Raw genomic sequence first — 115,343 nt, 5'->3', positions numbered from 1 at the left:
TCGCTGTACTCTCCTTTCTTTCCTTATATAACAGGCACAATACTTTATTTTTGGGACAGTGCAGAAGCCATTACTTTATTAATGGTTTTGGTAGAAATCGCCGTACTTTGGTTAAGTTTAAAAACTTATCGTTCAGAAAATAAAGCTAAGGACGTTTTCAAAGTTCTTGTTTATTTACTATTACCAGCACCGCTTATCTTTTGTGTCATCGGCGGACAAGAAGATATTTGGATGTGGGGCTTTGCTTGTTTGTTTGTGTATTTTTCACAAGAAAAAGCTTCAGATTTTGTATTGGGAATCATTACAGCTTTAGGTTTACTTTGTACAAAAGCCTTTTTTGTGTTACTGATTCCACTAATTTTCCTGAAAATAAATGATAAAGTAAAATTTATTTTAGGTAATCTAAGCTTGGGAATTCCTGTTTTTCTTTTCTTGTTTTACTTCGGTGGATTTTCATTTCTGATGCCTATTCGCTTGGCACAAGAACCGATGTCGCCAAACTTTTGGTCGCTCGTTCATCCTTTTGTAGCTGAATTAGACATTATCAAAAACACCAAAATTCTCAATTGGATTGGACTTATCCTAATTCTTTCTTTTGCTACTTGGCAAAGCCTAAGAACGAAAGAAATCGCTTGGAAAACCTATATTCCAAGCATTTGGATACTTATTTTTGGTACAATGATGCTAATTCAAATTGGTTCATACGCCAATTATTTATTCATTTATTCAATGCCTTTGGTTTTCTGTTTTGATTTTATCAAACAGAAAAAGTTTGTCTTCATTACTTTTTTCATCCAGTTTGTTGCTTCGTTTCAACCTTCTCTTTGGTTTAGAATTGGGAAACCATTTTTACGTTTCGAGCAATTCAAAGAATTCAGATTTGTATTAGAATACAGTTTAGAAATCATCATTTTAGCTGGTGTTTGCTACTGGCTGAATTGGGTGATTCAAAAAAAGGACATTTAGGCTCAAATATTTTAATAAAGATGTACAGTAAAAAAACTTACTTATGCTCTTTAAATATTAATAAGCTTTCTTGGCTAAATGATTTTCAAAATTCTAAAACCATCTGTAAACCGATGAAAAAAACGATTTTAATACTTTGTAGCTGTTTAATAGGTAGTCAATTGATGATGGCTCAGAAAAAAGACCATATTACTTTAGTACCTAATGCCAAAGAGAACAAAGTAGAAGTATTGGTGGATAATAAACCATTCACAGCGTACTTTTATCCGAGCGATGAAATTCTGAAAAAACCTGTTTTGTTTCCGATTGTTACTTCAAAAGGAACAACGATTACTCGTGGCTATCCTTTTGCTACTCGTTCGGGTGAAAGAGTTGACCATCCACACCACGTAGGAATGTGGCTTAATTATGAATCAGTAAATGGTTTTGATTTTTGGAATAACTCAACCGCCATCAAAGACCGTACAAAATATGGTACTGTAAAACACACGGGGATTACTGAAAGTAAAAATGGATACGGAAAAGCTCAGTTATCTGTAACAGCCGATTGGATTGATACAGATGGCAAAGGCGATTTATTGTTGAAAGAAAAAACTACTTACGTTTTTCATTCAAAAGGCGACCAACGTATTATTGACAGAATTACGACTTTGACAGCACAAGACAAAGAAGTAGTGTTTAAAGACGTAAAAGATGGTTTTTTTGCCATCCGAGTAGCACGTGAATTAGAACATCCCTCGGACAAACCTGATGTTTTTGTAGATGCCAATGGCATTGAAACTAAAGTTGATAAATTAGACAATACAGGGATTACTGGCAATTATAGAAGTAATGAAGGTATCGAAGGCGAAAATGTATGGAGTACAAGAGGTACTTGGGTGAATTTAAGAGGAAAAATCAAAGAAGAAGATATTTCTATTGCCATCATCGACCATCCTAAAAATGTAAATTATCCAACTTACTGGCATGCACGTGGTTATGGACTTTTTGCAGCAAATCCTTTAGGCGAAAAAGTATTCAGTAAAGATAAAAAAGAATTGAATCTTACTTTAGCTCCAAAGCAATCGGTTACTTTCCGTTATCGTACCGTAATTACTTCTGGCAAGGCTTCTGACGAGACTTTAAATAAATTAGCCTCAGATTTTGCTAAATAAACTATTGTTGTACTTCATACGTTTTTGATAAAAAACATAAAACGTATGAAGTACTTACTCACACTTTTTGCTTGGCTTTTTCCCTATTTTTTTCAAAATGACTTTTCAGCTTTTGAAATGAATGCCAAAGAGTTTCTGGCAACATCAGCTATCCAACAACCTATTGATGCCCGAGATCCAGATACACAATTATTAGATGCTACGGTTTTTCATCTCTGTAACCAGCTTCGACAAAAGTATCACCTACCTCCACTCGCTTTTTCTCCAGTTTTGTATAAAATCGTTTCAGAGCATTCAGAAGCGATGATTGAGCGAAACTTTTATAGTCACGAAAATCCTTACAATGCTCAAAAAAGAAAATTGTCAAACCGGGTTTTTAGCCAGACCAACGAGTTTACACAATTGGCAGAAAACCTTGCACAGAATGACATCATTCACACAAAAAACGACGAGTTTTGTTATAATGAACCCAACCGAAGGGGTGGCGACTTTGAATTTATCGACTGCGAATCAGGAAAACCTTTGCCGATGCAGAGTTATCGTGAATTAGCGAAGAGTATCGTTGATAGTTGGATGGAATCGCCGCCACACAGAGCCAATTTGTTAAACAAAAATTATAAAGTAATGGCTTGTTCGGGAAGGTTTTCTAAAAAACCCTTTAAAAATGCCAATAGTCCATTTATCAGAATCACACAAAATTTTGGAGGATAACTCACAAGAAAACAAAGACTTATTGAAAGATTTATATTTTCAGAAAATTCATCCATGCTATTTGATAGGCTTTTTGGTATCTTTGTAATTGATTACACTGATTGACATTCAAGAATTAAAACATAAAAACAAAGAATGAAATTAACTTTTTGGGGAGCTACGAGGCAGGTGACAGGTAGTATGTATTTACTTGAATTGGATGATGAATTTAAAATTCTAATAGATTGTGGAAGAAATATGGGCAGAGAAATTGATTATTCACTGCCTCCAACGAATAAAGCCTTCTTTCCATTCGATGCCTCTTTGGTAAATTTAGTTCTTCTTACGCACGCACACATCGACCATTCTGGCAATATTCCAATGCTATATCGTGAAGGTTATGAAGGGCAAGTACTTTGTACTTCGCCAACTGCTGACCTTACGAGTTTATTGCTTTATGATGCGGCAAATCTTAACTTAAAAAAAGTAAAACAAGCCGAAGGAGATAGTAGAAAAAAGAAAAAAAAGATGGACAGATTACTCGTAAAGGGTGATTTGTACTTACAAAAAGACGTTGAAGATGCCATGGCGAATTTTGTAACCTTGCAGTTTCATCGCAGATTCAAAGTTTCAGATACAGCTTGGGTAACTTTTATTCCTGCCGGACATTTACTTGGGGCAGCTCATATCATTGTGGAAGTGATGGAAGAAGGACAAATGAAAAGTATTTGTTTTTCTGGTGATATTGGAAGAAAAGATTATCCGCTTCATATAGACCCTTCAACTGAAATTCCAGCGGTAGATTATTTACTCTGTGAAACAACTTATGGCGGACGACTGCACGAAGATAAAAGCTCGCCAGAAGATGCTTTGGCTGATATTATTAAACGTACTTGTATCGACATTCCGGGCCGTCTGATTATTCCTGCATTTTCAATTGGTAGAACACAGGCTTTACTTTATACTTTGAACAGACTTTATACAGAAAGAGGCTTTACGCCTATCAAAGTATTTAGTGATAGTCCTTTGGCTTATGCTTCAACAAAAGTGTATCAAAAGAACTTAAAACAGTTAAATAAAGAAGCCAGAGACTTTCAAGATGAAAATGATTCGCTTTTTGATTTTGAAAATTTACAATATATCCAAACTGAAAAATCAAGTAAGGCCATTTCAAATTATGCCGAGCCTTGTATCATCATTTCGGCTTCTGGTATGATTTCGGGTGGTAGAGTTGAACAACACATTGCTGCTAATATCAACAATGTATATTGTACTATTTTATTGGTGGGTTATTCGTCAGAAGGAACTTTGGGCTGGAAATTGATGAATGGACAAAAAACACTGAAAATCAAGGATGTAGAATATAATGTATTGGCAAATGTAGAAAAAATTGATATTTTTTCGGGACATGGTGACCAAGCAGATTTACTCAATTTTGTTAAAAAGCAATCGCCAGAAAAATTGAAAAAAGTGTTTTTAATTCATGGTGAAGAAGAAAGTATGATGACCTTCAAAGAGCTATTAGCTACCGAAGGATACCACAACATTGAAGTACCAGAAATGGGACAAGAATACATTCTTTAAGAGCCAGAAAGGCTATGCGAATCGTCAAAAAATTGGGCAGTCTTTTGAGTTAGGATGATATTTCTCTAATTTTGTGCGGAATTTTGGTGAAATTAAGAATATTCCTCCGAAATTTACCAATCAAAAAACAGCCAACGGATACTATACAAAACCGTAAAAAAAAAATATGCGTACTTTATTAGATTTTGAAAAGCCCATTGCTGAACTCGAAGCTAAATTAGCTGAAATGAAAAAATTAGCAATTGATAATAATGTTGATGTTTCTTTGGCGGCGTCGCAATTGGAAGCCAACATCGAAGAACTCAAAAGAGAAACTTTTACAAATCTTACTCGTTGGCAAAGAGTCCAGCTTTCTCGTCATCCTGAAAGACCTTATACCCTCGACTACATCGAAAATATCTGTGAAGAATTTATCGAAATTCATGGCGATAGAAATGTTGCCGACGACAAAGCGATGGTAGGCGGATTTGGTAAAATTGACGGACAGACCGTAATGATTATCGGTCAGCAAAAAGGTCGTAATACCAAGCAACGTCAATTACGTAATTTCGGGATGCCTAACCCAGAAGGTTACCGTAAAGCTTTACGTTTGATGAAAATGGCCGAAAAATTCGGAAAACCAATCGTTACTTTGATTGATACTCCCGGTGCATTTCCAGGCTTAGAAGCAGAAGAACGTGGACAAGGTGAAGCAATTGCCAGAAATATCCGTGATATGTTCATGCTAAAAGTCCCTGTTATTTGTATCATCATTGGTGAAGGTGCATCAGGTGGAGCTTTAGGAATTGCCATTGGCGATAGAGTATTGATGTTAGAAAATACTTGGTATTCTGTAATTTCTCCAGAATCTTGTTCTTCTATTTTGTGGCGTTCATGGGACTTCAAAGAGCAAGCAGCCGAAGCCTTGAAACTTACTGCTACCGATATGTTGAAAAATGGTTTGGTAGATGGTATCATTCCTGAACCACTTGGCGGAGCTCATCTGAATTATGCTTTGGTAACACAGACTGTTAAAAAAGTAATTCTTAATACAATCGCAGAACTTCAACAAATTAGCCCAGAAGAAAGAATCAACCAAAGAGTTGAGAAGTTTTCGGGAATGGGAGCTTATAACTAATGAAAAACATCATCTTCGACTTAGGGAATGTCATTATCGACATTGATTTTGAAAGAACTTTTAAAGCATTCGCCTCAATTTCTGAAACGATTGATTGGAGAGAGGGCGAGCGTATTTTGAAAGAAAAACAAATTTGGTCTAAGTACGAAAAAGGACTTTTTACGGATAGCGAATTCAGAGACGTTATCCGTAATGAGTTCCAAATTGATGCGACAGACGAGCAAATTGATACCGCTTTTTGTGGTCTATTGATGGATATTGAGCCTGCTCGCATTGAACTCATCAAGAAATTATCTTCAAAGTATAATACTTATATCCTTTCAAACACCAGTAATATCCATATTTTGGAGGTTGAAAGAATCTTAGAACGTTGTACTGGCGTAAAAAAATTGAGTGATATTTTTCATCACGTTTTCCTCTCTTACGAAATGGGGATGCTCAAGCCTGATGTTGAAATCTATGAAGAAGTATTGAAAAAAGCTAATCTTGTTGCCTCAGAAACTTTATTCTTAGATGACCTTGTCGCAAATTTAGAAGGAGCAGCAAGTATTGGCATACAAACAAAACAAATTGTTCCTCGTGAGTTTACGATATTAGACTTATTCGCAGATGAAATATAAAACCGAAATTATTCAAGCAGTTCTGTTTATCGTCACCTTAATTACAACCACCTTGGCAGGAGCAGAAGCCATTACTGCTAAGGCTTTTTTCTTCGTTCCAGAACCTTATCTTCTACATTTCCCAGACGACTTTTGGCAAGGCTTACAATTCTCAATTCCATTTTTAGGAATTCTTACTTGTCACGAATTTGGACATTATTTCACCGCCAGATACTATAAAATCAAAACGACTCTCCCCTACTATATTCCGATGTGGCTGAGTGCTTTAACCACCAGCATCGGAACTTTGGGAGCTGTGATTCGTATCAAAGGCATTACTCGTTCCAGAAAACAATATTTTGATATTGGCATTGCAGGGCCATTAGCAGGTTTTGTAGTAGCTTTGGCAGTTTTGTATTATGGGTTTACTCATCTTCCTCCGTTTGAACATATTTTCACTATACATCCTGACTATCAGCAATTTGGCAAAAATTATGCAACTGAAATTTTAAGTATCCCCAAATTTATGGATGGACAAATGGTTTTAGGAGATAATCTACTGTTTAAATTCTTCAAAACTTACGTAGCCGACCCTGCATTAGTTCCACCTAATTTTGAGATGATGCACTATCCGCTCATTTGGGCAGGATACTTAGCTTTGTTTTTTACTGCCTTGAACTTATTCCCAATCGGGCAATTGGATGGAGGACATATTTTGTACGGATTGATTGGTAAGAAAAATTTCAATTTCATCTCTCCCATTATTTTTATTGCTTTTGCTTTTTTTGCAGGCTACGGAATGTTTACCATTACCGATATTAAGAATATTGGAACGGCAGGCTACTATCAAAGTGAATCAGATTTTTTCTCTTGGCTTTTAGCCTATATATTCTTCCTAAGACTCTGTTTTTCAAGGATTTCAGAAAACCAAGTAACCGCTTGGGTACTTAGTTTAAGCGTTGTAGTAGCACAATTAGCCTTGAGTTATATTCCACAAATTGCTACGATGCACGGTTTTTCGGGCTTTTTTCCTTTTATTTTCTTACTTGGTAGATTCTTAGGAATTTATCACCCAGAAGTAGAAATCGACGAACCACTTGATTTCAAAAGACAATTATTAGGTTGGCTAACCTTAGTAATTTTCATTTTGTGCTTTACGCCTTATCCATTTATGCAAATTGATTTTTCGGCGAAATAATAGATATTTGTATATCCGTTTACACCGCAAGAATCCTTAGCCATATTTCAAAATCTTAATTTTAAATCGAAATGTTGAACTTCATATTCAAATTTTTATTCAAAATATCGGGATGGAAACTTATCGGCGAGTTTCCAAAAGACCTCAAAAAAAGTATTGTCATCGTTGCTCCACACGCAAAATCGGTTGACTTCCCTATCGGAATCGGTGCAAGAGCAGCCATGGGTGTAAAAATGGGTTTTCTTGCTAAAAAAGAATTGTTTGAAGGGCCATTCGGTTGGTTATTTACTTTTTTGGGTGGTTATCCTGTTGACCGTTCTTCTAATAACCAAGTAGTGAAAGCCGTTACTACTTTGTATAATTCAAAAGAAGAATTGCACTTAGTAATTGCCCCAGAAGGAACACGCAAAGATGTGGACAAACTAAAAATGGGCTTTTACTTTATTGCCAAAAACTCACAAGTACCTGTGGTCATGATTGGTTTTGATTATGCCATCAAAGCAATTGTCATCAGCGAACCTTTTTTTACCAGTAATGATTCTCATGGAGATTTAAGAAAAATTGCTGAGTATTTTAATAAAATTGGAGGTGATAAAAAAACTTGGGTAAGTAATTACTTGAAGTATTAATCAGGATTTATATTCAAAAAAAAAGGCTTCATTTGGGTGAAACCTTTTTTTTTGAGTATGAGTTTTTCTAATTTTTCAAATAATTTACCATCAACGAGCCTGCTTTTTCTGATGCTCCTTTTGTTCCCATTTTTTCTCTGATTGCTGCATAGCCTTCTAATTGTTCATTTCTGCCAGTTGCATCAAGGGTAATTTTTGATAATTCAATTTGAAGTTTTTCTTTCGTCAAATCATTTTGAATTAATTCGGTTACTACTTTTTTCTCCGCAATTAAATTCACTAAAGAAATATACGGTACTCTAATGAGTCGTTTGACAATTTGATAAGTTATCCCGCTTGTCCGATAACAGACTACTTGAGGTACATTCAATAAAGCCGTTTCTAAAGTAGCCGTTCCAGAAGTAACTAAAGCTGCATCGGCTACCGAAAGTAAATTGTAGGCATCGTCATAAACAATTTTAATTGGAAAAATAGATTGCCAACGAGTATATAATTCACGTGGTAAATTTGAAACTGCCGCCACAACAAACTGATAGTCTGGGAATTCATATACTTGCGAAAGCATCATGGCAAGCATTTGCTCTACTTCTTGTTTTCTACTTCCCGGCAATAGAGCAATGATGGGTTTTTGTCCCAAGCGTGCTACTTTTCTAAAATTTTCGGTTGGCTTAAAATCGGCGATGGCATCAAACAAAGGATTTCCAACATAATCTACTTCGTAATCGTATTTTTTAAAAAAACTTTTTTCAAAAGGAAAAATCACGAATAGTTTATCGACAAACTTTTTCAAATTCAAGGCTCTTGATTGATTCCAAGCCCAAACTTTTGGCGAAATATAATAGAAAGTTTTAAAACCGTTGGTTTTGGCAAACTTAGCTACTCTCATATTAAAGCCTGCGTAGTCAATCAGAATAACAACATCGGGTTGAAATTGAAGAATATCTTTTTTACAAAAAGACAAAAAACCTAAAATGGTAGGAAGATTTTGAAGGACTTCAAAGAAGCCCATGAAGGCAAGGTCTTTGTAATGTTTTACGATTTCAGCTCCAGCGGCTTGCATCATGTCGCCACCCCAAGCTCTAATTTCGGCAGAACTATCTTGTTTTAGTATTCCTTTAATCAAATTCGAGCCGTGCAAATCACCCGAACGCTCACCAGCGATAATATAATATTTCATAAGATTTCGGTTTTGGGATTTCGGATTTACGATTATTCAAAAGTACTCCGAAATCCGAAACTCGAAATTATTTTTTATTCTTCTCCAAAATACTCTACAAAGTTTTTCTGAGTTTCTAATAAGAGTAAGCTGTGTAATTTGGCAGTAGCCGAAGCTTCTGAAATTTTCGGAGCAAGTATTTTCCAGATTTCCATCACAAAAATTTCACAACTCGCCATTTTTCCTTGCATAAAATCTACGTCAAGATTTAGGTTTTTATGATCTACTTTTTCGATGACTTCTCTTTTAATAATATCTCCTAATACTTTCAAATCAATCACAAAACCAGTGTCGGGATCGGGTCTTCCTTTGACTGTTACGACTAATTCAAAATTATGACCGTGCCAGTTGACATTAGCACAAGGGCCAAATACTTCACGGTTTTTCTCTTCTGTCCAGTTCAGATTGTATAATCTGTGTGCAGCATTAAAATGTTCTTTACGACTTACGTAAACCATTGTTTTCAGTGTTTACAAGTGAAGGCATTATTGGGAAAACAATAGCAATAAATACCTATGAATATGACTAAACGACAAAATTACGATGATTTTATTCTCAAAAAAAATAAAAAGCAGATTTAGGTAGCATCCTGATTAAATTCAATTTTAAAATATAGAGGTTTTTACTTACTTATTTTGAACAAAAACATTAAACATATTGATTTTAAAAGTAAAAAACTCAGACAATTCTTGGAAAATTTATATTTTTTCCAAAATCAGTGTATAGTTTTAATGAAAACTTAATTTTAATTTTGATAGTTTTTAAATTCAACCTAACACGTATAAATACAATTTAATAATTGCCCTTCTATGATTATTGTTACAGGTGCCGCAGGATTTATTGGAAGTTGCTTGATTCAACGTTTGAATCAGGACAATTTCAATTACATCATCGCTGTTGATGATTTTTCTGATGAACAGAAAAATAAAAATCTTGATGGCAAAAAAATTCAAGAGCGGGTTGACAGAGAAAATTTCTTTGAGTGGCTTGATGCCAATTATCAAGAAATTGAATTCTGTTTTCACATCGGTGCCAGAACCGACACGGCTGAATTCAACGTTGATATTTTCAATAAGTTGAATCTAAATTATTCTAAAAAAATCTGGAAGAAATGTCACGATTACCAAATTCCATTGGTCTATGCTTCTTCGGCGGCTACTTATGGTTTGGGAGAATTGGGCTATGATGACAACGAGTCGTTGATTTCGCAGTTGAAACCATTGAATCCTTATGGTGAATCAAAAAATGATTTTGACATTTGGGCATTAAAACAAGAAGAACAACCTTTCTTTTGGGCAGGTTTGAAATTCTTTAATGTTTACGGGCCGAATGAATTTCACAAAGGAAGAATGGCTTCAGTGATTTGGCATACTTTCAACCAAATTAAAAATACTGGTGGAATGAAGCTTTTCCGCTCGCATAATCCAGATTTTAAGGATGGCGAACAAATGCGTGATTTCGTTTACGTGAAAGACGTTGTGGAAGTTTGTATTTTCTTGATGCACCACCGCAGAAATTCAGGTATTTATAACTTAGGTTCAGGCAAAGCTCGTACTTTCTTAGACTTGGTAAAAAATACCTTCAAAGCTTTAGCGGTTGAAGAAAACATTTCATTCATTGATACTCCAGAAGATATTAGAGACAAATACCAATACTTTACAGAAGCCAATATGTCGAAATTAAAATCTATTGGCTACGACAAACCTTTTACTTCATTAGAAGATGGTGTAAGTGATTATGTAAAAAATTACTTAGCTGCTGCGAAATATTTTTAGTAGCTATTAGCTTTGAGTTTTGAGCAATGAGTAAACATAAAGTCCAGATTGAGATTCAATCTGGACTTTATGTTTATTAACGAAACTCAACATTCATCACTCACAATTCGCCACTTTAAGACGGATATTCTATCTTTTCTCCAGTCTGCTTAAAACCTTTTTCTTCAAAAAGTTTTTTCCAACCTTCGGTGATAAAACCAATTCCATAGCCAATCAACTGAACAAAAACAGCGACGATACTCAGTAGTCCGACTTGAATACTTTTATTTTTAATACTTGAATCTACAAAATTCAACAAGACGTAAATTCCTAATAAAACGATTGCCAAGTAAAAAAAAGGCGTAAACACCAAATACCAGAGAGGAATTGAAAAGCATCCCAAAGTAAAAATCATTGGAAAAGTATGCACCAATTTTAATTCTTTAGGAAAGTAACGACTGATATTGATACGAGCTTTACCGAAAAATCTAAGCTGACGATAAAACTGTACAAAACTGGTTCTGCGTTTGTGATAGATAAAAGCGTCTGGAATTAAACCAGATTTAAAACCCAAAGAAATAGCTCTGATACTGAACTCAATGTCTTCGCCCATACGAGTAATGATAAATCCTTTGGTTTTTTCATATACTTCTCTGGAAAGTCCCATGTTAAAACTTCGTGGATGGAAAGTACCTCCTAAGTTCTTTTTACTTCCACGAATGCCACCCGTAGTAAACACCGAAGTCATAGAGTAACTAATGGCTTTTTGAATGGGCGAAAAATTAGGATGGTCACGGTCTGGCCCGCCGTAAAGATCTAAGAATTGAGTATTTAATTGATTTTCAACAATTTCAAGATAATTATTTTCAATCAAAGCATCCGAGTCAAGGATAATGAAATAATCTCCAGTAGCTTTTTGAAATCCTGCATTTCTGGCAAAGCCTTGTCCAGTATTTTGTTGGAAATAATAATGAATAGCTAATTTTTCTTTAAACGTATTCACTACATCCTCGCATTTGGTTACAGAACCATCTTCAATAATGACTACTTCAAAACAAGTATATGTTTGTTGTACAAGGCATTGGAGCAATTCCTCCACTTCGTCGGGACGATTATAAACAGGAATAATAATAGAATATTTTCGCATCAAGTAATTTAGAATTTGTTGGCAAATTACGAGCTTTTTTAGAGAATATGAGTATTTAAACTACAGGAATTGCGTTTTAACATAAATCTCAAGCGACTCTATAAAAATAATTGTTTGAATAGAAACTCTATGTTTTGTATATTAGCTAAACCTTAAGATAGCAATATCATAATAAGCCAATGGAAGCAATTTTGAATTTTAACATCCCACTTACATTTCAGCAGATAGCTGAAATTGTTAAACAATTACCAAAGAAAGAACAAGCAGATTTGGTTAAAATCCTTCAAAAAGAAGTAATGGAAAAAGAAACAATTCAGACACACTTTGCCACTGAAAGTATTTTAGCAAAAGAATGGCTCAACCCTGAAGAAGAAAGTGCATGGCAACATTTGTAAAAGGAGAAATTGTTGTTCTCCCCTTCCCTTTTTCTGATTTATCATCTTCTAAAAGAAGACCTGCTTTGGTATTAGCAAACTTGCAGGGAGATGATATTATTCTTTGTCAAATCACAAGTAAGAATACTAAAGATAATTATGCTATTTCTCTCGAAAACAAAGATTTAGTAAGTGGTTCACTTGCATTAAGCTCAAACATTAGACCCAACAGATTGTTCACTGCTGATAAAAGTTTAATACTTTATACTTTAGGAAAAATCTCTATAACTAAATACAGAGAAGTTACTAAAAGTATAAATGATTTAATTGAAATCTAAAACCTACATTTCTCTAACTTCCTTTCCTTTCACAGTCATTTTCCAATCACCAAAACTCCCATAGAGGAAAAATGACCCAAATCTGAATTTTTCTACTAATTCTGTTCCTTCTGACACTGAATCAAAAAACTCTTTGTCAACTGGCAATTCAAATTCAACGGCATTGACAGCATCTTTTATATGCTTTTTGATACTCAATGAAAAATGAGATTGTTTCAAACGGATTTTTAAAATATACTTAGGCGATTTTGCTACACCACCTGCTTTTAGGGCTTCCAATTGGGCAGTCAAAGCAGCATTCTCGGCTTTCAAAGCTTTGATTTCACTACTATTTCCGCAAGCAGTTAATAGAAAAATTGATAGGACAAAAAGTAAAGATTTGGTTTTCATATTCGGCAATTGTTAAAGTTGAATGAATAAATACATAGGTAACACAGTTTTTAATGTCCTACAAATTATTTATTTACAATTTAACAAAAATAGGGAAGAACGGTCGTCCTTCCCTATCAATAGATGGATTAGCGTCTTCCACCACCTCTGCTACCGCCACCACCAAAACTTCTATAAGCTCCTCCGCTGAATCCTCCTCTATTTTGGAAACCACCATAAGAATTAATTGTTCTATAAGTATTGCCACGATTGTAGTTTCCATTTCCAAAGGCATTGTTTTGATTGCGGACAACACCATTGTAACCGTTATCTCTATAACCCATCATCGGACGATTGACAACTGCTGTACGATAATAATTGCCAAAATGATGATATAAATAGGGATAATTTAGATAATAGCCTCCATTGAAAAACCAATTTGAAAAACCCCAATAAGGAAAAACGCTCAAACCAAAACCTCCATAACCATAAGAAAGTCCAAAGCTATTCCAATAAGCACTTGGATACCAAAGTGGAGAACCATACCAGAATGGATAACCAAACCAATAAGAATAAGGATTTGCATAGCCATAATTATAAGCATTACCATAAGCTACTTGTCCGTTTGGTAGGATATAGCCATTACTTCTGGCAAAATCTTTGGCCGCTTGGTTAAGTTCTTGTTTTGCTTGTGGATTACTTTCTAATTCTTTTTTATAAGCCGCCAATTGAGCTTGATTTTGTACCATCAAACTATCATGTAAAGTAGCTAAAGTTGTTTTTACTCCTTCTTGGTCGGCGGTGTATTGCTGTCCCAATTTTGTCGTAAGATCAAGATTATCAGTTAGCAAAACCATGATGTCGGGATACTTCGCAAGTTTATTAAAAGCTTCTTGTGTTGGAGTATCCAAAGGCTGAATGGCTTTTGCAAAAACATCTTGAGCTTGTTGGTTCAAAGCATCTGCTTGTTGTAAATCGTCTTTATGAAAACGATACAAACGCCAAGCTGCTTTTTCTAAATTTTCATCGCCATTGCTGGGTAATAATTGTTGAATCGCTTCACGACTTTTTCCTTCGGGCATAGTTGCCAACGTATGTGTTAGGTCTGGGAAACGAGTTAATTCATAAAACCAGCCTTGTTTTTTCTCGCTAAAATCATTAATCAAAGCTCTAAAAGATGCTTGAGTTTGATTTTTGGTTTGTTGCAAAGTACTCAAAGTTTGTGGATGCTGACTTGCCAATAAAATTGCCTGACGTACATCGGCATCATAAGCCGCTACGGCATTTTGCATTCCTTTGTCAGTTTCCAATTGGTTAGTTTGTGCAAAAGTTGCATTCACCAACAACATCATTGCTACCAATATTGATAGTCCCCAGCCATTTTTCATATTACTATTAATGGCAACTTTTCTGAAAATCATGTTAGTTTTCATTGCTTTTAGTGATTAAAGTTCTAAGAAAAAATAAAATCTAAAATGCTCTTTGTCATGAAATACTTTAGCTAAATCCAAAAGAAGACAAACATAAATCACTGGTTTACAAGCCAATAAAGTGTCTTTCATCTGAAAATACTTTCAGTAAAACAGAGCGTGTACTCAAGAAAACATTGAATGCTATGAAAATCAACGACATAAATATTTCCAATTATGGAAAAGTATGTACAAATGATTTACATACAGAGAGGGGCTATAAGAAGGAGAGTTTAAAGTTTTTGTATCGAGCAAATGCGAAGCATTTGTTTGCAAACCAAGATAAAAGTATTCACCATAATTGAATGATTTGTCAGTATCTTGGCAGGTATCATCTTCTACCAAATTATTTGCTTCGCAAACAACTTGATTGAATAATACTTTAGGAAGAGATGAAAAGTTGGCTTGATGAAAATGTAATACATTATCTGGATGATTGAGCGTAAAGGTCGCTCCTTTCAAGCCAAAGCTCATAATAGAAAAAGTAATGAGCAAAAATGATAATATAAAACTTCTTCTAAACATTTCCTTTGTCGCCAATAATGATTGAGAACAACTTTCATTTCAAGAATATAAACGCTGAATGGTTTAAATTCTTGTATTGTTTAGATTTGTTTTTTGTGGGGAGGTTTAATAGAGGAGTTTGTTTTTTTAACTTTAAATCAATAGCTTTTTATGGTTTTGTATCTAATGCACAGAATTTCAGTTCTTTTTCTAACACTTCCATCTCACTTGTCCATAGATTATTGGCTTGAAAAATTTTTTTAATCTCCAAAAAATGCGGGTCGTTTAGTATGGTAGTTGCCACTGTTGCACTGTAAGCTTCTTTTCTTGTACCTTGTTTCAATAAGTTTTCAAAAGAATTTGTAATTTCTAAAATTCTGGACACGTCTGAATTCTTTATAAAATAATCAACTTGGTTGTATTGCTTGTTCAACTCAACTTGGACTGCACGACGAATTTCTGAACGTGGTTTTAATAATTGTTCTGAATCATTTAATCCTAATATAATTTCAGAGTTCCTTCCTTTTTGGGTTTTACCAAAAATCATAGCATCTATCATATAAAGATGTTCTTTAGGCTCATCTCGAACAGGATGAATAATTGGATAAGCTTTATCACCTTTTTTTGTATTACAAAACTTACTCACAGGTAATAAATTATCCCATTCTACTACTTTATCTGGATGTACTGATTTTGGCAAAAAATGTTCTACCTCCATATACTTCCCTTCTTCTTTCAGTTTGATTTCAGAGTAAGCACATTTACTATTACTCAATTCGAGTAATCTATTTTTAATAAAGTCTTTATTCCAAACGGGACTTTTGTCTTGTTTGAATTTTGTTGTTAGTTCTGCAACTAATTGTGGTGTAAGTTGAGACGGTGGCGGAACTGCTTCTAATTTAATCATACTCCAATCGGCATTAAAGAAGACATTTGTATTTGTAAAACTTTGCGTTGATAACTACTTGGTGAAAGAATTTCGTCTAAATGCTTGTAAAGGCTCTGAGCTTTTTCGTAATTATTTTCCAAAATAGCATTCTCAAAATCTTCCATCAATTGCAAGTATAAATCAGAACGAGTACGTTCGCCTAAACTCATTAACTCTGTTAGGATTTCATCAATTGTCCAACCTTGAAATGAACCAAATCTTTGTCTGATATTAATGCCATTTCCCTCAGGATTATCATCTTTTTCAAGCATTATCAAGTTTACATTATCAGCAGACTGGATAATAAGCGGACTATGAGCAGTAACAATAAATTGTACATTGGGGAACAAATCACTTAGGTATTTAATGATTTTACGCTGCCATTCTGGATGCAAATGCAAATCAATTTCATCTACTAACACAACTGACGAACCATGTAATGGATTGGGTAAATCTGGGAAAGTATCAAACATTCGTTTTGCTAAATCAGCTACCCAAGCCAAAGTAGCTTGGTAGCCATAGCCTAAATCTTCCATTCGTACCCAATCGTTCGAGGTCAAAAATTCAGGAAAGGTTTCGTAGCTTGATTTATCGGGAATGGTTTGGATTCTAATATTACTTACATCTGGTAATAATCCGTTGCACAAAACTTCCTTTACTTGATTATACCTTTTTTCAGCTCCATCAATTTTACTAATTGAAGCAAAATGTAATTCTTTTAGCCATTCTTCTACATTCAATAGTAAGGTTTTATTATCAAAAAGACCTTGTGTGCTATCTTCAGTTGGAGATTGAGAATCAACCATCATACGTGAAGTACCATAGCCAAAAAGTTTAAAGTGATTAAGTTCTTTAACAAAATCAGAGTTGACCAATACACCATTATTGATATATGTTAAATTGAGATTTTCGAGCCATCTAACATCCAAACTTTCCCATTGCATTCTGTATGATTCAGGCATAATCTTTGCCACATTCCCATGGATAAATGGAGTTTTTTTTAATGGAATTAATCCATTATTTTCTTTAGATAGAAGCTCACTCCCAATAAATAATAAATTTTCATCAATTGAAACATATTTTTGAAATAGGCTGAAACTTCTTATGTCATTGTTAAACTTTTGCGTTTCCTTTCTATGAAAAAATTCAAATAATGATATTGCTCTTAAAATCGTAGTTTTTCCAACATTATTATTCCCTAAAATCACCGTCCATTGAATAGGATTATTATTCCCATCATTCAAGTTAATTTCATGATTACCTTTAAAACAGCGTACATTTTTTAAATATAGCTTATTCAAATAAACCCCAAATTGGTCTGTATTTTGTCTAAACGTATTCATTTTTTTATTCAAATTTAGGAGTCAATGATTTTAGTTTTTGGCAAGTCGGGTTAGAAACCCGACCTACGGTTTTTATTAATTCAAAAATAATCTTCCTCTGAGGCTATTCAATTTTACACAAAGGCAATTAATTTTTCCTCAATCCAAAAATTGTTTTCCTCTGGAGATTTTACTCTTTCCTCTGAGCTTATTATTTCTTCCTCAATCCATTTTGAAATTACTCAATCCGAAAATAATCTTCCTCAGAAGTTGTTTCATTTTCCTCCGAGGCATTTACAATTTCCTCAATTTGTTCTTTAGCAAATTTTGTTAGTAAATTATTTTCGGATTGGAAAGCCGAGCTACTGGATTTCTTGTAAACTTTCGTAATTGGCTTGTAAAATGGTGGTGATGTGTTCGTCTGTCAAGGCGGTTGAAAGGAACATGGCTTCGTACTGCGATGGTGCTAAGTAAATGCCTCTTTTCAACATGGCTTGGAAGTATTTTCCGAAGGCTACGGTGTCAGAAGTTTTGGCATCTTCAAAATTGTTTACGGGCTTGTCGGTAAAGAATAGCGTAAACATTGAACCAACATGATTTAGGGTATAATTCAATCCTAATTTATTCATGTTTGCCTTCATCCCATCGGTTAATCTTGTACCTACTTCTTCCAAACGAGTGTAAACCGAAGGCGTTTCGTTCAAGTGATTCAACATCGCTAAACCTGCTGCCATTGCAATTGGATTTCCTGATAATGTTCCTGCTTGATACACGGGCCCTGCTGGCGAAACACAATCCATAATTTCTTTTTTACCGCCATACGCTCCTACTGGCATTCCTCCGCCGATGATTTTTCCCATGGTCGTCATGTCAGGAGTAACGCCACAACGTTCTTGGAATCCTCCTTTTGACAAACGGAAGCCTGTCATTACTTCATCAAAAATCAAGACGATGCCTTCTTTATCACAAATACTTCTCAATCCTTCTAAGAAACCTTCTACTGGTTTTACTAAGCCCATGTTGCCTACTACGGGTTCAAGAATGATACAAGCGATATTGTTTTTGTTGGCATCTACCAAGGCTTGAACGGCTGCTAAATCATTGTACGGAGCTGTTAAAGTATCGTTGGCTACGCCTTTGGTTACGCCTGGTGAGTCTGGACTTCCGAATGTCATTACGCCAGAGCCTGCTGCTATCAAGAATGAATCGCCGTGTCCGTGATAGTTTCCTTCAAACTTAATGATTTTGTCTCTGCCTGTATAACCACGAGCTACTCTTACAGCAGACATGGTTGCTTCTGTTCCTGAGTTTACCATGCGGACTTTTTCAACTGATGGAATCATTGAACAAATCAATTCTGCCATTTCTACTTCTCTGCGAGTGGGAGCTCCAAATGAAAAACCGCTTTGAATCGCATCTGCAACGGCTTTTTCTACTAATTCGTGGGCATGACCTAAAATCATTGGCCCCCATGAATTGATTAATTCAATGTATGAATTTCCGTCTTCGTCGTATAAGTATGCACCTTTGGCAGATTTGATAAAAATTGGGTTTCCTCCTACTGCACGAAATGCTCTCACAGGCGAATTCACGCCTCCCGGAATAAAGTTTTTAGCTTTTTGAAAAAGTTGTTCTGATTGTGTCATTGTTTTTTTATTAAAAGGACATTGGGGACTTTAGGATTTTAAGACTGGAGGACTTTAGGACTGGAGGATTCAAAAAAAACATTATTTTATGACGTAGTAGATATATCTTATCTAATTATCCTTAAAATCCACTCTATCTTAAAATCCTAAAGTCTTAAAGTCCTAAAGTCCCAAAATCCTTACTTCGCCAATACAAACTTATAATTTTGAAAAGTTGTTACTGGGCTAATTTGATTGTCTTGTGATTTGATATAATTGAAACCCGACAATGTGTAAGTTCCGTTATTGTATGTTTCCTGATTATCCAAGCCTTTGCGAATATTATAACCATTTTTGCCAAATAATCGTCCCCAAAACAAAGCCATATCGTAGCCATGAAAAGCGTAATATGAGGGAACAACACCATACTTGGCTAAATAATCTTTACGAAAAGCATCTACTTCTGGTTTTTCATTATCTACAAATTCAGGATTAATGCAATAAACTTCTCGTCCAGATAAAGTAGTACTACTCAAACTACTTGGGTTAAAAGCCTCGATACTCGTCACAAGTGGACTCATATTATCTTTTTTATTCAAAGCCGTAATCATCGACAATCCAGCTTTTTTATCAGAAGTAGCCAAGAAAATATGGCTTACTTTTCCGTCTGGTAGTTTAGTAGCAATATCTTCGGACGAAGTTTTAATTTTTTCAAATTTCACTACTTCATAACCTATATTTTCGATTTTCTGTTTGTAAATCGTTGCCATTGCAGAATCTACGGGCGAATCTGTGTAATAAATTGCCACATTTCTTCCCATAAAAGTTTGCTGTCTTACAAAATCTACGGCATTAGATGCTTGTGTGGCAATAGAAGGCTGTGCCAAGTACGACTGATTATTTTCTTTGATAAGACTATTGCTATTGGCAATGGGATTCAAAATCGGAATTTTATTTAATTCACAATAAGTAGAAGCAATTTTATTGGTTTCGGCATAAAGTGGCCCAATTAATAAATCCATTGACTGAAAGGACTGATTATTAATTAATTCCAACATTTGGTCGATGTCGTTTCCGACATCATAGACAAATAAATTGATAGTAATATTTTCTTTCAACAACTGCGTTTTTGCCAATTTCATCCCCTGATACAAATCCAAAGCATATTGGTTTTTACGAGTTTTGTCGATACTAATGTTGGCAAAATCTATCGGCAATAAAAGTCCAAAATTATAATAGCCTTTTGCTACTTTCTTGGTAGCATTTTGAACCGAAACAGAAGATTTTTTGAGTTTTTTATCGCTAAGAATGGCTTCATCTGGAAATTTCTTAAAGAGTTCTTCTAAAGTTTCTGCCGAAGTAATTTGTTCTGTGTAGAAGTACTTCATTTCAGCCAACTCAGCCAGTAAAGTAGGCTTTGTGATTTTCTGAGCTATACTAAATGCTTCGGCATATTTTTTTTCTTCAAAAGCAATGTTTGTCAATAAATAATTCACTTCGTCTTTATCATTCCAAGCTGGGAAAATCGTCAGTAAACTATTCAAATAAGTACGTGCATCGTTTACTTTATGCAGATGAATAGCACTTAGAGCCTCAAAATAATAAGCATAAGGCGTATAAGTCGAAATACTTTGTCTGGCTTTTTCTAAAGCAGCAAAGGCATTTTGGGCTTTAGCATATTCTTGATTTCTAAAAGCCTCAAGGGCTTTTTTATAGGCATTTTCATATTCCGAAGCGGTGCTTTGAGCCTTCGTGGCTTGAAAAGCAAAGAGTAAGATTAAAATCCAGATAAATCTATTTTGCATATTTCAATATTTGAGTTTTACAAAGATAATAAACTTTGTATATTCACGATTGTATCAATTACTCATCAAAACTTATTTCCCATGAACGTTTACTGGTATCTCAAGCATTTTAGAGATTTAACAACCACTGAATTATACCAAATTCTTCAACTTCGCAATGAAGTTTTTATTGTTGAACAGAATTGTCCATTTCAAGATTTAGATGACAAAGACTTTTACTCTTTTCATTTCATGGGCTTTGATACCGACACACAAAAAATCGTTGCTTATACTCGCTTACTTCCTCCCGGTATTTCTTATTCAGAAGCATCCATTGGTAGAGTAGTTACGTCACCAATGGCTCGTGGCACAGGTATTGGGAAAGTACTGATGCAAAAATCAATTGATACTTTAGAAGAAATGTTTGCCAGTGCCAACATCCGAATTGGAGCTCAACTTTATCTAAAAAACTTCTACGAATCCTTTGGCTTTCAGCAAGATAGTGAAGTGTATTTGGAAGATGGCATTGAACATATTTTGATGATTCGTGAAGTATAAAATGGAAAATATAGAAGATTTCAGAAAATACATACACGCCAATCCTGAACTTTCGGGGCAAGAAAAACATACAAGTGCGTACACCATTGAAACTTTGAAAAAACTGGGAATTACAGAAATTCATCAAGGTTTTTCGATGTACTCTTTCGTAGTGGTAATCAATGGAAAAGAAAAAGGTGCTACGGTACTTTTTCGTTGTGAATTAGACGCTTTACCGATTCAAGAAGAAAATTCTTTTCAGCATCGCTCTATTCATCAAGGAATTTCGCATAAGTGCGGACATGACGGGCATTTGAGCATCATGCTACGGTTTGCTCAGAAACTAATAGAAAAACCTATCACAAAAGGTAAAATTCTTTTGTTTTTTCAGTCCGCAGAAGAAACTGGTGCAGGAGCAAAAGACGCTATTGCATCGGGAATTTTCAAGCAATTTCAAATTAATTATGCTTTTGCTTTGCATAATTTACCCAGCTTCCCTTTGCATTCGATTCTTATCAAAGAAAAACTTTTTACGCCCTGTGTCGAAAGTGGTATTTTTGAACTAACAGGTAAAACCAGTCATGCCTCAGAGCCACAAAAAGGCATCAATCCAGCCATTGCCATCGCTACAATCATTCAGTATTTTGATACGCTGACAGTATCCGATAAAGCCCATAAAAACTATTTCCTAAGTACTCCTATCCATATCACAATGGGCGAAAAAGCTTATGGCGTTTCGGCTGGCAAAGCAACGATTGCTTATACTTTCCGTACTTGGGAAAATGATACATTCGAGCAAATCAAAACGCAAATAGAACAAAAAGTAAAACAAATTGCAGAAGCCCATCAACTTACTTTAAGTATCAATTGGGTAGAAACTTTTAAGGCAAATAACAATCATCCTGACGCTTATTTACAAATAAAAAGAGCAGCTCAAAAGCTACAAATGGACATCATTGAGCTTGAAAAACCTTTTGAATTTGGAGAAGATTTTGGACTATTTACACAGCAGTACAAAGGTGCGATGTTTGGATTAGGTTCGGGCATAGATTTATCGCCTTTACACAGTGCCGACTATGATTTCCCTGATGAATTATTAGAAACAGGCAGTGAAATGTTTTATCAAATAGCAGAACAGGTATTGAGTATAGACTAAAAAACATTTTTTGATGACTCTATCCTTTTGAAAAAGCTTATCAAGAAGAGTTTTAAAATTAATGTATTGATATACAAGTCATTAATTGATTCGCCAAGATTGTTTACTCTACCAAAGCTATTTATTTAAGACATTGCGTGTATTTTTGCTCAAAAGAAATAAACATTAGTGATGAATAAACAGCAAATCCAAATCATCTCAAACTCTGTGGGCGTGATGACCCATCAAGTACAAAACACCATTAATCTATTAGAAGAAGGCGGCACAGTGCCATTCATTGCTCGATACAGAAAAGAAGCCACAGGAAGCCTTGATGAAGTACAAATACTTGATATTAAAGACCTTTGGACGAAACTAAAAGAAGCTGATAAACGACGTGAAGGCATCATAAAATCCATTGAAGAACAAGGAAAAATGACACCTGAGTTATTAGAAAAACTCAATAATGCCTATCATTTACAAGAATTAGAAGACCTTTATTTACCTTATAAACAAAAGCGTAAAACTCGTGCTACCATTGCCATTGAAAAAGGATTAGAGCCTTTGGCAAAATTAATTTTCGAGCAAAAAGAAGCGAATATTCTGAAAAAAGCAGAAGCTTATCTCAACGAAAACGTCGCTAATATTGAAGAAGCCATTCAAGGTTCAAGAGATATTATTGCAGAATGGATTAATGAAAACGTAGATGCTCGCAATGCCGTGCGTAGAGTATTTGACCGTGAAGCAATGGTTTATGCGAAAGTAAAAAAAGGCAAAAGCGAAGAAGGCATCAAGTACAAAGACTACTTCGATTTCTGTGAGCCACTCAAGAAAGTACCTTCGCACCGTTTATTAGCCATTCGTCGAGGTGAAGAAGAAGGTTTCCTAAGCGTCAGTATTTCGCCAGAAGAGGACAATGCTTTAGGAGCTTTGGATAGAATTTTCTTGAAAGGTTTGCCCGATGCTAAAAAAATCGTAGAAGAGTCTATCACCGATTGTTATAAAAGATTGATGAAGCCTTCTATCGAAAACGAGTACGCAGGTTTTTCAAAAGAAAAAGCGGATACAGAAGCCATCAAAATTTTTGCTCAAAACCTTCGTCAATTATTGTTGGCATCACCATTAGGTCAGAAAAAAGTATTGGCTATCGACCCAGGCTATCGTACCGGTTGTAAAACTGTTGTGTTGGATGCACAGGGAAATTTAATTCACGATACTGTTATTTATCCTTTCGATAAAGTACAAGAATCTCAAAATACAATTTTAACCCTTTCTGAAAAATATCAAATTGATGCCATTGCCATTGGTAACGGAACGGCAGGAAGAGAGACGGAAGACTTTGTGAAGAAATTAGCCTTCAAAAAAACACCTCAAATCTTTGTCGTTTCCGAACAAGGAGCGTCTATTTACTCCGCCTCTCCTATCGCCCGAGAGGAGTTTCCTGATAAAGACGTAACCGTTCGTGGAGCAGTTTCTATCGGAAGAAGATTGATGGATCCTTTGGCAGAGTTAGTAAAAATCGACCCAAAATCTATTGGTGTAGGTCAGTACCAACACGATGTTGACCAAACTTTATTAAAAGGTACTTTGGACACCGTGGTAGAAAGTTGCGTAAATGCTGTGGGCGTAAATTTAAACACGGCTTCAAAGCATTTATTGAGTTACGTTGCGGGACTTGGGCCGTCTTTGGCTGCCAATATTGTAAAGTATCGTCAGGAAAACGGAGAGTTCAGGTCTCGCCAGCAAATCAAAAAAGTAGCTCGTTTGGGTGAAAAAGCTTTTGAGCAATGTGCAGGTTTCCTCAGAATCCACAATGCAGAAAATCCATTAGATAATTCGGCAGTTCACCCAGAAACATATCCGATTGTTGAAAAAATGGCAAAGGATTTGAAGTGTTCTGTAAAAGATTTGATGAGTTCGGCAGAATTAAGAAAACGTTTGAACTTGAACGCTTATACCAACGAAAAAGTAGGTTTGCTGACACTTCAAGATATTTTGAAAGAATTAGAAAAACCTTCCCGTGACCCTCGTGAACAACTTACTGCCTTTGAGTTTGACCCGAATGTAAAAAAAGTAGAAGATTTACATGAAGGAATGGTTTTGCCGGGTATTGTTACGAATATTACTGCTTTTGGTTGTTTTGTAGATGTGGGTGTAAAACAAGATGGTTTGGTACATATTTCTCAGTTGGCAAATCAATACGTTTCAGACCCCAATCAAGTTGTGAAATTACAGCAACAAGTACAAGTAAGAGTAATGGAAGTTGATATTACCAGAAAAAGAATTGCCTTGAGTATGAAGGCGGTGTAGATCTTTTAGGACTTTAAGACTTAATGACTTTAGGACTTGAGGATTTTGATTCTTTAATCCTAAAGTCCTAATTACAAAAGTCTTAAATTCCTCAAGTCATTAAGTCCTAAAGTCACAAAATAAAATGAACAACCTTGAAGTATGGATGCGGGGGCCAATTGCTGGACTTGCTCCTTTGTTACAACCCGCAGCACATGCCATTTTACAGGCTCGGGAAGAAGTAAATTTAATGATGATAGATTTCCCCGAAGAATTACTTTGGGAAACGCCAGCAGGCTGTGCTTCGGTGGCATTTCATTTACAGCATTTATCAGGAGTGTTAGATAGAATTTTTACTTATGCCAACGATAAAATGCTTGATGAAGATCAATTTGAACTATTAAGATTGGAGTCTGTAAAAAACCAACCCAATGTAAACGTAAAGTCATTGCTTACTCGTTTTAATAATCAAGTCAACAAAGCACTGACGCAATTAAAAAATACTGATGAAAAGTCACTTTTAGCACCCAGAGGAATTGGAAGAAAGAAAATTCCAACTAATGTAATCGGTTTACTTTTCCATGCTGCCGAACATACACAACGCCACACAGGGCAGCTTTACGTTACTGTGAAAGTATTAAAAGCTTCATTGGAAGCATAGTAAAGATTAACAAATCCAAAAACAAAAACCAGCAATTACATGAACAAACATTTGTCTAACAATGCTATCAGACTGCTTTCTTTATGTTTCTTAATGTTTATGTTAGATTCATGTCGCTTGTTTCGCCGTCGTGAAAGTGAACAAGCTGTTGTAGTTCCTCCACGCAAAAGCGAAAAAGTAAATACCAATAGTAAAACTACCAATACGATTATTTCAACAGCAAGAAGCTACACAGGAGTACCCTATTTAGCAGGCGGTGCCGACCGCCGAGGAATGGATTGTTCGGGTTTGCTATACTGCGTTTATAGCCAATTAGGATATAAAATTCCTCGAATTTCTATGAAACAAGCAGAATTTGGTAAAAAAGTAGAAATCGAAGACCTCCGCCCAGGCGATTGGGTATTTTTTGTAACCAACAAAGGAAATGTAGCCAATATCAACCATGCAGGCTTAGTAACCGAACTCAGAAGTAATAAAGAAGTAATGTTTATTCACGCTTCATCCTCAAAGGGTATTCGAGAAGACAATCTTTACAGTCCGTATTGGATTAGTTGTTTTGCCAAGGCGAGCAGACCGTTTTAAGCCAAATTCATTCCTAAAACCAAAGCCCACATCATTGCAAAACTAATCAACATTGAAATATTGACTAACATTCCAGCAATTTTGGTATCATATTCCAATTCGTCAGAGAATGGAAGTAAGGTCATAGCCACAGGAATAATCAAAACAATCAATAGCACATTTCTATAAAGTGGTTCAAAAGGCAAAAAGTAAAAGCATAAAAAACCCACTGAAAGTCCCCAAAAATACCTTATCGCTAATACTTTTGATACTTGTTTGAAAGTCTCGGAGGTTAAGGAAATATTCAAGTAAATTCCCATAATCAGTAACACAATCACTTTGTTTCCTCTGGCTAAAATATCTAAAATTTCAACCATAATATGAGGTAACTCAAAATTGGTAAGATTAATAACAATCCCAAGAAATAAAGCCTGAAATGGCAATAATGTAATGATTTTCAGAAAAGCCTTTTTGATATTTTCTTTTACTGTTGCACCTTCGTTTTTATCAGAAAGAAATACTCCTGTTCCATATACCAAGCCAAATACAGCAAAGGAATTTCCCAAATCGAACATCGCTGCATAAACCATTCCTGCTGGGCCCCAGATACCTTCAATGAGCGGATAAGCAAATAAACCCAAATTATAGCCTCCACTTCCCATAATCAAAAGCGTTCTGAGCTTTGAGGCTTGGTTTTTAAAAACCCAAGACGCCGTAAGCATTGAACAAATAGAAAAGCAGAAAGAAATAACTGGAAGTAACAATAAATTAACTTCAAAATGCACTCGCATCATTGTTACAAATATCAATGCAGGAAAAGTCGTGTGCATCAACAATTTGGAGATTATCTTTCCTTCTTGCTCAGTAATTATCTTTTTATACTTCAAAAAATAACCCAAAGAAATAATCACTAAGGCACTGATAAAAACGGTATTAGTTTGGTTCATACGATTTGCTAAGTAGAGCTTTTGGCTTTCTGAATCAGAAATGAATTAGCCAACTAAAAGCCTCTACTTTATATAAATTCAACAACAAAGTAAAAGTTGGCGTGAAGATATTTACAAAAGCGATGAAATAGATAAAATTACTGATGTTTTCTTTGATTTGTATGCTAATTAAATATACTATGTACACCAATAAATAGCTGTATGCCAAACTTCTTGTCACGTCTTCTACGGCAGTACCTACCAAAAATGACATCAAAAAAACAGCTAAAAACCATAAACCAACGAAGTAATATTGCTTTCTGAACAAATAAAAACAAGTACAGAAAATCAAAAGGAAATTCAGTTTCAGCGATGAATAAATGGCATAAGGAAGTTTCGTTCCGTATTTAAAAGCTAAACCAATAGTTACGCCACTATTTGCCCCGACAGGTGTATTTAAATGATAATTGATATAAAAAATTACTCTTACCAAAACATAAACAAGCATACTAACAAATACCATCCAAAAGGAACGATTTTGCCAAATCATTTTTTGAAAAAACGTTTTGAAATTTTCTTTGGTAGTTTCGATAGAGTATTTAGTCAGTCCAACGAATAATGGAATAATCATAGAAGGAACAAGGCTTCGTTCGTCCACAAAATAGCTTAGCAACAAGAAAAAAACACAGAAAAGATTTCCAGAAAAGTACAAAGCCATCAACAAGGCAAAATAGGCATAAGAATCGTAGAAAAGAGTATCATAATTAAAAGAATTACCAACGTAAGAAAACAACAGAGCCACTGTTGCCCAAAAACTTATCGGCGGACTCTTCGTAATTTGAACAAGTAAACTAACAGAAAAAAATAAAAACAGAGGTAACAGTAAAAGTTGAAGATAGAAAAGTCTGAGGGCATTCAAATGAAAAACATTGGCAATAATGTATGGCGTTATTCTTAAATCTCTTTTTCTGTAATGTTCGCCGGGAGCAAAATTCAAGGTTGGTTTTAAAGGATTTTCAATTTTATTGTTCACAAACTGCTGCATCAATTGGTCGTTGTGCGTCCAATCATTATGAATTCTTTTGCGAACAATTTCAGGAAAATAAATAACTGAAAAGAGCAGAAAAACCAGAAAACTAAGTACAAAAACCCAATGTTTTTTTTGCAAATGGGTCGTTAGATACTGATTAAATTCGATAAAAACGGCATGGATATTAGGGAGCATATTATGAGTAAGGTTTAAGTGATAAAAGCAATTATATTGAAAAACAAATAAGTAAGGCAAACAAAAATAAACCATTTGAGCTAACAATCAGCCTTTTAGTCAATTTTAAAGCAAAAACATTCATTAAAAAAAGGCTTCTTGACAAATTTAATCTTCATATCATCTATAATTTCTGAGGTTTGACTAATTTTGCACTCATATTCAAAATTGATTAACCTTGAAAAAGACAAAATGTTAATCATAAACAGACAACATCAAAAAAATGGGTAAGAAAGTTTTAATTATTGGTGCAGGTGGCGTAGGAAATGTAGTAGTAAAAAAATGTGCCATGAATCCAGAAGTATTTTCTGAGGTAGTTTTAGCCAGCCGTACAAAACGCAAATGTGATGCTATTGCTGAAGAATGTGCTAAAATTGGTTTACCAACCAAAGTAGAAACAGCACAAGTAGATGCAGATAACGTTCCAGAATTGGTTGCTTTGATTAATCAAGTAAAACCTTTCATGGTAATTAACGTAGCTCTTCCTTATCAAGATTTAACCATTATGGATGCTTGTTTAGAAACAGGTGTTCACTATATGGATACTGCCAATTATGAACCTAAAGACGTTGCTAAATTTGAGTACTCTTGGCAATGGGCTTATCAAGAACGTTTCAAAGAAGCTGGTTTGATGGCTTTATTAGGTTGTGGTTTCGACCCAGGCGTTACGCAAGTTTATACCGCTTATGCCAATAAGCACCATTTCGATGAGATGCACTACTTAGACATTATCGACTGTAATGCTGGCGACCACGGAAAAGCTTTTGCTACAAATTTCAACCCTGAAATTAATATTCGTGAGATTACTCAAAATGGACGTTACTGGGAAAATGGAGAATGGGTAGAAATTCCAGCAATGTCAATTCACAAAGCAATTGAATACCCAGGTATCGGGCCGAAAGAATCTTATGTTTTATATCACGAAGAGTTAGAATCTTTAGTGAAAAACTTCCCTACTTTGAAGCGTGCAAGATTCTGGATGACTTTTGGTCAGCAGTATATTACACATTTACAAGTATTAGAAAATGTAGGAATGACTTCTATTCAGCCTATCAAATTCCAAGGTATGGATATAGTACCTCTCGAATTTTTGAAAGCAGTACTTCCAGAACCAGGAACGTTAGGTGAAAACTATACAGGAGAAACTTCAATCGGTTGCCAAATCAAGGGTATCAAAGATGGCGTTGAAAAAACATATTATGTTTGGAACAATTGCAAGCACCAAGATTGTTGGAAAGAAGTACAAGCACAAGGCGTAAGTTATACAACAGGTGTACCTGCTATGATTGGAGCAATGATGATGATTACAGGCGAATGGATGAAGCCAGGCGTTTGGAATTGTGAAGAATTGAACCCAGATCCATTCATGGCAATGTTGAATATTCATGGTTTACCATGGAACGAAGAAATCAACGGAACGCTTCCGCATGAGTATTAATGAATATGATAGAATTTTAAAGGAGAATATTGAACCTATTCTCCTTCCTTTTGCTCAAAAATTGTTAGGTTTAACAGGAGCAAAATATACTTCTATTAAAGATGACCTACATACAACTATTGAAAGAAAACCTGATTTCTTGAAAAAAGTGAGAGAAATAGGTGAAAATAAGAGCTACATTCTACAAATTGAGTTCCAATCGATTGATGAAAAAGAAATGGTTTATAGAATGCTGGAATATAAATCATTGCTTTTAAGAAAATATAAATTAGACGTTCGTCAATTTGTACTGTATATCGGTAAAAATAAACATCGGCGAATGACAAATAAATTGATTAGTCATGGGCTAACCTTTGATTATGAGATTATTGATATTCAAGAATTTGACTATGAGTATTTTCTTAAATCTGAAATTCCAGAAGAAGTGATTTTAGCTATTCTTTGCAACTTTAAAAATACTTCACCTGAAAAAGTCATTCATAAGATTTTGCATAAATTAGACGAACTATTAAATGGGCAGTCTCGTTTTGGAAAATATATGAAGCAGTTAGAGGTTTTAGCAAAACTTCGTGATTTACAAGAAGAAACTATCAAACAAACTACTAATATGCCAATAGTTTATGACTTAGAAACAGACATCCGTTTCATACAAGGTATGAACAAGGGTGAAGAAAAAGGCGAAGCAAGAGGTAAGGAAAAAGCACTTAATGATAATATCAAGCAATTATTATTATCAAATTTGCTAACTGTTGCTCAAATTGCTGAAACGCTAAAAGTGCCAATAGCTAAAGTAGAAAACATTAAAAATAGCTTATAATTACATCAAATGATAAATTCTCGTTGCCCGTGTTGAAAAATGCGGGCAATTTTGATAATTAAGAAGTATAAAATTCACAGCGAACCAATCGCTTTCCCGACAAGCAATTTCAAAAATTTATGATTGATTTCTCTCAGATACCGTCTCCGTGTTATGTACTCGAAGATAGATTATTAAGAAAAAACTTAGAACTCCTACAATACGTTCAGCAACAAGCTGGCATTGACATTATTTGTGCCTTGAAAGGCTTTTCGATGTTTTCTACTTTCCCAATGGTTCGTCAATATTTGGCTGGAGCTACGGCAAGTTCTTTGCATGAAGCACGTTTGGCTTTTGAAGAAATGGGTTCTAAAGCTCACGTGTATTCACCTGCTTATTTAGAAAAAGAATTTGATGAATTAATGTCTTACTCTTCGCACATCTCTTTTAACTCGTTGAATCAATTTGAAAAATTCAAAGAAAAATCAATTGCCAATGGTATTAGTTGTGGTTTAAGAATCAATCCTCAATACTCTGAAGTTGAAACAGATATGTACAATCCTTGTATTGCTGGTTCACGTCTGGGAATTACTCGTAACCAATTAGGTGATACTTTACCCGAAGGTATTGAAGGTTTACATTCACATACTTTGTGTGAAAACGATTCTTACACTTTAGAACGTACTTTGAAAGCGATTGAAGAACGTTTTGGCGACTTATTAAAACAAGCCAAATGGTTGAATTTAGGTGGAGGACATTTAATTACTCGTGCCGACTACGAGCCTGAGCATTTAATCAGTGTATTGAAAGGTTTGAAAAGTAGATTCCCGAATCTTAAAATCATTTTAGAACCAGGTTCGGCAGTAGGCTGGCGAACAGGCTATTTAACTTCCACAGTTTTAGACATTCTTGATTCACAAGGAATCAATGTAGCTATCTTGGATGTAAGCTTTGCGGCACACATGCCTGATACCTTAGAAATGCCTTATAAACCTCGTATTTTAGGGGCTTATCAAGAACCAACCGAAGGTAAACATACTTATCGTTTTGGCGGAATGACTTGTTTAGCAGGTGATTTTTATGGGGATTATTCTTTCGACGAACCTTTGAAGATTGGAGATTCTATCGTTTTTGATGATATGATTCATTACACAATGGTAAAAACAACTACTTTTAATGGCGTAAATTTACCTTCAATTGGCATTTGGCGAGAAGATGATACTTTCGATTTAGTAAAAACATTTGGCTACGAAAGTTTCAAGGATAGATTAAGCTAAAATAAAAAACCTGATGTTTGACATCAGGTTTTTTATTTTAGCTTAATCTATCATCAATTAATAACCCGAATTTTGAGCAAATGTAGCGTTTCCGCCTTCTGTACGGTCAATTTGAGTTTGAGGAATTGGACGAACCAAGTGAATTGCTTTAACATTTGGTGCGGCTTGTGGATTGTATTTTTGAACACGCTCAACAAGATTTCCCCAACGCTTTAAATCCATCCAACGAGTTTGCTCTCCTACTAATTCTCTTGCTCTTTCTTCAACAACAAGGTCGAAAGTCATTTGGCTTGTAGTAACTTCCATGGCTGATTGTTTTCCAGGCCATGCAGCACGACGACGTACCATATTGATAGCATCAGTCGCTGCTTGTTTGTTACCTGCCCCTAATTGAGCTTCAGCCAACATCAAGTACGTATCAGCTAATCTGAAAACGAAGTAATCACGGCTTCCAGATTCATAAGTCATATCTGGGCGTTTGGTATCGAAAAACTTCGTTAATGTTGGAAACAACGCTTCTGAATATTTACTTGGCACTAAAACTTGGTATTTTTTCTTGGCTCTTTCTTCTTTCGTCATCTCATAGCCAGGGATAAAAATAGCAGTATCACCAGCAGCAAAAGTCACAGTTGCTTTTGAGTCATCGAAAGCAGTATTATAAGTTCCTGGTTTATTGCTATACCAAGTATCTTTAAATGTTTTTTTATAGCGTGAATCATTTACTCTATCACCAAAAACAACATCAAGACAGTAAGCTGTAGGGCGTAAGCGTTTGAACGGTCGTCCATTTAACACATCACGTTGCATACCTGCTTGAACGTCGTACTGCATTCCATAAAACAAGTGCAAGTTATTACCACCATTTGCCGCACCAGTATTATTTGTTAAGTTAGTCAAAACATCAGATGTATATTGAACAGCAAAAACAATCTCTGAATTTTTCTGATTATTTTCGTCAAAAACGCTGGCAAAATTATCTAAGAGTTTAAACCCATAGTTATTAATAACGTTCGAGCATAAAGTTGCTGCTTTAGAGAAATCATCACTTGCTTTACTTGAAGAATAAGCCTTAGCTAAATAAACTTTTGCCAATGCCATTTCAGCCGCTGGTTTTGTAGCTCTTCCGTACTGCGAAGAAGAATTTGGTAAATCAGCAATTGCTTCTGTCAAATCTTTGATAATTGCTGCATACATTTCAGCCTCCGTAGCTCGTTTGGTAACTTTGGTAGGTGCTAAAGTTTCAGTTAGACGTAAATCTACACCTCCCCATTGTTGGAATAATATAAAATAGTAATGTCCTCTTAAAAACTTTGCTTCTGCTACTCTCAACTTTTTTACTGCATCCGTTACAGTTGCTGCTGGTGCTCTACCAATAATAGCATTACATGTATTTACTCCACGGTACAACTCATCCCAAATACTTGCTAAATAGTCAACAGTAGGGTTAAGTTGGGTATCATAGAAATGGAATCCTTTATAACCTCCATCAGCACCTGTTGCATAAATATCTGTTCCATACTCGGTAAGGGTTAACCCCGGCTGAGTACCATAATAATTTCTTAAACTCGAATAAGCTGCATTTACGGCATCTTCAAAACCTTTTGGGGTATTGATATACTCATTACTAATTCCAGAAACCACTTTTTCATCTAATAAATCAGAACACGATTGCCCAATAAGCATTAATGAGGCAATCCCTAAAATTCTGGCACGTTTGTATATATATTTGATATTCATCTTATTTTAGAATTAAATGTTTAAAAATTGGGCAATTTTAAAGGTTAATAGCCTTGCTTAAAATTTAGCGTTGATACCTACTGTAAATACTTTTGTTGCAGGAGTAATACCGCTGTTTACTGCCGTTCCTGATGTTTCAGGGTCAACTCCATTGTATTTTGAAATGAATTTAGACCATATAAATGGTTGTTGGATACTCGAAAACAATCTTAATGATTCCATTCCTAATTTCTTAGCAACACTGTTACTGAAAGTATAACCAAAATTGATATTTCTCAACTTAATGAATGAACCATCAAAATAAATAAGTGTTGTATTGTACTGAGGAAATTCTTGTGTACTAAATGGACGAGGGAATTCAGCATTAGGATTGTTTGGCGTCCAGTAATCAACTTTAATTTGCTGATAACGACCAGCCAATGCGTTGTTGTTTTGGTGGAAACCACTTACAATAGTCTGACCGAATCTACCAAAGAAAAAGAATGATATATCAAAATTTTTGTAAGAAAAGCGATTTGTTAAACCTGCCGAGAAATCCGGCACATCTGAACCTAACAATACTCTATCATTAGCATTAATTACACCGTCACCATTAGTATCTTGTACTTTAACTTGACCTACCCCTGCCCCTAAAGCATTTCCTTTGTCACCAGGGTAAAATTTAGCCGCTTGTTCAGCTTCGCTTACTTGCCAGATACCAGCCTTTTTGTAGTCAAAGAATGAGTTCAAAGGCTGACCAATAAACCATTTGTTACCAACATCGTCGATTGCTCCGTTGTAAAGTGAAACAATTTCTTCTTTGTTTTTAGTAAACTGGAAGTCTGTCGTCCACTTAAATCCACCTGCTGTATTGACATTAACCGTAGAAATACCCAACTCAACCCCTCTGTTTCTTGTTTCACCAACGTTACGAGTTACCGCACTGAAACCAATTGAACCTGGTAATTGGTCTGATAATAAAAGGTCAGTAGTGTTTGTCTGATACAATTCAATTGAACCTTGTACTTTTCCTTTCCAGATACTAAAGTCAACCCCAAAGTTTGTAGTTGCCGAACTTTCCCATCTCAAGTCTGGGTTTCCAATTGTGTTTGGTCTGTAACCGAAAGCACCTGTATTATCCCAAGCGTAAGTCGTTCTGCTTAATAAACCTTGTGTTTGATACGGAGAAACCCCTTGGTTACCCACAGCACCATAACCCGCTCTTAGTTTCAATAAGTCCAACCAAGTAATTTCTTTCATAAATCCTTCGTTGCTCATATTCCAACCAAAAGCAATTCCAGGGAAATTACCATACTTTGTATTCACACCAAAACGACTTGAACCATCACGACGCATCGTTAAAGTAACCAAATATTTATCATTGAAATCATAATTGATACGTCCCATCACAGAGTTGATAGTCCACTCTGTTAAAGCACTACCTACGCCTAATACCGACCCAGCATTTCCTAAGTTATAGAATTGTTGAGATTCAGCAGGCACACCTTGAACGTTTGTAATATAAGTTTCAAAACGGTCTTTTTGGATTGATTGAAGTAAAGTAACATTCAGATTGTGTTTTCCGAAACTTTTTGAATAATTCAGAATGTTTTCAAGCGTCCAGTTGAAGCCGAAACGGTTTTCATTACTTGCTTGTGGGTCACCACCTTTTCTGGCGTTAGTTTGTGCTCCAATGAATCTACCCCAACGAGAAATCGTAAAGTCTGGGCCAAATCTGGCTGTATATTTCAAACCATCCAAGATTTTTACTTCCGCATAAATACTATTGAAAATTCTGTATTTTTTAGTATTGTCCACTTGAGCACCAGGTACAATTTCAGCTAATGGGTTAGTTAATAAAGCATCATTGGTGGGTGTAAAATTAATCGTTCCGTCAGCTTTGTATGCCGCACCCAATGGGTTTTGCCCAAGAGTAAAACTGTATGGGTTTAAGTTTTCACCATTTCTCTCACTATACATTACATAAGTTGACAAACCTACTTTCAAATTTTTATTGATTTGATGGTCGATGTTTGCACGTAAAGTAGTTCTTGCATAATCTAAACCTTCAGTAATACCTTTATCTAAGAAATAACCACCCGAAATATAAAATTGAGTTTTATCGTTACCACCTTGAATACCAATCGTATGGTTTTGTTGGAAACCATTTTTCAAAATTAAATCTTGGTAATCAGTACTTCTACCTTGTGCCAAACCTTCAACTACGTTAGGGTCACCACCTAATACTGCTACTTTTGAATCAGCAACTGGATCCGACTGGCCAGTAGGTACAATCGTACCGGCCGCATTTTTATAGATACCTGTTGCACGATAAGCTTCTCTTACATATTCTGCAAACTCAGCCCCGTTGAATAACTGTAATTTGTTCAATGCTTGTGACTGACCCACATACATATCATAAGTAACAGTTGTCTTTCCTTTTACAGCACCTCTTTTAGTAGTTACAATCACCACACCGTTTGCACCTCTTGCACCATAAATAGCTGTTGCAGTAGCATCTTTCAATACTTCAATTGATTGAATATCATTTGGGTTCATGTCTTCATAACCAGCAGACAAAGGAATACCATCAACTACATACAAAGGGTCGTTACCAGCGTTGAATGAACGACGACCACGAATTAATATTTTTGGAGTAGTACCTGGTTTTGAACCCGATTGCGATACATCCACCCCAGCAGTACGTCCTTGTAATGCCTGACCTAAGTTGGTAATAGGCATTTCAGAAATTTGTTTTGATGATACTTGTGAAATCGCACCAGTCAATTGGCTTTTTTTCTGAGTACCATAACCCACAACTACCACTTCGTCAATTGATTTTACATCAACATTCATTTTCACATCAATTGATGAGCGATTAGAAACCGCTACTTCTACCGTAGCATAACCAACCGCCGAGAAAATTAAAGTAGCGTTTCCTGACGCTGCAATTTTATATGCACCATTAGCATCTGAAGTAGCTCCTTTATTAGTACCTTTCACAACAACGTTTACTCCGGGAATTCCTTGACCATCATCAGTTGAGGTAATTTTCCCCGAAATCGTCTGTTGCCCAAAGCTGGACATCGTAATTGTGATGAGTATCGAGCAAATCGCCCAACTCATCTTACTCTTGAAGTTTAGTAAAAGTTTCATACTCATGTGTTTTTGATTTTTTTTTAAGAATTGTGATAGTTTAAATAAACGAAAGGGTTGAATTGATTTTTTTCCATAGCTGGTCTATTTCATCCACAGAAATACTTTTTTGTTCAACATGACTGACAATGGCTTTTGCCATCTCAATTTCCTCTGATTTCTCTGGGTACTTCTCTAAAAATACTTGCCAAAACTTATCATTTTTAGTATTGCCCGAAGAGTTGACCCACTCTACAAAACAACTATCCGACACAAAGTCATCGGTTGTAAATTTTTTGTAATGTATAAATCTCTCGTTAAGCAATTTTATAAATATTTTAAGTAAAACTTGTATTTTGATGTAAAAGACAGCCCCTATTCTATTTCTACTCAATTTTTGGAAACTTTTATTTACTTTTTATCATTTTTTTTTGCACAAAAAAGGGTCAAAACTAAATGTCTTGACCCTTTTGTTTTTGAATTAAAGCTTTCTCAAATAAATTTTATTAAATGTCATTTAGTTTGATACCATCTTTTTAAAGTATAAAATGCCATTTTCTTAATTCCTGTATCAGAAACCAAACCTTTGCGGTTGAAAAAATCTTGCTTTCTTGGTAAAAGTCGCAATGGAGAACGAAAATCCATCAAAACCCAAGCAGAAGTACCTCGCAAAAATGAAATATTATCAAACATTTTTACTTGATTTTCATAAATACGATTTTGATATTCTTCTGTCCAAATTTCATCGGCTTTACCATGTAAACCTGCTACACTTTCTCCACCAAATTCGCTCATTATTAAGGGTTTATTGTATTTTGATGTCCACTGGATAGTTGGTGCAAGTTCAGCAGGAAGTGTGTACCAGCCAATATATTCATTACAACCCATCACATCTACGTACTCACCCAAAGGGTCTTCAATGGTTTGCAAACCTTTGCTCGCTTTTGAAAATAAAGCCGCAGCGGTGAGTCGAGTGTCATCAACACTTTTGGTTTTATCAATCAATTTTTTTAGAAACTTGAGTCTATCCTCCGTTTCAGGAGTTTCATTCGCCATAGACCATATAATAATTGAGGCTCTATTTTTATCACGACTGATATTTTCTAACAATTGAGTTTCAGCTTTGACATAAACATCAGGTTTTTCAAACTTAACCGCCCAATAAACAGGAATCTCAGACCAAACCAACAAACCCATTTCATCAGCCATCCGTGTCATTGTTTCATTATGTGGGTAATGAGCCAAGCGTACATAATTACTGCCCAATTCTTTTGCCCAAGTAAGCAAAGTACGAGCATCCCCTTCTGAATAAGCTCTACCAGTGCGGAAAGGTGCTTCTTCGTGAATACTTGCTCCTTTCAAAAAAATGGGTTTACCATTCAGTAAAATATCTGTACCACGGGTTTCAATTGTTCGGAAGCCAATTTTATCAGTGATGGTATCTGTTGCTGATGTGAGTTTTACAAGGTATAATTTAGGATTTTCGGGAGACCAGAGTTGTAGTTTCTTTACATTAAAACTAAGGGCTGCAAAACCAGAAGTATCTGGCTTAACAGTTTGTTTCAAGCCGATTTCAGGAATTTCAATTGTTACATTTTGACTTTTCTGCGAACCTTCCAATTTTACCCAACCTTTTATATCAGCAATTTTACCTTTCTCTAACTGAATAAAATAATCTGAAATAAAAGTTTCGGACACTTCTACGAGGTTTACAGAACGAGTAATACCTCCATAATTCCACCAGTCAGTAATATTAGTTGGTATTTTATTTTCGCCTCTGATATTGTTGGCATTAACCAATATTTTATTTTCACCAGCTTTCAAAAGTGAAGTTACTTCAAATTGAAAGGCTGTGAAACCTCCCTCGTGTTGACCTAATTTTGTACCGTTAACATAAACAACTGCCTCATAATTAACCGCCCCAAAATGTAAAAAATAGCGTTTCCCAGCCTGTGGATTTAGCGTTATTTTTTTTCTATACCACATATTCCCCTCGTAATAAAACAGGTTTTCACGCTGTGTATTCCAATCTCCGGGAACTTTTAGCTGTTCTGCAACATCTAAATCTTGTTCTACAAGTTCTGTATTTCGTAAATTTTCGCCATTGAATTGATATTTAACTGGCTTTCTATCTTTTACAAGCCCTGAGCGTTCTTGAGAAGCAACGCCATAAACATCTACTTGTGATTGCCATAGACCATCAAGTAAAGTGGTTTTTCTACCAGAAATATTTTGTAATAAAGGAGTTTGTGCAGAAAGTGTTGAAAAAGCAATAATGTAGGTGATTATAGCAAACAAAAATCGTTGACCAGTCATAAAATTCGTAATTACTTTATTCATAATATTTATGTTTACTTATTTCACATTGCAGTGCAATGTTTTAGATAGCAATCAAGGCTATTTAAAAAAAATTCATTCGCTGAAGAGAATAGTTCGCCCCTGTTGCTAATAAATACTTGTATCCGTTGATACAAAAATTAAGAAGCAAAATGCAAACGCTCGACAGAAATGTGTTCTTTCAGGATTTTCAACGCTCCGAAAATAAGATTATAAACCGACTGCGGATTTATTTTCATCATATTTGAAATCTGGTCGGTATCCATATTATGATAAAACTTCAAAGAGATAGCTTCTCTTTGGCGTTTGGTCAAATACTTGAATGACTCACTTAAAGTATCAGTGAAACATTGCTCTTCTTCAAAAGCCACCAAACGGTTTTCATGAGAACCTGTATAATCAGGATTTTCAAGATAGTAAGCTTCTTGATGTTGGAAATGTCGTTGCTGTGCTTCTAAATGACGCACCAATTTGCGTTTGATAGAAGCCATTAAATAATAGCGAATAGAAGTGGTTTCACCCAAATTCGCATGGTTTTTCCATAACTCTACAAACAAGTCGTGCAAGCAATCCTTGATTAACTCACGGTCGGCAGTGATACTTGTACTATAATTGTACAACAGACTAACGTAATTATGATAAATCGAAGAAAAAGCAGCATGGTCGCCTGCTCTGAATTCATTCCATAAAGTAACTTCGTCGAATATTTTTTTTGTAGTTATCATAGATTAAATAAGAGTATCTTGTAATTTCTCTTAAAGATATATCAAAAAAATATCACTATTCAAGGCTTTTTTTGAATATTTTTCCGTAAACGTTTACGGAAACGTTTACAAGAAAAATATTATTTTTTTGCACTTTAAATAGAATCTTTCAACTCAAAATTCAATTCTGAAAAAACACTTGGCAGGTCTTTCAATTCTTTAGGCGAAAAAAAATCTGTGAAATAGGATATTTCTAATTTTGATTCTATTTTTAGACGATTATTCTTATCACAAACAAAAATCAACAAAACATGAAAAAACTTTTTCTTAGCCTCATCTGCTTATTTTTGATGAGTTCTATCATTCATGCACAAACGCAATTTCAGCCTCGCAACGGTGTGCAAGATGAACGTCCTAATTATTACGCTTTCACAAATGCTACCATCGTAGCAGATGCCAACACCATCATTGAAGGAGCAACGCTACTCATCCGTGGCTCGGTGATTGAAGCTATCGGAAAAAATGTAGTAATTCCAGCAGGTACAAATGTTACAGACCTCAAAGGCAAAAGAATTTATCCTTCTTTAGTTGAAGTTTATTCAAACTATGGTTTACCTGATACCAAAAGCGAAAGCAGAGGTTTCAGAGGTGACCCACAATTTGATTCTAAGAAAAAAGGAGCTTACAACTGGAATCAAGCAGTATTACCAGAAGTAACTGCCGCTAATCTTTTTACAGTTAATAGCAACGCTGCCGACGAATTACGTAAAATTGGTTTCGGAGCAACTATCAGCCACGTGCAAGATGGAATCGTGAGAGGAAATTCTGCTTTGGTAGCCCTTTTGGATGGTCGTGACCAAGATGCTTTATTGAAAAGTAATGTTTCAGCTCATTATTCATTCTCGAAAGGTACTTCTACGCAAGATTACCCCAACTCAATGATGGGTTCGGTAGCATTGCTTCGTCAGACCTATTACGATGCCGACTGGTTCAAGAAATCAAAAAATAAAATTGAATCAAATATTTCTTTAGATGCTTTCAACAACAACCAAAGCCTTCCACAAGTATTTGAAGTAGGAGATAAACTGGGCATTTTGCGTGCCAGCAAAATCGGAAAAGAATTTGGCGTACAATATATTATTAAAGGAGCAGGAGACGAGTACCAACGTCTTGATGAAGTAAAGGCTACTGGTTCGAGCTTGATTTTACCGCTAAATTTCCCTGCAACACCAGATGTTGAAGACCCTTACGATGCGTCGGTAGTTTCTTTGTCCGAAATGAAACATTGGGAAATGGCACCAGCCAATGCTGCCATTTTAGCAAAAGCAGGTATAAATTTTGCCTTCACTACTTCAAACCTAAGAAGCAAAGCAGACTTTTTGACCAACCTCCGCAAAGCCATAGAATACGGTTTAGACGAAAAAGTTGCCTTAGCAGCCATCACTTCAACGCCAGCACAGTTGATGAAAGTAGATAATTTGGTAGGTTCATTAAAAGCAGGAATGTTAGCCAACTTCTTGATTACTTCTGATAATTTATTCAAAGACGGAAATGTAATTTATGAAAACTGGGTAAAAGGTCAGCGTTATGTTTTGGCAAATATGAACGTAAAAGACGTTCGTGCTACTTATGATTTAAGCGTTGGAGCTAAAACTGGTTTGAAATTGAATGTTACAGGAAAAGTTGAAAAACCAGATTTCCAAATCGTAGTAACGGACTCAGTAAAAGTAAGTCCGAAAGTAACCAGAACCGGCGAAAACTTTACTTTGAGCTTTAAATTAGACCCTAAAAAAGACAAAGGAGATACTCGTATCAGTACTTATTTTGATGGAAAGAATTTTAAAGGAGATGGTTTAGATGCCAGTGGACAAGCGGTTACTTTCACGGCTACTTTCAAAGAAGCTTTCAAAGAAACACCTGCAAAAACTGATAGTACTAAAAAAGTAATTCCAGAAATCGGAAAATTATCTTATCCTTTCACAAGCTACGGAACAGAAGAAAAACCAAAAGCTGAAACTATTTTAGTGAAAAACGCTACGGTTTGGACTAACGAAAAAGAAGGAATTATCCAGAACACAGACGTTTTAATTCAAAATGGTAAAATTGCTAAAGTAGGGAAAAACCTTGCTGAAAACGGAGCTAAAGTAATCGACGGAACGGGTAAACATTTAACAAACGGTATTTTTGATGAACATTCACACATTGCTTTATTGTCGGTAAACGAAGGTACTCAGTCGGTTACTTCTGAAGTAAGAATGGAAGACGTAATTAATTCAGAAGACATCAACATTTATCGTCAATTGGCGGGTGGTGTTACTTCTTCTCAGTTATTACATGGTTCGGCAAACTCAATCGGTGGACAATCGGCAATCATTAAATTAAAATGGGGTGAAGCACCAGAAGCGTTGAAAATTCCGAACGCAGATGGATTTATCAAATTTGCTTTGGGCGAAAACGTAAAACAAGCCAACTGGGGCGACCGTGCCAGAGTACGTTTCCCACAATCTCGTATGGGCGTTGAGCAAGTAATGATGGATGCTTTTTTGAGAGCAAAAGAATATGAAAAAGCTACCAAAGCAGCGGCGGCAAATCCAACACTTGCACCTGTAAAACGTGATTTAGAATTAGACGCTTTAGTAGAAATTTTGAACAAGAAAAGATTCATTACTTGTCACTCTTATGTACAGTCAGAAATCAATATGTTGTTGAAAGTAGCAGATTCTTTAGGTTTTAAAGTGAACACTTTTACGCACATCTTAGAAGGTTATAAAGTAGCTGACAAAATGAAAGCACACGGAGCAAACGGTTCTACGTTCTCTGACTGGTGGGCTTATAAAATGGAAGTAAAAGAAGCGATTCCGTTCAATGCAGCCTTGATGACGAAAGTTGGGGTAAATACTTCAATCAACTCGGATGATGCAGAAATGGCTCGTAGATTGAACCAAGAAGCGGCAAAAACAGTCATGTACGGCGGAATGACAGAGGAAGAAGCTTGGAAAATGGTGACCTTGAATCCTGCAAAAATGTTGCATTTGGATAACCGTTTGGGAAGTATCAAAGCAGGCAAAGATGCAGACGTAGTTTTATGGAACAATAATCCACTTTCGGTATATGCAAAACCAGAAAAAGTAATCATCGACGGAGCTACGTATTTTGACATCGAAAAAGATAAACAATTACGTGCAAGTATTGCGGCAGAAAGAAACCGTATTACTCAGAAAATGTTGAATGCTAAAGCAGGCGGAGCCGCTACGGTAAAACCAGAAGCGAAAAGACCAAGATTATTCCACTGTAATTCAGAAGGTGATTTAACCGAAGAAGTAGGTGGATTTAAAGAAAAAGGACTTTCACAGACGGAAGAACAAGAGGACTAATTATGAGATATGAATTATTAATTATTAATTTTTCAATAATTCAGATGATTTAAAAATTGACATAAAATGAAAAACATAAAATTGATATATAGCCTTGTATTCTTATTCTTTACGAATACAATTTTTGCCCAAAACCAAGCGGCTGGGCTTCCACAAACCAAAGCGATTGCTTTGACAGGTGCAACGATTCATACTGCTGCTGGACAAGTAATTCCAAACGGCGTAATTGTTTTTGACAAAGGTGTCATTACTGCCATCGGTGGTGCGGGTACTGCTTACAACAAAGCTACTACCGAAACGATCGACGTTACTGGAAAAAGTATTTATCCGGGTTTAATTTCTCCTGCCAATCAATTGGGACTTATTGAAATTGAAGCCGTTCGTGCAACTGACGACCAAACTGAAATCGGGCAATTCAATCCACACGTGCGTGCTTTGATTGCTTATAATACAGATTCTGAATTGATTCCTACAGTAAGAAGTAATGGTGTTTTAATTACGCAAGCTACTCCACAAGGAGATGTCATTACGGGTATGTCGTCGGTAATGCAATTAGACGGCTGGAACTGGGAAGATGCCGTTTTGAAAAAAGATGATGGTGTACACATCAACTGGATTGGCTACTTTAAGCGTGATTTTGATTTTTCTACTTTTACTTTTACAACTAAAAAGAATGACAAAAGAGAAGAACAATTAAGAGAAATCAGCAAAATTTTTGATGATGCGATTATTTATTCGCAAATCAAAAATCCAAGCACTATCAATGTGAAATTGGAAGCAATGAAAGGACTTTTTGATGGTTCAAAAAATCTTTATATCGCTGCGGATTATGGTAAAGAAATCATCGAAGCCGTACAATTTGCACAGTCGAAAGGGGTAAAGAAAATCGTAATCATCGGCGGTGAAGAGTCTTTATTAGCGGCAGATTTCTTGAAAGAAAACAACGTTCCAGTCATTGTAGGTACAACACACCGTTTACCCAACAAAGTAGATGACGACACCGATTTGCCTTATAAATTGCCTTATTTATTACAACAAAAAGGCGTAACGGTGGGCTTGGCTTACATTGGTCTAAACTGGAGAACACGCAATTTGCCATTCGTAGCGGGTACAGTGGCAGGACATGGCATGGACAAAGAAGATGCTTTGAAATTAATCACAGCCAACAATGCTAAAATTTTAGGTATTGATAAATATGTAGGTACTTTGGAAGTAGGTAAACACGCTACTTTAATCGTATCGGCTGGCGATGTATTAGATATGCGTTCGGCAAAAGTTGAACAAGCTTTTATTCAAGGTCGCAAGATAGATTTGGACGACAAACAAAAACGTTTGTACAAAAAATATTCAGAAAAATACGGTACTAAGTAAGTCAAACTGAATATAAAAAACGACAAAGCCTCAATTTGAAAAAGTTGGGGCTTTGTCGTTTTTATATAAAACTCATTATATGAGAAAATTAAAGTGATAATGGCACAATAATAGAAATTATAAATACAAAAGGGCTATTTCAACCAATACTTTAACCAAAAAAATCTGTATTTTTGTAAGAATAATTATATTTTTTACGAAAAATTCAATACAGTCTTGTTATACTCAAACTTATCTTGTATTAACCGTCAAAGTATTTTAAAAAAGTTTATCAGGTATATTTTTTTCATCGGAATCATTATTTCTTTCGCACTATCTGCTGGTGCTGAAAATAAAATCTTTCCTTTAAAAAATAAGGCAACCGCAACCAATCAAATAGTTTCTCAGAAAGAAACTGTGAATCAAGGTATTTTGCTTGACTCAGTTCAAAGAAGACAAAAAACAATCACCTACATTATTTTAGGGGCTTTGGTGATTGTGATTATTCTGGGAGGTTTAACTTTACTCTCGCTACAAGAAAAGCAAATTGCTAATGTGGATTTGCAAGATAAAAACGAAGAAATCCTCCAACAAAGAAATCAGATTCAGGAAATGGCTGAAAAAGCGGAGGAAGCCACACAAGCAAAACTAAAGTTTTTTACCAATATTTCTCATGAATTTCGTACCCCTCTTACATTAATCCTCGGCCCAACCGAAGAATGGCTTGCCAAAAATTCGGGGGTAAATAAAGAGCTTCGAAATGATTTGCTGCTCATTCAATCAAATGCCAATCGTTTGCTTCGTTTGGTGAATCAATTATTGGATTTCCGCAAAATTGAAAACGGAAGTATGGAGCTACGAGCGACCCAAAATGAGCTGATTAGTTTTGTAAAAAGCCTTTCAAAATCTTTTGAACGATTGGCGAAAAGTAGAAATATTCAATTTGAAGTATTTAGTAACGTCGATTCACTCAACTGCTGGTTTGATGTTGACAAGCTTGATAAAGTAATTTTTAATTTACTTTCTAATGCGTTTAAATTCACCGCCGACAACGGCAAGATAAGTATTCGGATTATCAACGAATCGGTTGATAATTGTGTCCGAATTATTGTGGAAGACAATGGCAGAGGAATGAATCCTTCAGATTTAGACCGAATTTTTGACCGCTTTTTTCAGGTTGATAACTTTAGCGATGTAGGAAGTGGACTCGGATTGGCCCTTTCTAAAGAGTTAATTTTATTGCACAAAGGCGACATCAAAGTTCAAAGTGAAAAGTGGAAAGGAACACGTTTTGACGTAACGCTACCTTTTGGAAATGAGCATCTTACCTTGAACCAGTTAGCCGAGAAACAGGCTGAACACTTTTTTGTAAACGATGATTTACCCTATGAAATCACACCCAATGAAAAGGCTAAAGAAACCGTTTCAGGCAAAAAATTCTCTTTACTTCTTATCGAAGACAATACAGAAGTTCGTTCATTTCTTCGCTCAAGGCTTTCTGATGAATATGAATTATGGGAAGAATTGAATGGAAATTTAGGTTTAAGTAAAGCTTTTGAAGTAGTTCCAGACTTAATTATTTGTGATGTGATGCTTCCCGGTAAAGATGGTTTTGATATTACGCAAAAATTAAAATCAGATTTCAGAACATCCCATATTCCTGTGATTTTACTAACAGCACTGTCGTCTATTGAAAAACAAATAGAAGGTACGCAAATGGGAGCGGATGCTTATTTCTGTAAGCCTTTCAATATGGCATTGCTAAGAGAAAGGATAAAAACACTTTTGAGAAATAGACAAATTTTGAGAGAACGCTACATTAGCGAAATAGATAAAGTGGTGTACGACACCAGCGAAAATACTTTAGATAAAAAGTTTGTCAACGATTTTGTTGCAATGATGGAAAGTAATTTTCACAAAAGCGACTTTCAAGTAAACGATATGTGTAAAGAAATGGGCGTTTCACGGGTACAGCTTTACAGAAAAGTAAAAGCCCTGCTCAATTGTAGTGTAAATGATTATTTGCAGGATGTACGATTGAAAAAAGCTCGTTACTTGCTTCGCCAGACGAATGAACCCATTCAAGATATTGCCCTGAAAGTCGGGTTTACTTCACAGGGGTATTTTGCCTCCTCTTTCAAAGCAAAGTTTCAGATTACGCCCACCGAGTACAGAAATAATATGCCAACCCAACCACTATAAACTATCGTTCGTGATAATTTTTAAGCAATGGAAAACCACTTACAGACAACCATAGATACAAAGCAATCTAAATTGATTCCTCAAATATTACTGACTGGTTTATTTTTGCTTTGGGGCTGTGCCAGCGGACTCAATTATTTATTGATGAGCCAATGCCAACAGGTATTTCGCTTATCGAGTTTTCAAACAAGTTTTGTACAGACCTTTTTTTACTTTGGCTATTTTTCTATGGCTTTGCCTGCTGGTTTGCTGATGCAACGATACAGTTTTAAGGCGGGAATTATTTTAGGTTTATTGCTTTCGGGAGTAGGAGCATTTTTATTTTATCCTGCGGCTGATATTCAAGAATATGGTTTCTTTTTGGTTGTAGTTTTTATCATTTCAAGTGGATTGGCTTTTTTAGAAACAGCAGCCAATTTGTACATCATTGCCCTCGGAAATGCTGAAAATGCCAGTTTTAGGTTACTTTTCACACAATCCTTCAATCCCATTGGTTTCATTTCTATTTTAATCATCACCAATGAATTATCCATTATGCCAAGCCAACATTTTAATTTATCGGCTATTCAAATGGATGATTTTTCTCGTTTATATCTGCAAGACATTTTGCTTCCATACATCATTGTTGGTATTGTAGTAGTTATTTGGGCTTTACTGATGTTTCTTGCCAAATTCCCAGATGTGAAAGAAGAATTAGTAAAAACCAAAAATCCTGTAAAACTCAAAGCAATTCTTCGCAATCACCCATTACGGTATTCGATAATTGCACAATTTTTCTACATGGGAGCTCAAGTCGGTATCTGGAATTACTTCGCTCAACATTCAAGCAACAACGTTGATTTACTAAGTTCAAAAGCTTATTTAATCAATGCCTTGCTCCTGTTCACCATAGGAAGATTTATCAGCAGCGTACTGTCGAGATACATTATGATAGAAAAGATTCTATTTTCCTCGGCATTGATGAATGTAATTTTATGTGGCATTGCCATTTCTTTTGATAATCAGATTGGTTTAAATGCACTGATGGCTACAAGCTTTTTTATGGCGGCTATGTTTCCGGGAATTTTTGTATTAGGCGTAAGAGATTTCAAGGAAAATAGCAAGTTAGCGGGTGGACTTATTGTGATGGGAATGATTGGAGGCGTGTTTTTAGCAGTTTTAATGAACCAATTTTCAGAAAATTATTCACTCAAATACTCTTTTGGTTTACCAATGTTTTACTTTACCGTGATTCTGATTTATGCTTGGTACTTTATCAAAAAAAATAACGCTGACTTACAAGAAGCCAGCGTTAAGGCATAAATTAGTCGAACTCAGTAATATTATAAGCCTGCTTTGATAGACATTTCTCGCATAAATTGTAGCGATTCTTTTGCCAATTCTTCACAAGAATAAGTTGATTTTCGCCATAAAGACGTTGGGGCTACCAATGCTTCTACTTCCGAAGAAAACGATTCAAGTACTAATGAACCTTGATAATTGACGGCTGCCAAAGCTTTGAAAAAACTTTCCCAATCAATATTATCTTTTCCTAAAATACCTCTATCGCTTGCCGCAGCGTGTACGTGTTTCAATAAATTCCCTGCTTGAAGCACAGGAGTACGCATATTCGACTCTTCGATATTGGCATGAAAAGTGTCAATTTGTACGCCCACATTATCAAGACCAATCAAAGAAACAATTTCCACTACCTCCGCAACTGAAGTAAGCAAATAGGTTTCATAACGGTTGATGGGTTCAAGAGCTAAAGAAATGCCTTTGCTTTGGGCTACGTTGGCTACTTCTCCAATTACATCTACAATTACGTTTGTTTCTGCGGTGGTTCTTGGGGCTTTGGTAAAAACACCAATGCCCGTATAGAGTACGCCAGCCAAAAGATTTACTTCTAATTCTTCTAAAACATCAAGAGCATTGAGCAATAAAGCTTTCGCTTTTTCAGGATAAAAAGGCAAATGATGATCTTGAGGGAGAATTAATGAACAATTCAAAGCAATTCCGTTTTCTTGAGCCATTTGTTTGGCAATTTTAGCCTCAAAGTTGGCTAAATTGGGTAAAAGGATTTCTACCACATCGTAGCCAATTTTTGAAGCTTGCTCAATGGCAAACTTCCCTCCTTCCCTTGTCCATGTCGGAATCCATGTTAGTATTGATGCTCCGAATTTTACCATAATTGGTTCTATTAAAAATTTTATTTTCTATATCCTACAAAAGCATAATAAGCCACTGACACAAAGCACAATAAGGGAACTATTTCGGCAATTGCAATTCCCATTTTATCGGAAACTAAGCCCATCAAAGCGGTTAGCACCGCTCCGCCAATAATAGCCATTACTAATAAAGATGCTCCGATTTTTGTGCCTTCACCCAAACCATCTAAACCCAACGAAAAAACTGTTGGGAACATAATCGACATAAAGAAACTGGTAACAACCAATGTCCAAATGCCAAACATTGAAGGAAATAGCATTGAGAGCGATACTAAAACCACGCAAATGAGTGCATAAATACCCATCAAAACATTGGCTTTAACGTATTTTAACAATGCTGTTCCGCCAAAACGACCGCCCATAAATACGACTAAGGAGTAAGTTAGGTAAGAAGCCGCTTCTTTTTCAGACATATTTGGCACGGCGTTTTGTGCATAACGAATCAAATAACTCCAAATCCCTACTTGAGCACCCACATAAAAAAACTGTGTAATTACAGCTAAACGAAAATGCTTTATTCTTAGAAGGGACAAAATGGAAACGGGTTCAGATACTGCGTCCTCCTCTGCTTCGACTTTCGGGAATTGAGTGAGCGAAATAAGTACTACAAACAGTATCACAACAATACCAATCAACAAATAAGGTGTTTGTACTGCGGTAGCTTCGCTGGCATAATATTTTGTTAGTTCTTCTGATGAAAGCTTCGCCAATTCTTCTTTGGTGTATTCTACCCCTGAAAAAATAAATTGTTGTCCAATCAATATTCCCGTAATTGACCCAATTGGGTTGAATGACTGAGCTAAGTTTAAACGAAAAGCAGAAGTTTCAGGATTTCCTAAAGCAGCTACAAATGGATTGGCAGCAGTTTCCAAAAATGCAAGCCCTGCGGCAATCACAAAAAGTGCCATCAAAAAGAAGGAATACGACTGCATTTCTGCGGCTGGATAAAATAAAAATGCTCCCGTTGCATACAACGAAAGTCCAAGTATAATAGCCGTCTTATAACTGTATTTTCGCATAAACAATGCCGCAGGAATTGCCAAAACGAAGTATCCAAAATAAAAAGCAGACTGCACCAAACCCGACTGAAAATCGCTTAGTTCAAATGCTTTTTGGAATTGTTTGATTAGAATATCATTCAAATTATTTGCCACTCCCCACATAAAAAACAAACTTGTTACCAATATAAGTGGGACAATATAAGTAGCCTTGTCGTTGGCATTATCAGCTAATTTAGCCTTAGAAACGGATGAGATTTGTGCCATAATATAAAAGGTGAGGCAGCCATTGCCACTCGCAATGGCTTCCTTCTGATGAAAGTTTACTGAAAAACAAATATGTCGAAAAGTATTAGTACCCCGGATTTTGCTTCAAGGTAGGCGTTCCGTTTACGATACTTACATCTATTTGTTCTTGCGGAATAGGATAATACTCATGCTTTCCTTTGATAAACTTCGCATTTTTCAACAATGGGCGTTTGGTTCTTTCAACGTCTAAGTACTTATTGATTTCTACGTCTGCAATGCCCCAACGCACAAGGTCGAAGAAACGATGACCTTCCATCGCAAACTCTAATCTACGCTCGAAACGAACCGCATCACGTGCATACGCCTGTCCTTTGCTGGCAAAAGTATTGCCTGCCAATTGGTAAGTTTTAATGCTATAATTGGCCGCATGTGTTCCGTCTGGAAGCGTTACTTTTGTGCTATTCATCGCTCTTGCTCTTACTAAATCTACATAGGTTTGAGCTTTATCTAAACTCCCAATTTCTACTTCACATTCTGCCGCCCAAAGTAATACATCGGCATAGCGAATCAAACGGAAGTTGTTGGCAGAGCCTCTCCAATAGGTAGCAAAATTGGCAACCAATGAACCTTCCTGACGTTTGTAGTACGCATTTTTGATAGGAGTGTAAGGGCCATAAGTACCCGACTGGTCACGAATCCAACTTTGACCCGGATGTAAACCCCAGTCTAAATAAGGAATACCACGACGACCCACTGACCAGTCTAAACGAGGGTCAACTGGCGTTGTTCTATCGGGTGAATAACTTTCGGTACTTTTCAAATATTTACCACCGTCTAAATCACTTTTCAAATCACTTGCATTATAAGTACTGAATAATGGCAAACCATTTGCATCTGTTTTATGAGCGTTCACCAAGTTTTGAGATGGCTGGTGAAAACCACAACAACCCGACGGAGCTCCACTGTTGGCAAATGGGAAAGCCAAAGCTTCAGAGAATCCTCCATTTTGTCCTTCGGTTGCTCCATCATTTACAGAATACTGAATTTCAAAAATAGATTCTGTGTTGTTGTTGGTTTCAGCATTGAAGTTATCACTGTAATTTTTGGCCAATGAAAACTGTCCGCTTTGAATAATTCCATTCAATAAGGGTAATGCTTCGCTGTATTTATTTTGAAACATTTTTGCCTTCGCCAAGTAAGCTTGAGCCGCCCATTTGGTAGCTCTACCTACATCGGCTTGTTTGGTTGGTAAATTGTCTGCCGCAAATTTGAAGTCTGCCTCAATATTTGGCCAAATATTCGTAGTATTTGGTACACGTGGGTCTGTTACGTTTTCGTCAACGAAAGGCACATTATTCCACATTTTCTTTGCTTCAAAATGATAATGCCCTCGCAAGAATCGAGCTTCTGCTTCGATAAGTTTTGCTTTATCAGCCGAAATGGCATTGTTCTTTTTGGCTAAAGCTAAAGCACGCAAAGTATTATTACAACGATTGACTCCTTCGTAAGTATGCCACCATTTTCCTCTTACAAATTCATTGGCAGAGGTAGCCGTAAAGTCTTCAATCATGTTTCCTTGCGACTGGTCGCCGGGGTCAGAGCCTTTGTGCGAATCACCAGCAGCAACACTTCCATAAATCCAGTTGGAAGGAGCAGCGTGCCAAGGGAACGATTTTGTATAAGAAAAAGGATGTTCTAAATATCCATCTATGGCAGCATAAGCACCTGTTAATAAACCAGAAACGCCTTTTTCAGTCGCCAAACTTTCGGCAGATAATGAGCCTTGAGGCTTCATTTCATCGAGGTAATTACTACAAGATGATACGCCTATCAAAGTAGCAATGGTAAATATTGAAACAAGTATTTTTTTCATTTTTAGTATTTTATTCTAAACGATAGCTGATAAAAACACGCTGATTTTTACAATTACCGAAATGTTCTGTTAAAAAAATTCGATTAGAAAGTCAAGTTCAAGCCTACTAACAAGGTTTTTGATACGGGATAAGAACCTCTGTCAACACCGATGTCCAAGTTGGTAGTGCGAGCATCAGCAGATGAGAATGAACGCAAACTCAATTCTGGGTCTAAACCACTATAATTGGTGAAGGTGAATAGGTTTTGTCCTTGCACATATACTCTTAGGCGTTCAAGGCCCAATTTGTTAATAATTGATTTGGGAAGCGTATAACCGATTTGAAGGTTTTTCAATCGAATATATGAACCATCTTCTACGAAATAACTATTCGTTTCAGTTTCACCATTTGGCGTACCCGATGATAATTTTGGAACGGTCGTGTTTGTGTTGGTTGGAGTCCAAGCATTTAAGATATTTGTACCTTTTCCACTTTGATAAAATACGCCTGCAAAATCAGTAAAGTATTTTGTAAAATTATAAATACTGTTTCCTTGAGAACCTTGTAGGAAAAGGGCTACGTCAAAGCCTTCGTAAGCTAAATTTACATTGAAACCAAAAGTGAAATCTGGGTGAGGGCTTCCGATAATGGTACGGTCGTTGGCATCAATTTTACCATCTTTGTTCACATCTTCATACTTGAAACGACCTACACCTGCTTCGCTTGTAGTGAAATTTTGTGAGGGACTTGCACTTACTTCTGCCGAATTTTGGAAAATACCCAATACTTTGTATCCATAGAAATACGATAGTGGGAATCCTTGTTGAGTACGAGTTAAACGCTGTTCACGAGCTTGAGCACCAGCAATTGAGAAAAGAGGATTATCGCCTAATTTATCCACATTGTTTTTGTAGTGCGAAACATTCAACCCCACATCGTAAGTTAGTTTTCCTACTTTATCACGGTAATTTACTCCTAAATCAAAGCCTTTATTGGTCATTTCACCGATATTGATGTAAGGTGGATTCGCAAAACCTACGGTAGCAGGTTGTGGTACTTGAACCAACATATCGGTAGTTTTACGGTTATAAATATCTAATGAAACCGTCATTTTATTTTTCAAGAAAGCCGCATCAATCCCAAAGTTGGTACTTGTCGTAGTTTCCCATTTTACATTGTCGTTTCCTAAAGTAGCATTGGCAAAACCAGACTGAGAAGAAGTTTTCGTTCCTTGAATATCGTAATAAGTAGTGTTTACATCTGAACTAAACAAAGTATAAGAAGCATAATCACCCACTTGCTGATTACCCGTTTGTCCGACACCAATTCTTACTTTCAAATCATCAAAGATTTTTTTAACAGGTTCAAACTTTGTAAGACGAAGCCCTGCACTTACAGAAGGGAACGTAGCAAAACGATTTGAAGCACCGAAGCGAGAAGAACCATCACGACGAACCGTAGCCGATAATAACAAGAAATCGTCATAGTTATAATCGACTTTACCAAATACAGAGAACAAACGGTTGCCAGTACGTGAGCCGTCATTGGCAATACCACTTGCCCCTACGCCTAAAGTACGGTAATCAACATCTTCACTAAAATAATTGGTACGGCTGGCGTAAAGATAAGTTCCTTTTGATTGGATGGCTTCCAAACCTACCAAAGCATTCAATTCTCCTTTGCCAACTTTTCCTGTATAGGCAACGGTATTAGACCAAGTATAATTTGAAAGTGTCGTAACGGTTTCGTCTAATTTATTAGAACCCACTACTTCTGCATCTTCATAATTGATAGCGGTGAATTTTGAAGTATGTCCAGCCAAATAGTCAATACCAATACTTGATTTTGCTGTAATTCCATAGCCCAAATCTAATTCCATAAAGGCATTTCCGAATACTCTCAAACGAGAGTCGTCATTATCTTTACCTCTGTTCAAAGCAGCCACAGGGTTTTGAGCATTGTTGAAACCTCCAATGCCACCACCTGCATAACGCCCATCTAAACCATATACTGGCAATACCGAAGGCATACGAATAGCCATTGTTACAGGGTTTTCAGTATTTTGGTTAGCTACACCTACTTTATTAGAGTACGATACAGTAAGGTTTTCACCTACACGAATACGTTTTTTCAAATTAAAATTTGTATTTACTCGACCTGTAAAACGCTCGAAACCAGTATTTAACAAAATACCATCTTGTTTTGTATAACCACTTGAGAAAGCATAACTCCCTGCTTCTGTTCCACCCGTAACGCCTAAAGTATAATTTTTTGTAGGAGCATTATTGAAAATTTGGTCTAACCAATTTGTACCCTGCTTACTTACAGGAATATTTGGGGTAAAATTATCAGGAATCACAGGACTTGCACCATTGCCAAAATAAGGATGCGAAGGGCTTTGTCCATTGTTTTTCTGAGCCGTCCACAACATATCTGCAAATTGTTGTGCCGTTAAAACTCCAGGTAATTTTGGCACAACCTGATTTCCCATGAAAGCATCAAAAGTCAGTTTTGTTTTACCTGCTTTGCCTCCTTTTGTCGTAACAATCACAACACCATTCCCTGCACGAGCCCCATAAATTGATGCGGAAGAAGCATCTTTCAATACTTGCACACTTTCAATATCGTTGGGGTTGAGGTCGTTCAAACCTGTTTGGGTAGGTACGCCGTCAATCACGTACAAAGGTTCGTTGTCGCCCACCGTACCAAAACCACGGATACGCACCATTGTTCCGCCACCGGGACCGCCTTCCTGAGCAACAGTTACCCCTGCAATACGCCCTTGCAAAGCCTGACTCACGCCAGTCGATGGCACAGCCAATAAATCTTTAGAAGAAATTGTACCAACAGCCCCCGTAATATTTTTCTTCGATTGGGTAGAATATCCTGTTACGATGACTTCCGATAAGGTTTTTACGCCTGACAAACTGATTGAAATCACCTCTTGACTACCCACACTTACTTCTTTGGTATCATAGCCAACATAAGACACAACCAGCACATCGCTACTTGAAGCATTTAGCGTAAAATTCCCCGAAGCATCTGTTGATGCCCCAGACTTCGTTCCCTTAATCAAAACATTGGCACCAATAAGTGCTTCTCCCGTACTTCCGTCCTTGACGTTTCCTTTAATTGCCTTTTTATCTTGAGCGGATAGCTGCAAAGACATCGCTAATCCAACAAAAAACAAGGCGACCTTGAGTTTAGTAATCATTAAATTCATAATTGAAATTTTGAAAAATAGTTAAATGAGTAAAATGTAAGTAAAATTTTTAGGCTTCTAAATTGGGCTGCATTACAGCTTTGATGTCACTTTCATCAATTATTGGTGTTGCACCTTGTTGGGTGGCAACGAATGCCCCAACAGCACAAGCATAGCTCAGGCAATCATCTGGAGAAGAAGCATAAAGCCATTTTTTCAGAAATGATGCTAAAAAAGAATCGCCACTACCAATGGTGTCTTTTACCGATACTTGGTAGCCTTTATGTTCGTAGAGGCTGTTATTTTCACCTATGAAAAAAGCCCCATCTCCTCCACGAGTTACCACAATCGCTCTTAGATTAAAGCGTGTTTTTAAATAGCGTGCATTCAATTCATCATCCTCATTTTGGTTGAACCATGAACAGATGAGGGCTAACTCTTCTTCGTTGACTTTCACGAAATCGGCCATTTCTAATAAGTCAATGATTAATTCCTGAGAAAAAAATGGCGTTCTTAAATTCACATCCAAAACTCTCAGAGAAGCTAAAGCCGCCAATTCAAACAAGGCATTTTTTGATTTTTCGTTTCTACAAGCCAAACTTCCAAAAACAAAAGCTTCGGCATTTTTCACCAATTGCTTAGTAGTTTCATCGGCTTCGATGGCATCCCAAGCAGCAGGTGACTCAATCGAATAGGTGGGGCTACCTTTCTCGGATAAACTTACCTGTACGACCCCTGTTTGGTAAAAATTATCACGTTGAAGAGCCGAAGTGTCTATTCCTCTATCTACTAAAAAACACTCTAAGCCATCTCCAAGCTTATCTTTTCCTACTCTACTAATCATCGAAACACTGAGTCCTAATTGCTTTGCATGAACGGCTACGTTCATGGGTGCTCCACCTTCAATTTTACCAGTAGGAAGCAAGTCCCAAAGCGTTTCACCAAAACACACTATTTTCTTCATTATTCTTTTGCTTTATCATTCAGTCTTCAAACTTGTACCTTTTGAAGATTTTATATAAATTTTACCTTTAGGCAATGCAAACTTACAGCTACAACTCAAATTCGGTTTTTAGATTTGTGCAATTAATTGTAGGAATTGTTCCAATTAAAAAAAATAGCAGAATAGTACAATTGAGTGCTTATTTTAGACTTTTTGAAGGGATTTATTGTTGATTTTGTATCAGCAATTACAAAATCGTATCATCTTAAAAGTAAAAAGCGACATTGTGAAGCAGAGTGATAAACGATTTTGATAATCGTTGTGGAGAAATTAGAAAATAAAACAAGCGTATGTTTTTGAAAAAGACAGTTATTCAAAATTTAAACCGTAGAATATTGAATGGAATAGCAACAAACAGGTCTAAAACATTTTTTTCCTGAACAAGAGTATTTATGGAATTAAATACTCTCTTAAATTTTAAGGTTTTTTCCAGAAAAAAATCCCTGACAAATACATTATGAGGGGAAACCATGATAAATAAATATCCATAAGGCTTTACTTTTGACGTATTATTCAAATTTTATTTTCTTGTTTAGCGATTCATTGATTTGTAATTATCTCTAATAATTAATTTTAACTAAGCTCTAATGTCAATTTTCCTTTCAAAATACAGTTTATTACTGGGTGGCTTACTCGGTTTAGGCTCTATTGGTCACAACTTTACTACCAGTAAAGCAAGTACTCCAAAAGTGTATGCTCAAACTGACACTTTGAACCGTCCTGATGAAAACCGTTTTACTAAAACAGTACTTTCTAACGACCTCAACGAACCAATGGAATTAGCCGTAGCTCCAGACGGTCGTGTATTTTTTGTAGAAAGAGCTGGTAAGTTTTATGTTTATGACCCTGTTCAAAAGAAAACTCGCCTTCTCTACGATTTTCCTGCCAAAGCAGTTGATAAGTACTTGAACGGCTTATTGGGTATGACTATCGACCCGAATTTTAGTAAAAACCATTACTTGTACTTCTTTTATACCATTCAAGACAAAGAACAAACCAAACAACGCATCGCTCGTTTCAAAGTAAATGACGACAGTACTTTGGATATTGAAAGTGAAAAATCTATTATCGAATTTTCGATTGATTTAGAAGTAAGTGCCCACACAGGCGGTTCTATGGCTTGGGATGCACATGGTAATTTATTTATTTCAACGGGCGATAATACTGTGCCATTTGAATCAAACGGACACGCTCCTATCGACCAAAGAACAGGAAGACCAACATTTGATGCCGAACGTTCTGCTGCTAACCCGAACGATTTACGTGGTAAAATCCTAAGAATTCATGTAGAAGCGGATGGCTCTTATACCATTCCCGAAGGCAACCTTTTCCCAAAAGGGATGGCGGGTACTCGTCCTGAAATTTATGTAATGGGTTGTAGAAACCCTTACCGTATTTCGGTTGACCCTGCTACTTCTATTTTGTATTGGGGCGAAATTGGGCCAGATGCAGGTACTGATAGTCCACAAGGGCCAAGAGGTTACGATGAATTTAACCAAGCAAAAAAGGCAGGAAACTATGGTTGGCCGTACTTTGTAGGAAATAACAAACCTTATTTTGAGTACGATTTTGAAACTAAAAAAATTGGTTCACTTTTCGACCCGAACGCTCCAGTAAATAATTCGCCTTATAATACAGGCATGAAAAATTTACTCCCAGCACAAAAAGCAATGATTTGGTATCCATACAATCTTTCTTCCGAATTCCCAGCTTTAGGCGTAGGCGGTAGATGTGCAATGGGTGGCCCCGTTTATCATTTTGATGTTTCTTTGAATAAAAAATCAAAAATTCCAGCTTATTACGACAAAGCTTTATTTGTATATGATTGGATGAGAAACTGGATTTTTGCTGTGCGATTAGACGAACAACAAAACTATCAGTCGATGGAAGCATTTATGCCAAAAACAGGAGATTTCCGTCGCCCAGTTGATATGGAAATTGGCCCAGACGGAAGTATTTATTTATTAGAATATGGTTCTGTTTATGGTATCGACAACGAAGACGCACGTTTGGTGAAAATTGATTTCAATGGCGGAAACAGAAAACCTATTGCTCAAGCTTATACCAGCGATAGCATCGGGCTTGCTCCTTTAAAAGTGGCATTCAAAGGCGAAAAAAGCTATGATTTTGATAAAGGCGACCAATTGACCTATCAGTGGAAAGTAGAAGGAAAAGTAATTTCTAATGAAATCAATCCAACTTATACTTTCAATAAAAATGGTATTTACAAAGTATTATTAACTGTTAAAGACCAAGTTGGACTCAGTAATACCGATACACTAACTGTTAAAGTGGGAAATACAATGCCAGAAGTGGCGATTTCTACCACCGATAACAGTACTTTCTTCAAAGCTTCTGCGACTTCGTTAAAATATGCCGTAAGCATTCAAGATAAAGAAGATAAGCTCATCGACCCTAAAAAGGTAAAAGTAGTACTGAATTATATTCCGAAAGTAAGTAAAGCTCCACAAATGGGACATCAGCAATTGACTTCTACTTTCAGTATTGGAAAGAATTTAATTGCAGGCTCAGACTGTAAAGCTTGTCACCAAATCAATGGAAAATCTGCTGGGCCTTCATTCACCGAAGTTTCAAAAAAATATAGAGGAGATAAAACAGCTATTGCCAAACTTGCCAACAAAATCATTATTGGCGGAGGTGGACTTTGGGGCGACCGTGAAATGAGTGCTCACCCACAACTTTCTCGTGAAGAAACTACCGAAATGGTAAAATATATTTTATCATTGGGCAATGAACCTATCGAAAATAGAGTTCCGCAACAAGGTACACTTTCGTTGAAAGAACACGTTGGCAAAGAGCAAGAAGGACGTTATGTACTGACGGCATCTTATACCGACAAAGGTTCGTTAGTTGCACCACAAGGTAAAGCAAAAACGGTATTGTCTTTGAAAAAAACGGATATTTTAGTATTGCGTCCGACCAAAATTTATGGAAGCGAAGTAGATGAGATTCACAACATGAACAGAGATGACAAGTACTTGGGAGCAATTCACAATGGTTCATATCTTGTTTTGAAAAATATCGACTTAAAAGATATTGAAGGATTGATTTATCGCTTCTCAAGCAAAGATAATGGAGCAAGTATTGAAGTACACACCGACGCTCTGAATGGACCAATCATCAGTACATTTAAGTATTCGCCAACAGGTAGCTGGAATACATACACTGAACAAAAAGCTTCGGTACAGCCAACGACTGGCAAACACGATTTGTACTTTGTCTTCGTGAAAAAAGAAACACCAAACAAAAATTTATTCAATTTTGAATGGGTAGATTTTGTTTATGGAGATAAGTAAGTATCTTAAATCCAACTAAATAAAAAAGGCTAAACTACAAAGAGAGTTTAGCCTTTTTTATTTAGAACGTAATTTACAGATTTTAAACAACATGATATTTAAATTAATCTACTACGAAATCCAACGCATAAGCGATAAAGTTTATTTTTATAACTCAAAAATACTATAATTCATGAGTTATAAAAGCTTTTTTTATAACTCATAAAATATTTCAACCGTTAGTAGCACCCGTTTTTTACTCAAACAGGTAAGAACAGGCAAATATTCTTCTTCAAAAATTGTATTTTCGTTTGAATATCCATCATCAAAACGAACGAAAATGAAAGTACTTCAAGCTTTACTCTTTTCATTACTTTTTTCAATCTCACTTTCAGCACAAAAAGCCAGTCAAAAAGTATTAACACAGCGTTGGCAAGCCGACTGGATTGCTCCACAAAATGTAAATCTGAAAGATTTTGGGGTATTTCATTTCCGAAAAAACTTTGATTTAGCTCAAAAGCCTTCGCAATTCATCATCAACGTTTCGGGGGATAATCGTTACCGAGTGTATGTAAATGGAAATTTTATTGGAACTGGACCAGCTCGGAGCGATTTAATGCACTGGAATTTTGAAACTTATGACATTGCAAAGTATTTGAATCAAGGTAAAAACACCATTGCTGCCGTAGTTTGGAATTTTGGTGAATTTATGCCTGCTGCTCAGATGAGTAACAAAACGGGTTTTATCGTACAAGGAAATACGGAACTGGAAAGTATTGTAAATACCAACAAAACTTGGAAAGTATTACAAAACCAAGCTTATAAACCTTTACCAGTAGATGGCGGAAAACTTAGAGCGTATATCGTTGTAGGCTGTGGCGAGGAAGTGGAAGCAAGTAAATTCCCAAGCAATTGGGAAAAACCTCAATTTGATGATAGCCAATGGACGAATGCTCGTACTTTGGGACATGGCTATATTTCGGGAACAGGTTCGGGTGCAGAATGGTATTTAGAGCCAAGAAGTATTCCGCAAATGGAAGAAATTCATCAAAATATTAATAGCATCAGAAAATACGAAAGTACTAAAACCTTAACGATGAATGATAATTGGTTGAAAGGAAAAGGTACTTTAAACATTCCTGCTAATAGTAAAACGACCATTTTGCTCGACCAAAGTTTTGAAACAGTCGCTTATCCAGAAATGATTGTGGGTGGAGGAAAAGATTCAAAAATCAGTTTTACGTATGCAGAAGCTTTGATAGATGACAAATGGGTAAAAGGCAATAGAAATGACATTGAAGGTAAGCATATTGTTGGTATTCAAGATATATTTCGTCCAGACGGACAAGCTCAGAGAAGTTTTAGACCACTTTGGTTTAGAACTTATCGTTACATAGAGATTACGATTGAAACCAAAGAACAGGCACTTAGTATCAATGATTTTTACGGGATAAAAACAGGTTATCCTTTTGAAGAAAGAGGTAATTTCACAAGTAATGACCCCAGTTTACAAAATATTTGGAAAGTAGGCTGGCAAACGGCTCGTTTGTGTGCTGGAGAAACCTATTTCGATTGTCCTTATTATGAACAATTGCAATATACTGGCGATACTCGAATTCAGGCTTTGATTTCATTATATGTTTCGGGCGACGACCGTTTGATGCGTAAAGCTTTGATGGATTTCAATAATTCTACTACTTCCGAAGGGTTAACGCAAAGTCGTTACCCATGCAATACGCCTCAGATTATTCCGCCTTTTTCTTTGTTTTGGGTTTCTATGACTTACGATTATTGGATGCACCGCAAAGACGATGCTTTTGTCAAGTCACTTTTGCCAAACATTGAAAAAGTGTTGGCTTGGTATGAACGTAAATTAGACCCTAAAAAAAATATGCTCGGAGCGATGAATTGGTGGTCGTTTGTGGACTGGGCAAAACCTTGGCAGTGGAATCCAATTTCCGACATTGGCGGTATTCCAGACGGAGTTACGGATGGAAACTCATCAATTATTACTTTCCAATATGCTTATACTTTACGACAAGCTTCTGCCATTTTTGAAACTTATGGCGACAAAGAAAAAGCTATTTATTACCGTACTTTAGCAGATTTGATTTCAAAATCAAGCTACGAAGAATGTTGGGATGAAAGCAAAAATGAAGTAGCCGACACGCCTGATAAAAAAGCATTTAGTCAGCACGCTAATATTTTCGCCATACTTGCCAATGCCGTACCCAAAGCCAACGAAAAAGCAATTATAGAGAAAATTCTGAATGATAAAAACCTTACACAAGCTACTTTTTACTTCCGTTTTTATCTAACACAAGCCTTGAAAAAGTCAGGAAATGCTTCATTATATTACAGTACTTTAAGTCCATGGAGAGATATGTTAAGTATCGGATTAAGTACTTTTGCTGAACAAGCAGACCCTACTCGTTCAGACTGTCACGCTTGGTCGGCATCACCCAATTATGATTTTTTAGCCACCATTTGTGGAATTATGCCCGATGCTCCGGGTTTTGAAGAAGTACGTATTCAACCAGCTTTAGGGGATTTAGAAAATGTATCAGGGAAAGTACCGCATCCTTCAGGAGAAATTTCGGTGAATTTAAAACGTAAAGGAAAAACAGGCATTAGTGGCGAAGTAAATCTTCCAGCTAACCTTTCAGGAAGATTTATTTGGAATGGAAAAACGATTGCTTTGAAAGGCGGTTTGCAAAATGTTGATGTAGAGTAGTTTTTATTTTTAGGCTTGTCAAATTTTACAATCTGACAAGCCTATTTTAAACTTTTAATCTGCTCCTCAGAAAGACCTGTCAATTGAATAATCGTATCTATGGGCATTTCCATAACAAGCATTTTTCTGGCAATTTCTATTTTTTCCTCAAGTTTGCCTTTAATAATTCCCTCCGCTTCTCCCTCCTCTCTGGCGGTATCTAATGAATTTTTTAAATCTCTGTAATATTTCAAACTGTCTTCATAAGAAAGCACTTGGTCATAGGTAAATTTGGCTATTTCTGCTGTTTCAAATACTTTCTCAAAAATTTGTTCTCTCAGACTTTCTGGAATTCTATCCAATTTGTTCAAATTACTTATCACATAAAGCCACTTATCAAACCTTGTTTCTAACTGATCTATTGTTTTCTTGAACTTAGGCATTTCTAAGTAAATGAAAGTCAGCTTGTCGTAGAATATTTTATTAGTTTCTATGTCTTTCAACTTTACATCATACCGAAATTTCTCTAGCTCATTTTTATCTGCTTCAAATACAAAATCAAGTATAGCAATCGTGTAAACTGCTTTTAATTCAAAATTCCAATCGGCTCGTTTAGCTTGTTCTCTAATCGGAAAGGTTGAATAATAAACGGTTCTATCTTTAAAGAAATTTTGTTTAGTTTTTTGAAGCTCTACAATAAATTTCTCGCCACGTTCATTTTCGCAATACAAATCAAAAATAGCTTTTCTATCCAACTCCGTCAAACCTAAATGCTCGGTTTTTAAGTACGTTATTTCTTTGATTTGTCCTTGTTCTTCTTTTAATAATTCGTTCAGAAAATCCAATAACAAATCCTTGTTCAACTCTTCGCCAAACAATTTCTTAAAACCGAAATCCGTAAAGGGATTAATGTATTTCTCTACAAATTCTGACATTCGTGTGTATTTTTTTAGCAAATATACAATTTTTAAAAAATTGATATATTAAATCTTTATTCATTAAAATCAATCAAATAAAACTCAAAAATACTACTCGTTACTTGTGCTAATTGGTTGGTATTTACTTCAAAACAGTAATTTTAACACTTTGCTTTCTTTTGTCAGTTTCCAATAATAAAATGTAAATACCATTGGGAACGTCTTTCACCGATATAATATCTTGATTTTCTACTTGTTTAATTACTGAGCCTTTATCACTCAATAAAGTTAGTTTAAAGGGTTTAACAGGAACTTTAACTTGCAAATTATCATAGGCAGGATTGGGGTATGCAATAAAAATCTTTTCTGTCAATAATTCTGTTCCTAAAACTGTAATAACTTCTAATGTAGCAGGTACAGAATAAGTCTGATAGCAATCATTTTTAAGCAAACATCTGTATGAATTTGAATTCTGTAAAATATTAGTAGATTTTATATTCAAAGTATTAGTCTGCTGTCCACTGTAAAGAGTATCTTGGCTTGAAATCTGCTTCCACGTCAAAGCGTCAGCACTTACTTCCCATTGATAAGTTAATGTATTGGATGAACTAACGATAAATTGAACACTATTATTTTCAAACGTTGATTGTGGATTAGGTTGCTGTATAATTTGTATTTCAGGACATTGTTTTACTGTTAGAATAATCGTGTCTGAGGTAGCAGTGTTGCACTGGCTTGATATTTGGCAACGATAGGAATATCTATTTTGCGCTATGTTAACTGAATTAATTGCCAAAGTCTGGGTTCTTTGACCAGAATAAGTAGAATCAAAATTCGTAATTGCCATCCAGTTACTTCCTTTATCTTTACTTACTTCCCATTGATAATTAGTAGCATTGTTTACATTGACTTCTAAAGATATTGATTGCGTCTCTAAGATTGGGTTTGCCGATAATTTAGGCTTAATCTTTGAAGGAATGGATTCGTTACAATTGGTTGTTAACGAAAAAACTCCCGCCTTAAAAGTACCAAACCAAATCTTTCCATCTTTTGCCTCACTCATCGTTTCAATACTATATGGTAAATTTGGTGTATTAGATTTATTATAGGATGTAATCTTATTTTGGTTGTTCGGTTCAAATTTTTGGATTTCGCTTCCTGAACTATATTCATTATTAAAACTCCAAAAATTCCCTTTAGAATCGATAATGAAGTTATAGTAATTTTTTACTTTGAAGTCACTGGGAAATACTATTTTCTCAAAATCTACTCCGTTATACTTAAAAATATTTGCAGTACCACCCAATTGATTGTATTGAAGAACCCAAAGGTTGAAAGAGGAATCAACATATAGGCTATATATTTGTTTAGGCAGATTTGGCGTATTAATTTTTTTAAACGCTACTCCATCAAATACTCCCAGTCCATTATCTGTTAGAACCCAAACACCTCCTCCTACTTTAGGTGAAATTGTTTGAATATTTTCGTTGATACTAAACCAATACCAAACTTCATTTTTAAACCATGCGAGTGTATTTAATTTACCATAATTGTATATACTTACCCAAATTTGCTTTTCGCTATCCATGACAATTTGGTTAACAGCATCCCCTAAATTATATTCCTTCACTTGTAAACCATTATCCTGCTTGCATTGTAATATTCGATTTCGAGAACCAAACCAAAAATCATTTCCTTTACCTTGACAAAACGCACTCGCAGAGAATGGCAATACTAATGTTTCCTTTTTAGTTTCGTTCATTCTAATAACTTTCTCTCCACCATAAGGAGCAATCCAAATATTACTTAATGCATCAGTGCCAATGATTGGGATAAAATTTGAGGTTAAACTCATTTCTGGCAATTCTAATGGAATAAGTGTTTTCCCATCGTAATAAATATTTTTATACTCATAATTATAATCAGAAAAAGACGCTTCTTCAATCTGATAGTTAATTAATATTTTTCCCTTTATATTTTGTTCAAGAGACATGATATGTGTGTAAACTTTTGTATCTAAATCGAATAATAATATGAGCGTATCATTATCGTACTCATACACTTTTCCATACTTGGCGAGTAGGATTTTATCATCAGCCGTATTCCCTAAAACAGTATTAAAACCTTGTAAAATATCTTTCGTTTCATTTGTCTTGGGGTTGAATTTTATGATATGGTCATTACTGAAAATAATATTTCCATCATTATCCACTATTAATTTATGTTTACGACTGTAGATACGTGGTAATGAACTATTATTGTCATCGTAGCTTTTCCATTTCTTTCCGTCAAATTGTAATAATTTATAATCCTCAATTAGCCAAACACTACCTGATTTATCCTGAGCAATAGGAATATTCGTAAACCTTTTTAATCCATTGTTTGCCACATCATAACTGGTATAAACTGAGTCCTTTCCCATTTGTACAAACTTTGTACCTCTGTCATAGCTAATCCATTTTTCATCATTATTTGAATAAAAAAGTATTGGTTTTTCAGCAATTAACATTAAACCAATTTTGCTAGACTCTAACCATACTTTCCCATCAAAAACATAGGTTTTCCGTTCATCACTTGCCCATATTCTATCCTTCACATCAAGTGCTAAGGAGACAATATTACTGTCGAGTCCATTAGAATTATTAAAAGTTTCAATTATTTTGTAATGCTTATCGTAGTGAATTACTCCTCCTTTAGTTCCAACCCATGAAGTAGAATCTTTCATGCTTAAAGAACAAGTAGTATTTGAATAGGAAGTATAATGTTTCCATTCTTGGGCTTGTGAAGTATTAGAAAAACAAGATATGAAAATGCAAAAAATAAGTGTTTGTAATAATTTATTCATCGATGTGTAAGAGATTAAGTTAAGAACACAAAAATAAAGTTTAAACTTGAGGAAAAAACCTTTGTATAAAATAATATCTATTAGTTATTTCCATCAATTCCATCTAAACTCAAATATTTAAAAAAATGAATTGCTAAGAAATAAGTATCCGATTATGAATCAGATAGCTATAAACCGACTAAATCTACCAATCAGAAATAAACAGCATAAATATTCGTTTTAAGAAATAACAAATCCTTACTTTATCTTTAAACACTCTAATACCATGAAAAAATATTTATACTGCCTCGCAGTTTTGCTGACAGTCGTATTTTGGTATGCCTGTACTCCGCCACTTGAAGGAGTAATTTTAAAATTACCTGTCGCCATTACCAACTCCAATGTAATCGTTCAATATAGAGCTGATAATCAGAATGCTGGCGACTTGCCCAGTGACTTAAAAGTAAGTATTGCTGGTGCGGACTCTTTAAAAGTTGTAGATATTATCGGAGGGAGAAATTTCAGAGTAAAACAAAATGTATTGAGTCTGGCTGCCAGTCCCGAAACGACTCCAAGCTCAAGTACTCCAATCAAATTCACTCTTGTCACCGAAGCAGAAGGCTATTTAAAAAAAATTACTCCTGTTCAAATTAGTAGTAAGAACGACCAAAATGTAAGCATTTCCTTAACAAAAATCGCCAGCCCTCCTACTGGAATTACCGCAATACAGCAAACCGCTGCACTTTCAAACGAAGGCTTGGTTTATACAGCTATTTCAGTAACAACTCCATTAAATAACAATATCACCGAAAAAGCAAGTTTAGCTATTCCGACGGGAATAAGTATGAAAGATGGAAATGGTGCTACCGTGGGCGGAAATATCGACATTGTTATGACAAAAGCGGATGCTACCAAAACGGGAGTTTCGGTGAATTCAAACGCCATGTCAAAAGTAGTTGACAAAAATAATAATGTGATTCCCGATTTTAATATGAAACCCATTGTTGGTTTAAAAATTGAAATCTCGAACGATTTACATCAGAAAGTAAAAAGTTTTTCGGGTTTTGTAACAATAAAAACTGAAATTCCGTCAGGGGCAATCGACCCATTGACTAATAAAGTACTAAAAGAAGGTGACGCTATCATCATTACTTCATTTGATGAAGATTCAAGGGTTTTTAAGTATGAAGGCAAAGCTCTATTGATAAAAAATACTTCCGGAAAATTAGAAGCCGTTGGTTCTATCAATCACCTCACACAGATTTACTTTGCCGCACTGAACAGTATTTATATCGAAATTCCTTCGACGGCGACAACTGCTGAAAAAAATGCTTTGATAGCTCAAGCAGAACAAACCTTTGCTACAAAATTGTCGGCTAACCAGATTAAAATCATGAAGGATTATTACATCAATTTGGTAGGTTCGTATCTCGAACAATATACCAATGAAGTGTTACTCCTTGCCCTAAACGGTGTGAATGTGGCAGGCACTACCAGCAGAAATAATATCAAAATCACAACGCCAGATAATATTACCAGTATCGCTGTGAAAGATAGATTAGGGAATAGCGTTTTAACGATAAATAATCCTGTTTTTAGTACTGATGCAAAACTTTCAATATCACTTCCCTCCGCTCCTAACTATGTAAAATTGATTGCCAATTTGTCTTGTCCAACTCCTAAAAAAACGAATGCCGACAATATTCAGATGTATGCAAAAACACTTGGAGCAAAAGCTGACCAATATTTTTATTTGGGAAAAGCCTTGAAAGGTGAAGACGGAATCATTAGAGGAAGTTCTATTTTATTAAAAAGAGGAGGAAAATATGATTTTAAATTTATCGTAGGAGCTACTTCTTTTTACTATGATAATCAGACAGTTACCAATGGAAGCGAGCATAAAATTACAAGCTCAATGCCTTCGGTTTTGTGTGAATAGGGTTTTAGAATAAAATTATTTATAGTTTTGACAAATTTTGAAAATTTGTCAAAACTGAGTTATTGTCAAAATCAAGAAAAAAACCTTGCTTTCAACTTTTTCAGTAAAGCACTTTCTGTTTTTTCACTTTCTAATTCGCCAATCAAAAAACCATAGGGTTTCAAAGATTCAATATGGTCACAAACGATTTTGAGTATTGCCGTTATCGGAATGGCAAGAATGATTCCAGAAATTCCCCAAAGTAATTCGCCAAGTACCAAAGCAATAATGGTAAATAATGGATTGATTTTTACTTGTGGCCCTAAAATCAAAGGTTCTAAAATCCAGCCTTGTATAAACTGAACAATGGCATAAGTAAGTACTATTCCGCCTAAAAGTGATAATGAAGCACCGTGTAAACCCGTGACTAATACCGTTAGACTCGTACCTGTGATATTCCCGACAAAGGGTACTATTTCTAACAAACCGCAAAGTACTGCAAAAAACAAAGCATTTTTTACGCCCAAAATGCTAAAGCCGACACCGTACATCAGCCATAAACAGACTATCATTTTAGACATTCCTAATAAATACTGCTGAGAAACATTGGTGGCTTTGCTCAGGATTTGACTCATCTCTCCTCTTTGTTGTGTTGCCGTTAGTTTCAAAAAAAATGCTTTGAAATGCCCCCGATAATACAAAAGGAAAAAAAAGTATGCCAGCACCAGAATCACATTGGTAATTAAATACGATAAAGACGAAAGCGTAAATTGCATAATACTGCTAATAGAAGGCTGTTCGGATTGTAGAATTTGTGACTGTTTTTCGAGGGAAATGCCTAAATGATTAAAAATATATTCTTGTAAATGCGTACCAAAATCAATGGCTTTTTCTTTGAGAAGTTCGGCGTCGTTGATTAATTCTGAAATTTTCCAACTGACCAAAAATATAATACTTCCAAAAATCATCAATAAACTTAACAAACAAATAAAAGCCGCAAGCCCTTTATTGATTTGTTTTTTCTCTAAAAAATTAGATAAAGGAATAAAAAGCGTAGCTAAAATACCACCAATAAAAATGGGCATCAGAAAGTCTTTCGCAAAGATTAGTCCGGCAATAATCAGAAAAATTAAGAGCAGTTTTTTAATGATTGGAACATTGGTAGTGGTCATAATAATGGCATTTGTTTACTTGTAAATTTAATCAGTTCTCAAAGTTAAGTAGTGAAAGATGATTAGCTGTTCAAATTATAATCTATTTACACAAATAAAAATCTCCCAATGGTTGAACCTTTGAGAGATTTCTACTATGTGTTCAATTTCTTATTTCAGTCTGGTAAAAAATGAAACTTCACCCTGATTGTTTACTATCACGACTATGGTTCTTACACCTCTTTTGAGTTCAACAAAATAATTATCGGACTCATCTACTTCCTGATTAAAAAACATCATGTTACTTGTCACGGCTTCATTATGGTCGTACTCAATAATGTCTCCAACTGTATAGCTTTTGTAAGTATCTTTGATGACATACTGTGCTTTTTCGGGTAGGTCATAAAAATTCTTTGCGGTTGTTGTTCCCATTAATTTTGTACTAAAGTTGTAATATGCCGTGTATTCACGTCCATCTTTCACAAAAGTAGCTTCATCATATTGATTGGTACGTTCCCATAACGAAACAGGATAATTGCCAAAATCAACGGCAAATTGCTGTTTTGCTTGTTCACTTGCTTCTTTACTTATCAAGGTTTTCAATTGTTGCTTGCTGTCTTGCTTTTGTTTTTTTAGAATTGCTTCGTGTTTTTCTATTTTGGCAATATTCTTTTTCAAATAAGCTTTTTGACTTTGAGCATTCAAGCTTGTCATTCCAACAAAGCTTAAGAAGGTTAAGAGCAATATTTTTTTCATCTGATTGATATTTATATCGTTTTATTTCGATGTCAAAATTTGCCTTTATTCTCCTCGAAAGCATTATAGAATTGTGTAAAAGACTTGTTTAATTCACAGATGAGGATTAGATGTATGAGATATGATGTATGAATTATGAGATAGTAAGGACACAATCAATACCAAATATCTATTGATTAACAAATCACATATCATAAATCTTACATCATATCTCATACATCATAATTCACATTAATATTCTTGACTCATCGGATGAATCATCAATTCGTCAATTACTACGTGTTTGGGAGCTTCCAAAATATAAGTAATGGTATCAGCCATATTCTGAGAAGTCAAATATTTAGCTTGATATGGGTCGCCTTCTTCACGTGAATGAAAATAAGTATCTACCACTCCAGAATACACTACTGATACTTTGATACCGTCTTTACGAACTTCTTTACGCAAAGCCATTGAGAAGGCATCTTGGGCATATTTTGAAGAGCAGTACAAAGAACCGCCATCAAAAACACGCTTGGCAACGTCCGAGGCAATATTGATAATATGTCCTTCGCCAGCGGCTTTCATGTGTGGAATGGCTTCACGACAAAACAAAAATGTTCCTTTTACATTGGTTTCATAAATAGCATCCCACTCGGCTGTACTGATGTCTGCCGCTTGTTTGAAAACCCCAAAGCCTGCATTATTGACCAAAGCGTCAATTTTTCCAAATGTTGCAATGGTTGAAGCAATGGTTTCTTTTACGAAATGCTCATCACCCACCGAGCCTACAAAGATTTCTGCTTTTGCTCCTTTGCTTTCAACTTCTGTTTTAACTGCCAAAAGTTCGTTTTCACTACGAGCAACAAGGCTTAAATTAACGCCTTTTTCGGCCAACAATAAAGCCAAAGCTCTACCAATACCTTTGCTTGCACCAGTTACTAAAATAGTTTTATTTTGAAGTGACATAATTTGTTTTTGTTTATAAAATATTGAAAAAAGGATTTCTCAGTGAGTAAAATTAATAGAACTTAGCTTGATGTTTATCCTTACAAAGCTTAATATTTTATCGAAATGCCTTCCAATGGTTTTAAAACAGAAAAGCGTAGAAGAAATTAAATAATTTCTTCTACGCTTTTCTGAGCGGTAATTGGTGATTAATAGTACTTCAAAATTCTAATAATCTGTATCTAAGAAAAAAGATGAGCTCAAAGCTAAAAGCTCATAGCTCAAAGCTAATTTTACTTAAACTTCACCATCATCGTTACTATATTTGAAACCATTCCAGTGGTACGAGTATAATGTCCATATCGTAATTCAAGGCTATTCCATTCTTTGATGCCCAAAACGCCATTGGCTGGTACAAAACGCAATCCAGAACCAATAAAAGTACTGTTGAAACCAGAAATATCGTAATCGCTGGTATAATAAGTACTGGCAAGATTATTTTCTTTATACGGATTGAAATACTTCACTGCCGTTTGCTGATTGAAACGATAGAAAGGACTTACCGAAACATAAGGACTCAGTTTTATTGAGCTTTCTAAATTAATGGTATTGGCTTTCATTCCCCAGTCATCCACATAATAACGATAGAATGCTCTGATGATAGTTCTGTCGCCCAAGAAATAACTCCAACGCATACCAACGGGCAATTTTAAACGTGTTCCGGGCAAGTGTTCTACTTTTTCAGTTCCGTCAGTAAAATATACCCTATGAAAAGGAGTACTCAGCAAACCTTCTTGATAAGCTGGTTCTACTGTAAATAATACTTGTAAACGCTTATTGATTACCTGAGAAAGCGAAAATGCCACATTATAGGAATTTCTCGGACGATATTCTATGGGGTCACGGTCGCCATGAGCTCCAGAGCCGTAATTATTCGGGCGGAGTTCGGGTGGTAAAATAACCGACCAAGTATCAAAAAATGCTCCGCCTTTGATACTAAATTCTCGGTTATTATCTCTTGATGCTTTGGCAAAACTTAAATTTACGCCATAAGATTTATAATCATATTCAGTTGAATACGAAACACTTAAACCTTTGGTGGTTCTGTTGGCATCATTTTTCATACTCCAACTAATCGTTGGGTAAAAGTGCGTATCTTTTCTGGAAGCCGACGAAACAGTAAGTGGGTCGATATTATCCGAAGAAGCAGAAGTATAAAAATCTACGTTTAAGTCGATATTGAATGTATGCTGACGATTTTTCCAATCATATTTTGTCAATTTCAAATCAATTGAATTGGCAATATCGGTTAATTTTTCTGTACCAATACCTCCTGTTACGGCTGAGTTGTTTCCATCTTGACCGTAGTAACTTGATACAAAATTTACTTCTTCAAGTTTTAATTTACGTTTTTCGTAAGTGGAGGTTTCATCTGAACTTGTATTTTGTCCAAAAGTATGATGAACCATTGCCGACATTAACACGGCAACTGATAATATTATTCTTTTCATTGAATCGCAATTTAGTGGTTTTGAAGATGATGGACTTGAAGACTAAAAGACTTAGGACTTTAGGAGTCTGGACTTTAAGATTAAAGGATTTGAAATGACTTACACACTTAGTATTATTAAAGTCAGTCTTTAAGTCTTGAATCCTTCAGTCATAAAATCCAAAATCCTTCAGTCCAAAAATCCTAAAGTCCTTTAGTCATAAAGTCCTCAAGTCCCAAGAAAAATTAATTACACCCACAACCTCCACCACTTTTTCCGCCGTTAGCCCCTGATGCACCTTCACGGTACATGTAAAAACTTTGTTCAAATTTTTCTGATTTTCTTGAAGCTAATTCCATTTCAGCATCATTGATTCTACTTTTTTGATACTCTTTCACTGGAACGCATGATTGGCTCGAAAATCCGACTGCTACCAGTAATATCGCCACGAAGCACTGCTTTTTACTTTTCATATTAGTTGATATTAATATTTTTTGACGTGTGAATTTTATTTGCGTCATCTACGATAATACAAGCAATTCCTTGCATTTGGTTGATGAGGTTGAGTCCTACTTTTACGCCCATGACCATTATCGGCGTTGCCATGGCATCGGCTAATTCAGCATTTGGACTCAGAATTGTAACACTTTTGATACCCGAAACAGGTAATCCAGTTTTTGGGTCGATGGTATGCGAGTACTTTTTTCCGTTGATTACAACAAACTTTTCGTAATTTCCAGAAGTGGCAACGGCTATATTACTGATTTTCAAGGACGAAAAAATATTATGTTGGGCATTTGGGTCGGCAATTCCAACCGTCCAAGCATTTCCGTTGGGCTGTGAACCCCAAGTGCTTAAATCACCTGAGGCATTCACAATCCCACTCTTTACCCCCTTACTTATCATTAACATTTTGGCTTTTTCGGCGGCATATCCTTTGCCAATTCCTCCAAAGCCAATTCGCATACCTTTTTCTTTTAGGAAAACAGTACTTTCTGATTCATCTAACAATACATTTTTGTAGTTAATCAATCGAACAGATTTACGAGCAGTTTCGGCATCTGGCAAGGCTTTCATCGAAAGGTCGAAATTCCAAAGACTTTTATCAATTGAGCCATAAGTAATATCAAAAGCTCCTTGAGTAAGCTCTGAAATTTTGAGCGAACGCTTTATCAAATCAAATACTTCTTTGTCCACTTTCACAGGCTGAATGCCCGCTTGCTGGTTAATCTGATTGGTTTGACTGTCATCCGAAAAGGTAGTCAACAACGCTTCAATTCTTCTGATTTCAGCTATGGCTTCATCAATTCTTTCTGCTGCCCAATCTGCTCTTTCATCTACTACACTGATTTCAAAAGCATTACCCATCAAGCGTAATTGCTTTTTATGAATCAGTCCATCGGCACTACTAACGAGCATGACTTAGTGATTGAATTTCTTGAACAAAACTTTCGGGCGTAAGTGAACTCGGATAACCATCCCATTCCTTAATTTTTTTACCTTTTGCATCTACCAAAACAGTTAGTGGAAATTTCCCTTCTGCATTATACTTATCGGCTAAAGATTCGTTATGAGCCGTCTGTTTAGCATCCAATTGATTTTTTTTCAATCTTGGAAAATCAGCACGAAGCAATATCAAATTATCAGCCGCATAGTTTTTGAATACTTCTGATTCAAAAATATCTTTTTTCAATTTGATACAAGGAATACACCAATCTGAGCCTGAGAAATTAAGTAAAATATACTTGTTGCCTTGCGTAGCGTCGGCTTTTGCTTTGTCAAAATCCAAAGTCCACTCAGCACTTGAAGCAGAAAATATCAGAAACAAAGAAATAATTAAAGATTTCATAAGATTTGAATTTAAGTATTCTTGAATGGTGATTAGAGAAATTGATTGGCGATTAGCACCATATTTTTTAATTATCAATCACTTGAAAATGCAAATATTTTGCCTAATGCTTAGAGCTTACAGCCAATTGCAGCATTACTTAACTATAAATCACTAAAGTTTTACCGTCGGTAGCGGTTTTGTAAACTGTTAGACCTTTACTTCCGAAACTGTTTTTTCCAACACCCGTTAGCGTAAACCTTGCTCCGTGGTCGGTACAATAGTATTCATTTACATTGAAAATAACTCTCTTTTTAGGTTCGTGCGAACAAGTCTGTGTAGCGGCAACATACACACCAGCCGAAGCTTGAGCCACCACAATACCACTTTGTGTTATGTAACCGCCAACTGTTTTGAGATTTGCGGCAGAACTTGAAGACAAATCAATAGTCAACAAACGGTTTGTAATCGTACTTAAATCTGTACCAGAGCTTGTTCCTGTTCCAGAACTCGAACCAGTTCCCGTACTGGTTGAGTCGGTAGTTGTACTTGTTCCTGAATCTGTACTTGGCGAAATGGTTAAGGCAGGCAATACTGAATCTTCGGCTTTTGTACAAGCAGTAAGTACCGCCATTAATGCAGCACCTCTGAAACCAATTGATTTAAGGAATTCATGTCTTTTCATAAAATTTAATGATTAACTGAAAAATGATTAAGGCACTCTTAAATTAGCTTTATTGAGAATACATATTCTGAGTAGAAAGTATTGCCTAACAAATTTATATTCTTATTAAATCTTTTAATAAATAGTAATCAGAGTGTTTACTATTTATTCCTTGTTGAAACAAGGCTTTTAATTATATTTGTTCAATTCTTATCAATCACACATTAGCCCTAATTATACATTTTAACCAACTCAATGAAAAATAATCCAAAAATACTCACCGCCTGGACGATGTACGACTGGGCAAATTCAGTTCACTCACTCACTATTACTTCAGCCATTTTCCCGATTTATTTTCCCATTGCAGCCATTATGCTTCCTTCCAAAAGCAGAACGCTTGATTTTTTGGGTTTCCAGATTGAAAATACCGTTCTATACTCTTACACTGTTTCTATCGCTTTCTTATTAATCGCTTTTTCAGTTCCATTAGTTTCCGCAATTTCAGATTATACAGGAAAGAAAAAAATATTTATGAAAATGTACTGCTATTTAGGTGCTATTAGCTGTATGTTGATGTATTTCTTTGAAGAAGGACGCTACTATCTGGGTACATTCGCTTTTCTATTTTCCATTGTTGGTTGGGGTGGCAGTATCGTTTTTTATAATTCTTATTTACCCGAAATCGCTACCGAAGACCGATACGACAGTCTTTCAGCAAGAGGTTTTACGATGGGATATATCGGCAGTGTAATACTCTTGGTTCAAAACCTCACGATGGTTTTAATGCCACAATGGTATGGTGGTATTACAGGTGGTGAAGCTTCAAGAATTGCCTTTTTAACCGTTGGGATTTGGTGGATAGTATTTGCCCAATACGCTTTTCATTACTTGCCCAACAATCACAGTCCGCAAAAACAAGAAGGCAATTGGTTATTTAATGGTTTTAAAGAACTCAAGAAAGTATTCCATGAATTAGAGGAGTTAAGTATTACCAAACGTTTTTTACTTTCCTTCTTTTTTTACAATATGGGAGCTCAGACTGTGATGTACCTCGGAGCTTTATTTGGTAGCGAAGAACTTAAATTACCTTCTGATGCCCTTATCATTACCATTCTTCTGATTCAATTGGTTGCCATTGTTGGTGCGTATCTTTTTGCCAAAATCTCTGAGAGTATTGGCAATACCAAAGCTTTAGGCATTACCGTAATTATCTGGATTCTGATTTGCTTGGCGGCTTACTTGGTTACTTCTCGCAATCAGTTTTATGGATTAGCCACTGCCATTGGTTTTGTGATGGGTGGCATTCAATCGCTTTCTCGCTCTACTTATGCCAAATTAATTCCCGAAAACACGCCTGATACGGCTTCGTACTTTAGTTTTTATGATGTTTGCGACCGTATTTCTACCGTTATAGGTACGTTTATGTTTGGTTTGGTAAATCAATTAACAGGCAGTATGCGAATGAGTGTTTTGGTATTGACTGTCTTTTTTATTGTTGGATTAATCATTCTTGCCAGAGTACCATCGCAGAAGATTTATCGTTAATAGGTAAGTGAAATTATGAGTTTTGAATTATGAATTATGAAATAGTAGTTTGCTTTCGGCTTTTAGCTATCGGAATTCGGATTTATAAAATGTTTTTTAAAAATATTCTGTAAAAAAGAAGGTGTTTTCTACCATTTCAGAAATCCCTTTTACTAAATATAAGAGATGTTTTATTTTATGAGCTTATAGCAAAACACCTAAGAGGTATTTGAAGTTATGTTTTAAGATGAATAATTAAGTATTTACGAAGTATTTAAATTTTGTTCAAAATATTTCTTAAACAAATATTTGATGTAGTGGCAATGCCTTGCGGTTGCCATTTTGAGTGTTGCAACCGCAAGGGATTACCTCTACATCAAATTAGTTTTACTTTACTAATTCATAATTCATATCTCATATCTAAAAAAGGGTCTTTCTCCTGACAATTGGATAAACCATTTCTTGGCAATTTTACGTAGTTATAATGAATTAATTTAAACAACAAAGAAATGAAAACTATCTTAATAACATTAATCACTTGCTTTGCCATGTTGAGTAATTGTACGGCACAAGAAGAATCGGGAGTAACGCATCATAAATTTACGGTCGTAAAAACCGATGCAGAATGGATGAAAATCTTAACGCCAGAACAATTTAAAGTAACTCGCAGAAAAAGCACTGAATTGGCTTGTTCGGGTGCTTACTGGAAAAACCACGAAAAAGGCATTTATAAATGCGTTTGCTGTAAACTTCCTCTTTTTGATTCACAGACAAAATTTGAATCGGGTACAGGTTGGCCTTCATTCTACCAAGCCATTCATAAAGATGCTATTTTGGAAGTAGCCGACCACAGTTTCGGAATGGAAAGAATAGAAATTATGTGTAGCCGTTGCGGAGCTCATTTAGGTCATGTTTTCGACGATGGCCCACGCCCAACAGGTTTGCGTTACTGCTTAAACTCCTTAGCTTTGGATTTTGAAAAAGATGAGAAAGTAAGCAAGAAATAGTAGTTAGCTTTAATAGATTCGTCAATTTTTTTAAAAGTTGACGAATCTAAACCAAGTTTTTGAACCTATACCTAAAACAACATTTTGAATATAGTTTCAAATCCCATCCAAAGAGCTACAAGTAAGATAAATCCAATTATCATAAGTAGATACATCATCACATTGTCGAACATTGAATAATTAGCCTCGATAAAAGTATTTGAATGTTGTTTTTCATCTATTATTTCAATGTATTGTAAATAGGTTTCAGCATCCTTGAGATTCCAGTTTTCGTCACAGTCAATATGTATAAATTTTTCATTAGGGTTTTCTTTAATTTTCTTACTCTCAAGTGAAGCTTTCAATAATTCTAAAGCAAATAATGTTAAACCTTCTTTATTTGCCTTTATAAAACTCTCGTCAGAGCCTCCTCCATACTGAAAAATACCCCAAATAGCTTGTTCTTTCAATGTAGTTTCATCAAAGCTGTTAATTATGTTTTGTAGCTCTTCGTCAGTCATTTTACAATTATATTATTTTATCAAAAACCTAATAGCTTTTGTCACTTCCTCTGCTTTGTTCAAGGTCATTAAATGTCCTCCATTTTTTACTACAACATCACTTTTCACAAAACAAAAAGGGAGAATTTTATCGGCAGTACCGTGAATATTTTTTAAGTTTGAATGTACCAGTAAACTTTTCCAAGTCACAATTTTATCAATCGCCCATGCCAAAAAAGTTTTATCTGTATCTAAGATGATTCTTTTCAATAATTCTTCATCTTCCTGTCTATTTATGCCAAAAAGCCAATTAGTGAAAATATTATGGCTTTTAAATACTTGTATGGGTATCAGCCGATGAAGTTTAAGAGTACCTACTAAACGAAAATAAAATGGGATTTCGAGTCGATTTTTAGCTGAAGCAATTAAAATAGTTTGTTCTACCTCAATCAGTTTCGCTACTTCCGTTGCCATCATTCCCCCAAACGAAAGTCCAATTAAAATTGGCTTATGGGTTTTTATTTGTGCTGTCAAACGTTGTGCATAATTTTCAATACGCTCGTTGGCATAAGGAGTAATCCATTGAATATAAGTAACATCAAAACCAGAGAAATCCAGTTTTTGAAAAACCCTTTCATCAGCTCCAAGTCCGCTCAAAACATAAATACTTTTCATCATCGTATCAAATAGCTGAAACTTTATGCTCGACTGACTTTTTTATTATTTCTTTTAAAATATCCACCGATATATCTTCTAATTTTTGAATGTAGATACAACCTTTGCCAGTTTTGTATTTACCAAACTTAGCCAATAGTTCCTCTCTTTGCTCGAAAGAAGTACCAAGATATAAAGTAATAGCATTTGCTCGTGAAGCCAAGGCTACCAAAGGTGCTTCGCCAGAATGTCCGCTGGCATATTGATAGCTGTACTTGCCAAATCCTACTATTCCTGTTCCCCACATTTTAGCCTCAAATCCCGAATATTCTGTGAATAAATCAATGATATGGGTGCAATCATTACGCCTTTTTTCATCCGTAATTTTTGCTAAATAGTCTGCAACACTATTTTCGTTTTCGGTAGTCTTATTTTTTGCCATGAAGATTTAGATTGAAATTCTATAAAGGAAAAGATTTATTACTTCTATTTTTAATGGATAAAACGCTGAGAAAGTACAGCATTGCCCCCACAACAGGCATTAGAAAAATAACAAAAACCCAAAAAAGTCTGCTATTCTTAGTTTTAAAACCTGATTGGAAAAGATGATAAAGAGCAAGTGTTGGCAACAAAACAAAGAGAATAGCAAATACTATCCATAAAAATAAGCTGTCTTCTGGAGTTAAAAAGGTCATAATTAAATGGTTTGAGATGAATACTTAACAGATTATTCGACTTTTACAATTTGAATAAACTTAAACAAATATCGTTTTTTTGAGGGAAGTATTCAAGCAGTACAACCAAGAAATTAAGCACCATCCACAAGAATATGAGCGATAGAAAGGAGAATTGAAGCACCCACTACGAGAATATGAGCGATGGAAACGAGAATATAAGCACCTACTACGAGAATATAAGCGATGGAAAGAAGAATATAAGCACCTACTACGAGAATATGAGCGATAGAAAGAAGAATATAAGCACCTACTCCGAGAATATGAGTAATGGAAAGAAGAATATAAGCACCTACTCCGAGAATATGAGTAATGGAAAGAAGAATATAAGCACCCACTACGAGAATATGAGTAATAGAAACGAGAATTGAAGCACCTACTACATGGCGAATATTAGTAGTGAAATTACAGCTTTGCCAACCTTCAAAATAAGTTGACAAAGCTAGAGTAAACCTTTTTTAGAAGAATTTATTAACCTAAACAAGCCTATTGATGCTTACGAAAAGTACTTTAGTAAAGACTACATAAAATTATCACGCATTTCTTGCTTGATAAATTTTAGGGCATCGTCGGAAGGAATTACATTTTTAGAAAGCACTACTTCTAAAATTTGTTTAGATAATGCTAAGGCATTGGCTTCAGGAGCTAAATCTTTGGCTGATAAATTTATCAAAGTAACGGTTTCGTTCATGGCATTTTTAATAGTAAGCCAAGCTTCGTCGCTCATATACACTTGCTGTGAAAGATTATGCGAGAACTCTTCTCTAATTTCAATCAACATTAGTTGTTGAAACTCTGCCACTGTGGCTACTCTTCCAGAAAGGCGAATTAATAAGTTATTTGGAGAGATTCTTTCCAAGAACAAAGCCATACGTTCATAAGCCTGCAAACGAATTGGAAGGAGTGTTTTGATACTTTCAGCCTTGATGTCTAATTCTTTTTGAGAAATTTCTTTTTTCAAAAACGAACTGATTGTTAGGTACATAGCCCATAAAACTAATCCAGCAGGGAGTAAAACCTTTATTAAATCAGCAACTAATTCCATGATGTTGGGGTTTATTATTCACGATAATCCTTCAAAAATAAGTAATTTTGCCCACAGAAAAAGCCCTTTGAGGAAGGAATCAAAAAATGGGCTTATAAAAATTGAGTCAGGAAAGACAAATCTACCTGTATTTTACAGTGATTATCTGCTACTCAGTTGAAAAAACGAAAAAATGAATCCAACAAGTATTATTCCCATCAGTATTACTGAAACCGCCAAGCAAGAAGTACTCAAAGCTTTGGGCATTAAAGGTATTCCAGCGGATTATTTTCTAAGAGTTGGTTTGCGTGGAGGGGCTTGTAGTGCCACTTATTTAATTGGCTTTGACAAAATGGGTGAACACGACGAACTGTATGAAATAGACGATTTGAAAGTAATCATAGACAAACGCCATTTGATGTATTTAATAAATATAGAACTTGATTTTGAGGAAGAAGGAAATGGCTTTACCTTTAATAAATTATAGAAACAAAACATTTTATTCATGAAAATTGCCGCAATTGACATCGGCTCGAACGCCGCCAGAATGCAAATCTCAAGAGTTCTTGAAAACGATGGAAAAATAAGCTTCAAAAAAGTAGAATACGTTCGTTTTGCTTTGCGTTTGGGTCACGATGTATTTAATGACGGAGAAATTAGCCCTGAATCTGAGGTTAGAATTTTTAAGTTATTGAACGCCTACAAACTCTTATTAGACTTACACGAAGTAAAAGATTATATGATTTGTGCTACTTCGGCAATGCGTGAAGCAGGAAACGCCGAAGCAGTCATTACTCGTATCCATAAAATTTTGGATATGAAAATCAATATTATTGAAGGAGCAAAAGAAGCTGAACTTATCAATGACGTAGTAGTACAAGCCTTAGACGATGCCAATTATTTGCACATCGACGTAGGCGGAGGTTCTACTGAATTAAATATTTATTCTGAAAGAAAGAAAATTGCTTCTAAATCATTCAAAATTGGCTCTGTGCGTTTGTTGGAACACAAGGAACGTGAAGGCGATTGGGAAAAAATGAAGAAATGGATTGAAAACAATATTGATGTACAAAATGCCAACATTACCGCAGTAGGTACAGGCGGAAACATCAGCAAATTGTTTAATATTTCTACCAATCATCTCGATGAAACTTCAATCAGTATTGATGAATTATCTCGCTTAAAAGATTATGTAGCTTCATTTACGTATGAAGAAAGAATCAATAAACTTCGCCTCAATGCCGACCGTGCCGATGTAATCGTACCAGCGGCTCAGATTTACTTATCAGTAATGAAATGGGCAGGAGCTGAACGAATTTTAGTACCTGATTTAGGTTTGAAAGATGGTATTATACAAATGGTGTATGAAAGAATTCAGCATCGAAAAAAATAAAGCTAAAATAAAAAGGCTGTTTCTTTACTTTAGAAACAGCCTTTTTATTTTATGATAAGAATACTCCACAACTCAATAAATAGCTTTCACCAGCGGCTAAAGTAAGCAAGCCATCTCCCGAATTATAAGCGTTTGTATTGCCTGTCATTGGTTCAATAGCTACACAGTCACGACTTGGTGGAATATACACAACGGTAAAATTGAATTGTTTTTCCAAAGCTTCTTGCCAAACATTGATAGACAAATCTTTCGGTATAGAATGAAGTATCGTGCTTACTCTTTCCCTCTTTTCTACCGCAAAAACAGCATCTAAATTTTGTGTTGCTAAAGCTACTGCTCCACCAAAATCAACGGTTTTAGTATCTACCGAAATCATTTGTTTGTCAGGAATAGACTGCTTTATAGCAGGGAACTCAACCGTCCAATCTTTCACCGTTTCGCCTTCAATTTTGAAATAAGGATGCCAACCCAAAACGATAGGCATTGAAGTATTTCCCGCATTTTTGATTGAATAAACCAAAGTAAAACCACATTCAGCAGAAAGAATATTGGTAATTTCTAAAACAAAGGGAAAAGGAAAACCAAAATGATTGCCTTTATAGTCGTAACGAAGCGTTAGGCTTGCGGCATTTTCTGTTACTTTTTCCTCAACTACCTCAAAATCAGCAAAAGCCACAAAACCATGAATAGCATTATTTAATGGCACTTCGTTGATTGGTAATTGATAATCTATCCCTTCAAAAGAATATTTCCCATCTCTTACACGGTTTCCCCACGGAAATAAATGAGCAGAAGGATAAGCTGCCATTTCTTTTACCAATTGCTCGTCACTTTCAGCACAAGCAATTACATTGTACAGATGCTCAGCTTTTTTTAAAAGCATTTTACGAATGATGCCTCCAAATGCTGGCAAAAGTGATACTGATTCGCCAGTAGTTGAATTCGATAAAACATATTCGGTAAAACGCCCGAATGATTCTTTTGAAATTTTCATTTTAAAAAATATTACTTATACTATTCATTTAATTTAAAACTCCTCATCCAAAAGGGTTGCCCCTACGCAAAAAATGCTGAAAATAAGAACTATTTAGAACGAAATAAAATCCTTCGACAGCCCTAACTCCTCACTCATAATTCAGCACTCTCACTTACTACATCTCCCCTTCTACCCCCAAACCAAACAAGGCAAAATCGTACTTTACGGGGTCGTTTGCGTCGAGTAATTTTAGGTTTTCTGTCAATTCTACTGCCATTTGCCAATCGGGTTTGGGTCTTTCTATTAAGCCTAATTTTCTGGCTACTCTTTCAACATGCACATCGCAAGGACAAATCAACTTGGCACTTGAGATATTTTCCCAAATTCCAAAATCTACGCCGTAGCTATCTTTTCGTACCATCCAACGCAAAAACATATTTAAGCGTTTGCATGAAGAGTTTCGGATGGGCGTAGCAATATGCTTACGAGTTCTTTCAGGATATTCTTCTAAACTAAAGAAAAGGTCATGAAAAGCCGTCAGATTGTTTTTGATATTACTTTCATTAGGAAGTTCACCTACCAAAAATGCTTCTTCTAATGACGAGTGTTTTTGATAAAAATCCTGAAACCAAGCGATAAAATACAAGGTATCAGTAGCATTGAAAGTACGATGTTTGAAGGACAAAAAAGCCTTTAAATCAGCTTCTTGATGATTCATTATAAAATCGTAAGGACTTCCATCCATTAAAGTAATCAATTCTTTACACTTGTTGATGATAGTCTTTCTTTGTCCCCAAGCCAAAACAGCAGCCCAGAAACCCATGATTTCAATGTCTTCTTTTTTAGAAAAAAGGTGAGGAATAGAAACGGGGTCGTTCGGAATAAAATCAGGTTGATTATACTTCAAGTAATTTTCTGCTAATAAATCAGCAACGTAGTTTGTCATGTGATGATGATAAAATAAAAATACTCGGCATTTTCTTGAAAAGAAGTTTGCCGAGTATTCAATTTATTTAATTTTAGAAGCAACAAACGCAATGATTTTAGAAGGAATAGAAAAAATCCAAACTAAAACTGTATATAAAAATGCGAATGTAGCGATGGCAGGAAATGCTAATGTATAAAGCACATTAAACACGATATGCCCAAAAGTAATTTGTCTTTTATTGCGTCGCATTTTGTTATGGAGTCATGTAATTCACTTCCGCTCTAATTCTCTTTTCTGTTGGATTCAGCTTCTCAAAAGCTCTTGGCGAAAGTTTAAGAATTACTTTATCGCTACCGATGTCTGGAAGTTTACCTACCACTTTTACCCAAATACTTTGTCCGTTGGCTAAGTTTTTCACATTCAGTAAAGTACCTATTCCAGCCGAGCGATGAAGTGCTAAATATTTCCCAGAGCTATCTTCTACATCAATCAATTCAGCTAAACCTGTTTCTATGGTTCTTTTATAACCTGATGCTGTTCTTACAACTTCAGTCGTTGGCTTTGTCTCTACGGCTGGTTGTTCTTCAGCACGATAAGGTTGTTTATACTTTGGTGCTTCGGTGGCAACTTCTGATGGTCTTGAAACGATGGGTTGTTCTTGGTATCTCGTTGTTGTTGGTGGCTCGATAAGCTTTTTCACTCGCTCATACTCTTTGGAATCTACAATCAGAAGTTGCCCAGCAGAGATTGGTTGGTCAACTGACAGATTATTCCATTTTCTAAGATCTGAAACCGAAACTCTATATTTAGCCGCAATGCTAAACAGACCTTGACCCGCTTCTACCACATGAGTTGACGATTTTGGTTGCTCATAAGTAGATGGTGCTGGCGTATTTGTCTGACCACTTGACTGATATAAATACGGAGAATAAGTAGAAGGCGAATGAGCAGCAGTGGCGTTCGGATTATAAGGTTTATTATAAGGAACTTTTATTAACTGACCAATATTGATACTTTCAGAAACCCCCGGATTAGCTGCATGAAAGTCAGACATGGTAATACCATACTTTCTCAAAACAGCATAAAGCGTCTGCTTGGGTTCTACTTTGTGAATAACATAGGTTTTAGTACCTTCTCTTCTTACTCCAACGGAATCCACTAATGCCTTTGTTGCAAAAGAAGACAAATGAATCGTTGACAATGCTAAGGTAATTACAAATGATGCAACGGACTTAGGGCTATATTTCATATCCGATGAGTTGATTTTGATTTTTAACATAAAATAAAGTGTCAGACTTAGTAGAAAAGGTGTTGATACCAATTCCTTCACTTGAGTTAATAAAATCGTGAAGTAGAATTTCTTTTTCTTTATTTGTTATTAACAGATAATTATGAAACTGATTTTCTTTGTAAATATAATAAGAAATTACAATTTTATCATTTACTTCGAGATAATCTACTGCTTTTTCTGCCTCAATTTTTAATAAATGGTACAAAAATTTAAAGATTAAAGGGAAATACTCGCTTGTTTCGGTATAATGATTAATCAGATTGTTTTCTTCAATTTCTGGCTTTGGTAAAACAAGCTCAACTTCTTTATAAATTGGAAGATTATCTTTGTCAAGTCGATATAAAATCAACTTATCTTCTTCAGTATTAAAGTAAATCCAATCGTCAAAACGATGAACTAATGTGCCAGTTTTTACATCAAGTACCAACAATCCCAAGGCTTCTGGCTTCGATTGGTTTGAATACTTGTGCAAAAAAACGAAATCTCCGAAAACTCCTACCAAACTCAACCACCATGATTTTTCTGGTTGTAAGTCTTTCCAAAAAAAAGTATTGGTAGTTAAATTAATTGCAGAAAAAAATACTTGTCGCTTTAGTTCATCTCTAATTTCAAGTACCACCACTTTTTCACCAAAAGCTAAATTCCATATTTTTCCATCGAAAATTTCTTCTATTTTTTTTAACATAGATTTTATTGTTATTTTACAGCTTCTTGTCATTTGAGCAATCAAATCAAGACATATTTCTCAACCCGATTCAATATTTACGCTGTGTTAAAAATTTTAGGTATTATCCCTGCTCGTTTTGCTTCTACTCGTTTCCCCGGAAAACCATTAGTAGAAATTCAAGGTAAATCCATGATTCAAAGAGTTTATGAACAAGCTTCGCTGTCTAAAGCTCTTTCAAAAGTAGTGGTTGCTACCGACGATGAACGTATTTTCAATCATGTAATAGGCTTTGGTGGTAATGCCGTGATGACTTCATCAAAACATCCGAGCGGAACAGACCGTTGCTACGAGGCTTTTGAAATCATCAGCAAAACCGAACGAAAAGCTGAGGGCAAAAAATACCAACGCTACAATTATATCATTAATATTCAAGGAGATGAACCTTTTATTCAACCCGAACAAATTGACATTTTGGCAGAATGTTTAAACGATAAAACAGAACTGGCTACGCTTGTCAAGCAAATTGAGGATGAAGATACACTCTTTAACCCGAATACTCCAAAAGTAATTTTTGATAACCACCTTGAAGCAATCTACTTTACTCGCCAGACGATTCCCTACTTGAGAGGTATCGAAAAAGATAAGTGGCTGAATGCCCATGATTATTACAAACACATTGGCATTTATGCTTACCGAGTGGATGTACTTAAAAAAATCACCAAATTACCAATGGCTTTATTAGAAAAAGTAGAGTCTTTAGAGCAATTGCGTTGGTTGGCCAATGGTTTTAAAATTAAGATTGCCATTACGCCTTATGATAGTTTTGGCATTGATGTTCCAGAGGATATACAAGAAGCCATTAAAAGGCTTTTATAAAATAAAAAGGCTTGGAAAAGATATATTTCCAAGCCTTTTTATTTTTATTTTGCCGTTAGATAGACAAATGGCACGATACATTCCTCTAATGAAATTCCACCATGCTGAAAGGTATTTCTGTAATGACTGACGTAATGGTTATAATTGTTCGGATAAGCCAAGAAGTAATCATCTTTTGTAAAAACGTAGGTTGTCGAAACGTTTACTTTTGGTAAGAAAAAACGCTCTGGTTTTCTACAAATAAACAAATGGTTTTCATCGTCCCAGTTCAAATTTCTACCTTGTTTGTATCTTAAATTGGTATTTACCGAACGGTCTCCCACAATTTTTACGGGATTCTGTACTCTAATCATTCCGTGGTCGGTGGTGATGATTAATCTTCCCTTTTTATCAGAAATTTTCTTGAGTAAATCAAACAAAGGTGAATGCGAAAACCAACTGGCCGTAAGGCTTCTATAACCAGATTCATCAGGAGCAAGTTCTTTAATCATTGCCATATCTGTTCTGGCGTGTGAAAGCATATCTACGAAATTGTAAACAATCACGTTCAAATGATTTTGACTTAACTTGGTGAAGTTTTCAACTAAGTTTTTGCCTTGGTTATTATGAATAATTTTGTGATAAGAAGTTTTCACTGCAAAAGGCATTCTACTTCTACGAATTTGCTCTTGAAAGAAAAACTCTTCGTTTTGGTTAAATCCTTCTTCGTCTTCGCTATCGCCAATATCTTGCACCCAATGTCTTGGATATTGTTTTTCTATTTCCGAAGGCATCAATCCCGAAAAAATAGCATTACGAGCATAAGCCGTAGTAGTTGGCAAAATTGAATAATAAGTAGATTCTTCTTCTACCGAAAAATAGTCTTGAATGAGTCCTTCCAATACTTTCCATTGGTCAAAACGGAGGTTATCAATCAAAACAAAGTAAAGTGGAGAGTCTTCTCTCAGTAATGGGAAAACCTTTTTTCGCATTAATTGATGTGATAAAATAGGATTATTTCCTTTAGGGTCGTTCAACCAATTTTCATAATTATCAGTAATGAATCTTGAAAAATTAGCATTGGCTTCTGATTTCTGCATATTCATTACTTCTGCCATCGACTTATTTTCAGTTCTGTCGATTTCCAATTCCCAGAAAAGCAGTTTTTTATATACTTCTGCCCATTCAGCATGATTCATTCTATCTTGATAACGCATTGCCAATTGGCGGAACTCTTGCTGATACGATAAGTTTGTTTTTTCTTCTTCGAGCCTTTTTTTGTCTAATATTTTTTTAACAGACAATAAAATTTGATTCGGATTGAGTGGTTTAATCAAATAATCTGCAATTTTTGACCCAATTGCTTCTTCCATAATATCCTCTTCTTCCGACTTAGTAATCATCACCACAGGTAAATTTGGCTTTAGCTGTTTGATTTTAGGAAGAACTTCCAGCCCAGTCATTCCTGGCATATTTTCATCCAAAAAAACTACATCAAACTTCTTTTTTTCTACTTCTTCCAAAGCATCAGCACCAGAATTTACAGGCGTTACTTCATACCCTTTTTGGGTCAAAAACATGATATATGGTTTGAGCAGGTCGATTTCATCATCTGCCCACAGAATTGAATATTGCATATTATAGATTGTTTTAAAGTTCCGATTATAGTATCAGAACCCTTAAAATGTAAAAAACAGCGTTTTATTGCTGTTTTTTTTGTTATTTTTTGTTAAAATTTATTTTACCAATTCTTTGAGTTCCCATTCTGAAACATTCAATAAACCTACTTTTGTAAGCCTTTTGGTAAGTTCACGCCAGTTGGGTTCTTTGGAATAAATCTTTTGTAACATTTGCGAAGACTTCTTAATATCATTATTGTTTGCCATTGAAATGGCCGTCCAGTATTGCATTTCAGCACTGTTGGGCAACAACTTTATGGCTGCATGGTACTCGTCCATTGCTTTTTTTACATTACTTGAAGCAATAGCATAATCTCCAGCATTCAGATGTTCATAAGCCCTTTTTACTTTCAATAATCTTGATAACTCAGCCAAAGGCATTTCTTTGTCATCAACTCTCAAATCAATCAAATGGTCATCGTCCCAAGGTTTATTACTGGCTGTTCCTTTTACTACCAATAAAGCCGCAGACTGTTTTCCCTTGATAGAGCCACTTGCTAACCTACCTGCTTCTAAAGTTTTCATTACTCTTTCGGGCAATGGTAATTTCCAGTTCTCTTTAAAAGCACGAGACATCGCTTCGGGTACTTTATTATTCAGCATCATATTACTTTGTACCGAAAAATTTAGTCCTTTTACGTGTCCAGCATATTCCACACAATTTTTCCCTGTAAATACTGCAATGTTTCCTTTTGCATCTGCGATGGCTACTTGTCGAACCTCTTTATCTGTGTCACCTGATAACAAAATACTTAGGGCTTCGTCGGCTGTTTTTCCATTTTTCATCAAATTTAACCCTCTGATGCCAAATGATTTGTTGGCAAAACTCTGAGTAGCGATTACGCCTACTCCTGCTTGTCCCCAACTTACCGTTGTACCCACACTAAACAAATGGCTTTGTACACCTACGGCCATTTCTCCAGTTTTCATATCTCTTGCTACAATCGAAAAAGTATTAGCAAAAGGTTCTTTGTTTTTTGTTATCTGTGCATCAGTTTCAAGGGTAAAAAAAAGTGAAAATACTAATAGTAATTTTTTCATGGTTGGCATTTTATAAAATGATAGGTAGGCATTAAATTTCAATAAATCAGTGTTACTTATTATTACTACATTAGGCAATCTTGTACATTATAAATTCTAAATACTACTTTCAACAATTAAATTACTTCCAAGCTCTTCTTTTACTTCCCCATTTTCGCATTTAAGAATGCGAGCGGGGAATTTCCTAATCATATCAAAATCGTGGGTTGCCATTAAAATGGCTGTCCCTGCTTTATTGATTTCATGAAAAAGCTTGATAATTTGGCTCGAAACTTCTGGGTCAAGATTTCCCGTTGGTTCATCAGCAAAAAGTATCTGCGGTTCATTCAATAAAGCCCTTGCGATTACTACTCGCTGCTGTTCGCCACCCGAAAGTTGATGTGGCATTTTATCACGAGAGGCAGACATACCTACTTGCATCAATACTTCAGCAATTCTTGCTTTCATCTTTGCACTATCTTTCCATCCTGTTGCTTCTAAAACCCATAAAAGGTTTTCTTGTACATTCCTGTCCATAAACAACTGAAAGTCTTGGAATACAACACCAATTTTTCGGCGAAGAAACGGACGTTCAGAAGCTTTCAAAGTTTCAATCGGAAATCCTACTACTTTGGCTCGCCCTTGTTGAAGCCAAAGATCAGCATACAAAGTCTTTAGAAGTGAACTCTTGCCACTTCCAGTTCGACCAATCAAAAAAACAAACTCACCTCTATTAATATTAAAATTAACATCGCTCAAAATGATACGCTCTTTATGATAAACATAAGTATTCTCAACGACAACTACGGGTTCTGATGTAAACATTTTTAATTAAGTAAGTTATTTATTCAAATATACTGACAAATTGATAAAATTAAGAATTTCTTTGTCGGCTTTAGTATAAAAATTCGAGCCCTAAAAACTGTAAAAATATGCCCTTGGATTAAGAATAACAATTTTTTATTCTACACTCTTACCGAAATCTCTTTCCATTCCAAGTTTTTTTCTTCTCTTCACAGCTCTTTGGAGTTGATTCACAAACAATAATCTTGCCGAAAAATTTAAAGTATTATATACGCCTCATTAAATATTTTGCTCTATATTTGTTTAATTTTTAGATAAACCTAAATTTTAAATTAGAATAATATTATGAAGACAAAAATTTACTTATTCACAAGTATTCTCGGGATGTTACTTGTTGGTAGAATTAGTCATGCACAAAATAGCTTGAAAGGACGAGTACTTCATCGTGAAAACAATGAAGCCGTTATTGGAGCAAACATTTATATAGCCGAACTGAGAACTGGTACAAGTACGAATGTAAATGGGGATTTTCATCTCAAAAACCTTCCCAAAGGCACATTTACGGTACAAATCAGTTATGTTTCTCATAAAACCCTTACTCAAAAAATTGCCATTGCTGGCGAAACTATCCAACATTTTATCATGGATAATGCGGCTACTTCGCTCGAAGAAGTGGTAGTGACGGGTGCGGGAGTAAAAACCTTAGTCAAAGAAAGTCCTGTTCCTATTGCGGCACTTTCTCGAACGCAATGGCTACAAAGTGCTTCTACAAATTTGGTAGATGCTATCGTAAAACTGCCGGGTGTATCGCAAATTATGACTGGGCCAACGCTTTCAAAACCTATTATCAGAGGCTTGGGCTTTAACCGAGTAATTACCGTACACGATGGCGTTCGACAAGAAGATAATCAATGGGGCGAAGAACACAGTTTGCACATCGACGAGTTTTCGATTGAACGCTATGAAATCATTCGTGGAGCTGGCTCATTGATGTATGGCTCTGATGGTCTGGGTGGGGTTATTTCAGTGATTTCACCAACGCCTACCGAAGAAGGGAAAATCAGAGGGAGTATTTTGTATAATTTTCAATCAAATAATACTTTACAGGGAATTTCAGCCAATTTGGGCGGTAATACAAATGGCTTTATTTGGACTGGACGTTTGAGCCACAAAAATGCTGGCAATTATCAAAATCCTTACGATGGCTTAGTAAATGGTTCAGCCTTTAATGAATTGGATTATTCTGGCATGATTGGACTGAATAAAAAATGGGGATATTCTCGTTTGTACTTTTCAAAATTTGGACAAAACATCAATATCATTGATGGCACAAGAGATGTCTTCGGTAATTTTACACAAAGTGCTTTATTGAACGGAAAAGTAGTTAAACAACAAGTTTCAAAAGAAGCCTTAGAAAATCCAACTATCAATCCTTCAAACTCACAGCAGTTAGAAAACTACAAAATTTCATGGAATAATTATTTGAATTTGGGTAAAAGTACTTTGAGTTTCAACCTTGCTTATTCTCAAAACAGACGGAAAGAGTATGGAAATATTTTCAAACCTTTTCAGGCTGATTTATACTTTTTTTTAGAAACACTTTATTATGATACCCGCTTTAATTTTCCAGAAAAAAACAATTTTGAAACAACCATTGGCACAAATGGAATGCTTCAAAAAATGAATAATCGTGGCAATGAAACACTTTATCCGAACTTCAATTTACTTGATAATGGAATTTTTGTTTTTACAAAAAAGAAAATAGATAAACTTATCCTCAGCGGTGGTTTGCGTTTTGACATTCGTCAGCTTAATATCGAAAAATTATACATTGATTCAGAGGGGAAATTCCAAACGTCACCTTCGAGCAATACTACTGAACGTTTTTCAGGTTTTGAGAAGAACTTCAAAAATATTACGGGAAGTTTTGGGGCGGTTTATAAAATCAATGATTTACTTTCTGTAAAAACAAATCTTGCTCGTGGTTTTCGAGCACCTTCCGTTCCAGAAATTTCATCCAATGGCGAACACGCTGGTACTTTCCGCTACGAAATCGGGAATATTAATCAGCAATCAGAAGTTTCTTTGCAGAATGATTTGGGTTTTACTTATGAAAATACTTCTTGGTATGCTGATGTTAATTTTTTCAGTAATCGCATTCAAAATTATACTTTCTCTGAGCGTGTGCAAACAGGGGCTGGGCAAGATTCTATCATCAATGGAGTCCCTGCTTTTCGTTATCAGCAAGGAAACGCAAGGCTTTTGGGCATGGAGGCAGTACTTACTTTCAATCCCATGTCTGCTCGTTGGTTGAGTATCACTGAAAGTTATTCGCTCGTCAATGGTGTAAATCTTTCAGCGAAAAACGATTCAGCGAAATATCTTCCTTTTATGCCTCCGCCTCGCTGGTTGACTACCCTAAAATTGACTAAAGATACTTGGGGGAAAAATCTCAGAAATGCTTATTTGACTTTAGAATTGGAACATAACCAACAACAAAATAAAGTACTGTTGGCATACAATACCGAAACTTTTACGCCTGCATATTCACTCTTGAATATCGGTACTGGTGCAACGGTCACTAATCGAAAAAAACAGGCTTTATTTTCCCTTTATCTGAATGTCAATAATGTGTTAGACAAAGCTTATCAAAGCCACCAAAGTAGATTGAAGTATTTAGATACAAACCTGAGTACTGGCAGACAGGGCGTTTTTAATATGGGGCGAAATGTGAGTGTGAAGGTGGTTGTACCGATAAATTGATTTTGGATGTTGGATTTCGGATTTCGGTCGTCGGATTTCAGATTGGCTATTTGGATTTCAAAATTTCAACCTCAAAATACTCAAAACTTAATTGCCAGTATTCGATGTTCAAATTCTCCAAAAAAAAGCTCTTCAAACTTTAATGTTTGAAGAGCTTTTATCTTTATTGCTGTTTACACCAAAATTTAAAATCCGAATGCCGACAACCGAAATCCGAAAGCTATTTAAGCATTCGTCTTAGCATGGTCAGCTAAGAATTTCGCCAAACCGCTATCCGTTAATGGGTGATTCAATAAAGCTAACATGGCAGAAAGTGGACCAGTCATTACGTCTGCACCGATTTCAGCACATCTGATAATATGAATTGGGTTACGAACCGAAGCCGCTAAGATTTCAGTATCAAAACCATAGTTATCATAAATAGTACGGATTTGCTCGATTAATTGGATACCATCAAATGAAATATCATCTAAACGACCAATGAATGGAGAAACATAAGAAGCACCAGCTTTTGCTGCTAATAATGCTTGTCCAGCCGAGAAAATTAAAGTACAGTTTGTTTTAATACCTTTTTCAGAGAAGTATTTCAAAGCTTTCACGCCGTCTTTAATCATTGGGATTTTCACAACGATTTTCTCATCTAATTCAGCTAATTCTTCACCTTCACGAATCATTCCTTCAAAATCCGTAGCGATTACTTCAGCAGAAACATCGCCTTCAACAATATCACAAATGGCTTTGTAATGTTTAAGTACGTTGTTTTTTCCGCTGATGCCTTCTTTCGCCATCAAAGATGGGTTGGTAGTTACTCCGTCTAATACGCCTAAATCCTGAGCTTCTTGGATTTCTTTGAGATTGGCTGTGTCAATAAAAAATTTCATGTGATTTGTTTTTTGAGAAATATAACAAGAATGAGCTATGTTGTCAATCAAAGTATTTTATCAATTAATAATACTTCGTTGCAAAATTAGGAAAAGCATTTGACAAAGCAGAGAAATTATTTAAAAAAATATAACAGTATAGAACAGTTAATGTTTCTTTAATGATTTGAAAATTTGATGAAGGAAAAATTGAGATGAAACGTTATAAAACAAAAAAAGGCAAATTCACCGCTACAACCTGCCTACCCTTGCTTCGGTCAAGACCTGGGGGATTCGGAGGGAGCTGGTAATTTGCCGACACAAAGATGGCAGATTTTGTTGTTTTTTCAAAACCTTCACCGCAACTTTGAGGAAAGTTTTTCTTCAATAATTCACAAAAACAGCAAAATTTGAGGGGTGACCTTTTGATTTACAGTTAATTAAATAATATTATGACAGTTAAAAATATTTTAAAAAAAATTAATCATTTTTTGGTTTTAGCCTCATTTTTGGGATTTCTGACGGCTTGTACGGGTTCTTCAGACGCTTTTATTGAAAAAGCTAAGGAACAATTAAAACAAGGAAAAGCCAAAGAAGCAGTTGAATTTTTGAATCAAGCCATCGACAAAGACCCTGAAAATGCCAAAGCCTTCAATATGCGTGGAGCAGCAAATTTTGAATTGAAAGATTACACAAACGCTCTTTTGGATTACGAACAGGCAATCAAACTCGACCCAAACAACTATCAACCTTACTTCAACCGTGCCTCGGTAAAAATGGAAAAATCTGATTGGGAAGGAGCGTTTCAAGATTGTTCAAAAGCTATTTCGATGCAACCCGATACGGCTGAGTTGTATGTAAAAAGAGGAATTATTTTGGCGGCTTTACAAAAAACAGAGGAAGCAATTGTCGATTTCGACAAAGCCATTAAGCTAAATCCCAATGAAACAAACGCATTGTACAACCGTGGTAATATTTACTTCCAGTTGGGTGAATTAGCTCGTGCAGAATCAGATTTTATGGCAGCCGTGAAAGCCGACCAGCAATTTGGAAAGGCATATTATGCGTTGGGAATTGTTCAGCAGAAAAAAGGTCAATCAGATGATAGTTGCCTGAGTTTCAAAATGGCAAACCGATTAGGCTATCCTGATGCCAAAGAAGCAATTAAGGCTTTTTGTAAATAAATGCTATTGATAAGATTTGGCAAATTTAAAATTTGTCAAATCTTATCAATGCGAAAAGATAAAAGTAAACTATAATATAGCTAAACAACTAATTTTTAGAACCTTAAAGACATAATTCATATCTAATAATTCATAATTCTATTATCGCATACTCACCAAAGTAACCCCCGCTCCTCCTCTATCTGCGTGTTCATCTTGTGTGCTGGCAACTTGCTTATAGCCTCTAAGATGCTGACGAATGAGATTTCTCAAAATTCCATCACCTTTTCCGTGAACAATTCTAAGTTCATCATAACCAACCATGATGGCGTCATTCATAAACCTATCTACTTCTACCAAAGCTTCTTCGCCACGTTTTCCACGTAAGTCAAGATTGAATGAAAAATTCATCAATTTATCATTCATATCAACGCCCACAATTTTGGTACTTGATGAAATTTTCTGTTTGTATTCTTTGCGAGAAATTTTTTCTAAACGATTGATTTTTACCGTTGTTTTCAAATCGCCAATGGCAATTTCGGCATCTTTTCCACGCAAACTCAATACTTCTCCTAAAGCTTCCTGACCTTTGATTCTGACCAAAGAACCCACAGAAATTTCGCCTAAAATCACTTCAATTTCTTCACGCTCTTCTTTTTCTTTCTCCTCTTTTGGTGTTGGCTTTTTCGCAACAGGATTTACTTTTTCAAGTACTAAGCTTTCTTGAAAATCCACTAAATCTTGTCGGATTTCTTTGGTTGCCAGTTTCTCCGCTCCTTGCTCACGAATTTCCTTAATCGTTGCTTCGATTTTTTGGTTTGTATTCTTAATTAATTCTTTCGCTTGGATTTTGGCAGTATTTAAAATCGTTTTCTTTTCTGTTTCTAAATACGATTTCAACGAGTTGTATTGCTCTAATAATTGGTCAAGTTTGCGTTGTTTTTGGGCATTTTCAACGTTTTTATCCGCAAATACTTTCTTTTCAATTTCTAATTCTTTGATAAGCTTTTCAAAACTTACTTGCTGATTACCAATTTTTTGCTTTGATTTATCAATAATTGCTTTTGGCAAACCAATTTTATAAGCAATTTCTATCGCAAAAGAACTTCCCGGCTTCCCGATTTCCAATTCATACAAAGGCTCAAGGTGTTCGGCATCGTAACGCATCGCTCCGTTGACCAATCCTTTTGTTTTATCGGCAAAGGTTTTGAGGTTTGTATAGTGCGTATTGATTGCTCCATAAGCTCCCGAACGATTCAAATCTTCCAGAATACTCTCGGCAATTGCCCCGCCCAAAGTGGGTTCTGTACCTGTTCCAAATTCATCAATCAAAAACAAAGTTTTTCTATCCGAATTAATCAAAAAGTACTTCATGTTCGTCAGGTGCGATGAATAAGTACTTAAATCGTTTTCCAAACTTTGCTCATCGCCAATATCAATAAATACACTTCTGAAAATTCCAATCGTAGAATACTCCGACATTGGCACTAACAAACCGCACTGATACATATATTGCACCAAGCCCAAAGTTTTTAATGTTACCGACTTCCCTCCTGCATTTGGACCAGAAATCAATAAAATTCTTTGTTCTGAATCCAATTTTATCGTCAGTGGCTGTACTTTTTTTCCTTGTTTTTTGAAAGAAAGAAACAACAAAGGATGAACCGCATTTTTCCAATCTACGATTTGGCTATTCAAACTGAGCGGTGCTACTCCATTGATTTCAATTGCCAAGCGAGCTTTTGCTCTGATAAAATCTATGATGCCCAGAAAAGTATAAGCTTTTCGCAAAACGGGAACGTGTGGACGTACTCTCGTGGTGAGTTCCATCAAAATTCTGATGATTTCACGTCTTTCGGCTGATTCTAATTCACGGATTTCGTTATTGGCTTCCAGTACTTCGGTCGGTTCTAAAAATACAGTTTTGCCAGTATCAGATTCATCATGAACGAAGCCTTTAATTTTACGTTTGTGTTCGGCAGCGATAGGAATTACCATTCTTCCGCCACGCAAAGTCAAAGAAAAATCGTCAGAAACCCAGCCGTTTGAACGGGCATTTTTCAGAATACTTTCTAATTTTTTACGTAAGTCTAATTCCTGACTTTGAATTCTACGACGAATACTTTGTAATTCGGGACTGGCATTGTCTTTCAGTTTACCACGGTCGTCGATTACTTTGTCTAAAGAATCCAAGATTTGACGAAGATTCAAATCAGCCGAAAAAGCCGTTCCGACTAATTCTCTCAATTGCGGATAGGCTTCTGGTTCTTTATTATCAAAAAAACGCAAACACTCTTGGATGGTTCTAAGCGAAAGTTTGAGGTCGAAAAACTCTTCTTCCGTCAAGAAAGCACCTTCAATTGCCACTTTTGAAAGTTGAAGATTTACGTCAAGATAATTCTGTGAAGGAAAAGCTTGAGGCTCAAAAGCCAAAATATCTTTCATTTCGGCTACTTGCCGAATCATTTTTTGAATTAAATCGTAATTATCTGCAAATCGGATTTTGTTGACAAAGGCTCTTCCCAGCGAACTCACACACAATTCGTTCAAGTGTTCTCTGATGCGGTCGAATCCTAATTTTTGTTCTATATTTTGTGGGTATAACATGCTTTTAAAATAATTTCTTTCAATAAAACCACTAAACATTGCACAAAGTTCTGAGGTTTAATTACTAAAGAAACCCCGTGAAGTAAAAATTACTTACGGGGTTTCTGAAATCTTACCATTGAATTTTGTGCTATTCAGTAGGAAAAGTAAAAGTTCCGTCTGGATTTGGGTACAAATCTTCAACTTTTGTAATGGCACTTTTGTTGAGTCTGCCGTATAAATGCGGAAAAGTTCCGCCATGAGGAACGTCTTCAAAACGAGTTTCGGCCGTCAAAGCATCAATGTCAAGATGCAATAACAACAAATGAGCTTTGCCTACAAAATAATTGTTGAGCGTACCCTGTACTTGCCCAAAAGTAGAAAGGTGAATAAATTTTTCTACGGCAAGGGTTTCAGATTCATAATAATCTAAATCCGAAAATTCAGCCCACCACTCTGGACTCACGATGTGATAAAGTCTTGGTTTCATAAGTTAAATTTACTACATTGTTCTGAGCTAATTGGAAAAAATCTAAAATTATGTACGACATCATCATTGTTGGCGGCGGTTTAGCTGGACTCGTCAATAGTATTTTACTTTCAAAAGCTGGCAAAAAAGTATTATTGATTGAAAGGAAAAGCTATCCTTTCCACCGTGTATGTGGCGAATACATTTCCAACGAAACCCGACCATTTTTAGCGTCATTGGGTGTTGATTTCAGTCTGCTAAATTATAAAGAAATTTCCCGTTTTCAATTTACTTCACCTTCGGGCAAAGTACTTGAAACCCAACTTGACTTAGGAGGTTTTGGTATCAGTCGCTACACATTTGATGAAATTTTGTATCAATTAGCCCAAAAAGCTGGCGTCGAATTTTTATTAGAAAAGAGCGTTGAAAATGTTGAATTTCAGGATAATCATTTCACCGTAAGTACCAGTACTAACAATTTTGAAGCTCGCTATGTAATTGGTTCTTATGGAAAAAGAACGAAATTAGATGTTACTTTAAAGCGTGATTTTTTCGGAAAAAGAAGTCCTTACATTGGTGTAAAGTATCATATTAAAACCGATTTTCCGAAAGATTTAATTGCCCTACATAATTTCAAAAATGGCTATTGTGGGATTTCTGCCATCGAAGGCGACAAGTATTGTCTTTGTTATTTAACAACCCGTGAAAACCTCCGCCAACACGGTACAATTGCCGAAATGGAGAAAAACATTCTCTGGAAAAATCCTCATCTTAAAAAGATATTTACGGAATCTGAATTTCTTTACGACAAACCAGAAGTAATTAATGAAATTTCGTTTGCTCCAAAAACGACTATCGAAAATCATATTTTAATGGTTGGCGACGCTGCGGGCTTGATTACGCCTTTGTGTGGCAACGGTATGGCAATGGCGATTCATGGAGCGAAAATTTTATCTGAACATCTTTTAAAGTACTTTAATGACAGAGAGCAATTAGAAAAAAATTATCAAAAAGCATGGCAAAAAACCTTTGCTCAAAGACTTTGGGTCGGCAGAACGGTTCAGCAATTATTCGGGAATGAAGTACTTTCTGAAATTGCTTTGTTGAGCTTAAAGAACTTCAAACCTGCCTTGGGAATGATTATTAGGGCTACGCATGGGAAAGTGATTTGATTTGGGATGTGGGATTTCGGATTTCGGTCGTCGGCTATCGGATTGATTTTGAATTTGGGATTTCAGATTTCGGCTTTCGGATGTCATCTTTATTTTTGTACTTCACCGAAAGAAATTATTAGCTATCAATAAAAATGAAAGCCGAAATCTGAAGACCGAAATCCGAAATCATAAAGGCAACACCGTCGTATTCTTCACTTCCGACATCACGAAGGAACTGCTGATGTGAGCTACACTTTGAAGTGCTGACAATTTTTTTTGATAGAATTCATTATAAGCCTCCATATTTTTGGCGATGATTTTTACTAAATAATCATAACTTCCAGAAACTACACTGCACTCTATCACTTCTGGAAATTGCTTGATTGCCTCCTCAAATTCTTCAAAATGGTTTTTCTGTTGCTTGTCCAAAGTAATACTACAATAAACAACAAGCGGATTTCCCAGCTTTTTTTTGTTCAAAATAGTTACATACTTCTCAATGATTTCCTCTTGTTCCAACCTTTTGATGCGGTCGTGGGTGGGTGTCATCGACAAATTAATCTGTTTTGAGATTTCTTTTATCGTCAATTGAGCATTCTCCTGCAATAATTGAAGAATGCGTAAATCTGTTCCGTCTAAAGTCATAAAGAAAAAATTACTTTAATGAATCTTAATGATTTATTAACACAGTATTTTTTACTGCACAATATGTAAATATATATCACAATTTCTTATTTATTGACAATTTACAAAACTATTTCCTGTAATAGTAACTTTGTATCCACTTCATTTACGAACACAATCTGTGATTCTGTTATTGAAGTGTAATGTTTAATAACAGAAAAGCAGATTTAAACCCCAAACCCCAAAAAGCCATGATTATCGGTGTACCAAAAGAAATTAAGAATAATGAGAACCGTGTAGCATTAACACCTGCTGGTGTAGCAGAATTTAAGAAAAATGGACATACTGTTTATATCCAAACACAAGCGGGTTTGGGAAGTGGTTTTTCGGATGAGGAATATGTAAAAGCTGGAGCAAGTATCTTACCAACTATCGAAGAAGTATATGCCATTGCTGAAATGATTTGCAAAGTAAAAGAGCCGATTGCTTCTGAATATAATTTAATCAAAGAAAATCAGTTACTTTTTACTTACTTCCACTTTGCTTCTTCTGAGCCATTAACACATGCAATGATTGAACGCAAAGCAATTTGTTTGGCTTATGAAACTGTTGAGAAAACTGACCGTTCTTTGCCCTTATTAATTCCGATGTCGGAAGTAGCAGGTAGAATGGCAATTCAAGAAGGAGCGAAATACTTAGAGAAACCTATGGGCGGAAGAGGTATTTTATTAGGCGGTGTAGCAGGTGTAAAACCAGCCAATGTATTGGTTTTAGGTGGTGGAATCGTAGGAACGCAAGCAGCTAAAATGGCAGCAGGTTTAGGAGCAAACGTAACGATTATGGATATTAGCTTGCCACGTTTACGTTATCTGGAAGATGTGATGCCTGCCAATGTTGATACGGTAATGTCGAACGAGTATAATGTTCGTGAAGCGATTAAAGTTTCTGATTTAATTATCGGAGCGGTATTAATTCCGGGAGCAAAAGCACCACATTTGATTACTCGTGATATGTTGAAAGAAATGCGTGAAGGAACAGTTTTAGTTGACGTTGCAGTTGACCAAGGTGGTTGTATCGAAACTTGTCAGCCAACAACACACGAAAATCCTACTTTTGTGATTGATGGCGTTGTACATTACTGTGTAGCCAATATGCCTGGTGCAGTTCCTTATACTTCTACTTTGGCTTTGACAAACGCTACTTTACCTTATGCACTTCAATTAGCCAACAAAGGTTGGAAAAAAGCTTGTGCGGATAACGAAGAATTGAAAAAAGGCTTGAATGTGGTAGCTGGAAAAATTGTTTACAAAGGCGTGTCTGATGCTTGGGGCTTGGAGCTTTCAAGTCTTGAGAGTGTATTGTAGTTTTTAGTTGTGAGCCTTGAGCTATGAGCTATCAGCCTTCGGCTTTTTGCTTTAGGAATAAAATTGAAGGAAATACAAATCCCCTTAGCTTTAAAAAGCTAAGGGGATTTTTTATTTTTAAGTACTTTCAAACAGTATTAGGACGAATAATAAAAAGTTTTTAGAAAGTAATGGTATTAACAGTACTTGAACTCGATGTCGTTGGAGATGATTTTAAGGTTGCACCAGAGTTAGAGTACGTTCCACCTGTGTATAATCCCCAATCAGATGTATTGCCAATAAAACTACCTCCTGTGTAAGTTCCACCATAATAAATTTTATACTGAGCACCTTTCGCTAAACTTGGATGAGAAAAATGGAAGTAAGAAGAAGCAGTTTTAGGTTTAAATGTGGCAAGGTCTTTACCAGAAGCATCTTCAATATGAAATAAAGAAGATGTGGCTACCGTGGCACTTGATTTCATAAAAAAGCCAACTTGTGTGGAAGCTGTACTCATCGCTTTAGTCATGTTACTGGCTGGTTCTGCTCCCATCAACGTGCCTCCATTCACTAAGAAACTGCCGTTTACATCAATGTCTTCCTCACGGCTTCCATTACAAATCACCACTCCTCCACTGATAGTAAAGTTACCATTACTATCTATCGCATCAGAACCTGACACTATCAATACGCCGCCTGTTACTTTCAAATGGCTATTATCATTTGATTCTGTTCCCCCTGATACTGTTCCATAAGTTGCATTTATACCATCGTTAGTGGCGGTAAGGTTACAAACTCCTCCTGCAATGGTAATAAAAATAGATTCCATCGCCTCATACGATTTTGTCACGTTGATTGTTCCATCATTTAACGTAATAGAAGTACCTGATTTGAGTCCGTCATCAGAAGCGGAGATATTCAGTTCACCCTTATTCATCACAAAAGCACCATCACTTTTAAAACCTTTTGCCTCACTGGTATTAGCTGAATTGTAAGTAAAAGTTGTTCCAGTAGTGGTAATAGTACTTGTTCCTCCATTAATGGTTGCCGTACCATCCACTGTAACTCCTTTTCCTCCAACACCAGTACTTGAAACGATTAACGTACCTCCATTGATAATTAAATTCTTATCACAATTGATACCTGATGGAGCTGCAATATCGGCATCTGTGGTATTGTAATAAGCTGCCCCAGAAGTAGTGATTTTTAAAGTACCTGCTGACAAAGTAAAATCACCATTTGTTTTGATACCTTTTGCCCCTTTACCAGAAACACTCAACGTAATAGCATCAGACGTTTCGATGGTTGTATAGCTTACACTTTTAATTGCATTTCCTTTCTCGCCAGTAGTAGTTACATTGATAGTACCGCCTGTGATAGAAATAAAGGGCATAATGGCTGTGTCTGTACCCTCATAAGATGTCGTTATGCCATCATCAACACTATTTATGGTAATATTTCCACCGCTGATATTAATATAGCCTTCTTCACAGTCGATACCGTCGGAAGCAGAGGTAATGTTGAGTGTTCCACCTTCCATCTTAAAATAATCGTTGGCATGAATTCCGTCTGAAACAGTTTTAGTAACTGTTATCGTTCCGCTTTTTATGGCTACATAATCGTCAGAAGCGATAGCGTGTTTGTTGTTTGCGGTGATAGACAAAGCTCCACTTCCTTCAAAACTCAATTGACCTTCGCTGAACAAAGTACCTTTTTGGTCTTCTGAACTTGTGGCGTAATTTGAGCCATCCACCAAACGGTTGTTAGTCCCACTCAATACATTTACGGTCACTTTTTTGCCCGACTGAATATTAATGGCTGGTCCAGTGCTGTTAATCAAACTTACACCGTTGAGTACAAGATTAAATTTATAATCACTATAAATTTTCAAGCTACCATTCGTTGCCGAACCCGTCACCACATAATTTACTTCAGTAGAAGTTGTAGTAGAAGTAACCACCACATTTCCGTTGGTCACACTTACTTTTACGCCTGCACTTTCCATTGTGTTAGTAACAGTGGCAGAAGTGCCAGAGTACTTAATCACCACTGAATTGCTGAAGGTAGTGTCTTTACTAACGGTAGTAAAGTCGCCATCTACTACCGTAGTTGTGCCAGTAGTATCGGTAACCGTTTCAACTACTTCATCTTCTACATCTTGTTTACAGGACTGAAATACTGCCATGCCACAGAAGATTCCTAACAAGGAAAGGGCATAGATAAACTTGTGCTTAGTCATCATAAAAGGATTTTTATATTGGTTAAATAAAGTATATGGTTGTGTGAAGCAGAAGTGAGAGATACTATCGAACAATAGAATGAAGAATTTTTCAGAAAAATCAGGCTTGATGTTCAATGAAGATGTATTTCTTTTCTAATCACTATCAGTATGACCGTCAAAAAGAATGAAGCGTTGCAGGAATATTTTAAATAAATGGGATTTTTGCCTATCTATAATTTTGTAAATTTCTAAGAAATTGACAATCTGAACAAAAACTAACTTTATCAGTTTCACTTTTAACCATTTATAAAAAAAATTTACGATGCTGTACTTTCTCGAAAACCTCAAAATAAAGAATGAGCCATTATTTTATTTTGGCTTATTATGTTTTATTTTTTCTTTGATTTTTTTAGTATTATCTAAAATCAGCCACACACAAGTCTTTAATGTAAGTGCTTGGATAAAGCCTTTTAAATTTTCATTTTCTATCTTTTTATATGCTTGGACGACGGCTTGGTTTTGTTCTTACTTACCTTCTTTCAATACAAGTATCTTCAATTGGGCAGTTATTATTTTATTGGGTTTTGAAATCGTTTATATTGCAATTCAAGCCAGTAGAGGGCAATTGTCGCATTTCAATCAAAGTAGTCCATTGTATGCGGTACTGTATTCGATGATGGCAATCGCCGCCACCTTGATTAGCTTTTATACTGCCTATATTGGCGTTTTATTCTTCAAGAATAACTTTCCCGATTTACCTGATTATTATGTTTGGTCTATTCGCTTGGGGATCATCCTCTTTGTGATTTTTTCTCTTGAAGGTTTTGTGATGGGAGCAAAATTAACGCATACCATCGGTGGTCCAGATGGCGGTGAAGGGATTCCACTTTTGCATTGGAGTAAGCAATTTGGCGACCCACGCATCGCTCATTTTATCGGTATGCACGCCATACAGGTACTTCCCGTACTTTCTTATTATTTCTTAAAAGATACAAAACTTACTTTCGGGCTTGCCATTTTATATACTTTTCTGGCAGTTTTCACTTTAGTACAAGCTTTACAAGGCAAAGCTTTTTATCCTTTTAAACAAAATATTGAAAGAAAGCTCTAAGATTTCCTTCCTAAAAGTTGGAGCGAACTTTCACAACGCAATATTTCTTCCCTCCAAATTGGAGCGAACTTTCACAACACAATATTTCCTTCCTCCAAATTGGAGCGAGCTTTCATCACATAATGTTTCTTCTGTTTCAGTTACCAAAGATATTGACAGCTAAACTTTGTTTTTTAATTAAAACGTCATCCCTCGCTTGGCGTAGTGTTTTTCACTACGTCAGTGTGTCAGACCTTCTTAGAAGGCAACGCTTAGTCTGCGACTGATAGAATAAGTACATAAGTACACAGCTTGAGAATAATTATAAAATGCTCTGCATTTTTGCAATGTAACATTGCAGTTCACTCTGACGTAGTGTAGGAACACTACGCCAAGCGAGGGGTTGGCATATTAGGGAATGGCTTAGAGGGGTTTGCAGAAGGAAGTAAAAATAAATTAAAATTAGGAACAAACGTTAGCTTTGGACTTGTAAAAGGTGGAGGTGGTGCATTAAAATTAAAAAACCGACAAATTTAAATTTAGATTTAAGCAGTAAAGGAACACATACTGTTTCAACAACCGCTACAGGACAAAATTAAACTTGTATGAAAAAAATAGGAGAGGGAATATACATAAATGTCAGCCCTGAAAAAATAACAATAACTAAGTCTCTTTCACTATGGAGTAAAATTATTCTATTAATTGGTTTTGTTGTGTCTATAATGTACTGGAGAAATGATTTTTTAACAGGAGGCATGATTTTTCTTAATATTTTAGGTAGTTTGCATAGAGAACATATTGAAATAGATATTAAGAACAAAATATTAAATCAGTATTCAAAACTTCTATTTTGTAAGTATTTTGAAAAAAACAATTATTTACAGGCTCAGTAAAATTTGATGTGAGAAGAGAAGAGTTTGGAGATGCTGACATGGGATTAAGAACTGCCTATGCACTTTATTTTAAGAGTAATTTTGAAAAAAGTATTCTTCAATTTGATTTTTCTGATACTGGCGAAAAACTTCTAACTACTTTATCATCATCTGGTCCAAGTGCTCATTAGATTTGACAGATTTTTGTCGTTGTTGGTGTTTTTTTCACCAACAACCTGTGCGACAGCAACGCCCTCGCTTGGCGTAGTGTTTTTCACTACGTCAGTGTGTCAGACCTTCTTAGAAGGCAACGCTTAGTCTGCGACTGATAGAATAAGTACACAGCTTGAGAATAATTATAAAATGCTCTGCATTTTTGCAATGTAACATTGCAGCTCACTCTGACGTAGTGTAGGAACACTACGCCAAGCGAGGGTGGGATGGTCCAATTGGTAGTCTACCTACCTCTCAAGACCAATTAAATAATGGCTCTGGTAAATATCAATTATTATTTGAAGGGTGGAGTAAAATAAACTTTAATTGGGCTGAGAATGTTAGTTGTAGTGCAGGATTTTATGGATGTAATACTGGAAATGATAATTATGCTGGTGGTACAAAGGGGGCTTCTTTCACAACAAGGCTTTCTGCACAACCCAATTTTAGAAATGTTGATGTCATAGGTCAATCTTCATCCAGTTATCCTTCAATTTATACAGATTATAGAGAGACAACATCCGAAATGAGAGATGGAAATTTCTCGGGGCAAAATACTTACATGGTCTCTGCTCCACCATTGGGAATGTTTGGCAGTTGGCAATCAACCCCTGCTAATCCTATTCGAGTAAGTCGAAACGGAAGAGGGACAACAAATTCAAATGGAAGCCCAATTTATCAAAAAGGTAAGAAAAAATGAAAAAAATAACGAAACCTAAAATAATATTCTTTGTAATATTAACCACTTTATTTGGATACACATTATATTGGAATTCAAACTATTATATCATTTCTCATAGATGGCAAGCCACACAAGGAAGTGAAATAGGTGATTTTATTTTTTTCCCAAAACCAGATGATAATGATTTTATAAAAGAGAATACCATATATCTTAATGGGAAACCACATTGTAAAATTATTTTCTGTTTCAATGAAACTCTTTTTTTATCTGACTTAGATGGTAAATATAAAGTTAAATATATTGCTAAATAACGTTTTTTCCCCCCCGCTCGGCGTAGCGACCCACAAAAAACGATTTTTGCACAAAAGTCAAACAACCGATATTTTTACCTTTGAAAACAAAGAGCAAAAGCCGTAAAACTATTGATATTTCCAATTTCGTGGCGTAGCGTGGCATAGCGACTGTTCGCCGTTGCGATAGTAGTCAAGTCAATATTTGATAGGTTATGTTTTACTTTTTTAGAGCATAAACTTCGTTAGGAAGAGTATTTTATTTTTAGACTATCCTACTTTGTTTTCATTTTACTTATCTAAAATACTGGTGAGAGATGAAACAAAAATCGAATCACAAAAAGGTAAAACTATCCCTCGCTCGGCGTAGTGTTTTCACTACGTCGTTGTGTTCGCCAATCTCATGATTGGCAAAATGCGATAGTATTTCATAAGGGAGTGTTAGGCGAAGAGTCACTTGTACCCTCGCTTGGCGTAGTGTTTTTCACTACGTCAGTGTGTCAGACCTTCTTAGAAGGCAACGCTTAGTCTGAGACTGATAGAATAAGTACATACATACACAGCTTGAGAATAATTATAAAATGCTCTGCATTTTTGCAATGTAACATTGCAGTTCACTCTGACGTAGTGTAGGAACACTACGCCAAGCGAGGGAAGCTGCAAGGACTGGTGCTAAAATATGCACACCATTCACCTTTTCGTTTGATGCAAGTATTGGAATTAGAGCAACTTATACTAAAAAAGATGAGTAATAAAATTGAAATTAGCAGATATGATATAAAAGTTTCACAAGTTATGACTTGGACTTTTACACTATTATTTTTAATAGTTTCTACAGGTATAATGTTTTCCTCATTTACCCTAAATGGGCTGTATGTTGTTATTTTAATATTATTTATTATCATAATGATAAATAAAGCAAGTGCCAAAATGTGGAACATTTGGTATGAGAATGGTTTTTTGCATATTCAAAATATTTATACTACACGAAAAGTATCTGTTAATCAATTTAAAAAAATTGAAATGACAAGTGTTTTTAATAATTCATATACACTTTATTTGTATGATGACACAAAGTATCAATTTAGGATTAAACAAACTGATGACTTAGTGTTGTTTTTCAAGACTGACCCACAGTTTTATGCTAAAAAAATAACACAAATACTCAATGATGTAAAGCAAAATCCCGCTCTTTGAGATGTTCCGAAGGACATCTCTATCTAGCGACCCACAAAAAACGCTTTTTGCACTATATCGGACAACCGATAGTTTTGTAATTGAAAACAAAGAGCAAAAGCCGTAAAACTATTGATATTTCCCCGCTTGGCGTAGTGACCCACAAAACGATTTTTGCACAAAAGTCAAACAACCGATATTTTTACCTTTGAAAACAAAGAGCAAAAGCCCTCGCTTGGCGTAGTGTTTTTCACTACGTCAGTGTGTCAGACCTTCTTAGAAGGCAACGCTTAGTCTGCGACTGATAGAATAAGTACATACGTACACAGCTTGAGAATAATTATAAAATGCTCTGCATTTTTGCAATGTAACATTGCAGTTCACTCTGACGTAGTGTAGGAACACTACGCCAAGCGAGGGCAAAGCTTTTTTTCCTTTTATACAGAATATTGAAAGAAAGCTCTAAGATTTTCTTCCTCCAAATTGGAGCGAACATTCACAACGCAATATTTCTTCCCTCCAAATTGGAGCGAACTTTCACAACACTATATTTCCTCCCTCCAAGTTGGAGCAAGCTTTCACAACACAATATTTCTTCCCTCCAAGTTGGAGCAAGCTTTCACAACACAATATTTCTTCCCTCCAAGTTGGAGCAAGCTTTCGTGACGAAATGTTTGTCCCTAAAACGCCAAAAGCCCCAGTAAAACTGAGGCTTTTGTATTAAATCAAGATATTTTTCTTAAATATGTCTTTCAGCATGATAGCTTGAACGCACCAATGCACCCGACTCTACATATTGAATACCACGCTTTAATCCTTCTTCTTTGTACATCGCAAAAGTATCTGGATGAATCCATTCAATTACTTCATGGTGCATTTTAGTAGGTTGGAGGTATTGTCCTAATGTCAAAACATCTAAACCATTTTCTACTAAATCATCCATTGCTTTGAATACTTCGTCTTGTGTTTCTCCCAAACCCAACATAATACCTGTTTTGGTTCTTTTTCCAAATTCTTTGGTACGCTTGGTTTGTTCTAATGAACGTGCATATTTTGCTTGTGGACGTACATTTCTGTACAAACGCTCTACGGTTTCCATGTTATGCGAAACTACTTCTTGTCCGCCTTCAATCATTCGGTAAAGTGCATCCCAATTTCCTTTTGTATCAGGAATCAAAGTTTCAATCGTTGTTTTGGGAGAAGCTTCTTTCACTTGTACAACGGTTTGATACCAAATTTCAGCACCACGGTCTTTTAATTCATCACGGTTTACCGAAGTAATTACAGCGTGTTTAACACCCATCAATTTGATGGCTTCTGCTACACGGCGTGGCTCGTCGGCATCATATTCGTTCGGGCGACCAGTCGCTACGGCACAAAAAGTACAAGAACGTGTACAAACGTTGCCTAAAATCATAAAGGTTGCCGTACCAGCTCCCCAACACTCGCCCATATTTGGGCAATTTCCTGATTGACAAATGGTATGTAGTTTGTATTCATCTACAATATTACGTACCCTTGCATACTCCTGACCAATCGGCAGTTTTACTCTTAACCAACTTGGTTTTTTAGAATGCTTCGAGGCTGTCTCCGCTTTCGGAGCTATTACTGGTAGTTCTATCATCGTCTGTCTATTCCTTGAACAATACTATTATGCTACAAAGTTAAATGCTATTAAAATAAAAACGTCAGGAAAATGAAATTGGTTTACATTTTCCTGACGCTATTTTTAAATATTACCTTGTTTTAGGATAAAATTAGGTTGAAATAACTAATTTTTTCCACCAAAATAGAGTGTCAAATAACCTGAAGTAAATACTTTTTGATTTTCGGCAAAAGACATAATATTGATATTTCGCTGATAGATTTCGGCTAAAAAGCCAATTTCTAAACTAATATTCGACTGGCGAAAAGCATCTAATTCAAAGTTAAGAGCCGCTTTGATATTTGCTCCCGGCACAATTTTAGAATTCCCCAAACCTTCAAAAAAACCACCAGTACCTGCGATATTAGTTACATTGTGTTTGTTGGGGTCATATACTTCATCTCTAAAAATACCTCTTCCGTAATAAATCTGAAGATAATAAGGTTTTTCTAAACCGATAGTGGGTCCACCTGCAATAATTCCACTTACGCTTACTCCTCCATCAGACGAACGGTGAAACAAATTAAACTCACGTCCGTATTGCGGGCGAATAGCAAACAAATAGTTTTGTTTACCATAAGTATAACTGCTACCATTGCCTCCTACATTAACAGAGCTTTGTTTTGGGTGATTCACATTCACAAGCTCAAGACCAAAGTAATGTAACTGATGTAAACTTGAACCACTGTTAATCACAATTTCTTTTTTAGCCGCAAAACCGCCTAATAAGCCCGAATTTGTATTGGTAGTTATACCAAAAGATAAGATTGAGTGATAGTTATTTTCATCGACTACTTCTTTCTCTTTGGCTTTTGTAGGTTTTGTGGTTTTGGTAGCCGCCGGCCCGCTACTATTGCGGCGTTGAGCAGTAACGGTGTTTAGCGTAAGGAAAGCTAAAACGATGTATAAAGTAGTGCTTAGTAATTTTTTCACAATGTTTGAATCAGAATTTATATGAATGAAAAAACAGAATTGTTTGTCGATTCTTTAGGTCTTTCTTCCACTCAAAGGGATATAATTACGATAAAAATACGGAATCTGCCGTGATTTGTTTAAATTTAAAACAAAAATCATCAAATAAACAACATTATGCCCACAGTTAAAACCTCTTATTTAGGCGACCTTCGCACAGAATCTATTCATTTGCAGTCTGGTAGCCAATTAGTTACCGATGCTCCTACCGACAATATGGGTAAAGGAGAAGCCTTCTCTCCTACCGACTTATTGGCAACGGCTACGGGTACTTGTATGCTTACGACCATGGCAATTGTAGCACAACGTGACGGCATCGAGTTGGCAGGTTCTTCGGCAGAAGTAACTAAAATCATGTCGCAGACTCCGCCCAGAAAAGTGGCTCGTTTGGAAATTAACTTACAATTGAAGACAAATATTGTCCTTACTGAAGAACAAATTAAAAAATTGGAGAACACTGCTCATAAATGCCCCGTATCATTAAGCCTCCATCCAGAGGTAGAACAAGTTGTGAGTTTTGAATGGATTTAGTGATTTAGTGATTTAGTGATTTAGTGATTTAGTGATTTAGTGATTTAGTGATTTAGTGATTTAGTGATTTAGTGATTTAGTGATTTAGTGATTTAGTGATTTAGTGATTTAGTGATTAGAAAGCAGATTAATCTAAATTGAGTTCCCAAAAATTAATTTTCTTTTCATAAAATCACTAATTCACAACTCACTCAATCACAATCTAAAAAATCACTAATTCACAATTCACTCAATCACTAAATGACATCTACGCTACTTTCTCTGCCAATTCAGCAAAAGAAATGTCAAAGTGTGAAGCATCGTAAATACATTCACCATTTTGAATCACTAATACTTGTGGAGATTGGTGTTCTACGCCAAAAGTTGAAGCTATTTCTTGTGAAATCGGACGGAATTTCAATAAATCTAAATAATACGGTTTTAAGTCTCCAACGCTTTCTTGCTTCCAATTTCTTTCCAAACGATTCTTGGCAGTTGATGAGATTGAACAAGTTGTACTGTGCTTCAAAATCAAAATCGGTTGTTGCTTAGACTCCTCTTTGATTGCTTCTAATTGTGATAATTCGGTTAATTGATTCCAGTTCATGGTAATTGATTAGCGGTAATCGCTGATTCTGATTAAGTAATTGATAGAATGTTTGTTTTAATATGAAACTAATTAGCTGTAATTTTGATTCAAAATTAATTCAAATTTCATTTGTCGAAGCTACTTTATCATATTTCCATTTATTTATACCAGTGTATTATTTGGCTGGTAAGCCCTTTCAACAAAAAAGCCAAAAGTTGGCTATTGGGTAGAAAAAACTTTCATCAACAAGTAATTGACAGCGGATTTAAAGCAGAAAGCGACCGACCACTTGCTTGGTTTCATTGTGCTTCTTTGGGTGAATTTGAACAAGCTCGCCCCGTGATTGAGAAATACAAAAGTACTTTCCAGACACACAAAATTTTGCTTACGTTTTTCTCACCTTCTGGATATGAAATCCGCAAAAATTATGAAGGAGCAGATTATGTTTTTTACCTACCCATCGACACCGCCAATAATGCACGCCAGTTTATCGAAACATTTCAGCCATCTATTGCTTTTTTTGTGAAGTATGAATTTTGGTATTATTACCTCAGAACACTTGCTGAAAAAAATATTCCAACCATTTCATTTTCAGCCATTTTTAGAGCAAATCAAGTCTTCTTTAAAAACTACGGAGCTTTCAACAGAAATATTCTTACCTACTTTAGTCATATTTTTGTACAAAATAAAATTTCTCTTGATTTATTAAAAAGCATTCATATTCAAAACATTAGCATCGGCGGAGATACTCGTTTTGACAGAGTAAAACAGATTGCGGAGGCAAAAAAGCAAATTCCAATTGTAGAACAATTTAAAGACAAAAAGCCTTTACTGATTGTTGGCTCGTGCTGGGAACAAGATTTTGAAGTGATTGCTCCATTTTTGAATACTTTCAAAGAAGAACTCAAAGTAATTATCGCTCCGCACGAAATCCATGATGCAGAAATAGAAACTTGGCGAAAAAATTTACAAGCAAAAAGTATTCGTTTTTCAAGTATCAATCAAGAAAGTAATAGCTCTGTTGCTTCGGCACAAGTACTTTTTATTGATAATATCGGAATGCTTTCTTCACTGTATCAGTACGCCGAATTTGCTTGGATTGGCGGAGCTTACCGAAAAGGATTGCACAACACTTTGGAAGCTGCCACTTTTGGACTACCCATTTTTTTTGGCAATAACAATTATCAAAAATTTCAAGAAGCTGTTGATTTAATTAGGATTGGCGGAGCAAAAGCCATTGCTGATACGGCTGAATTTAAGGAACATTTTGATGAATTATACTTTAACGAAAATATAAGAAAAGGAAAATCTGAACTGATACAAAGCTACGTGCAAGAGAATTTAGGCGGAACAGACAAGATTATAAAATTTATCACAGAATTATCCATATTCTGAAAAATATGAAAGGATTAGTAATACGCTCAACGGGTTCATGGTATGAAGTGCTTGACGAAAACAAGCATGTATGGCAATGTCGTTTGAAAGGTAAATTTAAAATTCAAGGATTGAAAACTTCAAACCCCATTGCGGTTGGCGATAGAGTAGCATTTGAGATTGAGGATGAAAAAGAAAACATGGCGACCATTTTTAAAATTGAAGCTCGTGAAAATTATATCATCCGAAAATCAGTGCATAAAACAGCACAGGGACACATTTTGGCTGCCAATCTCGACCAAGCTGTACTAATTGTAACGCTAAATTATCCAAGAACTTCTTTGGGTTTTATCGACAGATTTTTGGTTTCGGCAGAGTCGTTCAGGATACCTACTACCATAGTTTTCAATAAAATTGACTTACTTTCGGACGAAGAGAAAGATTACTTAGCAGATTTGGCGGCAATGTACGAGGAAATTGGCTATCCCTGTGTGTTCACTTCTGCCGTTGGGAAAATAGGAATTGAAAGTTTTAGGAGTATTTTAAAGGATAAAATCTCTTTAGTTTCTGGGCATTCGGGTGTCGGGAAATCTACTTTGGTAAATCAGATTGCTCCAGAGTTAGATTTAAAAACAACCGAAATTTCAAGCTTCGCTAATAAAGGAGTACACACAACTACTTTTGCCACGATGTTTGAATTAGAAGAAAATACTTTTATCATCGACACGCCGGGTATCAAAGAATTGGGCTTAATTGACATCAGCAAGCAAGAATTATCTCATTTTTTTCCAGAAATGAGAGCCATGTTGGGCGAATGTAAGTACCACAATTGTAAGCATATCAATGAGCCAAAATGTGCAGTACTGGAAGCAGTTGCCGAAGGTGACATTGCTGAAAGTCGCTACAATAGTTATTTGAGTATGATGGACGATGACGATAACCGAAGATAAACTAAGCGTTTACTTCTTCAGCCACTGAAACGTTTACTTGCATTCCTAACAAGAAAATATTACCAAACTGAGTAGCCAAAGCAACGTCTGCGGCATCACGACCGTAAGCAAGTACCACACGATTTCCTTTAGGATAAGGCTGAGTGGCATCAAAAGTGTACCAACGACCACCCACGAAGGCCTCGAACCAAGCGTGTAAGTCCATCGGATACAATTCGTGCAAATAGCCCACAACCATTCTGGCAGGAATACTCAGACTTCTACATAAAGCAATACCAAGATGCGAGAAGTCACGGCAAACGCCAATTTTAGCAAAAGCAGTATCTTGAGCAGAAGTAGAAACGGTACTAAAACCATACTGATAACGAATATTATTATGAATCCAACGGCGAATAAGTTCGACTTGGTCATAACCCGGATAAGCATTACCAACAATCTGAAAAGCCAGATTTCCCATTTTATCTGATTCACAATATCTACTCGGAAGCAAATAAATAAGCTCTTCGGCAGGTAAATCTTCAATCAAGACAAACTCCGCACCCGGAGCTACGTCTATGAAATCAGCAGTTTGAACGATAGAAGAAGTAAAAACAGTGAATTTGCCGACAGGGCTTAAAATACGTTGGCATAAATTACCGTATATATCTGTGTATTCTGTGATAGGAACGCTTGGTTCAAGTACATACTCCTCTTTGATAATCCATTGACCAGCGTTACTTCTGGGACGGAGCATCAAAATTAAAGGCGTTGATGAGTAAGCCTCATAGTCGAGTTGGCAACTTATTTGCAGTTTCATGGCTTTAATGTGTTATTCATGTTATTGAAAATCTTTGAAAAATAGTAGTAGAAAATGAATAATCACGTTGAAAAAATGGTTTAAAAGGTCTATTAAATTAAAAATGACTGATTCAATTTTTTATAATCACACGGTTTTTATTCAATGAAATGTGCCGACTAATGAGCTTGTCGTTCATTCACAGCGAATATGAATAATTCATTAATTTGTTCTTCACAAAAAGATTTATAAATCAAAATTTGAGATTTCAAATTTTAGTTAAAATATAAGCTATTTTCTTCAAAAAAAGGAGAAAAATTATTTTTTTGGCATAAAAAAGAATTGATTTTTGAAGAATTTGTTTTTTTTGAAGCGTGAATTGTAAAAACTCATACTTTATCAAATGTACTCAAAAATTATTGATTAAAGTAATCCCTAATTTGTAATATTTTAATATAACTCGTAAAAAACCTTGAAAGCAAACATTACCAGCCCCGCTCACCTTTGGGGTATAGATTTAGGCGGTACGAAAATTGAATGTGCTGTATTGGACAAAGAAAACGACCTTGCCGTAATTTGTAGAAAACGCTTACCCACCGAAGCCTACAAGGGTTATCAGCATATTATCCAGCAGATTGTTAGATTAGTAGATTTGGTAGCTGAAGAAATAGGTGAATCTCCTACAAAAATTGGTTTTGCCACGCCAGGCGTACTTGACCCTGCCACCAAAACCATGAAAAACTGTAATACCGTTTGCATGAACGACCAGCCCATGCACGAAGATTTAGAAAAAGCTTTGGGTATTACCGTAAAATTGGCGAACGATGCCAATTGTTTTGCTTTGGCAGAAGCCTTGATGGGTGCAGGCAAAAATTATCCAAATGCAGAATTAGTATTCGGCGTAATTTTAGGTACTGGCGTTGGTGGAGGATTAGTAGTTCATGGAAAAATCATTAACGGACATCACGGGATTGGCGGTGAATGGGGACATAATATTCTTGAAGAAAACGGTGAACCTTGTTTCTGTGGAAAATCTGGTTGTACTGAAAAAGTAATTTCAGGCACGGCTCTTGAACAATATTACTTAACTACCAGTGGCGAGCCTGTTAGATTAAAAGAAATTTTAGAAAGACATTTAGCCAATACCGACCCTTTTGCTACGGCGACTATCGAAAGAATGTTGGAGTACTATGGTAGAGGAATTTCTACTTTGATTAATGTTTTAGACCCAGACTTAATCGTGATTGGTGGCGGTGTCGGTAACATTGATTTACTTTATACAGAAGGCTACGAGCGAATCAAGAAGTATATTTTCAATAATAAAAAATTGAGTACTCCTATCGTGAAACCACTTTTGGGAGATAGTGCTGGGGTTTTTGGAGCAGCACTATTGTAATTTCGGATTTCGGATTTCGGATTTCGGATTTCGGATTTCGGATTTCGGATTTCGGATTTCGGATTTCGGATTTCGGATTTCGGATTTCGGATTTCGGATTTCGGATTTCGGATTTCGGATTTCGGA

At 35.8% G+C, this 115,343-nt stretch carries 100 protein-coding genes (1 of these 100 running past the window's edge); 45 read left to right on the top strand and 55 right to left on the bottom strand.

Annotated features, from left to right (window positions below):
- The 8 genes from VB248_RS02710 to VB248_RS02675 form a co-directional block, all read left to right on the top strand.
- Positions 1-966, top strand: partial view of a hypothetical protein gene (locus VB248_RS02710; RefSeq protein ID WP_323295195.1) — the 3' portion only. The gene continues 282 nt to the left of window position 1, outside the view; the window shows 966 of its 1,248 coding nt (coding positions 283-1,248); its start codon lies beyond the left edge, outside the window; its stop codon occupies positions 964-966.
- Between the two features lie 113 nt (positions 967-1,079).
- The gene (locus VB248_RS02705) at positions 1,080-2,120 is read left to right on the top strand and encodes a DUF6807 domain-containing protein (RefSeq protein WP_323295194.1); all 1,041 of its coding nucleotides are present in this window, start codon (positions 1,080-1,082) and stop codon (positions 2,118-2,120) included.
- A gap of 45 nt (positions 2,121-2,165) precedes the next feature.
- Positions 2,166-2,831: a CAP domain-containing protein gene (locus tag VB248_RS02700; RefSeq protein ID WP_323295193.1), complete on the top strand. Its 666-nt coding sequence runs from the start codon at positions 2,166-2,168 to the stop codon at positions 2,829-2,831.
- A 135-nt stretch (positions 2,832-2,966) separates the two neighbouring features.
- Positions 2,967-4,394: an MBL fold metallo-hydrolase gene (locus VB248_RS02695; protein WP_323295192.1), complete on the top strand. Its 1,428-nt coding sequence runs from the start codon at positions 2,967-2,969 to the stop codon at positions 4,392-4,394.
- Positions 4,395-4,560: 166 nt separating this feature from the next.
- Positions 4,561-5,511 carry an acetyl-CoA carboxylase carboxyltransferase subunit alpha gene (locus VB248_RS02690; protein ID WP_323295191.1) on the top strand — a complete coding sequence of 317 codons (951 nt, stop codon included), beginning with the start codon at positions 4,561-4,563 and terminating at the stop codon, positions 5,509-5,511.
- Positions 5,511-6,131 (top strand): HAD family hydrolase, encoded by a 621-nt coding sequence (locus VB248_RS02685; protein ID WP_323295190.1) that lies wholly within the window; start codon positions 5,511-5,513, stop codon positions 6,129-6,131. Before VB248_RS02690 ends, VB248_RS02685 begins: the two co-directional genes overlap by 1 nt.
- Positions 6,121-7,308 (top strand): site-2 protease family protein, encoded by a 1,188-nt coding sequence (locus VB248_RS02680; RefSeq protein WP_323295189.1) that lies wholly within the window; start codon positions 6,121-6,123, stop codon positions 7,306-7,308. Before VB248_RS02685 ends, VB248_RS02680 begins: the two co-directional genes overlap by 11 nt.
- A 71-nt stretch (positions 7,309-7,379) precedes the next feature.
- Positions 7,380-7,937 carry a 1-acyl-sn-glycerol-3-phosphate acyltransferase gene (locus VB248_RS02675; RefSeq protein WP_323295188.1) on the top strand — a complete coding sequence of 186 codons (558 nt, stop codon included), beginning with the start codon at positions 7,380-7,382 and terminating at the stop codon, positions 7,935-7,937.
- 67 nt (positions 7,938-8,004) lie between these two features.
- Here VB248_RS02675 and lpxB read toward each other — a convergent pair whose 3' ends face one another.
- The gene (gene lpxB / locus VB248_RS02670) at positions 8,005-9,114 is read right to left on the bottom strand and encodes a lipid-A-disaccharide synthase (protein ID WP_323295187.1); all 1,110 of its coding nucleotides are present in this window, start codon (positions 9,112-9,114) and stop codon (positions 8,005-8,007) included.
- Between the two features lie 74 nt (positions 9,115-9,188).
- Positions 9,189-9,611 (bottom strand): 6-pyruvoyl trahydropterin synthase family protein, encoded by a 423-nt coding sequence (locus tag VB248_RS02665; protein ID WP_323295186.1) that lies wholly within the window; start codon positions 9,609-9,611, stop codon positions 9,189-9,191.
- A 351-nt stretch (positions 9,612-9,962) separates the two neighbouring features.
- On the opposite strand from VB248_RS02665, the gene rfaD reads away from it, so the two are divergent.
- A complete protein-coding gene (gene rfaD, locus VB248_RS02660) occupies positions 9,963-10,928 on the top strand; it encodes an ADP-glyceromanno-heptose 6-epimerase (protein WP_323295185.1) in 966 nt (321 codons plus the stop codon).
- A 115-nt stretch (positions 10,929-11,043) separates the two neighbouring features.
- On the opposite strand, the gene VB248_RS02655 is transcribed toward rfaD, so the two are convergent.
- Positions 11,044-12,054: a glycosyltransferase gene (locus tag VB248_RS02655; RefSeq protein ID WP_323295184.1), complete on the bottom strand. Its 1,011-nt coding sequence runs from the start codon at positions 12,052-12,054 to the stop codon at positions 11,044-11,046.
- Between the two features lie 179 nt (positions 12,055-12,233).
- On the opposite strand from VB248_RS02655, the gene VB248_RS02650 reads away from it, so the two are divergent.
- The gene (locus tag VB248_RS02650) at positions 12,234-12,449 is read left to right on the top strand and encodes a hypothetical protein (RefSeq protein WP_323295183.1); all 216 of its coding nucleotides are present in this window, start codon (positions 12,234-12,236) and stop codon (positions 12,447-12,449) included.
- Positions 12,434-12,766, top strand: a complete 333-nt coding sequence (locus VB248_RS02645) for a type II toxin-antitoxin system PemK/MazF family toxin (RefSeq protein WP_323295182.1) — start codon at positions 12,434-12,436, stop codon at positions 12,764-12,766. Before VB248_RS02650 ends, VB248_RS02645 begins: the two co-directional genes overlap by 16 nt.
- Before the next feature lie 3 nt (positions 12,767-12,769).
- On the opposite strand, the gene VB248_RS02640 is transcribed toward VB248_RS02645, so the two are convergent.
- The 7 genes from VB248_RS02640 to VB248_RS02610 form a co-directional block, all read right to left on the bottom strand.
- Positions 12,770-13,156 carry a hypothetical protein gene (locus tag VB248_RS02640; protein WP_323295181.1) on the bottom strand — a complete coding sequence of 129 codons (387 nt, stop codon included), beginning with the start codon at positions 13,154-13,156 and terminating at the stop codon, positions 12,770-12,772.
- Positions 13,157-13,284: 128 nt separating this feature from the next.
- Positions 13,285-14,568 carry a hypothetical protein gene (locus tag VB248_RS02635; RefSeq protein ID WP_323295180.1) on the bottom strand — a complete coding sequence of 428 codons (1,284 nt, stop codon included), beginning with the start codon at positions 14,566-14,568 and terminating at the stop codon, positions 13,285-13,287.
- A gap of 189 nt (positions 14,569-14,757) precedes the next feature.
- Positions 14,758-15,129, bottom strand: coding sequence for a hypothetical protein (locus VB248_RS02630; protein ID WP_323295179.1), 372 nt, complete (start codon positions 15,127-15,129; stop codon positions 14,758-14,760).
- Positions 15,130-15,277: 148 nt separating this feature from the next.
- A complete protein-coding gene (locus tag VB248_RS02625) occupies positions 15,278-16,015 on the bottom strand; it encodes an HNH endonuclease domain-containing protein (RefSeq protein ID WP_323295178.1) in 738 nt (245 codons plus the stop codon).
- Positions 16,012-17,379, bottom strand: a complete 1,368-nt coding sequence (locus tag VB248_RS02620; RefSeq protein WP_323295177.1) for an AAA family ATPase — start codon at positions 17,377-17,379, stop codon at positions 16,012-16,014. The genes VB248_RS02625 and VB248_RS02620 overlap by 4 nt, the downstream gene beginning before the upstream one ends.
- Before the next feature lie 341 nt (positions 17,380-17,720).
- Positions 17,721-19,004 (bottom strand): glutamate-1-semialdehyde 2,1-aminomutase, encoded by a 1,284-nt coding sequence (hemL, locus tag VB248_RS02615; protein WP_323295176.1) that lies wholly within the window; start codon positions 19,002-19,004, stop codon positions 17,721-17,723.
- Between the two features lie 179 nt (positions 19,005-19,183).
- Positions 19,184-20,788 (bottom strand): ABC transporter substrate-binding protein, encoded by a 1,605-nt coding sequence (locus VB248_RS02610; protein ID WP_323295175.1) that lies wholly within the window; start codon positions 20,786-20,788, stop codon positions 19,184-19,186.
- A gap of 81 nt (positions 20,789-20,869) precedes the next feature.
- Here VB248_RS02610 and VB248_RS02605 point away from each other — a divergent pair, with 81 nt between their 5' ends.
- The 5 genes from VB248_RS02605 to VB248_RS02585 all read left to right on the top strand — a co-directional run bounded on the left by VB248_RS02605 (position 20,870) and on the right by VB248_RS02585 (position 25,971).
- Positions 20,870-21,325 carry a GNAT family N-acetyltransferase gene (locus tag VB248_RS02605; RefSeq protein WP_323295174.1) on the top strand — a complete coding sequence of 152 codons (456 nt, stop codon included), beginning with the start codon at positions 20,870-20,872 and terminating at the stop codon, positions 21,323-21,325.
- Between the two features lies 1 nt (position 21,326).
- Positions 21,327-22,460: an amidohydrolase gene (locus tag VB248_RS02600; protein ID WP_323295173.1), complete on the top strand. Its 1,134-nt coding sequence runs from the start codon at positions 21,327-21,329 to the stop codon at positions 22,458-22,460.
- 171 nt (positions 22,461-22,631) lie between these two features.
- Positions 22,632-24,749, top strand: coding sequence for a Tex family protein (locus tag VB248_RS02595; protein WP_323295172.1), 2,118 nt, complete (start codon positions 22,632-22,634; stop codon positions 24,747-24,749).
- 124 nt (positions 24,750-24,873) lie between these two features.
- On the top strand, positions 24,874-25,389 hold the full coding sequence (locus tag VB248_RS02590; RefSeq protein WP_323295171.1) for a DinB family protein: 516 nt from the start codon (positions 24,874-24,876) through the stop codon (positions 25,387-25,389).
- Positions 25,390-25,428: 39 nt separating this feature from the next.
- A complete protein-coding gene (locus VB248_RS02585) occupies positions 25,429-25,971 on the top strand; it encodes a C40 family peptidase (protein ID WP_323295170.1) in 543 nt (180 codons plus the stop codon).
- Here VB248_RS02585 and VB248_RS02580 read toward each other — a convergent pair.
- Complete coding sequence (locus VB248_RS02580; protein WP_323295169.1) at positions 25,968-26,897, bottom strand: AEC family transporter; 930 nt, start codon at positions 26,895-26,897, stop codon at positions 25,968-25,970. The genes VB248_RS02585 and VB248_RS02580 overlap by 4 nt on opposite strands.
- A gap of 34 nt (positions 26,898-26,931) precedes the next feature.
- Positions 26,932-28,101, bottom strand: a complete 1,170-nt coding sequence (locus VB248_RS02575) for a hypothetical protein (RefSeq protein WP_323295168.1) — start codon at positions 28,099-28,101, stop codon at positions 26,932-26,934.
- Between the two features lie 262 nt (positions 28,102-28,363).
- On the opposite strand from VB248_RS02575, the gene VB248_RS02570 reads away from it, so the two are divergent.
- The 3 genes from VB248_RS02570 to nspC all read left to right on the top strand — a co-directional run bounded on the left by VB248_RS02570 (position 28,364) and on the right by nspC (position 31,651).
- Positions 28,364-29,578: a saccharopine dehydrogenase family protein gene (locus VB248_RS02570; RefSeq protein ID WP_323295167.1), complete on the top strand. Its 1,215-nt coding sequence runs from the start codon at positions 28,364-28,366 to the stop codon at positions 29,576-29,578.
- Positions 29,568-30,395, top strand: a complete 828-nt coding sequence (locus tag VB248_RS02565) for an RpnC/YadD family protein (RefSeq protein ID WP_323295166.1) — start codon at positions 29,568-29,570, stop codon at positions 30,393-30,395. The genes VB248_RS02570 and VB248_RS02565 overlap by 11 nt, the downstream gene beginning before the upstream one ends.
- A 119-nt stretch (positions 30,396-30,514) precedes the next feature.
- Positions 30,515-31,651, top strand: coding sequence for a carboxynorspermidine decarboxylase (gene nspC / locus VB248_RS02560; protein WP_323295165.1), 1,137 nt, complete (start codon positions 30,515-30,517; stop codon positions 31,649-31,651).
- A gap of 57 nt (positions 31,652-31,708) precedes the next feature.
- On the opposite strand, the gene VB248_RS02555 is transcribed toward nspC, so the two are convergent.
- The 5 genes from VB248_RS02555 to VB248_RS02535 form a co-directional block, all read right to left on the bottom strand.
- On the bottom strand, positions 31,709-33,388 hold the full coding sequence (locus VB248_RS02555; RefSeq protein ID WP_323295164.1) for a RagB/SusD family nutrient uptake outer membrane protein: 1,680 nt from the start codon (positions 33,386-33,388) through the stop codon (positions 31,709-31,711).
- 57 nt (positions 33,389-33,445) lie between these two features.
- Positions 33,446-36,493, bottom strand: coding sequence for a SusC/RagA family TonB-linked outer membrane protein (locus VB248_RS02550; RefSeq protein WP_323295270.1), 3,048 nt, complete (start codon positions 36,491-36,493; stop codon positions 33,446-33,448).
- A gap of 70 nt (positions 36,494-36,563) precedes the next feature.
- Positions 36,564-36,776: a hypothetical protein gene (locus VB248_RS02545; protein ID WP_323295163.1), complete on the bottom strand. Its 213-nt coding sequence runs from the start codon at positions 36,774-36,776 to the stop codon at positions 36,564-36,566.
- Between the two features lie 239 nt (positions 36,777-37,015).
- Positions 37,016-38,842, bottom strand: a complete 1,827-nt coding sequence (locus VB248_RS02540) for a glycoside hydrolase family 2 protein (RefSeq protein ID WP_323295162.1) — start codon at positions 38,840-38,842, stop codon at positions 37,016-37,018.
- 137 nt (positions 38,843-38,979) lie between these two features.
- Positions 38,980-39,564, bottom strand: a complete 585-nt coding sequence (locus VB248_RS02535; protein ID WP_323295161.1) for an RNA polymerase sigma factor — start codon at positions 39,562-39,564, stop codon at positions 38,980-38,982.
- Positions 39,565-39,854: 290 nt separating this feature from the next.
- Between VB248_RS02535 and VB248_RS02530 the strand changes: the two genes are divergently transcribed.
- The 4 genes from VB248_RS02530 (at position 39,855) to fucP (VB248_RS02515) (ending at position 47,771) form a co-directional block, all read left to right on the top strand.
- Positions 39,855-42,917: an amidohydrolase family protein gene (locus VB248_RS02530; protein WP_323295160.1), complete on the top strand. Its 3,063-nt coding sequence runs from the start codon at positions 39,855-39,857 to the stop codon at positions 42,915-42,917.
- A 66-nt stretch (positions 42,918-42,983) separates the two neighbouring features.
- Positions 42,984-44,288: an amidohydrolase family protein gene (locus VB248_RS02525; protein ID WP_323295159.1), complete on the top strand. Its 1,305-nt coding sequence runs from the start codon at positions 42,984-42,986 to the stop codon at positions 44,286-44,288.
- Between the two features lie 216 nt (positions 44,289-44,504).
- Entirely contained in the window at positions 44,505-46,469 is a 1,965-nt protein-coding gene (locus VB248_RS02520; protein WP_323295158.1) for a hybrid sensor histidine kinase/response regulator transcription factor, read from the top strand.
- Between the two features lie 27 nt (positions 46,470-46,496).
- On the top strand, positions 46,497-47,771 hold the full coding sequence (gene fucP, locus VB248_RS02515; RefSeq protein WP_323295157.1) for an L-fucose:H+ symporter permease: 1,275 nt from the start codon (positions 46,497-46,499) through the stop codon (positions 47,769-47,771).
- Between the two features lie 20 nt (positions 47,772-47,791).
- On the opposite strand, the gene VB248_RS02510 is transcribed toward fucP (VB248_RS02515), so the two are convergent.
- From VB248_RS02510 to VB248_RS02490, 5 genes are all read right to left on the bottom strand, one after another.
- Positions 47,792-48,637 (bottom strand): sugar phosphate isomerase/epimerase family protein, encoded by an 846-nt coding sequence (locus VB248_RS02510; RefSeq protein WP_323295156.1) that lies wholly within the window; start codon positions 48,635-48,637, stop codon positions 47,792-47,794.
- A 20-nt stretch (positions 48,638-48,657) separates the two neighbouring features.
- Complete coding sequence (gene fucP / locus VB248_RS02505) at positions 48,658-49,941, bottom strand: L-fucose:H+ symporter permease (RefSeq protein WP_323295155.1); 1,284 nt, start codon at positions 49,939-49,941, stop codon at positions 48,658-48,660.
- 85 nt (positions 49,942-50,026) lie between these two features.
- A complete protein-coding gene (locus VB248_RS02500) occupies positions 50,027-51,796 on the bottom strand; it encodes a RagB/SusD family nutrient uptake outer membrane protein (RefSeq protein WP_323295154.1) in 1,770 nt (589 codons plus the stop codon).
- Positions 51,797-51,879: 83 nt separating this feature from the next.
- Positions 51,880-54,990: a SusC/RagA family TonB-linked outer membrane protein gene (locus VB248_RS02495; RefSeq protein WP_323295153.1), complete on the bottom strand. Its 3,111-nt coding sequence runs from the start codon at positions 54,988-54,990 to the stop codon at positions 51,880-51,882.
- Between the two features lie 58 nt (positions 54,991-55,048).
- Complete coding sequence (locus VB248_RS02490; protein ID WP_323295152.1) at positions 55,049-55,942, bottom strand: carbohydrate kinase family protein; 894 nt, start codon at positions 55,940-55,942, stop codon at positions 55,049-55,051.
- A gap of 626 nt (positions 55,943-56,568) precedes the next feature.
- On the opposite strand from VB248_RS02490, the gene VB248_RS02485 reads away from it, so the two are divergent.
- Together VB248_RS02485 and VB248_RS02480 are read left to right on the top strand one after the other, a co-directional pair.
- The gene (locus VB248_RS02485) at positions 56,569-59,298 is read left to right on the top strand and encodes a PQQ-dependent sugar dehydrogenase (RefSeq protein WP_323295151.1); all 2,730 of its coding nucleotides are present in this window, start codon (positions 56,569-56,571) and stop codon (positions 59,296-59,298) included.
- A gap of 319 nt (positions 59,299-59,617) precedes the next feature.
- Entirely contained in the window at positions 59,618-62,011 is a 2,394-nt protein-coding gene (locus VB248_RS02480; RefSeq protein WP_323295150.1) for an alpha-L-rhamnosidase-related protein, read from the top strand.
- A 41-nt stretch (positions 62,012-62,052) separates the two neighbouring features.
- On the opposite strand, the gene VB248_RS02475 is transcribed toward VB248_RS02480, so the two are convergent.
- Positions 62,053-62,925 (bottom strand): Rpn family recombination-promoting nuclease/putative transposase, encoded by an 873-nt coding sequence (locus tag VB248_RS02475; protein ID WP_323295149.1) that lies wholly within the window; start codon positions 62,923-62,925, stop codon positions 62,053-62,055.
- Between the two features lie 124 nt (positions 62,926-63,049).
- Positions 63,050-65,752, bottom strand: a complete 2,703-nt coding sequence (locus VB248_RS02470) for a T9SS type A sorting domain-containing protein (RefSeq protein ID WP_323295148.1) — start codon at positions 65,750-65,752, stop codon at positions 63,050-63,052.
- Between the two features lie 265 nt (positions 65,753-66,017).
- Between VB248_RS02470 and VB248_RS02465 the strand changes: the two genes are divergently transcribed.
- Positions 66,018-67,670, top strand: coding sequence for a hypothetical protein (locus tag VB248_RS02465; protein ID WP_323295147.1), 1,653 nt, complete (start codon positions 66,018-66,020; stop codon positions 67,668-67,670).
- Positions 67,671-67,741: 71 nt separating this feature from the next.
- Here the strand turns inward: VB248_RS02465 and VB248_RS02460 are convergent, their stop codons facing one another.
- The 8 genes from VB248_RS02460 to VB248_RS02425 form a co-directional block, all read right to left on the bottom strand.
- Positions 67,742-68,821 (bottom strand): AI-2E family transporter, encoded by a 1,080-nt coding sequence (locus VB248_RS02460; protein WP_323295146.1) that lies wholly within the window; start codon positions 68,819-68,821, stop codon positions 67,742-67,744.
- Between the two features lie 150 nt (positions 68,822-68,971).
- Positions 68,972-69,556 carry a hypothetical protein gene (locus VB248_RS02455; protein ID WP_323295145.1) on the bottom strand — a complete coding sequence of 195 codons (585 nt, stop codon included), beginning with the start codon at positions 69,554-69,556 and terminating at the stop codon, positions 68,972-68,974.
- A gap of 231 nt (positions 69,557-69,787) precedes the next feature.
- The gene (locus VB248_RS02450; RefSeq protein WP_323295144.1) at positions 69,788-70,504 is read right to left on the bottom strand and encodes an SDR family oxidoreductase; all 717 of its coding nucleotides are present in this window, start codon (positions 70,502-70,504) and stop codon (positions 69,788-69,790) included.
- A 272-nt stretch (positions 70,505-70,776) separates the two neighbouring features.
- Positions 70,777-71,994, bottom strand: a complete 1,218-nt coding sequence (locus VB248_RS02445) for a DUF3570 domain-containing protein (protein ID WP_323295143.1) — start codon at positions 71,992-71,994, stop codon at positions 70,777-70,779.
- Positions 71,995-72,218: 224 nt separating this feature from the next.
- Complete coding sequence (locus tag VB248_RS02440) at positions 72,219-72,446, bottom strand: DUF4266 domain-containing protein (RefSeq protein ID WP_323295142.1); 228 nt, start codon at positions 72,444-72,446, stop codon at positions 72,219-72,221.
- Between the two features lies 1 nt (position 72,447).
- The gene (locus VB248_RS02435) at positions 72,448-73,392 is read right to left on the bottom strand and encodes an FAD:protein FMN transferase (RefSeq protein WP_323295141.1); all 945 of its coding nucleotides are present in this window, start codon (positions 73,390-73,392) and stop codon (positions 72,448-72,450) included.
- Positions 73,382-73,822 carry a thioredoxin family protein gene (locus tag VB248_RS02430; protein ID WP_323295140.1) on the bottom strand — a complete coding sequence of 147 codons (441 nt, stop codon included), beginning with the start codon at positions 73,820-73,822 and terminating at the stop codon, positions 73,382-73,384. The genes VB248_RS02435 and VB248_RS02430 overlap by 11 nt, the downstream gene beginning before the upstream one ends.
- Positions 73,823-73,961: 139 nt before the next feature.
- Positions 73,962-74,486, bottom strand: a complete 525-nt coding sequence (locus tag VB248_RS02425; protein WP_323295139.1) for a (2Fe-2S)-binding protein — start codon at positions 74,484-74,486, stop codon at positions 73,962-73,964.
- Positions 74,487-74,720: 234 nt separating this feature from the next.
- Between VB248_RS02425 and VB248_RS02420 the strand changes: the two genes are divergently transcribed.
- Positions 74,721-76,010, top strand: a complete 1,290-nt coding sequence (locus VB248_RS02420; RefSeq protein WP_323295138.1) for an MFS transporter — start codon at positions 74,721-74,723, stop codon at positions 76,008-76,010.
- Between the two features lie 488 nt (positions 76,011-76,498).
- On the top strand, positions 76,499-76,996 hold the full coding sequence (gene msrB / locus VB248_RS02415) for a peptide-methionine (R)-S-oxide reductase MsrB (RefSeq protein WP_323295137.1): 498 nt from the start codon (positions 76,499-76,501) through the stop codon (positions 76,994-76,996).
- 71 nt (positions 76,997-77,067) lie between these two features.
- Here msrB and VB248_RS02410 read toward each other — a convergent pair whose 3' ends face one another.
- The 6 genes from VB248_RS02410 to VB248_RS02385 all read right to left on the bottom strand — a co-directional run bounded on the left by VB248_RS02410 (position 77,068) and on the right by VB248_RS02385 (position 79,908).
- The gene (locus tag VB248_RS02410; RefSeq protein ID WP_323295136.1) at positions 77,068-77,496 is read right to left on the bottom strand and encodes a hypothetical protein; all 429 of its coding nucleotides are present in this window, start codon (positions 77,494-77,496) and stop codon (positions 77,068-77,070) included.
- A 12-nt stretch (positions 77,497-77,508) separates the two neighbouring features.
- Positions 77,509-78,153, bottom strand: coding sequence for an alpha/beta hydrolase (locus tag VB248_RS02405; RefSeq protein WP_323295135.1), 645 nt, complete (start codon positions 78,151-78,153; stop codon positions 77,509-77,511).
- 4 nt (positions 78,154-78,157) lie between these two features.
- Complete coding sequence (locus VB248_RS02400; RefSeq protein ID WP_323295134.1) at positions 78,158-78,571, bottom strand: DUF1801 domain-containing protein; 414 nt, start codon at positions 78,569-78,571, stop codon at positions 78,158-78,160.
- Between the two features lie 19 nt (positions 78,572-78,590).
- Positions 78,591-78,824: a PLDc N-terminal domain-containing protein gene (locus VB248_RS02395; RefSeq protein WP_323295133.1), complete on the bottom strand. Its 234-nt coding sequence runs from the start codon at positions 78,822-78,824 to the stop codon at positions 78,591-78,593.
- 113 nt (positions 78,825-78,937) lie between these two features.
- Complete coding sequence (locus VB248_RS02390; protein ID WP_323295132.1) at positions 78,938-79,303, bottom strand: hypothetical protein; 366 nt, start codon at positions 79,301-79,303, stop codon at positions 78,938-78,940.
- 80 nt (positions 79,304-79,383) lie between these two features.
- Positions 79,384-79,908 (bottom strand): DUF7935 family protein, encoded by a 525-nt coding sequence (locus VB248_RS02385; protein WP_323295131.1) that lies wholly within the window; start codon positions 79,906-79,908, stop codon positions 79,384-79,386.
- A 172-nt stretch (positions 79,909-80,080) separates the two neighbouring features.
- On the opposite strand from VB248_RS02385, the gene VB248_RS02380 reads away from it, so the two are divergent.
- The gene (locus VB248_RS02380; RefSeq protein WP_323295130.1) at positions 80,081-80,374 is read left to right on the top strand and encodes a HesB/IscA family protein; all 294 of its coding nucleotides are present in this window, start codon (positions 80,081-80,083) and stop codon (positions 80,372-80,374) included.
- 18 nt (positions 80,375-80,392) lie between these two features.
- Positions 80,393-81,280, top strand: coding sequence for a Ppx/GppA phosphatase family protein (locus VB248_RS02375; protein ID WP_323295129.1), 888 nt, complete (start codon positions 80,393-80,395; stop codon positions 81,278-81,280).
- Positions 81,281-81,329: 49 nt separating this feature from the next.
- Here the strand turns inward: VB248_RS02375 and VB248_RS02370 are convergent, their stop codons facing one another.
- From VB248_RS02370 to VB248_RS02350, 5 genes are all read right to left on the bottom strand, one after another.
- Entirely contained in the window at positions 81,330-82,274 is a 945-nt protein-coding gene (locus tag VB248_RS02370; RefSeq protein ID WP_323295128.1) for an aldose 1-epimerase, read from the bottom strand.
- A gap of 157 nt (positions 82,275-82,431) precedes the next feature.
- Entirely contained in the window at positions 82,432-83,202 is a 771-nt protein-coding gene (locus VB248_RS02365) for a TIGR02757 family protein (RefSeq protein WP_323295127.1), read from the bottom strand.
- Positions 83,203-83,265: 63 nt separating this feature from the next.
- Positions 83,266-83,433, bottom strand: a complete 168-nt coding sequence (locus VB248_RS02360) for a hypothetical protein (RefSeq protein ID WP_323295126.1) — start codon at positions 83,431-83,433, stop codon at positions 83,266-83,268.
- A 4-nt stretch (positions 83,434-83,437) separates the two neighbouring features.
- The gene (locus VB248_RS02355) at positions 83,438-84,433 is read right to left on the bottom strand and encodes a septal ring lytic transglycosylase RlpA family protein (protein WP_323295125.1); all 996 of its coding nucleotides are present in this window, start codon (positions 84,431-84,433) and stop codon (positions 83,438-83,440) included.
- The gene (locus VB248_RS02350) at positions 84,423-85,160 is read right to left on the bottom strand and encodes a DUF4905 domain-containing protein (RefSeq protein WP_323295124.1); all 738 of its coding nucleotides are present in this window, start codon (positions 85,158-85,160) and stop codon (positions 84,423-84,425) included. Before VB248_RS02350 ends, VB248_RS02355 begins: the two co-directional genes overlap by 11 nt.
- 75 nt (positions 85,161-85,235) lie before the next feature.
- On the opposite strand from VB248_RS02350, the gene kdsB reads away from it, so the two are divergent.
- Positions 85,236-86,018 carry a 3-deoxy-manno-octulosonate cytidylyltransferase gene (gene kdsB / locus VB248_RS02345; RefSeq protein WP_323295269.1) on the top strand — a complete coding sequence of 261 codons (783 nt, stop codon included), beginning with the start codon at positions 85,236-85,238 and terminating at the stop codon, positions 86,016-86,018.
- Between the two features lie 44 nt (positions 86,019-86,062).
- Here kdsB and porX read toward each other — a convergent pair whose 3' ends face one another.
- From porX to VB248_RS02330, 3 genes are all read right to left on the bottom strand, one after another.
- Positions 86,063-87,634 carry a T9SS response regulator signal transducer PorX gene (porX, locus tag VB248_RS02340; protein ID WP_323295123.1) on the bottom strand — a complete coding sequence of 524 codons (1,572 nt, stop codon included), beginning with the start codon at positions 87,632-87,634 and terminating at the stop codon, positions 86,063-86,065.
- A gap of 99 nt (positions 87,635-87,733) precedes the next feature.
- Positions 87,734-88,717, bottom strand: coding sequence for a DUF1028 domain-containing protein (locus VB248_RS02335; RefSeq protein ID WP_323295122.1), 984 nt, complete (start codon positions 88,715-88,717; stop codon positions 87,734-87,736).
- A 96-nt stretch (positions 88,718-88,813) separates the two neighbouring features.
- Positions 88,814-89,521 (bottom strand): cell division ATP-binding protein FtsE, encoded by a 708-nt coding sequence (locus VB248_RS02330; protein ID WP_323295121.1) that lies wholly within the window; start codon positions 89,519-89,521, stop codon positions 88,814-88,816.
- Between the two features lie 324 nt (positions 89,522-89,845).
- Here VB248_RS02330 and VB248_RS02325 point away from each other — a divergent pair, with 324 nt between their 5' ends.
- A complete protein-coding gene (locus VB248_RS02325; protein WP_323295120.1) occupies positions 89,846-92,263 on the top strand; it encodes a TonB-dependent receptor in 2,418 nt (805 codons plus the stop codon).
- A gap of 224 nt (positions 92,264-92,487) precedes the next feature.
- Here the strand turns inward: VB248_RS02325 and fsa are convergent, their stop codons facing one another.
- Positions 92,488-93,144, bottom strand: a complete 657-nt coding sequence (gene fsa / locus VB248_RS02320; RefSeq protein ID WP_323295119.1) for a fructose-6-phosphate aldolase — start codon at positions 93,142-93,144, stop codon at positions 92,488-92,490.
- Between the two features lie 431 nt (positions 93,145-93,575).
- Here fsa and VB248_RS02315 point away from each other — a divergent pair, with 431 nt between their 5' ends.
- Entirely contained in the window at positions 93,576-94,307 is a 732-nt protein-coding gene (locus VB248_RS02315; RefSeq protein WP_323295118.1) for a tetratricopeptide repeat protein, read from the top strand.
- A gap of 141 nt (positions 94,308-94,448) precedes the next feature.
- Here the strand turns inward: VB248_RS02315 and VB248_RS02310 are convergent, their stop codons facing one another.
- The gene (locus tag VB248_RS02310) at positions 94,449-96,893 is read right to left on the bottom strand and encodes an endonuclease MutS2 (RefSeq protein ID WP_323295117.1); all 2,445 of its coding nucleotides are present in this window, start codon (positions 96,891-96,893) and stop codon (positions 94,449-94,451) included.
- 130 nt (positions 96,894-97,023) lie between these two features.
- On the bottom strand, positions 97,024-97,362 hold the full coding sequence (locus VB248_RS02305) for a DUF952 domain-containing protein (RefSeq protein ID WP_323295116.1): 339 nt from the start codon (positions 97,360-97,362) through the stop codon (positions 97,024-97,026).
- Between the two features lie 50 nt (positions 97,363-97,412).
- Here VB248_RS02305 and VB248_RS02300 point away from each other — a divergent pair, with 50 nt between their 5' ends.
- On the top strand, positions 97,413-98,513 hold the full coding sequence (locus VB248_RS02300; protein ID WP_323295115.1) for an NAD(P)/FAD-dependent oxidoreductase: 1,101 nt from the start codon (positions 97,413-97,415) through the stop codon (positions 98,511-98,513).
- Positions 98,514-98,681: 168 nt separating this feature from the next.
- Here the strand turns inward: VB248_RS02300 and VB248_RS02295 are convergent, their stop codons facing one another.
- Positions 98,682-99,140 (bottom strand): Lrp/AsnC family transcriptional regulator, encoded by a 459-nt coding sequence (locus VB248_RS02295; RefSeq protein ID WP_323295114.1) that lies wholly within the window; start codon positions 99,138-99,140, stop codon positions 98,682-98,684.
- Positions 99,141-99,370: 230 nt separating this feature from the next.
- Here VB248_RS02295 and ald point away from each other — a divergent pair, with 230 nt between their 5' ends.
- Positions 99,371-100,483 carry an alanine dehydrogenase gene (ald, locus tag VB248_RS02290; protein ID WP_323295268.1) on the top strand — a complete coding sequence of 371 codons (1,113 nt, stop codon included), beginning with the start codon at positions 99,371-99,373 and terminating at the stop codon, positions 100,481-100,483.
- Positions 100,484-100,643: 160 nt separating this feature from the next.
- Here ald and VB248_RS02285 read toward each other — a convergent pair whose 3' ends face one another.
- The gene (locus VB248_RS02285; RefSeq protein ID WP_323295113.1) at positions 100,644-102,704 is read right to left on the bottom strand and encodes a carbohydrate-binding domain-containing protein; all 2,061 of its coding nucleotides are present in this window, start codon (positions 102,702-102,704) and stop codon (positions 100,644-100,646) included.
- Positions 102,705-103,005: 301 nt separating this feature from the next.
- Between VB248_RS02285 and VB248_RS02280 the strand changes: the two genes are divergently transcribed.
- The 6 genes from VB248_RS02280 to VB248_RS02255 all read left to right on the top strand — a co-directional run bounded on the left by VB248_RS02280 (position 103,006) and on the right by VB248_RS02255 (position 107,027).
- A complete protein-coding gene (locus VB248_RS02280) occupies positions 103,006-103,794 on the top strand; it encodes a hypothetical protein (RefSeq protein WP_323295112.1) in 789 nt (262 codons plus the stop codon).
- A 584-nt stretch (positions 103,795-104,378) separates the two neighbouring features.
- A complete protein-coding gene (locus VB248_RS02275) occupies positions 104,379-104,666 on the top strand; it encodes a hypothetical protein (RefSeq protein WP_323295111.1) in 288 nt (95 codons plus the stop codon).
- 8 nt (positions 104,667-104,674) lie between these two features.
- Entirely contained in the window at positions 104,675-104,836 is a 162-nt protein-coding gene (locus VB248_RS02270) for a hypothetical protein (protein ID WP_323295110.1), read from the top strand.
- Between the two features lie 548 nt (positions 104,837-105,384).
- Positions 105,385-105,558, top strand: coding sequence for a hypothetical protein (locus tag VB248_RS02265; protein ID WP_323295109.1), 174 nt, complete (start codon positions 105,385-105,387; stop codon positions 105,556-105,558).
- Positions 105,555-105,851, top strand: a complete 297-nt coding sequence (locus tag VB248_RS02260) for a hypothetical protein (RefSeq protein WP_323295108.1) — start codon at positions 105,555-105,557, stop codon at positions 105,849-105,851. Before VB248_RS02265 ends, VB248_RS02260 begins: the two co-directional genes overlap by 4 nt.
- Before the next feature lie 684 nt (positions 105,852-106,535).
- Positions 106,536-107,027: a hypothetical protein gene (locus VB248_RS02255; protein WP_323295107.1), complete on the top strand. Its 492-nt coding sequence runs from the start codon at positions 106,536-106,538 to the stop codon at positions 107,025-107,027.
- A gap of 718 nt (positions 107,028-107,745) precedes the next feature.
- On the opposite strand, the gene lipA is transcribed toward VB248_RS02255, so the two are convergent.
- Together lipA and VB248_RS02245 are read right to left on the bottom strand one after the other, a co-directional pair.
- Positions 107,746-108,630, bottom strand: coding sequence for a lipoyl synthase (gene lipA / locus VB248_RS02250; protein WP_323295106.1), 885 nt, complete (start codon positions 108,628-108,630; stop codon positions 107,746-107,748).
- Between the two features lie 147 nt (positions 108,631-108,777).
- Entirely contained in the window at positions 108,778-109,584 is an 807-nt protein-coding gene (locus tag VB248_RS02245) for a hypothetical protein (protein WP_323295105.1), read from the bottom strand.
- 156 nt (positions 109,585-109,740) lie between these two features.
- On the opposite strand from VB248_RS02245, the gene VB248_RS02240 reads away from it, so the two are divergent.
- The gene (locus VB248_RS02240) at positions 109,741-110,154 is read left to right on the top strand and encodes an OsmC family protein (RefSeq protein WP_323295104.1); all 414 of its coding nucleotides are present in this window, start codon (positions 109,741-109,743) and stop codon (positions 110,152-110,154) included.
- A 247-nt stretch (positions 110,155-110,401) separates the two neighbouring features.
- Here VB248_RS02240 and ytxJ read toward each other — a convergent pair whose 3' ends face one another.
- Positions 110,402-110,740 carry a bacillithiol system redox-active protein YtxJ gene (gene ytxJ / locus VB248_RS02235; RefSeq protein ID WP_323295103.1) on the bottom strand — a complete coding sequence of 113 codons (339 nt, stop codon included), beginning with the start codon at positions 110,738-110,740 and terminating at the stop codon, positions 110,402-110,404.
- 204 nt (positions 110,741-110,944) lie between these two features.
- On the opposite strand from ytxJ, the gene VB248_RS02230 reads away from it, so the two are divergent.
- Both VB248_RS02230 and rsgA read left to right on the top strand, forming a co-directional pair.
- Positions 110,945-112,117, top strand: coding sequence for a 3-deoxy-D-manno-octulosonic acid transferase (locus VB248_RS02230; protein WP_323295102.1), 1,173 nt, complete (start codon positions 110,945-110,947; stop codon positions 112,115-112,117).
- Positions 112,118-112,122: 5 nt separating this feature from the next.
- Positions 112,123-113,046, top strand: a complete 924-nt coding sequence (gene rsgA / locus VB248_RS02225) for a ribosome small subunit-dependent GTPase A (RefSeq protein WP_323295101.1) — start codon at positions 112,123-112,125, stop codon at positions 113,044-113,046.
- A gap of 1 nt (position 113,047) precedes the next feature.
- Here rsgA and VB248_RS02220 read toward each other — a convergent pair whose 3' ends face one another.
- Positions 113,048-113,842: a transglutaminase family protein gene (locus VB248_RS02220; protein WP_323295100.1), complete on the bottom strand. Its 795-nt coding sequence runs from the start codon at positions 113,840-113,842 to the stop codon at positions 113,048-113,050.
- Between the two features lie 451 nt (positions 113,843-114,293).
- Here VB248_RS02220 and VB248_RS02215 point away from each other — a divergent pair, with 451 nt between their 5' ends.
- A complete protein-coding gene (locus VB248_RS02215) occupies positions 114,294-115,217 on the top strand; it encodes an ROK family protein (protein WP_323295099.1) in 924 nt (307 codons plus the stop codon).
- Positions 115,218-115,343 lie beyond the last annotated feature (126 nt).

The sequence above is a fragment of the Arcicella rigui genome, assembly GCF_034929435.1.
In the GTDB taxonomy this organism is placed as follows: domain Bacteria; phylum Bacteroidota; class Bacteroidia; order Cytophagales; family Spirosomataceae; genus Arcicella; species Arcicella rigui.
Note: the sequence above shows the minus strand (reverse complement) of the source record. Positions and strands in the feature narration are given on the sequence as shown.

Coding starts and splice junctions, on each gene's coding strand:
- VB248_RS02705 (WP_323295194.1), top strand. CDS start 1,080: ATGAAAAAAACGATTTTAATACTTTGTAGCTGTTTAATAGGTAGTCAA.
- VB248_RS02700 (WP_323295193.1), top strand. CDS start 2,166: ATGAAGTACTTACTCACACTTTTTGCTTGGCTTTTTCCCTATTTTTTT.
- VB248_RS02695 (WP_323295192.1), top strand. CDS start 2,967: ATGAAATTAACTTTTTGGGGAGCTACGAGGCAGGTGACAGGTAGTATG.
- VB248_RS02690 (WP_323295191.1), top strand. CDS start 4,561: ATGCGTACTTTATTAGATTTTGAAAAGCCCATTGCTGAACTCGAAGCT.
- VB248_RS02685 (WP_323295190.1), top strand. CDS start 5,511: ATGAAAAACATCATCTTCGACTTAGGGAATGTCATTATCGACATTGAT.
- VB248_RS02680 (WP_323295189.1), top strand. CDS start 6,121: ATGAAATATAAAACCGAAATTATTCAAGCAGTTCTGTTTATCGTCACC.
- VB248_RS02675 (WP_323295188.1), top strand. CDS start 7,380: ATGTTGAACTTCATATTCAAATTTTTATTCAAAATATCGGGATGGAAA.
- lpxB (WP_323295187.1), bottom strand. CDS start 9,114: ATGAAATATTATATTATCGCTGGTGAGCGTTCGGGTGATTTGCACGGC.
- VB248_RS02665 (WP_323295186.1), bottom strand. CDS start 9,611: ATGGTTTACGTAAGTCGTAAAGAACATTTTAATGCTGCACACAGATTA.
- rfaD (WP_323295185.1), top strand. CDS start 9,963: ATGATTATTGTTACAGGTGCCGCAGGATTTATTGGAAGTTGCTTGATT.
- VB248_RS02655 (WP_323295184.1), bottom strand. CDS start 12,054: ATGCGAAAATATTCTATTATTATTCCTGTTTATAATCGTCCCGACGAA.
- VB248_RS02650 (WP_323295183.1), top strand. CDS start 12,234: ATGGAAGCAATTTTGAATTTTAACATCCCACTTACATTTCAGCAGATA.
- VB248_RS02645 (WP_323295182.1), top strand. CDS start 12,434: ATGGCAACATTTGTAAAAGGAGAAATTGTTGTTCTCCCCTTCCCTTTT.
- VB248_RS02640 (WP_323295181.1), bottom strand. CDS start 13,156: ATGAAAACCAAATCTTTACTTTTTGTCCTATCAATTTTTCTATTAACT.
- VB248_RS02635 (WP_323295180.1), bottom strand. CDS start 14,568: ATGAAAACTAACATGATTTTCAGAAAAGTTGCCATTAATAGTAATATG.
- VB248_RS02630 (WP_323295179.1), bottom strand. CDS start 15,129: ATGTTTAGAAGAAGTTTTATATTATCATTTTTGCTCATTACTTTTTCT.
- VB248_RS02625 (WP_323295178.1), bottom strand. CDS start 16,015: ATGATTAAATTAGAAGCAGTTCCGCCACCGTCTCAACTTACACCACAA.
- VB248_RS02620 (WP_323295177.1), bottom strand. CDS start 17,379: ATGAATACGTTTAGACAAAATACAGACCAATTTGGGGTTTATTTGAAT.
- hemL (WP_323295176.1), bottom strand. CDS start 19,004: ATGACACAATCAGAACAACTTTTTCAAAAAGCTAAAAACTTTATTCCG.
- VB248_RS02610 (WP_323295175.1), bottom strand. CDS start 20,788: ATGCAAAATAGATTTATCTGGATTTTAATCTTACTCTTTGCTTTTCAA.
- VB248_RS02605 (WP_323295174.1), top strand. CDS start 20,870: ATGAACGTTTACTGGTATCTCAAGCATTTTAGAGATTTAACAACCACT.
- VB248_RS02600 (WP_323295173.1), top strand. CDS start 21,327: ATGGAAAATATAGAAGATTTCAGAAAATACATACACGCCAATCCTGAA.
- VB248_RS02595 (WP_323295172.1), top strand. CDS start 22,632: ATGAATAAACAGCAAATCCAAATCATCTCAAACTCTGTGGGCGTGATG.
- VB248_RS02590 (WP_323295171.1), top strand. CDS start 24,874: ATGAACAACCTTGAAGTATGGATGCGGGGGCCAATTGCTGGACTTGCT.
- VB248_RS02585 (WP_323295170.1), top strand. CDS start 25,429: ATGAACAAACATTTGTCTAACAATGCTATCAGACTGCTTTCTTTATGT.
- VB248_RS02580 (WP_323295169.1), bottom strand. CDS start 26,897: ATGAACCAAACTAATACCGTTTTTATCAGTGCCTTAGTGATTATTTCT.
- VB248_RS02575 (WP_323295168.1), bottom strand. CDS start 28,101: ATGCTCCCTAATATCCATGCCGTTTTTATCGAATTTAATCAGTATCTA.
- VB248_RS02570 (WP_323295167.1), top strand. CDS start 28,364: ATGGGTAAGAAAGTTTTAATTATTGGTGCAGGTGGCGTAGGAAATGTA.
- VB248_RS02565 (WP_323295166.1), top strand. CDS start 29,568: ATGAGTATTAATGAATATGATAGAATTTTAAAGGAGAATATTGAACCT.
- nspC (WP_323295165.1), top strand. CDS start 30,515: ATGATTGATTTCTCTCAGATACCGTCTCCGTGTTATGTACTCGAAGAT.
- VB248_RS02555 (WP_323295164.1), bottom strand. CDS start 33,388: ATGAATATCAAATATATATACAAACGTGCCAGAATTTTAGGGATTGCC.
- VB248_RS02550 (WP_323295270.1), bottom strand. CDS start 36,493: ATGAGTTGGGCGATTTGCTCGATACTCATCACAATTACGATGTCCAGC.
- VB248_RS02540 (WP_323295162.1), bottom strand. CDS start 38,842: ATGAATAAAGTAATTACGAATTTTATGACTGGTCAACGATTTTTGTTT.
- VB248_RS02535 (WP_323295161.1), bottom strand. CDS start 39,564: ATGATAACTACAAAAAAAATATTCGACGAAGTTACTTTATGGAATGAA.
- VB248_RS02530 (WP_323295160.1), top strand. CDS start 39,855: ATGAAAAAACTTTTTCTTAGCCTCATCTGCTTATTTTTGATGAGTTCT.
- VB248_RS02525 (WP_323295159.1), top strand. CDS start 42,984: ATGAAAAACATAAAATTGATATATAGCCTTGTATTCTTATTCTTTACG.
- fucP (WP_323295157.1), top strand. CDS start 46,497: ATGGAAAACCACTTACAGACAACCATAGATACAAAGCAATCTAAATTG.
- VB248_RS02510 (WP_323295156.1), bottom strand. CDS start 48,637: ATGGTAAAATTCGGAGCATCAATACTAACATGGATTCCGACATGGACA.
- fucP (WP_323295155.1), bottom strand. CDS start 49,941: ATGGCACAAATCTCATCCGTTTCTAAGGCTAAATTAGCTGATAATGCC.
- VB248_RS02500 (WP_323295154.1), bottom strand. CDS start 51,796: ATGAAAAAAATACTTGTTTCAATATTTACCATTGCTACTTTGATAGGC.
- VB248_RS02495 (WP_323295153.1), bottom strand. CDS start 54,990: ATGATTACTAAACTCAAGGTCGCCTTGTTTTTTGTTGGATTAGCGATG.
- VB248_RS02490 (WP_323295152.1), bottom strand. CDS start 55,942: ATGAAGAAAATAGTGTGTTTTGGTGAAACGCTTTGGGACTTGCTTCCT.
- VB248_RS02485 (WP_323295151.1), top strand. CDS start 56,569: ATGTCAATTTTCCTTTCAAAATACAGTTTATTACTGGGTGGCTTACTC.
- VB248_RS02480 (WP_323295150.1), top strand. CDS start 59,618: ATGAAAGTACTTCAAGCTTTACTCTTTTCATTACTTTTTTCAATCTCA.
- VB248_RS02475 (WP_323295149.1), bottom strand. CDS start 62,925: ATGTCAGAATTTGTAGAGAAATACATTAATCCCTTTACGGATTTCGGT.
- VB248_RS02470 (WP_323295148.1), bottom strand. CDS start 65,752: ATGAATAAATTATTACAAACACTTATTTTTTGCATTTTCATATCTTGT.
- VB248_RS02465 (WP_323295147.1), top strand. CDS start 66,018: ATGAAAAAATATTTATACTGCCTCGCAGTTTTGCTGACAGTCGTATTT.
- VB248_RS02460 (WP_323295146.1), bottom strand. CDS start 68,821: ATGACCACTACCAATGTTCCAATCATTAAAAAACTGCTCTTAATTTTT.
- VB248_RS02455 (WP_323295145.1), bottom strand. CDS start 69,556: ATGAAAAAAATATTGCTCTTAACCTTCTTAAGCTTTGTTGGAATGACA.
- VB248_RS02450 (WP_323295144.1), bottom strand. CDS start 70,504: ATGTCACTTCAAAATAAAACTATTTTAGTAACTGGTGCAAGCAAAGGT.
- VB248_RS02445 (WP_323295143.1), bottom strand. CDS start 71,994: ATGAAAAGAATAATATTATCAGTTGCCGTGTTAATGTCGGCAATGGTT.
- VB248_RS02440 (WP_323295142.1), bottom strand. CDS start 72,446: ATGAAAAGTAAAAAGCAGTGCTTCGTGGCGATATTACTGGTAGCAGTC.
- VB248_RS02435 (WP_323295141.1), bottom strand. CDS start 73,392: ATGCTCGTTAGTAGTGCCGATGGACTGATTCATAAAAAGCAATTACGC.
- VB248_RS02430 (WP_323295140.1), bottom strand. CDS start 73,822: ATGAAATCTTTAATTATTTCTTTGTTTCTGATATTTTCTGCTTCAAGT.
- VB248_RS02425 (WP_323295139.1), bottom strand. CDS start 74,486: ATGAAAAGACATGAATTCCTTAAATCAATTGGTTTCAGAGGTGCTGCA.
- VB248_RS02420 (WP_323295138.1), top strand. CDS start 74,721: ATGAAAAATAATCCAAAAATACTCACCGCCTGGACGATGTACGACTGG.
- msrB (WP_323295137.1), top strand. CDS start 76,499: ATGAAAACTATCTTAATAACATTAATCACTTGCTTTGCCATGTTGAGT.
- VB248_RS02410 (WP_323295136.1), bottom strand. CDS start 77,496: ATGACTGACGAAGAGCTACAAAACATAATTAACAGCTTTGATGAAACT.
- VB248_RS02405 (WP_323295135.1), bottom strand. CDS start 78,153: ATGATGAAAAGTATTTATGTTTTGAGCGGACTTGGAGCTGATGAAAGG.
- VB248_RS02400 (WP_323295134.1), bottom strand. CDS start 78,571: ATGGCAAAAAATAAGACTACCGAAAACGAAAATAGTGTTGCAGACTAT.
- VB248_RS02395 (WP_323295133.1), bottom strand. CDS start 78,824: ATGACCTTTTTAACTCCAGAAGACAGCTTATTTTTATGGATAGTATTT.
- VB248_RS02385 (WP_323295131.1), bottom strand. CDS start 79,908: ATGGAATTAGTTGCTGATTTAATAAAGGTTTTACTCCCTGCTGGATTA.
- VB248_RS02380 (WP_323295130.1), top strand. CDS start 80,081: ATGAATCCAACAAGTATTATTCCCATCAGTATTACTGAAACCGCCAAG.
- VB248_RS02375 (WP_323295129.1), top strand. CDS start 80,393: ATGAAAATTGCCGCAATTGACATCGGCTCGAACGCCGCCAGAATGCAA.
- VB248_RS02370 (WP_323295128.1), bottom strand. CDS start 82,274: ATGAAAATTTCAAAAGAATCATTCGGGCGTTTTACCGAATATGTTTTA.
- VB248_RS02365 (WP_323295127.1), bottom strand. CDS start 83,202: ATGACAAACTACGTTGCTGATTTATTAGCAGAAAATTACTTGAAGTAT.
- VB248_RS02360 (WP_323295126.1), bottom strand. CDS start 83,433: ATGCGACGCAATAAAAGACAAATTACTTTTGGGCATATCGTGTTTAAT.
- VB248_RS02355 (WP_323295125.1), bottom strand. CDS start 84,433: ATGAAATATAGCCCTAAGTCCGTTGCATCATTTGTAATTACCTTAGCA.
- VB248_RS02350 (WP_323295124.1), bottom strand. CDS start 85,160: ATGTTAAAAAAAATAGAAGAAATTTTCGATGGAAAAATATGGAATTTA.
- porX (WP_323295123.1), bottom strand. CDS start 87,634: ATGCAATATTCAATTCTGTGGGCAGATGATGAAATCGACCTGCTCAAA.
- VB248_RS02335 (WP_323295122.1), bottom strand. CDS start 88,717: ATGAAAAAATTACTATTAGTATTTTCACTTTTTTTTACCCTTGAAACT.
- VB248_RS02330 (WP_323295121.1), bottom strand. CDS start 89,521: ATGTTTACATCAGAACCCGTAGTTGTCGTTGAGAATACTTATGTTTAT.
- VB248_RS02325 (WP_323295120.1), top strand. CDS start 89,846: ATGAAGACAAAAATTTACTTATTCACAAGTATTCTCGGGATGTTACTT.
- fsa (WP_323295119.1), bottom strand. CDS start 93,144: ATGAAATTTTTTATTGACACAGCCAATCTCAAAGAAATCCAAGAAGCT.
- VB248_RS02315 (WP_323295118.1), top strand. CDS start 93,576: ATGACAGTTAAAAATATTTTAAAAAAAATTAATCATTTTTTGGTTTTA.
- VB248_RS02310 (WP_323295117.1), bottom strand. CDS start 96,893: ATGTTATACCCACAAAATATAGAACAAAAATTAGGATTCGACCGCATC.
- VB248_RS02305 (WP_323295116.1), bottom strand. CDS start 97,362: ATGAAACCAAGACTTTATCACATCGTGAGTCCAGAGTGGTGGGCTGAA.
- VB248_RS02300 (WP_323295115.1), top strand. CDS start 97,413: ATGTACGACATCATCATTGTTGGCGGCGGTTTAGCTGGACTCGTCAAT.
- VB248_RS02295 (WP_323295114.1), bottom strand. CDS start 99,140: ATGACTTTAGACGGAACAGATTTACGCATTCTTCAATTATTGCAGGAG.
- ald (WP_323295268.1), top strand. CDS start 99,371: ATGATTATCGGTGTACCAAAAGAAATTAAGAATAATGAGAACCGTGTA.
- VB248_RS02285 (WP_323295113.1), bottom strand. CDS start 102,704: ATGATGACTAAGCACAAGTTTATCTATGCCCTTTCCTTGTTAGGAATC.
- VB248_RS02280 (WP_323295112.1), top strand. CDS start 103,006: ATGCTGTACTTTCTCGAAAACCTCAAAATAAAGAATGAGCCATTATTT.
- VB248_RS02275 (WP_323295111.1), top strand. CDS start 104,379: ATGAAAAAAATAGGAGAGGGAATATACATAAATGTCAGCCCTGAAAAA.
- VB248_RS02265 (WP_323295109.1), top strand. CDS start 105,385: ATGAGAGATGGAAATTTCTCGGGGCAAAATACTTACATGGTCTCTGCT.
- VB248_RS02260 (WP_323295108.1), top strand. CDS start 105,555: ATGAAAAAAATAACGAAACCTAAAATAATATTCTTTGTAATATTAACC.
- VB248_RS02255 (WP_323295107.1), top strand. CDS start 106,536: ATGCAAGTATTGGAATTAGAGCAACTTATACTAAAAAAGATGAGTAAT.
- lipA (WP_323295106.1), bottom strand. CDS start 108,630: ATGATAGAACTACCAGTAATAGCTCCGAAAGCGGAGACAGCCTCGAAG.
- VB248_RS02240 (WP_323295104.1), top strand. CDS start 109,741: ATGCCCACAGTTAAAACCTCTTATTTAGGCGACCTTCGCACAGAATCT.
- ytxJ (WP_323295103.1), bottom strand. CDS start 110,740: ATGAACTGGAATCAATTAACCGAATTATCACAATTAGAAGCAATCAAA.
- rsgA (WP_323295101.1), top strand. CDS start 112,123: ATGAAAGGATTAGTAATACGCTCAACGGGTTCATGGTATGAAGTGCTT.
- VB248_RS02220 (WP_323295100.1), bottom strand. CDS start 113,842: ATGAAACTGCAAATAAGTTGCCAACTCGACTATGAGGCTTACTCATCA.